This window comes from Jongsikchunia kroppenstedtii DSM 45133 (assembly GCF_000380485.1).
Taxonomy (GTDB): domain Bacteria; phylum Actinomycetota; class Actinomycetes; order Mycobacteriales; family Mycobacteriaceae; genus Jongsikchunia; species Jongsikchunia kroppenstedtii.
Genome location: NZ_AQYG01000045.1, coordinates 112,259 through 215,239 on the forward strand (window position 1 = coordinate 112,259; position 102,981 = coordinate 215,239).

Below are 102,981 nucleotides of genomic sequence, written 5' to 3' on the forward strand. Positions count from 1 at the left end.
TCGTTGCCACGGCGCCGCACATCACTCCCGAATTTGGTGGCGATGATGACATTGTCGCGATGACCGCGCAGGAAGCCGCCCAGACGTTCTTCCGACTGTCCGTAGGAGTCGGCGGTGTCGAACAACGTGATTCCGACGTCGAGCGCGGCGTGCACGACCGCTTGCCCGTCGGCTTCATCGAGCTTCATCCCGAGATTGTTCGTGCCGAGCCCGACCGCCGACACCACGAGGCCCGAGTGTCCCAACCGCCGAAATTCCATGCGCTGTCTCCTTCATTTCATCCGACTCGTTTCCACGCTACTCAGATGACACAGAGACCGGGAGACCACGTGCCACCTGGCGGCACGGCGGTTAAACCCAGCGCTGTCACGAATGTTCCGCGGTTGACGAGGACCAAAGACACTGGTCGACAACGAATCCGAGGAGCAGTCATGCGGTTGCGAATAGTCACTGGCATCGGTGCGAGCTGCGTTGCGATCGCGGTGCTCGTCGCCCCCGCGATCGCCGGGGCACAACCATTGCCCATCGACCGGCACGTCCCGCCCAATGGGGTGAGCACCCCCGAGTATCCGCGAACCCCGCTGCTGACCCCACCCGCGTCGCCGATCCAGGTTCCGGCACCGAGGATTTCCATCATCCACGGCACGGCCGGTCAGAATGCGCCGACGACGCTCCACCGCACGTACATCTACTACCCCTACATCAGCCCCGCGGTGCACAACGCGATCCCCGTGCCGCGTGGCGCGGTGCTGGATGCGAGCGGAGCCATCGCCGTCACCTTGCCGGCGCCCGCGGGCGGCACCGTCACGCTGAACCCCAACGGTCACTGCATCTTCAGCGGCGATGACGCCGACGAGGCGGATGCCGCTGCGCATCCCGAACAGTGGATATCAACACCGGCGGTGGTCGTCGATACTCCCGTGTTCCAGGTGCACATTGCGCCGCGCGTCTGGATTCCGCACCGGCTCGGCCACTAGGCAATTCGGACACCTTCACTCGCGGTGATTCCATCACTGCTGCCCGGCTCTGACGACAGCTACCGTCCATCGCATGTTCACTCGGACGTCGACAACATTCACCTCTGGTTGGTGGCAGTCATAAGCGCGCCCAGCCTGGCGACGGTCGACACCGCCGGTATCGCAGTCGATTCTGCCGATCCGACGGTCATCGATGTGCTCTTCGACGGGCAGTGGGTCTGGTCATTCCAGGCAGCGCGTGACACCACTCGCACGTTTCGGCTGGGCGGCGCAGCCAACCGGCTGGCGTCCTGGCCCAGCGCGCTACAGCCATTTCTGCACGGCACCGGGCATGTGACAGTGCGCGAACGTTCCTCGGACAACGTGCTTTTCGAAGGCGAGTGCATCTTCGACGACCAGGACGAACGGGTGTCGATCGTCGACGACGCGGGCCGACCGTTGACTGTCGACAAAGCCGGCGAACTGCAATGCGCATTCTCCGCACGCGGACAGGCGACTGTCGACGCGTTGCTGGACGCGCTCGAAGACGTGCTGGCGCGATTGACCGATGCGGGGGTCGACGCCTTTCTCGCCTACGGAGCACTGCTCGGCGCCGTGCGCGACGGGTCTTTCATCGCGCACGACTCCGATGCCGACGTCGCCTACCTGAGCCGCCACACCGCCCCTGTCGACGTCGCCCGCGAATCGTTCGCCCTGGAACGCGTGATGATCGAGGCCGGATACTGGACGTGGCGCTTCTCAGCCGCCGATTTCAAGGTGATCGTGCCCGACCCGGAGGGTGGCCGGGCGATCGATGTGTTCGCCGGATTCGTCATCGAAGACGTCTTCTACCTGCTGCCCGAAGTGGCATCCAGCGCGTTTCACGCGGATATCGTGCTGCCCCTCGGCAAGGTGGAATTGCACGGCCGCTCCATCGTCGCGCCCGCGAATCCCGAAGCCCTGCTGGAGATTCTGTACGGCCCGACATGGCGGGTGCCGGACCCGTCGTTCCGGTTCGAGCCGCCGCATGTCGTGCAACGACGCCTCGACGGATGGTTGCGATCGACGAACGGCAACCACGATCACTGGTGGTCCTTCTATTTCGGCCGGGCGCAGGAGGCCGTGTCCACCGAGCCATCGCCATTCGCCCGCTGGGTGCACGACCTGGAGGCCCCTGGTGCCGAGATCGTCGACATCGGAACCGGTACCGGCCGCGACGCCTTGTGGTTCGCCCGACAGGCGCATGCCGTGCTCGGCCTCGACTACATACCGGCGGCCACCGAGCGCGCCGGGAACATCGCCCGGGACGAGCACCTGCCGGCGTCTTTCCGGACGCTCAATCTCTACGACATCCGGCAGGTTCTCACGATGGGTGCCGAGCTTGCTCATCGGGAAGAATCACCGGTTCTGTACGGACGCTTTCTGATTCACGCCCTGGAGGATGCGGGGCGGCTCAATCTCTGGCGGATCGCGAACATGGCGCTGCGACGCGGTGGTCGGTTCTATCTCGAATTCCGGACGGGACTCGACGAAGGCGCCGAGCACGAGTTCGGCGAGCACTTCCGCCGCTATCTCGAGCCGGGCACCGTGATCGCCGAGATCGAAGCGAGCGGGGGACGGATCGAACATTGCGAATCCGGTCACGGGCTGGCCGTCTACAAACAGGAGGATCCGCACGTATGTCGGTTGATAGCAACGTGGAAACGCTGAGAAGGCGCGCCCGACGCGGTGGCCGAGCCGTCGTATTCCAATACAACCGGGCGGCATGGGCGGTTACCCGCGCCCGCCAACTACCGCAACGCTTCAAACAACTCGAAGCCGACGTGCAGCAGAATCGTCGGCTGCAGCAGCGGGTCGCCGAGCTGACGGATGTCGTCGCGGAGGTGCTGGTGCCGGCCGCCGACCGGGACGACGATCGCATTCGGTCCGTGCTGGCGAGGTACAACCAGACGTCGTTCTGACCCGACCCGCCGCCACACGCCGTCCGCGGCCAGATTTCAGGCGTATCGGCATGCATCGCCCGCCGCCTACGTTGGAGAGAGCAGTCAACGATGGAGGAGGAGCGATGAGCGAGACACCGTCGAGTGTGGTGATCGTGGGTGCCGGACTGGCTGGCGCGAAGACGGCCGAGGCATTGCGGAAAGCCGACTACACCGGCCCGATAACGCTGATCGGCAGCGAATCGGACCTTCCTTACGAGCGGCCGCCGCTGTCGAAGAGCTATCTGCAGGGGAAGTCGCCGTTCGATGATGCGCTGACCCACCCCGAGGGCTGGTACGCCGACAACAATGTTCAGCTGCGGCTGTCGTCCGAGGTCAGCGCGCTGCACCCCGATACCGCCGAGGTCGAGCTGGCCGACGGAACTCGCGAGGGCTACGGCGCACTGGTGCTGGCGACCGGCTCGGAACCCGTGCGACTACCGATCCCGGGCATCGAGCGGGCGCTCACCCTGCGCACGCATGCCGACGCGGACGCCATCCGCGCCACCTTCGGCTCGGGTCGGCGATTGGTGATCATCGGCGGCGGCTGGATCGGGCTGGAAGTCGCGGCAGCGGCCCGCGAGCTGGACACCGCCGTCACGGTTCTGGAGTCCGCGAAGCAGCCACTGCTGCACGTGGTCGGTCCTGACATCGCGCCCGTCTTCGCCGACCTGCACCGCGCGCACGGCGTCGACCTGCGGCTCGGCGCACAGGTCAGCACCATCGAGGAGGACGGCGTGCGGCTGGCCGACGGCGAGTTGATTCCGGCCGATGCAGTAGTCGTCGGCGTCGGCGCGCGGCCCCGTATAGATCTGGCCCGCGATGCCGGACTCGCGGTCGACGGCGGCGTGCTCGTCGACGCGCAGCTGCGCACGTCCGATCCGGCGATCTACGCGGTCGGCGACATCGCCGACGAGGAGCACTCGATCCTGGGTCGGCGGATCCGGGTCGAGCACTGGGCCACGGCGCTGAACCAGCCGGCCACCGCGGCCGCGGCACTACTCGGCGGTCCCGATACCTATGACCGTCTCCCCTACTTCTTCAGTGACCAGTACGACCTGGGCTTGGAGTATGTCGGCGATGTCCCGAAGGACGCGGACGCCCGGGTCGTCGTCCGCGGTGATCTTGCCGGGCGGGAGTTCGTGGCGTTCTGGCTCGATCCGGGCGACCGACTGCTCGCCGCCATGAACGTGAACGTGTGGGATGTCCCCGACGAGGTGAAGCCGCTCATCGCGGCCGGCACACCGGTGAATCCGGATCGGCTCACCGATCCCTCCGTGCCGTACTCGGCTCTCGGCGGCTGATCGTGCGCTGCACGGTACGCACACCCGGGGAATAGTTCACCTCGAAACCGACTTGCTGCAGGCAAGGCGGAAGAGGTGACGAGATGGCGGCAGACGCCCGGGTGCGAGTGATTCGGAACGGGGAGCGCAGCTTCTGGAACAACGAGTGGCTCCAGTCGCGGCAGTCGTTTCCCGCGACCGGCAACTTCGATCTCGCCGCGAATGCTCACGGCCTGCTGATGGTGCACAACGAGGACATCGTCGATCCCGGCGAGGGTTTCGACACGCATCAGCATATCGATACCGAGATCATCACCTGGGTACTCGAAGGCAGTGTGGTGCACCAGGATTCGGCGGGCAACTCGGGAATCATCCATCCCGGTCTGGCCCAGCGGATGAGTGCCGGCACCGGCATCATGCATTCGGAGAAGAACGGCGCCGGCCGCTACGAGAAGCCGGCGCTGCATGTCGTGCAGATGTGGTTGCCGCCGGACGAACCGGGGATCACGCCGTCGTATCAGGAGATGGATATCGCCGACGAGCTGGCGCGCGACACTCTCGTCACCGTCGCATCGGGCATGCGCCGCCATCGCGACGAGACGGCGATCACCCTCCACAACCGCTACGCGGCGCTACACGTCGCGCGACTCGAGACCGGTTCGGCGGTCACCAATCCGGACGCTCCGTTCGGGCACGTGTTCGTGGCGCGCGGACGCGTCGACTTCGAGTCGGCCGGAACGCTGGAGCAGGGCGACGCGGTGCGGCTGACCGATACCGGCGGCCAATCGATCACCGCGATCGAGCCGAGCGAGGTTCTGATCTGGGAGATGCACGCGAGCTTCGCCTGAGCCCCTAGGTCGTCGGTGTGGCCAGCAGCGCGACCACCTCGTCGTCGCTGACCTGGTCGAAGTGCTCGAACGACGCCCCGACCGCGATGAACGGCTCCGGCATGGACGCGCACACCAGGTCATCGACCAAGCGCGTGAACTCCCGACAGGTCGACGCCGGTGCGGCCGGCACCGCGACCACGATCCGTGCCGGCTCGGACTCGCGCAGCGCGAGCACCGCCGCACGCATGCTGGCACCCGTCGCCATGCCGTCGTCGACCAGAATCACGGTCTTGCCCGCGGCATCCAGCGGTGGCCGGTCGCCGCGGTACTCCTTCTCGCGACGGCGCAGCTCGCGGCCCTCTCGCTCAGCGATCCGGCGCAGTTCCTCGGATGTCAGCCCCAACTGCCGAACCGCGTCGTCGTTGAGCACCATCCGACCGCCGCCGGCCAGCGCACCGACAGCGTATTCCTCGTGGCCCGGCGCCCCCAGTTTGCGCACGATATAAGCGTCGAGCGGGGCATGCAGCACGGCGGCGACCTCGAAGCCGACCGGCACGCCGCCGCGAGCCAGGCCGAGCACGAGGACATCGTCGACACCGCGGTAGTCGGCCAACAGATCGGCCAGCACCCGGCCGGCCGCACACCGGTCGCGAAACGGTCTATTCGGTTGCAGCCCTGCTGTCCTGGCGTCGACCATCACGTCTCCTCGTATCCAGGGTACTCACGGCCGACGTCCCGCGACCGCGTTCGCCAACAGTCCCGCCAGTCCCTCGGCCGTGACTACCGCCGGATTCGGATACTGCTTGTTCAGAGCGATCTCCACCGCCCGCGGGATGTCGGCATCGGTGAATCCCAACGATGCCAACGATGTCGGCCCGCGATGGGCCACGACAAGATCGAAGACGCCCGCCGGCGCATCGACCACGCCCAGCGCATCGGCGATCGCCGCCATCGCGTCCGAAGCCGCAGTGGCGTTGTAGCGCATCGCCTGTGGGAGCATGACTGCGTGAGTCTGTGCATGCGGCAGACCGAAGCTTCCGCCGAGTGTGTGACACAGCTTGTGATGCAATCCCATTCCGACCGAGGCCAGACAGGTGCCGGCGAGCCAGGCCCCAGCCAACAAGTCTGCCCGGCCCTCGGCGTCGAACGAATCCTCGTGCACCGCAGCGAGTCCCTGCCCAATCCGGGCGACCGACTCGATGGCCAGCGCGCTGGTCGCCGGGTTCGCATCGGCCGCGTATAGCGCCTCCACCGCATGTGCGAGCGCATTGATCGAACTCACCAGCGTCAGCTCGGCGGGCAGCCCCAGCGTGAGATCCACGTCGTAGATGACCGTTTCTGGCAGGATCTCCGCACCCGACCGGGTCGTCTTGATGCCATTCGCCGTCTCGCCCAGCACTGGTGTGACCTCGGATCCGGCGTAGGTCGTCGGCACGATGATCTGCGCGTAATCAGCCCGCGCGGCAAGAGCTTTCGCGAGACCGGTGGTGCTGCCGCCGCCGATCGCGACGACGCAGTCGACGTCGGCGGTGCGTGCCGACCGCAGCGCCTGCTCGGTTACCTCGACCGGGGTATGCATCGCCGCGTCGGCGAATCGAGCCACGATCAGGTCGCCGAGCGCGCGGTCCCCCACTGGCAGGTGTCGACTACTTGCGATCAACAACACCCGCCGCCCACCGAGCCGCGCCACCTCGTCCTGCAGGGAAGCCACTGTGCCGCTGCCGAATACGATCCGCGACTGGTAGGTGGTGCAGATGAACGGTTCCATCAGGCGCAGCGGGTCACAGAACCTTCGATCCGTACATCTCCCCGAGCGGATCCGCGATCAGCTCGATACGTGCGCCGTCCGGATCGCGGAAATACAGCGACACCTCGCTGTGCTCGGCCAGCTCGACATTCGCCGCGATCAGTTTGTCGCGCAAACGTTCCCAGCGCGCGGGCTCGACACTGATCGCGACATGGTGCAACCCGCCGAGCACCTCTTGATAGGGGCCGACGTCAAGACCGGGGAAATCGAAGAATGCCAGCAGGTTGCCGTTGCCGATGTCGAAGAAGAAATGCGAGGACCCGGGGTAGTCACGGTTCTCGATGAGTTCGGTCAGCGGAAACTCGAGAATCCCCTGATAGAAGCGGACGGTCGCCTCGACGTCGCTGCTGACGAGCGCGGTGTGATGCAATCCGCGGGCCGACGATGCCGGCCGGGTCTCGGTGGGTTCGAGGTACTGCTCGCGCAGCGCATCGCGCTGGACGGCGAACTTCTGCGAGCGCTGCTGCTCTTCGGCGGTGGTCATCACGGTCCTCCTCGCGACGGTGTCGGGGCGGGCTCCGACGGCTGGGTTCGATCGCAACTACCTGTAGATTACGAGCAGCCGAGCGAGTAAGGAATCGAATGCGCCCGTACCTCGACAAGGCCGCCCCGGCGGTGTGGTCTGCCGCCCAGAAGTATTCGGCCTCGGTGACGGAGTTCGCCGCCGCCCAAGGCATCGACCACACCGAGGCCGAGTTGATGAAGGTCCGGGCGTCACAACTGAACGGCTGCGCGTTCTGCCTCGATCTGCATTCGCGGGATGCGCGCAAATACGGTGTGCCGCAGCAGAAACTGGACGTGCTGGGCGGCTGGCGCGAGGCCGACATCTACACCGAGCGTGAATGCGCGGTGCTGTCCATCGCCGAGGCCGCGACACGGCTGCCCCTGACCGAGGACGCGGTGGCGGATCTCGAGGCGGCGCGGAATGTGCTCGGCGAGGACGGCTTTGCCGCCGCGGAATGGATCGCCGTCACCATCAACACCTTCAACCGGATCTCGATTCTCAGCCGGCATCCGATCCGTGCGCGCGGCGCCGACGGACACATCCTGTACTGACCGCTGTCGATCCGCGGCGGCCGGGATCAGCGCTGCGGTCGAAACGAGTCCGCGGTGGCCGCCGACCAGTCCCCTAGCCAGGTCTGCGGCGCCTGCGCGAGCAGCTCTCCCGGTGAAAGCCATTCATACAGTTCGGCATACGACCGCTGCTCGGTCGACGTCACCCGGCGGCGCAGCAGATGCGGCGTCAGCTCGGCCGGGTCGTCGATCCCCATCGACGCCATGATCTGCGCGGCCTGCGCCACGGTCGCCGCCTGATATCGGTACGCCCGCGTCGTCTTGTCGTCGACATCGAGCGCCCGGGCGCGCCGATTGTCCTGCGTGGCCACGCCGACCGGGCATTTGTTGGTGTGGCAGCGCTGTGCCTGGATGCAGCCGACGGCCATCATCATGGCTCGCGCCGCATTGGTGTAGTCGGCGCCCTGGATGAGGCGTTTGACGATGTCGTTGCCGGCCGCGACCTTGCCGCTGGCACCGACCTTGATGCGATCCCGCAGGCCGGTCCCGACCAGGGCGTTGTGCACCGTCATCAGGCCATCGGTCAGCGGCAGACCCACGTGATCCTCGTATTCCAATGGGGCGGCGGCGGTTCCGCCTTCGGCGCCGTCGACGACGATGAAATCCGGCGTGATGTTCTCCGCGACCATCGCCTTGCAGATGGCCAGGACGTCGACGCGGCTGCCGACGCAGAGCTTGAACCCGATCGGCTTGCCGCCGGACAACTCGCGCAGGCGGGCCACGAACTCGACGAGTTCGCGCGGCGTCGAGAACGCCGAATGCGCAGCAGGGCTGACGCATTTCTCGCCGACCGGAACACCGCGATATTCGGCTATCTCGCGACTGACCTTCGCCGCCGGCAGCACCCCGCCGATGCCGGGCTTCGCGCCCTGGCTCAGCTTGATGTTGATCAGCTTGACGCTCTCATGAGATGCCTTGTCCGCAAATATGTCCGGATCGAAATGCCCGTCGGCGGTCCGGGTGCCGAAGTAGCCGGAACCGATCTCCCACACCAGATCGCCGCCACCCGACAGGTGGTAGGGCGTCAGCCCGCCTTCGCCGGTGTCATGCGCGAATCCGCCGCGGGCGGCTGCGCCGTTCAATGCGCGGATCGCGTTGGCGGACAATGCCCCGAAACTCATCGAGGACACATTGAGCAGCGACATGGAGTGCGGCCGGGAGCAGTCCGGCCCGCCGACCAGCACCCGCGGCGGCTCGGCGGGTTCGGGCACCGGCGCGGTCGAATGCACCAGATACTCATAGCCGACCTCTTCGATGTCGCGTTCGGTGCCGAAGGACAGCTCGCCGTGAATTCCCTTGGCGCGCTCGTAGATGACGGTGCGCACGTCGCGGTCGTAGGGGCGGCCGTCGAAGTTGCGTTCGATGAAGTACTGCTGCAGTTCGGGCCGGATCGATTCGAGCAAAAACCGCATATGGCCCAGGATCGGATAGTTCCGCAGCACCGAATGTCGGCGTTGCAGAATGTCATAGAGCCCGAGGAGCAGCAGAGCCGCCAGGATCGCGACCACCAGCCACCATGCCCACGACCCGACGATCGCGGCAAATGCCCCCAGCAGCAGCGCAACTCCGACGGCTCCGACCACGAAGAAACTCATGTCCGCGACGCTACTCCCACCGAACGGCCCCAACGCTCGAATCGGTGGCCCGCGGGCCTACGAACGCTCCCGCTGGGTGGTCCGTTTCGCTCGACCCGAAAATTCTGCGTTGTACGGTCGGCACCGGAGCAGCCGGCCACCCGGGCCGGCGCCGGATCGCTGCGAAAGCAGGAGGTACACAATGGACGACTTCGCCGGCCGCGTCGCACTGATCACCGGTGGCGCGCGGGGCCAAGGACGCACCCACGCGCTCGCGCTGGCGGAACGCGGCGCCGACATCGTGATCTGCGACCGGTGCGCCGACAGTCCGTCGGTGCCGTATCCGCTTGCCACGCCTGAAGATCTGGCCGAGACCGAGCGTCTGGTCACCGAGCGCGGGCGCCGGTGCATCGCGGTGCAGGCCAACACGGCCGATCACGCCGCGATGGTCGATCTGGTCGCCCGCGCGAATGCCGAGCTGGGCTCGGTCGACATCGCGATCGCCAATGCCGGAGTCTCGGTGGCCGACAGCGTGGTGCAGATGTCGCCGGAGGTCTGGAACGAGGTGATCGCGAGCAACCTGACGGGCGTCTTCAACACGCTCTCGGCGGTGTCGCCGGGCATGGCCGAACGCGGCCACGGGCGCATCGTCACGGTCAGCTCGATGATGGGCCGCGGTGCCAACCCCGGCCTGACCGCCTACAGCGCGTCGAAATGGGGCGTCATCGGCATGACCAAGAGCGCGGCCCTCGATCTGGCCGGCTCCGGCGTCACCGTCAATGCCGTTGCACCGGGCAATGTTTCGACGGCGATGGTGCACAACGACGCGCTCTACGCGATCATGCGGCCCGACCTCGATCACCCGACCCGCGAGGATGTCGCACCGATCTTCACCATGCTGCACGGGCAACCGGTGCCCTTCCTGGAGCCCGAGGAGATCACCCACGCGGTGCTGTTCCTGCTGGCCGACGCGAGCGCACACATCACCGGTACCGTCATCCCCGTCGATGCCGGGGCGGCGGCCCGCGTCAGCGCCTGAGCCGCCGTTCCGGTCAGTGGAAGTGATCTGACGGACCCGCGGTCGCGGACGGTTAACGTCGGCACAATTGGGCGTACTTCGTCCTGTCGGTCTGCGGAGCCGTGAGCATCGGAGGTGAGCGATGAGAGTGGGAGTCGACGTGTTCGGCGTCGAGGACCTGTTCGACGGAGACTTCCGCAAGGTGCTCGACTTCGCGGCCGACGCCGACCGGCACGGCGTCGACCTGATCACCACGTCGGATCATCTCGGCTTTTCGCAGCAGGCGCATGCCGACCGGGTCCGCGACCACGGCTTCCCGTTCGCCCTGGAACGCCCATGGCCCGAACCGATGTGCATGCTGTCGGCGATGGCCGCCGTGACGACCCGGGTCGAGCTGGGCGTGTACGTGCTGGTGGCGCCGCTGCGTCCGGCGCTGCTGCTGGCCAAGCAGATCGCCACCCTCGACGTGCTGTCCGGCGGGCGCGCCCACATCGGCATGGGCGTGGGCTGGCAGGAAGCGGAGTTCGCCGCGGCCGGCGTTCCGTTCGAGCGGCGGTTCGGCCGGCTCGAGGATCAGGTGGCGGCCTGTCGCGAGCTATGGGGGCCGCCACCCGCCGCGCATGCCGGCGCCGGGTTCGAGTTCACCGACTTCCACAGCCTGCCACGGCCCGTCCAGTCCCGGGTGCCGGTGATCTTCGGAATGGCGCCGTCGCAGCGCAATTTCGAACGGATCGCCCGCGTCGGCGACGGCTGGACGGTCAACCCGGCCGACATGCCGCAGTTCGAGGAAGGGGTCGCGCTGCTGCGCCGGTGCTTCGAGGAGCACGACCGCGATCCTGACACCGCCGAGGTGCAGGTACTGCTGCCGTTGATCGAAGATCGTTCCGGGAACGTCGATTTCGACGCCATCATGGCCACTGCCCACGAATGGTCCGAACAGGGCGCCACCACACTGCTGGTCCGACCGTCGGTGCTGCGCGTCGGTGTCGACGACCTCGATGACTTCCTGGCCTGGACGATCGAGCTAAAGCAGACCTGACACCCGCTCCCGCAGCGTGTACACCAGATCCGACTCGCCATGGGTGCCACGCGGACCGGGCGCCTCCGGCGCGATCATGCGGCCGGTATCGGACCGCGTCCATTCCCGAACGGCCCAGCGCTCCTTGATCGCCCAGCGCCCGTCGCGGCGTTCCATGAGATCGACGAAGCGTGCTCCGCTGGTGAAGGCGCCGATCTCCGGATGCCCCCAGTGCACGTTGGTCGCGTACGTCTCGCTGATCGCCAGATCGCCGTACAGCTCGACCAGATGATTGCCGAGGTGATGCATCGTGCCCTCGAGTTCTTCGAGCTTGGGCCGCACCCACGCCAGATACTCGTCGACACTGCCGTCGAATCCGGTGTGATGATCGATTCCGTCCGGGTGATAGCAGCTCCGGACCAGCTCGAAATCGCGGCGGTCGATGCCGCGGCAATAGCGCAGCACCACATCGTGGATGGCCTGCCGATCGAGTAGGTCGGCGACGGTCCGCTCGTCATTGCTCATCAACACCACTCCCTCGCCCCGAACATAGCCTCGCCCGCCTCGCCGATCGCTCCCACCGTCCACAGAGCGGAACACTGTCGGGATCCGAAATCCGAAACCCGGACTGCCGCAACCGACTTCATTGTCCGAACTGGTCTGTAGTCCAACTGAGGCGTCGTCGTCACGCGTTTGATCTGGCGAACATCAAGTGACGTTGCCCGACCGCCGAGGTGGCGTCCGCAAATTGCCCACCCGCAAGTGGGATCCCAACGATGACTAAGGCGCAATCCGCACCTAAAATTCGTCGGCACCGGGGGCACAACGAACAAAGGCAGCAGCAATATGGGCATACCCGGCGACCTGAGAACCGGCCTGCACGACATCGCGGCCGAGATGCTTCGACTGAGCATGCTTCTCACCGAAAAGGCGGACGATCTACGCCGGGCCTCCACCGAACTGCATGCCGTCGGCCGCAAACAGGATGCGGGCGACCTGATCTCGCTCGCCGCCAAGACCAACGAACACACCGGTGCGCTCCGCGCGATGCACGATCGCTTGGAACGGCTCCTGGACCATGAAGCGGGCTCAGTCTCCGATCGACCCTGGCACCACCCGATAGCGCAAATGCGTGACACCAGACGCGTCCAGCACACGCGTCAGCTCGAACTCGAGGTGGTCGGTGCCGAACAGCCGTCGTCCGGCACCGAGCGTGACCGGGACCAGGTGGATCTGCAGCTCGTCCAATAAACCTGCGCGCAGCAGGGATTGCGCAAGATCCGCACCGTGCACCATCACGTCGCGGTCGCCGGCCGCGGCCTTCGCCTCTAGTATCGCCGTCGCGGCATCGGCCACGTAGTGCACCCAATCACTCTGCGGCTCAGGTGGCGTGCCACGCGTCGGCACGAAAATCGGCACGCCGTGGTGGTCACCGTTCCAGTGGCCCGCGTAGTCGAAGGTCTTTCGGCCGACGACCACCGCGCCCGTATCCATCACCTCCGCGAACACCTGTCCGCTCAGTCCCGGCGGATCGAATTTCGGATAGTCGGAGACCGGTTCGCCAAGCCATTCATGCAGCCGCAGCCCGCCATTCCCCAGACCGTTGCTCGGGCCGTCGTCCGAACCCGCGATGAACCCGTCGAGGGACATGGACATATACAGAACCGACTTCGCCATGCTGGCTCCTTCCGCCTCATGGTGATAGACCAGCCCGGTTGTCGAAAGTCATCGGTCGGCGTTCGTCTTCCGCAACGATGAGTTTCCCGCGCCATGCCGGTCTACATGTCAGGAGACCTGACTGATGGAAGGCTGACGCCATGCGCAAACTGATCTACGGGATGAATCTGAGTCTGGACGGATACATCGCCGCACCCGGCGACGACATCGGCTGGAGCGAGCCGAGCGACGAACTGTTCGGGTGGTGGCTCGATCAGGAGCGAGCGAACGGCATGTCGCTGTACGGGCGCAAGCTGTGGGAAACGATGAGCTCCTTCTGGCCCGCCGGCGACCAGCAGCCCGGAGCCACGGAGGCGGAGATCGAGTTCGCGAAGAACTGGCGGGAGACCCCGAAGGTGGTGTTCTCCTCGACGATCGACAAGGTCGATTGGAACACCCGGCTGGTCAGCGGCGACGCGGTCGCCGAGATCAGCCGGCTCAAGGCCGACGACGGCGACCCGATGGAGATCGGTGGCGCGACGCTGGCCGCCGCGGCCATGCGGGCCGGGCTGATCGACGAGTACGTGGTGGTCACCCATCCGGTCTTGGTCGGCGGCGGCACGCCCTTCTTCACCGCGCTGGACAAGTGGGTGAACCTGAACCTCGTGGAGACACGGACGTTTCCCGGCGGCGTGGTCATGGCGAGGTACCAGACGAAGCGCTGAGCAATGCACCGCGTTGACCGCCTTCATCCGGGCGCTGTCCAACCGTGTTCATTCGTCGAAATGTCGGGCGGTCTGCGAGCTTCGGGACTGAGGGTCAGACGCGTTCATCACGACCGGCAAGGATCTGCTCGCGCAGGATATCGGCGTGACCGCAGTGGTGCGCCAGCTCGCGCAGCACCTGTAGGTACACCCAGTGCACCGTGCGCGGCCCGGCTCGATGCCCGGTCACGACGGCGTCCAGCGGAAGATCGGCCACGATTCCGCGGGCCGTGTCGCAGGCCCGCCGGTGGGCCGCCACAACGCCGGCGATCGTGTCGTCGTCATCGAGTCGAAAGGACTCCTCCGGGCTCTGGACCGGGCCCAGCTCGCGCCGCGGTTTCCCGCCGATGCATACCTCGAACCAGATCCGCTGCATCCAGGTGACGTGCTTGAGCAGCCCCAGCAGCGTCGTCGACGACGGCACGAGCCGGCGGCGCGCCTGCTGTTCGGTCAGTCCGTCGAGGGTGGCCTCGAGGGCGCGACGATAGTCCTCGACGAACGCATCCAGCTGGGTCCGCGAGTCGCTCAGAAGCACATCGAACGCATTCATCAGCACCTTCCCGTCGACTGACTCAGCAGTCGGTCCCGAATCTACCTCTCCTTACTACGTATTGACGCTGCTCATATTCGCGTGGCTTTCATGCGCCCACCTTGATCAGACGCCAGGTCGGCGTTCGTCTCTTACACTGTGACCGACGGAAAACCCTGTGACCGGCCCGAACCCGGGATCGGCGAAGGAGACGGCAAAGAAGATCGCTGCTCATCTAATTCCAATCGGTAGGTCCCGCATGAAGTTTCGCCTCACGACCGCGATGTTGATCGGCATAGGTGCCCTGCTCGCCGGATGCGGACAGGATCACGCGTCGCAATCCGACGTCTCGGTGCCGCAATCCAGCACGCCGTCAACCATCGGAACCGGCGACAGCACGAGTGCCGGGTCGGTCCCCACGCCTCGCGAATCGCAACCCGAGACCGCGGACCCGGCTCACTATCGTGACGGGATCGGCGACGACGTCGCATTCGTATCCCCGACCAAGAACATCTGGTGCCGCCTGGGTGCGGCCAAATTCACCGCGGGCTGCCAGGCGAAAGACGCACCCGTGCCCGCAGGCGCCGAGAAGTCCTGCGCCGGAAACGAAATGTATCCGCCCAACTCGCTGTCCAGGGGCTTCTGGTTCGAGGGCGACTCGGTGGTACCGAGCTGTTTCAACCAGGGCATCTTCACCTCACCGCACCCCAAGGCGTTGCCCTACGGCTACACCATCTCCGCGAACGGCTACACCTGCACGTCCCGCGAAGACGGAATGACCTGTACCAACGGCTCCGGCCATGGATTCGTCATGTCGATGCAGCAGGCCCGACAGTTCTAGATCCGACTGGGAAAGCCGAGTCCACTGACGAGACCACGGGCTGATAGGCGAGTACGCCTTGGTCGCGCTAGGTACTCGACACCTAGTCGAGGAGCCAGTCATTCGGCGAGAACAGTTCGCTGTGGATCCGGTCTGGCGCAACGCCCTTGGCTGTCAGCTGTTTGCGCACGCTGTGCACGAAGCTGCTTCCGCCGCATAGAAATACATGCGCTGATTCGTCGATCGAGATGTCGGACAGATCCATGAACCCGGCGGCCGCTGCTGTGCCGACTGGATCCATGTACCAGAGGTCGAGCCTTGCGTTGGGCAGCTTCGACACGAGCATCGACTGCCGCTCGCGCAGCGGATGCGCTGCCGCGTCGTCATCCGCGTGCAGCACCTGCACCGGGGTCTCGGGCGCCGCCTTCGCCAGGTGTTCGAGCATGCCGATCATGGGCGTGATGCCGACTCCAGCCGAGATCAGCACAACCGAGGTGGAGCCCAGATCGGCGGTGGGCAGGTCTCCGAACGGAACGGTGACATCGAGCAGATCCCCTACGGCGACATGGTCGGCGATCCAATTCGACACCTCGCCGGCCGGGCAGCCCGGCCTTGCCGCGACCGGCTTGATCGCGAACGTGATGTAGTTCTCGCCGGGCGCATTGATCAGGCTGTACTGACGTAGCTGACGGGCACCATCGGGCAGCGTGATTCCGACCGAGACATACTGTGCCGCAGTGTGTTCGATCACACTTGCGCCGTCCACTGCAACAGTCATCAGAACTGTCCCCGACGGGTCCTGCACACGCTCGACCACCCGTGCCCGCCTGTACACATCGCCCGCTCCGACACCGGCTGCGTCGTAGAGTGCGTGTTCCAGATCGATCAGGGTCTGCGCCATCATCCAGTAGACGGCGTCCCATGCGGCTGCAACGTCGGCGGTCACGGTATCCGCACCGAGCACCTCGACGATCGCGGCGAACAAGTGCTCGTGGACGATGTCGTACTGGTCGGCGGTTATACCCAGCGAGGCGTGCTTATGGCCGATCCGCGACAGCAGCTCCGTCGGGTGTGGCAGGGTCGGGTCGATCAGGTGGGTGGCGTAGGTTGCAATAGACGCCGCCAGCGCGCGTTGCTGCGTTCCCTGCGCTTGATTGCCGCGGTTGAACAGGTTGCGCAGCAGCGACGGCTGTGCGCCGAACATCCTGGTGTAGAAGGTCTTTGTGATCGAGTCAATATTCGCGCCGACCAGTGGCAGCGTGGCGCGAATCATGTCGGCATGCTCGTCGCTCAGCCTGTGCGTTGCGACGAGATCACGGGTGATGGTCATGGGTATCCTCTTTCCGAAATTGTCGATCGCTAAATGGCGGAATGCGCCTGGTGCACAATCCGTTTGAATAGAACTGGGATCAGTTCTGCGTCGGCGCGCCGACCAGGGGCAATAGCTGCGGCCCCATGAGATCGTCGACCGTGTATCGGTCGAGCTCCCCATAGAACGAAGCCTGCGCGTCGGCGAGAACATGGCGCATGCGGCAGGCCGGTATCAGCGGGCACGGTTGACCGCCATCGCAGTCGACGACGGACCGATCATTTTCCAACAACCGCATCAGTTGACCCACCGGGATCGACCGTCCTCGCTCGGTGATCTGCAGACCGCCGCCGCGCCCGCGCACCGAAGAGACGCAACCTAGAGCAGATAGGCGGGTAACCGCCTTGGCGACGTGATGCTCGGACGCCTGTGCCGCGGTGGCGATCGTCTTGGTGGTAGATCGGCCGTCCTCGGCGGCGGCCAGCAGCATCATGGCGCGGAGCCCGAGGTCGCTGAATCGACTGAGTCGCATACTACGGACGGTAGTAGCAGGGTTTGTGCCGAGCCATACTTCGACGAGGTGTTCTCAAACACGACGTTTCATGCGGATTTTCTACCTGCACGAATAGGTCGATTGCGCGAATCGGTTGTCGACGGACGCCGCACCAGCGTGAATCTGATGCACGAGCGGCCGGCCCCACCGTCCGTCGCCACCGGTAGGCGTGGCGTGGATAAAGAAAGAAGAACTACCCCCGCGCCATATCGACGAACCGGCTCAAATGCAGCTGGTGCGCAACGGTGATCGTGGCGGTCGGGCCGTTACGGTGCTTGCCGACGATGATGTCGGCCTCGCCCGCACGTGGGTCGTCACGCTCGAACGCGTCGGGCCGGTGCAGCAGGATGACCATGTCGGCGTCCTGTTCTAGTGATCCGGACTCACGAAGGTCGGAGACCTGCGGACGCTTGTCAGTGCGTTGCTCCGGCCCACGGTTCAGCTGACTGATCGCGATCACCGGAACCTCGAGCTCCTTGGCAAGCAGCTTGAGGCTTCGCGAGAATTCCGACACCTCTTGCTGACGCGATTCGACCTTCTTGCCGGATGTCATCAGCTGCATGTAGTCCACCACAACCATTTTCAGGTCATGTCGCTGCTTCATTCGTCGCGCCTTCGCGCGGATCTCCATCATCGTGAGGTTCGGCGAGTCGTCGATGAACAGCGGTGCCTCGGAGATCTCACCCATCCGCCGCGCCAACCGCGTCCAGTCATCGTCGCTCATCTTGCCGGCGCGCATGTCGCCGAGCTTGACCTTGGCCTCCGCGGACAGCAGACGCATGACGATCTCTGTCTTGCTCATTTCCAGCGAGAACATGGCGGCCGTCATGCCGTGAGTGATGGAGCATGAGCGTAAGAAATCCATTGCGAGCGTTGAGTTATGCGTCGGAATCATCGATTCGCCGGCAAGGTACAGATGAGCATCGTTGTCGACCTGAACGCAGCGAACCGGCACTGATTCGATCGGCCGCACGTCGACGATGAGGTGATCGGGTCGCTCGGCCAGCGCTACACCCGACTGTCGTGACGATCGATGCGCAGGCGCATGAGCCACCGGCCTGACCCGGTGCTGCAGGTCGACTTCGACAGCGAGCTGCTGCGTCATGCGCACGCGATCGACGGGATCCGCTGCCGAGGACGTCAACCACTGATGCTGCGCATCAGCGACGATCACCGTGCCGTCGGAGAACTCCACCTCGTAGCACGGCCGACCATTCATGACCTCGGTCGCAGCAACGATCCGCGTCGGCCGCCCCTGCGCGTCGATCAAGAAATCGCCCGGCTGCACCGCGCCCATCGTCGTCCAGCCGGTCGGCGTCGGCAGCGGAGTGTCCAGCGCCAGCGCCTTGCCCACGCCGGGCCTCGCCGCGACGATGATCATCTGGCCCGGATGCAAGCCGTTGGTCAGGTCATCGAGGTCGGCGAAACCCGTTGGGACGCCGAGTGACAACCCGCCGCGCGACGCGATGGAGTCGATCTCGTCCATCGTCGGCTGCAGCAGTTCTTCAAGCGGCACATAGTCTTCCGCAGTCCGCCGCTCGGTGACGTCGTAGACCTCGGCCTGCGCCCGGTCGACCACCTCGGCGACGTCCTGGCCGTCGGCCCCCGAGTAGCCGTACTGCACGATGCGGGTACCGGCCTCGACCAGCCGGCGCAGCAGCGCCTTTTCCGCGACGATCTCGGCGTAGTAGCCGGCGTTGGCCGCGGTCGGCACCGTCGAGATCAAGGTGTGCAGATACGGCGCCCCGCCCACGCGACGCAGCTCGCCGGCACGCTCGAGCTCCGCGGAGACGGTGACCGCGTCGGCGGGCTCACCCTTGCCGTAGAGCTCCAGGATCGCGTTGTAGACGGCCTGATGGGCCGGCTTGTAGAAGTCGCTGGGCCGCAGCGCCTCCAGCACGTCGGCGATCGCATCCTTGGACAGCAGCATGCCGCCGAGCACGGACTGCTCGGCCACCATGTCCTGTGGCGGCTGCCGGCCGAACTCTTCTTCCGGCGGTGGCCCGTCGGGGATCGGCCCGGCCTCACGATCGTCGACCTGCGACACCTGGCCCCCTCCGAACGACGCGCTGCTTACAACCGATGAACTGCACTGGGTATTTGAACTGCACTGGGTATTTGAACTGCACTGGGTATACCGTCCCGGTCTGACAACCACCGGCCTCGCGGACCGCTCGTTGTCAGGACCCACAGAGGCTAGGGGTCCGGGCTTCACCCCGGCAAACCGTCCTGTGGACAACCCTGTGGACAGCTCGCGCCGAGCGTGTGCACCACCTGTGTAAAGGCTGTTTAAACCGGGTGGACAACGGCCATAGTCAGACGCTTCACCACAGGTCATAGCGATGATCGCCGCTGTGGAGCAATCTAGTTTTCCGCCACGCGGCGTGTTTGCTCGGAACCGACATCCGGGCGTGTCATCACATCGCCGGTTTGGCTGTGCACAAAGCTGTTCACCCCATCCAATAATCCGATGTCACAGCACTACGGAGTTGTGCACAACCTGGGGACAATTACCGCAGAACTTCTTATAACCACTGGTCCAGGCCATATCCACCAATGCACGGCTTGTGGAAGAGCTGATCGCCGCTTAACGACACCGGTGTTTCACTCGTTCGTCGTACATGGTGAGATAGGCAATACTCGACCTGCTGTCGTGATGTGGATCACGACTGGCCCATCGACCTTTGGAGACGACGTGACCACTTCTCGAGTCATTGGACGGATGGCAGCCGCAATCGGTGTCGTGGCAGCTGCCACCATGACCGCGGCCGGACTGGGCGCCGGCACGGCCATCGCCGAGGCACCGCCGAACCTCGGCGGCATGGCTACGGTGAACAGCGAGCCGTTCCGATCACCGGTGTGGGACGACTACGGCGCCTTCTTCTTCCGTGTTCCGGGCCATGGCACCTGCAAGTTCGGCCCGGTACAGGGGTACGCCGGCTGCACCATCGTTCCGCGGGACGCTCCTCCCGGCACCATCGGCGTCAACATCGCCGGCGACACCGACGGTCCGTACTGGAACTGGAACGCGCCGTGGGTGTCTGTCACGAACCTGCCGAGCGGACCCTGGGTGCCCCCGGTTCTGGGCGTGGGCCAGCGCCTCGTCATTCAGAACAGCAGCTGCGCCGTGCTGAAGGTGGCCGTCGTCGCCTGCACCAGCCCGGGGCGCGGATTCGTGGTCTCGCCCGAGGGTCATCACTTCTACTACCCGGCGGGCGACAAGCGGCACGATTAGTCCGTCCCAGACATGACGAGGGGCCCGCAACCGAATCGGTTGCGGGCCCCTCGTTCTGCTTCTGCGCGGCTACTGCGCGGCGACGACGTCCAGGTTGAACGTGGCGGCGACATCGCTGTGCAGGTTCACCACGACCGGGTACTTGCCGGTGGCCTTGATGTGGCCCTTCGGCAGCTCCACGGTGCGCTTGTCGACAACCGGTCCACCGGCGGCCTTGATCGCCGCGGCGACGTCGGCCGCGGTGACGGAGCCGAACAGCTTGCCCGAGTCATGCGTCTTGACGTCCAGCGAGACCTCGAGGCCCTCGATGGCCTGCTTCAGCTCGTTGGCGTGGTCCAGGCCGCGCACGGCGCGCGCTTCCTGCGACCGACGGATGCCCTCGACCTGCTTGATGGCGCCACGGCTGGCAACGATCGCCAGGCCGCGCGGCAGCAGGAAGTTGCGGCCGTAGCCGTCCTTGACCTCGACGGTGTCGCCGGCGACACCCAGGTTCTCGACCTCAGCGGTAAGAATGAGCTTCATCTGTTGCTTCTCCCTTACCGTGCCGTCGACGTGAACGGCAGCAGAGCCACCTCACGCGAGTTCTTGACGGCGATCGCGACGTCACGCTGGTGCTGGACGCAGTTGCCCGTCACCCGGCGCGACCGGATCTTGCCCCGGTCCGACAGGAACCGACGCAGCAGCGCGGTGTCCTTGTAGTCGATCTTCAGGTTCTTCTCTTTGCAGAAGGTGCACGCCTTGGCCTTGGTGACCTTTTCGACGCGCGGCTTCCGAGTCGGCTTCTTAGCCATCGTTAGTTACTCCGCTTGCTTGATACGACTGTGTGTTCTCCGGCCCGCTCGCGCCGCCGGAGAGTTGTTCTTTTAAAGGTCAGAACGGAGGGTCGTCCGACTGACCGCCGAACGATCCGCTCGCCGGGGCGCTGCCCCACGGATCGTCGGCCGGCTGGCTGCTTGCGCCGCCACCCCGGTTGCCTCCGCCACCGCCGCCGCTGAAGCCACCGCTGTTGCCGCCACCGCGCGAAGCGCGGTTGACCTTGGCAGTCGCGTACTTCAACGACGGACCGATCTCGTCGCATTCCAGCTCGACCACGGTGCGCTTCTCACCCTCGCGGGTTTCGTACGACCGCTGTTTGAGCCGGCCCGACACGATCACCCGAGCGCCCTTCGTGAGGCTCTCGGCTACGTTCTCCGCGGCATCGCGCCAGATGCTGCAACGCATGAAAAGGGCTTCGCCGTCTTTCCATTCGTTCGTCTGGCGATCGAAGGTGCGCGGGGTCGAGGCCACCGTGAAATTGGCGACCGCGGCACCCGCCGGCGTGAACCGGAGCTCGGGATCGGCAGTCAGATTTCCGATGACGGTGATGATGGTATCGCCTGCCATGGCGTCTCCCCTACGTGTCGTGGCTGGGTAGCTGTTAGGCCGACCTTATGTGTGTCTGCTGACACTGTCAGGGCGATCTAGCAACTTGGACGATGAGACCGTCCGGTCGGTTGCAGCCGGGCTGTCGCCTACTTGGCCTGACGCAGCACCTTGGTACGCAGCACCGACTCGTTCAGCTTTAGCTGACGATCGAGCTCGTTAACCGTGTCCGGGGTCGCCGTCAGATCGACGACGGCGTAGATGCCTTCGCTCTGCTTGGCGATCTCGTATGCAAGCCGACGCTTGCCCCAGATGTCGACGCCATCCACCTTGCCGCCGTCCTGGCGAACAACATTGAGGAACGTATCGAGCGACGGCGCAATGGTGCGCTCGTCTAGGCTCGGGTCGAGAATGACCATCAATTCGTATTTACGCATAAGACCACTTCACCTCCTATGGGCTACTCGGCCACGGACGTTCCGTGGCAGGAGGGTCTTAACCTGCTGATTCCCGCGGCGAAGCCACCGGAAACAACCGGCCCAGGCTACCGCATCGCCCCTGGTGGGAGGAAATCCCCTGAGATAGGACGAAACCGATGCGGCACCTAGGGTGATCCCCATGTCTGTCACCGCTCTGGCCCGGCGCGGCTACGCCCGACTGACCACGATGCGCGGCGAGACCGCGGTGATGCTGCTGGTCCTGGTGCTGCTCAGCATGGCGGTCATGGCCGTGAGCTATCACCTGAAGTCGGACTGCACCGGAGCCCCCTTCCATCCCGACGGACGCAGCGCGTGGTGGGCCTCCGGCCACGACACCGCCGGCCACCCCTACGGCAACCAGCTGATCCCCTGCTACACCGACATCCAGTCGCTGTGGATCGGCCGCGACATCAACAACCACGTCTTCCCGTACATCCACGGCGGCATCACCGAGGGCGGCCAGCTGTACGGTGGCGTCGTCGAATACCCGGTGCTGTCGGGCGTGCTGATGTACCTCGGCGCGATCGGCGCGCACACCGACTACGAGTTCCTCGCCCAGTCGGCGCTGCTGCTGGCGCCGTTCGGCATCCTGACGACGATCCTGCTCGGCCTGCTGGTGCGCTGGTGGGCGCTGATCTGGGTGCTGGCCCCGCCGCTGCTGCTGTACTCGTTCCACAACTGGGAGCTGCCGGTCGTGTTCACCTCGGTGGCAGCGATCGCGATCGTGGTGTTCGGCGAGAGCACCAACCCGAAGACCGGCCAATCGCGAATACCGTTGCGCACCAGCGCCTGCGTGGCGGCCATCCTGCTGGCGCTCGGCTTCTGCCTGAAGCTCTATCCGGGCCTGTTCGTGCTGCCACTGGCGCTCTATGTGCTCACCGGCGGGCGCAATCCGGTGCGCCCCAAGCGATCCGAACTCGACATTCGCGGTTCCCTCGCGGTCATCGGCACCGCCGCGGTCACCGCCATCGCGGTCAATCTGCCGTTCATGATCGCCGGCTACACGGGCTGGAAGGCGTCGCTCGACTTCCAGGGCAAGCGCAAGGCCGTCATCGATACCAACTCGATCTGGTACTGGGGCCTGCGACATCTCACCGACGGCATGACACCGACCTACAACAGCCTGGTCGGCGTCCTATCGCCGTTGCTCGTCGTCCTGGGATTCGCTCTGGCGATGTGGCTGGGCATCCAGGTCTGGTTGCGCGGCAATCCATTCCCGTGGATCGGCGCCAGCGGCTCGATGCTCTGCGCCTTCATCGTGCTGCACAAGGTCGATTCGCCGCAGTACACCCTGTGGATCCTGCCGTTCTTCCTGCTGCTGCGGGTGCCGTGGAGCCTGGTGATCGTCTATCTCCTCGCCGATTTCGCGTTGGACGTCAACATCTTCCGCATGTTCGGCATCGACAACGCCCATCAGCCGATGAAGTGGTGGGTGATGTTCGGCGTGCAGTTCGGCGTCTGGGGACGCGTCGTGGTGCTGCTGGCGATGCTGGTGCTGTTCATCCGCGCCGCGCCGCGCTACCGGCAGGAGTTCGGCCCCGCGCGAATATTGACTCGCGAACCGGCGCAACCGTCCCTAGCCTGACTCGCATGACCAGCCTCCCCCGCGATTGGATCGGCGGCCCCACGCTCACCGGCGACCGCGTCGTTCTCACACCCGTCACCCCCGCGGACGCCGAGGCGCTCGCCGCCACGATCGACGATCCCGCGGCCTTCGCGTGGACGCCGGTTCCCATCGGTGTCGAGGCGACCCGGCAGTTCATCAATCTGGCGCTGGATACGCCTAATCGGCTGGCGTTCACCGTCACCGACCGGCGCTCGGACGCAATCGTCGGCACGACCAGTTACTACGAGATCTCGCCGACCTACCGGTCGCTGGCGATCGGCTTCACCTGGTACACGTCGTCCGCGCAGGGCGCCGGCGTCAACCCCGATGCCAAGTACCTCTTGCTGCGCCACGCGTTCGAGACGCTCGGCGCCGTGCGCGTCGTCTGGCATACCGACGAACGCAACGCGCAGTCTCGCGCGGCGATCCTCAAGCTGGGCACCACTTTCGAGGGACTGCTCCGCAAGCATCGGCCGGCGGTCGATGGCGGCTGGCGCACCACCGCCCAGTACTCAATGGTCGACGACGAGTGGCCCGACTGCCGCGACCGGCTCCGGGCGCGCATCACGCCGTAGCCGTATTCCGTTCAGCCGCAGCAAATCCGGTGCCCGATCGAGCACTCCGCCGATCGGATCGTCGGCGGTGTGCAACCCCCGGCCGCGTACCAGATCCTGGCTCGGCCGATAGATCTGGTAGACCACCAGCGCGCACAACGCCAGCACCGCGACGTCGCGGACCAGCACCGCGCTCACGAACCACTCCTGCGGCAGGCCCTTGTGCGAAACACCCAGATACATACCCATCCGCGGGACCCACACGAACGCGTCGATCGCCATCCAGGCCAACAGGACTCGCGTATGCGGAATGGCCAGCACCGCCAGCGGCACCAGCCACAGCGAGTACTGCGGGCTCCACACTTTGTTGGTGATAAGGAAACCGGCGACCACCAGGAACATGAGCTGGGCCACCCGCGGCCGCGTCGGCGCCGACAGGCCCACGTAGGCGATCGCGATGCAGACCGCGACGAAGAGCAGCAGCGACAGCCAGTTGACAACATTCGACTGGCCGAACTTGTCTGCGCCCCAATCGACTCCACCGAACACGCTCAGCGCGTTGTAGATCGTGTCCGGATCGGGTCCGCGTTGGGTGTTGTGCTGCACGAACTCCCACCAGCCGCGCGGCGCGATCACCATGAAGGGCAGATTGACCGCCAGCCAGGCGGCGACGGCCGTCAATACCGTGATGCCGAACTCGCGCATCTTGCCCGATCGCAGACACAACACGAGCAGCGGCAGCAGGAGAAAGGCGGGATACAGCTTGGCGGCCATCCCGAGGCCGATGAAGGTTCCGGCGAGCCACGGATTCTTCTTGGCCCAGAACAACATCGCCAGCGCGAGCAGGGCCGTCGCGATGGCGTCGAAGTTGGTGAAGGCGTGCACCATCACCAACGGCGACGCGGCGGCCAGCATCGCCGACCAGATGCGCCGACCGGCGAGAATCGCCGTCGCCCACACCGTCACCAACCAGAACAACGCCAGGCCGAACGCCACGATGGTGAAGAACGCCACCACGGCAAGCGGTTTCGGCAGCGGGCTGCCCATCCATACGTCGGTCACCCGCGCTGAGACATACATATACATACCGGTGAGCACGGGGTACTCCATGTACCGCTGCACCTGGTTGGGCTTGCCCTCGTTGTCGAACCAGCTTGCGAGATAAGGGAACTGCTTCTTGTCGTTGAGCATCTCGGCGGTATAGAGCGGGATGATGTCGGAGTAGCACATCGCCGTGAACGGCCGATTGCCGTCCCAGTCGAGCACCAGCTTGCCCTTGTCCGGCCCATCGGGCGCGGTGTGCTGCTGCAGGCAGCCAGCCTTCGTCGACCAGCCGAGCGCCAGAAAAAGCAGCGCCACCAACAGGATGAACCGGATCGGCGTCAGATATTTCTGCCGGCCGATGACCGCATGGCGGCCGATCGGACCGCCGATACTGTGGCTGAAATCGTGTGCGACCGCGTCGGTACGGCTCGGGATATCCCGCTCACCCTGCGCCGGAAGGCATTCCTCCGCGTACCGGGCCGGTGACTCGTAACCGTCGGCCCTCGAATCAGGTCGCACCCGCGGCCCTACTGACCGGGCCCGAGGCCGGGTACCGGGTTCACCCCGCCGTTGTTACGGCCGTTCCCGTTCTGATTCGGACTATTCGCGCCACCGTTCGGCCCCAGATTCTCGTTGCCGTTCTCATTGGGACTCTCGCCCCCGTTGCCGTACTGGTTCGGATTCTGGTTTCCGTTGCCATTGCCGTTGCCCGGCAACGGAATCGTCACTCCCGGGGCCAGCGTCACCGCCGACGGCAGCTGATTCTGACCCGGGAAGTCCTCGGTGGTCCGTCGCGGACGAGTCGTCTGCGGCGTGTACGCCGGGGCCTCGTACGGGACACCCGCCTGCCCGCCGATCTCGGTCGGCGACGGGAACTGCATGATCTCCTCGCCGGAGAGGGCGGCATTCATGTCCTGCTGCCAGATCTCGGACGGCGTCTGCGAGCCGTACATGATTCCGCCGGACGAATTCTTCAATGCCACACCACCATTGGTGCCCACCCAGACGGCGGTCGACAGCTGCGGCGTGAACCCGACCATCCAGGCATCCTTGTTCTGCCCGGTGTCGCCCAGCTGGGTGGTACCGGTCTTGGCCGCGGACGGACGGCTGCTGCCGGTCTGCGGGTCGGACAAGCCATGGCCGTTGGAGTAGGACGCGATCGGCTGCATCGCCGCGGTGGTGTTGTCCGCGACCGCCGCCGAGAACTTGCGCTCCCCCTTGGTCTTCGAGCCATCGTCGTAGAGGACCCGGCCGTCGGAGGTCTCGACCTTGGTGACGAAGTGCGCCGGCCGGTAGATCCCGGAGGCCGCGATCGTCGCGTAGCCGGATGCCATGTCGAGCACGCGAACGCCGTACTGACCCAGGACCACGCCGCCCTCGACGCCGCCGTCGGGCTGCTGCAGCGTGTGCGCGATGTCTCCGAAGCTCTCGGCGATACCGGCCGCATGGGCGGCGTTGGCCACCGCCTGCGCCTGGCCCTGCAAGTCCATCATCAGTCGGTAGTAGACGGTGTTCAACGACATCTTGAGGGCGGTCGCCAGGTTGCAGCTCCCGCACGATTCGCCGTCGGAGTTGGTGATCGTCGTGCCGCCCGGGGCCGTGAAGGGCGACGAGCTGTACACCTTCGACAGCGGCACGCCCTGCTCAAGTGCCGCGATCAAGGCGAACACCTTGAACGAGGATCCCGCCTGCAGCGCGGCCTGCGCGTAGTCGTAGCCGTGCCCGTCGTTACCGCCGAAATAGCCCTGGACGCGGCCGGTGCGCGGGTCGATCGAGACCACCGCGGTCCGCCATGCGGACTTCGGATCGTCCGGGTTGGGGTCGTTCTCCAACTGATCATTGGCCGACTTGACCGCAGCCGCCTGCACCTTCGGATCGATGCCAGTGGTGATCTTCAGGCCTTCGGTCTGCACGTCCTGCTCGGAGATGCCCAACGATTCGAGCTCCGACAGCACTTGCTGCTTGATCAGCCCGTTCGGCCCGTTCGACTGCGGGTCGGAGCTGTCGGTCGACGGCGGCGGCGCGACCTTCGGGTACTGCGCCAGCGTGAACTGCGCGCGCTGTTCCTTGGTCAGGTACTTGGTGACCACCATGCCGTCGAGAACATAGTTCCAACGACCTTGCGCTGCAGCAAGATTGTTGTCCGGGTCGTAGTAGGACGGCGAACGGATCGACGATGCGATCACGGCCGCCTTAGCAATCAGCGCCTGCTGCTGCGCGGGGTTCATCTGGTTGTACTTCAGCTTGGTGATGTCCTCGTTGAAGTACGCCCTCCACGCCGACGCGATGCCGTAGGCGCCGCGCCCGTAGTAGATGGTGTTGAGATAGGCGCCCAGGATGTCGTCCTTGGACCATTCGTTGGCCATCTTGGTCGAGATCGCGAGTTCCTTGAACTTGCGGATATAGGAGTGCTGATCACCGACGATCGCGTTCTTGACGTACTGCTGCGTGATGGTTGAACCACCGCCGGCAACCTCGTTGCCGGTCAGCTGCCCCCAGGCCGCACGCGTCAGGCCGGAGATCGAGAAGCCCGAGTTCGATTCGAAGTCACGATCCTCCGCCGCGATCACCGCCTGGCGAACGGGCTCCGGAATGTCCTCGAACTTCACGTCGGTGCGGTTGCCGGCCGGCGGCACGATCCGCGAGATGACGTGCCCCTGGTCATCCAGAATCGTGGCGACCTGGTTCTGCTTGACCTCATCCGGCGACGGAACGTCGGTCGTCGCATAGAGGACCAGGAAGGTGAGGACGCCGACCAGCGCCAGGAACGGCACGAAGCCACCGACGATGCCCAGACCCCAGGCGGCGATCTTCTGACGCTTCGCCTTCTCTTCCCGCGACAGCTGCCCCGAACCGCTGCGGGAATTCCCAGAACCAAAACTCACAGATACTTCTCCATGCTCGTCGCCTGTCGTACAGGCGAGTCAGACGTCGCGCCCGTCGTCGGGCCACTGTCGTTCTTCCGTCCCCCGGTCGACCCGGCCCGCGTCCGGGGACGCTTCGGCCGGGGCGGCAGGCCGGTCGCATACGACTGGACCAGGTGGTTCCAGCTGCATGTTCGGCATACCTCGACGACGTGGACCGTGAATTCCTCGGTCTCGTCGGCCAGTCGCGCGATGTCCGCAGCCGACCGGGCCGACCCGTTCGCCGAACCCAGCTTGTCACCAAATATCCACGACACCAATGTGAGCTGCTCTTTGCGGCAGATCGGGCAGAGGGTTTCCGCAGGTCGCCCGTGGTATTGCGCAGCTCGCAAGAGGTAGCGATCCGCGTCACACACCTGCTCCATCTGCACCCGCCCAGCCGTCACATCGGCAAGCCGTCGACGTCGCTGCAACGCATAGTCGACGATCTGCCGCTGCATCGAAGCGGCACCGCGCTGCGGGGCGACGGTTCGGCGGTCATCAGGCACCCGTCAAGAGTACGTGGCCGCTGCGCATCGACGTGGTCAGAAGCAGCTAAGCGCACCCCGGTTATATCGGCGCGATACATACGTGTGTAGCATCAGACAAACAGGTTATCGAGAGGTAACTGTCGAACATAGCGACGAGCTGCAGGAGGTGGACGCATCCATGCTGGAACTCGCCGTGCTCGGTCTGCTGCTCGAAGCTCCCATGCACGGCTATGAGCTGCGCAAACGGCTCACCGGCCTGCTCGGCCCGTTCCGCGCCTTCTCGTACGGTTCCCTCTACCCGACGCTGCGACGCATGCAGACCGACGGACTGATCGTCGAAGATCCCGGTCCCGCCGGCACCATGAAGCGCCGCGCCCGTCGGGTCTACCGCCTCACCGAGGCCGGCCAGGCCCGGTTCACCGAGCTGGTTGCCGACACCGGTCCGCAGAACTACACGGACGACGGTTTCGGCGTCCACCTGGCGTTCTTCAGCCGCACCCCGGCCGAAGCACGGATGCGGATCCTCGAAGGCCGTCGCCGGCAGGTCGAGGAGCGTCGCGAGGGTCTGCGGGAGGCCGTCGGCCGGTCCAACCGGGCCGTCGATCGGTACACCAAGCAGCTGCATCAACTCAGCCTCGAGTCCAGCGAGCGTGAAGTCCGCTGGCTCAACGAACTCATCGCATCCGAGGGTGCCTCGAATGCAGCCGTGGCGGGTTCCGCCACTCCAACCGCGGGGGCTCCCGCCCCGGCAACTGATGTAACACAGAAAGAAGGAGAACCCGACCATGGGTGAAGTCCGTGTAGCAATTGTGGGTGTCGGCAACTGCGCCTCATCCCTGGTTCAGGGTGTGGAGTACTACAAGGATGCCGACGAGAGCGCGACCGTTCCCGGTCTGATGCACGTCAAGTTCGGCGACTACCACGTTCGTGACGTCAAGTTCGTCGCCGCGTTCGACGTCGACGCCAAGAAGGTCGGCTTCGACCTCTCCGACGCGATCACCTCGAGCGAGAACAACACCATCAAGATCTGCGACGTCCCGCCGCTGAACATCACCGTGCAGCGCGGCCATACGCTCGACGGTCTGGGCAAGTACTACAAGGAGACCATCACCGAGGCCGACGGCACCGGTGTGGACGTCGTCCAGGCGCTCAAGGACGCCAAGGTCGACGTGCTCGTGTCGTACCTGCCGGTCGGCTCGGAAGAGGCCGACAAGTTCTACGCGCAGTGCGCCATCGATGCGAACGTCGCGTTCGTCAACGCGCTGCCGGTCTTCATCGCCTCGGACCCGGAGTGGGCCAAGAAGTTCACCGATGCCGGTGTCCCGATCGTCGGTGACGACATCAAGAGCCAGGTCGGCGCGACCATTACCCACCGCGTGATGGCCAAGCTGTTCGAGGACCGCGGCGTCACGCTGGACCGCACCTACCAGCTGAACGTCGGCGGCAACATGGACTTCAAGAACATGCTCGAGCGTGAGCGTCTGGAGTCGAAGAAGGTCTCCAAGACTCAGGCCGTCACCTCGAACCTCAGCGGTTCGCTGGCCGGCAAGGTCTACGACAAGAACGTGCACATCGGCCCGTCGGACTACGTCGCGTGGCTCGACGACCGCAAGTGGGCGTACGTCCGCCTCGAGGGTCGCGCCTTCGGCGATGTGCCCCTGAACCTGGAGTACAAGCTCGAGGTCTGGGACTCCCCGAACTCGGCCGGCATCATCATCGACGCCGTGCGTGCGGCGAAGATCGCCAAGGACCGCGGCATCGGCGGACCGGTCATCCCGGCCTCGGCGTATCTGATGAAGTCGCCGCCGGAGCAGATCGCCGACGACATCGCTCGTCAGCAGCTCGAGGCGTTCATCATCGACGCGTAAGCAGTCTGTACTGAGAAGGGCCCCGCTCGGATTGAGCGGGGCCCTTCTTTTGTCCAGATCTGCTGGGACCGTGCCGTATACGAGGTGCGGAGGACATAATGTCCCCCGCGGGTTCTATGTGTCACGTTCCCAGCAGCGCTCGATGAAAGAACGGCCGACGAACCAATGCATATCGACCCGACCACACAGTCCGTGCTGGTCTTCGCGCTGCTCGCGCTCGCCGCGCCCATCGCCACCCACCTGCTCGGCCGCTGGGTTCTGGTGCCCAGCCTGGTGTTCGAGATCGTCCTCGGCATCATCGTCGGACCCGATGCGCTCGACTGGGCCAAGCCCACCGAGGTCGTCACGCGGCTGTCCGACATCGGCATGCTGCTGCTGTTCTTCATCGCCGGCACCGAGATCAATGCGGTCGCACTACGCGGGCGCACCGGCCGCATGGCCTGGCTCGGCTGGCTGATCAGCTTCGCCGTCGGCGTCGGCATCGGTTTCGCCGTGGCGCCCGGGCTCGGCGGCGTGATCATCGGCATCTCCCTGGCGTCGACCGCACTCGGCACGCTGCTGCCCATCCTGCGCGATGCCGGCGAGCTGAAAACGCCCTTCGGGCAATGCATCAGCGCGCTGGGCACGGTCGGCGAGTTCGGACCGATCATCGCCATCTCGGTCCTTCTCGGCGAGCACACCCCGGGCATCTCGACCCTGGTGCTGGCCGTGTTCGCGATCATCGCGGCCGTCGCGATCTGGCAGGCGCACACCAGTTCTCATGCACGGCTGCATGGCTTCATCGAGCGCACGATGCACACCTCCGGACAGCTCGCGATCCGGACGGTGCTCGCGATCCTCGCCGTACTGGTCGCCATCAGCGTCACGCTGGGCGTCGACATGCTGCTCGGCGCATTCACCGCCGGCATCGTCTGGCAGCGCGTGATGCGCCAGGCCAGTCCGGAAACGCAGGAGCAGGTGGAGAGCAAGATCGAGGGGCTGGCGTTCGGCTTCCTGATACCGATCTTCTTCATCGCCACCGGGCTGAAATTCGACCTGAGGTCGTTACTCGATCATCCCGTCGCGTTCCTGCTGGTTCCAGTCGTCACGCTCACCTTGCTCCTCGTGCGGGGTGTGCCGTCGATGCTCGCGGCCCCACGCGACTCGACCCGCCGGCAACGGGCCGCGGTCGGTGTCATGGCGGCCACCGGCCTGCCGATCATCGTGGTTGCCACCGATATCGGTGTACGCGAAGGCTTTCTGACCGGAACGCAAGCGGCCGTGCTGGTCGGCGGCGGCGTGCTGTCGGTACTGGTGTGCCCACTGCTCGCGACGGCGCTGCGGCGACAACCAGCCTAGAAGATCGGATCGCGCATCGGGTCGAAGCAGTGGCCGATCTGCCGCTCCCCCAACACCCGCGTGATCTCGCCGGCGGCCGACGGGCGCGCCGACACGGTGACCGATTCGCTGGCGCGCAGCAGCGTCACCGAGATCAGGCCGACCCGGCCGAGCGGAGTGTCGAAACCGCCGGGGGCACCCCAGCCATGGGTCCACAGCAGCACGCCGACCGTGCCGCCGATCTGCCATTCCCGCGGCGCTGTCAGCTGCGACAGCTCGACATAGGTGGGCTCGGGCGAATTCGCGATCGTGGCAACGAATTCCGCACCGCCGGCCGAAACCCGAGCGCCCGCGGCCGCGAGTACTGCGAATAGCCAGTGCGCCGCCGCCGACCCGTCGGCGATCAGATCCGGATCGGTCGATTCCAGGAATACCTCTGCGCCCAGTCCGAGCGATGAGCCCAGTCCCGATGCGGACGGCGCCGAAAGCCCATCGGTGGCAATGATTCTCGTGCCGCTGCGAGCGATCACCCGGTAGCCGCGATCGACCCCCGGCCACCGAGTCGCGTCACCGGCCGGTGGCGCGATCACCTCGTCGTACAGCCGACCGACGCCCCGCCACAGATTGTTCCGGGCATCGCGCGCCTGGTCTGCCCCGGGCACGTCGATGGTCGACTCTCCGCCCTGCTGCGGCCGCCCGAGCGTCGCCACAGGCGCACTCGGCGGGGCCGCCGCTACCAGTGGCCGCGATTGGCTGCGGGACCGCTCCAGGAAGCGCTGTACGAACTGCGCCTCGTTGATCTGCGGCGACAGCTCGATCGCCGGCACCTCGACCACGCCGTCGTCGGCGACCAGCAGGATCAGGCGATTGCGTTCCACCGGGCCGGCCGTGAGCACCGGCGGCGCCTGCGTGAACACCCGCCAGCCGGTTTGAATCCGTTGCGTGGTCAGCGAATACAGATTGTGACCGGTGTGGTTCACCGCCGCGGTACGGATGTGGTTGAGCGCCAGCAGTATTGCCGCGCGTTCATCGGTCGGACGGGCGGGTATCGTCTCGGGCGCCGGAAACGGAAAGTCCATCCCGGAATGCAGCTGGTCCAATGGCTTTCCACCGATGTAGTCGGTCAGCCACTGCGGCGCCTGACGCGGGTAGCGCTGCAGATCATCGCGATAGCTCGCGGGATCGAAGATGAGATCGGCCGCGATCGGGCCGAACTCGCCGCTGTTGTACCGCACGGAGGTTTCACCGCTGGGCCCGACGACGATCTCCATCAGCAGGCAGGCGCCGTCGCCGGTCTGGTACCGGCCGACCCGCAACTCCCGGGCCAGTTCCATCGCCGGCTGTGGCAGCGGCGGCGCGGTCGGGCCGACGTTGCCGTAGTAGACCAGCGAATACCGCACATCACGACCGGCGAACGAGAAGGTCACCCGCGCACCGTTGGCGCCGCGGGGCGCCGCGCCCTGCACCTGACGACCGATGAGCGTGACGAACTCCTGCTCGGTGAGGACACGGGAACACGAACTGGACCAATAGGTCATCGCGCGCCTCCTCGGATCTTCGGCCGATTATCCACTACAGCGAGCCCTTCCCGCACATCGGCGGCCGATTGCCGCACAAGAGTGCACACTGTCCGCCATGAGCAATTTTCCGCTACGCATCGCCGTCCAACTCCAGCCCCAGCACTCCACCGACTACAGCGCGATCCGCGACGCCGTGCGCCGTGCCGAAGACCTCGGTGTCGACGTCGCCTTCAACTGGGATCACTTCTATCCGCTGTACGGCGATCCGGACGGCGCACACTTCGAATGCTGGACGATGCTCGGCGCCTGGGCCGAGCAGACCTCGCGCATCGAGATCGGCGCGCTGGTCACCTGCAACAGCTACCGCAATCCGCAGCTGCTGGCCGACATGGCACGCACCGTCGATCACATCAGCGGCGGGCGCCTGATCTTCGGCATCGGGTCCGGCTGGTTCGAGCGTGACTACGACGAGTACGGCTACGAGTTCGGCACGGCCGGTTCGCGGCTGGACGCGCTCGGAGAGGCGCTGCCGCTGATCGAGCAGCGCTGGGCGAAGCTCAACCCGCCGCCGACCCGGAAGCTGCCCGTGCTGATCGGCGGCGGTGGCGAGCGCAAGACGCTGCGCTACGTCGCCCAGCACGCCGACATCTGGCACTTCTTCGTGTCGGCGGAAAGCTACCGCCGCAAGGCGGAGATCCTGGCGCGCCACTGCGCGGACATCGGGCGTGACCCTGCGGAGATCATGCATTCCGCCGGATTCGACCACAGCCTGCGCGTCGACGCGAATAACGCGGTGGCTGAGGCGAAGAAGCTCGTCGACGAAGGCATCCGGATGATCACCGTCGGCGTCGGTGGGCCCGCCTACGACCTGTCGGCGGTCCAGGCGCTCTGTGAGTGGCGCGACGCCCAGAATCGCTGACCGGACGGCCGACGCCGTCGAGTGGACACTCATGCGCGCCGACCGGACCGTGAGGCGCGCCGAGTGGATATTCATGCGCATCGAGTGGACCGTTATCCACAGCATCTGTGGATCGGTGTCCGGTCGATGAACGTGAGCGTCCACTCGACGAACGTGAGCGTCCGGTCGGCGGTTAGTCGAGCCAGTCCAGCACGGCGGCCGCTGTCCAGCTCTGCTGCATGCTGCCCAGCGGTTCGCCGGTGAACGGCTCGTAGTACTCGGCGAACGAGCCCTCCTCCGCCTGCCGCAGTCCCTCCTCGCGCAGCCGCTTCGACCGCTCCGGCCATCCGCGGCGGCCGAACGCCCAGGAGAACAGCCAGGTCATCACCGGCCAGACGGGACCGCGCCAGTACTCGCGCGGCCGGAAGTCCGCCGACACCGGCGACGTCGACGGCGGCACCGCGTAGCGCAGGTCCGGATGTCCGCAGAAGCGCGGGCCGTCGAACAGCCGCAGCAGCGCCCGTTCGCGGTCGCGCGGCAGCCCGCCGCAGAGCAGCGGCGCGAACATGGCAATGGTCTCGGTCTCGATCCAACGATCGGCTCGCACGTCGAAATCCCTGGCGATACCGCTGGGCCCGCGGCAGCTGGCGACCACCCCCGTGCGGAATCGATGCGCCCAGGCGCGTAGGTCACGGATGTCCGACAGCGGCTTGGCGTAGTCCTCGCCGATATAGGCCAGCACGTCGCAGGCCATGGCGAAGATAGCGCTGACGAAGACGTCCTCGATCGCGAAATCCATGACCTCCGACAGCTTTTGGTCGTCGTAACCGACCGACTTCATCTGCTCGACGAGCCACAGGTAGCGGTCGTACTCGGCCGTCGACGGGCGCATCGTCGGGTCGCCGATATGCTCCAGATCCTCGCGTTGATACGACGGAAGCGAGTCCCCCACAACGATATTCGCGTACGCCGAGTCCCACCGCGGTGAGTTGTCCATCCCAGATTCCCAGCCGTGGTACAGGGTGATCCGGCCGCGCCCGCGGGGGTCGCGCGCGGTCGCCAGCCAGCGGTGCCATTGCATCAGATCGTTCCAGCGCCGGTCCAGAAACTCCTCGGCCAGCTGCCGCACGGCGCGGCTGCGGTGTCGAGAATGCTCCAGAATCCGTTGCACCGCAATGGCATGCACGGGTGGCTGAGTGATCCCCGATGTCGCCGGCGACGACGGAGCCGCGGCCGCCAGCTCGCCCGCCCGCCACCATGCCGGGCCCGGGAAATAGCCGTCCCGGCCATTCGCGAAGACGATGTGCGGGATCATCCCGTTCGACCACTGCGCCGACAACAGCGTGTCCATCTCGATGACGGCGCGCTCAATGCTCAGCGGCGCCAGCCCGACCGTGACGAACGCCGCGTCCCAACTCCACATGTGCGGATACAGCCGCGGCGCGGCGCTGGTCATCGTCCCGAGGTCATTACCGCGCAGCAGGTACGCGGCACGTGCCGCGAGCTGCGTCGACGAGATCCGGTACTGCCCCATCGGAACATTCTGAACCGACGGTCGCCGTTCGGCACATCGAGCGGCGCGAACCGACCGACGGACTAGGCTCGACCGCATGCCCGATACCCGACCGACCGGACTGATCACCGGCGCCAGCCGCGGCCTCGGGGCGGCGATCGCCCGCGCGCTCGCGCCGACCCACGACCTGCTGCTCGGCGGCCGACCGTCGATCGAATTGGACACGCTGGCAACCGAACTCGACGGCGCATCGACCTGGCCGGTGGAGCTGACCGATCTGGACGAGATGGCCGAAGCGACCGAATCGATCGGCCGACTGGATCTCCTGGTGCACAACGCTGGCGTCGCGTCGATCGGCACCATCGAGGAGACGCCGCCGGAGGAATGGCGCCGGATGCTCGAGGTTAACCTGATCTCGGTCGCCGAGCTGACCCGGTTGACCCTGCCGGCGCTGCGGGCCGCCCGCGGCCACGTCGTCCTCATCAACTCCGGACAGGGCAAGCGGGCATCACCGGGTTGGTCGGCCTATGCGGCAAGCAAGTTCGGGCTCACCGCATTCGCCGAGGTGCTGCGCGCCGAGGAGCCGACGCTGCGAGTGACCTCGATCTTCCCCGGCCGCATCGACACCGACATGCAGCAGGATCTGACCGCCATGCAGGGCCGGGAGTACGACGCGAGCCGGAATCTTTCGGCGGAGGCCGTCGCGGCCGCGGTCGCCCACGCGGTGACCGCGGCCCCCGGCACCGACATCCAGGATGTGGTGATCCGGCCCCGCGACTAGGTGCTGCTAGGAGTGACCAGCCGCCTAGACGACCTTGAGGTCGTCCTGCGACCAGACCGCGACGACGCTCTTGATCAGCCCGTTCTCGTCGAAACGCATGACGTCGATCGGCTCCAGCAGGAACTTCTGGTCACCGGCGTGGGTGATCATGCTGAACTCGAACACGGCGACGTCGCCCGCGACGCGCAGCGACTTGAGGGTGGCTTCCTTCTTGACGTCCTTGATGTTCCCGAAGAACGCGACGATCGCGTCGCGCCCGTTGTTGACATTGCCGACCGGGTCCTCCTGAACCGCATCCTCGGCGAACAGTGCGCCCAGCTTGTCCGGGTCACCGGCCCCGACGGCCTCGATGTAGGTGTGGACGGCGGTGGTGATCTGGTCGACGGTCAGCGCCATGAAGGACTCCTCAAAATAGGAACAGGTTCTAGTTCGAGAGCGTAGCCAGTCGCCCACCATCGGTCCACCAGACTCTGGTCACGGCTGTCCCGGACTATTACACTGGGATTCAGTAAGCCGATCGACACCTCGAGGAGGGCTCATGTCCACCGGACTCACCCGTCGTCAGATCGCCATGCACTGGGTTCGATGGCTGCCGATGCACGGCCTCGCGCGCGTCGCCATCCGCCAGCAGGCCAAGCGCGGCGCGCCGCTGGCGCAGTTCATTCGCGGGGATGGCGGCACCGAGAACCCGTATCCCGTGATCGAGCGTATCCGGGAGTACGGCCACATCTCGCGCACCGCCGTCGGTGCGGTCAGCGCCGACTACACCGTCGTGCGAGACGTATTGCGCGACAGTAGGTTCGTGACGGTCTCGCCGCAGAACGTGGCCGGTGGACCGGTCGTGCGCCGGATCTTCGACATGACCGACCCCGGCCTATCCAATCCGGTCGAACCGCCATCGATGCTCGCCGTCGACCCGCCGGAACACACGCGCTTTCGCAAGCTGGTGTCGCGCGCCTTCACCCCGCGCGCCATCAACGCGCTCGACGATCGCATCCAGGAGGTGACCGACGAACTGCTCGCCGGATTCACCGGGCAGGCGCACGCCGACCTGGTGCAGGACTTCGCGGCCCGGCTGCCGGTGGCGATCATCGCCCAGATGCTCTCGGTCCCACTCGAATCGACGCCGAACCTGCTGAAGTGGGGCGGCGACGCCTCCCCGCTGCTGGATATCGGCATCACATTCGGCACCTACAAGCGGGCGTCCGACTCGCTGCTCGCCTTCGACGAATTCCTCGGCGAGCACATCGCCCAGCTGCGTGCCGACGGCAACTCCGACGCCGGCATTCTGGGCACGATCGTCAATTCGGACGACCTGACGCTGCGTGAGCAGAAGGCGACCGCGGCACTGCTGCTGGGCGCCGGCTTCGAGACGACCGTCAATCTCATCGGCAACGGAATCGTTGCGCTGCAGAACAATCCGGATCAGCTGCAGCTGCTGCGCGATGACCCGGAGCTGTGGCCCAACGCCATCGAGGAGGTCCTGCGTTACGACAGCCCGGTGCAGGTGACCGGCCGGATACCGACCGAGGATGTCGAGATCGCCGGATTGCGACTTCGCAAGGGCCGCATGATCGTTCTGCTTCTCGGTGGCGCGAATCGCGACCCGAACGTCTTCGAGAACCCGAACACCTTCGACGTCACTCGGGACAATGCTCGCGAGCACGTCGCCTTCAGCAGCGGGGTCCACGCCTGCCTCGGTGCCAGCCTGGCCCGCAAGGAGGGCGTCATCGCGCTGCGGGCACTCTTCGAGAACTATCCCGAGCTGGCCCTCAGCGGCCCCCCGGTGCACCGCGGCCTGATCAATCTGCATGGCTACGAACATCTTCCGGCCGCGCTCGGACAGCGTGTGAGGGTCGTCGCCGCCTAGTAGCATCAGGGCCATGTCCACCGCCGACGCCAGCACGGCGACGCGCGGCGGGCTGCTCTACGTCCGGCTGATCATCGCGGCCGCGGTCGCCGGCGTGCTGGCCGGGCTCGCCGGCGCCGCGCTGACCGCCGTGCTGCATGCGGTGCAGCACCTCAGCTTCGGCTACACCGAAGACACCTTCCTGGTCGGCGTCGAGCACGCCAGTTCCCTGCGGCGGGTCATCGCACTGCTGGTCGGCGGAATCGTCGTCGGACTCGGGTGGTGGCTGCAGCGCCGCTGGTTCCGCCGGGAAAACGTGTCGGTCACCCACGCGCTGACCCTCGACAGGCCACGACTGCCCGTTCTCGCCACCACCACGGACGCCCTTCTGCAGATCGTCGCGGTCGGCGCCGGGGCGTCGCTCGGCCGCGAGGGCGCGCCGCGACAGGTCGGCGCGGCGCTGTCCGGGGTCCTCGGTGGCCGGCTCCGACTCAGCCCGGACGAGTGCCGAATCCTCCTGGCATGTGGTGCGGGTGCCGGCCTGGCCGCCGTCTACAACGTGCCGATGGGCGGCGCGGTCTTCACCCTCGAGGTCCTGCTGCGCGGCCATGACCGCCGCGCGGCCCTGGTCCCGGCGATCCTGTCCGCAGTCGTCGCGACGATCGTCGCGGGCGCGTTCCTGGGCTCCGACGAAACCTACGACTTCCCGCTGCCGTCGCTGACCTTCGGCCTGTGCCTGGTGGCCATCGCGCTCGGCGTCTGCGCGGTGCCGATCGGCATCGTCTTCGGCTGGGTGATGACCCGGGCCCGCACCCATGCACCGCACGGGTGGCGCGCAGCGATCCTCATTCCCGTCGCCTTCACCATCTTGGGCGTCGTGTCGATCTGGGTGCCGGACCTGCTGGGCAACGGCAAGGCGCTGGCACAGGACGCCTTCAGCGGGTCGGTGTCGAGCGCGGCCGCCGCCGGGCTCGTGCTCCTCAAACCCGCGGCCACGGCGCTGTGCCTGCGCGGCGGCGCGATCGGCGGACTGCTGACACCGGCGTTCGCGACCGGTGTCGCGCTCGGCGTCGCGGCGCACGCCGTGCCGACCGCAGGTCAGGTGTCGCAGGTGGGCGGCCTTGCCCTCCTCGGCGCGGCCGCAGTGCTCGCCGTGGCCCAGCGGGCGCCCTGGTCGGCGATCGCGCTGACCGTCGAGTTCACCGGGGCGCCGTTTTCACTGCTGCTGCCGATCGCGCTGGCCGTGGGCGCCGCGAAGTCCGTCGAGCACGGCGCGCGTTATGTAGGTTCCCACACGACCTTGTGACGTCCGGAGCACTCTAATGAGCCAGCCGCTGTGATCCCGCGAATCTAGGAGGCGTCTTCGTAGACCTCTTTGGCCATCCGAAACGCCGCCCAGGCCTTGGGCCAGCCGGCGTAAAAGGCTGCGTGGGTGAGAATCTCGGCCATCTCGCCTGCGGTGACGCCATTGCTCTTGGCACGTTCGATGTGGTGCTGCAGCGATCCGTCAAGGACACCGCTGGACATGAGAGCGGTCACGGTGACAATGCTCCGAATTCGTGAAGACAGCTGCTCCTCGCGCGACCACACCTGACCAAAAAGGACATCGTCGTTGAGCGCCGCGAACGTCGGGGCAAATGCGCCGAGGGCGTCCCGGCCTGCGGTGACCTTGTCTGCCATCGTCTTTCTCCTTACTTGCCGCTGTACACGGGGAATGCGCTGGAGTCGCCGTAGTCCCGCTCGTCCAGGTCGCGCAGCGCTTTCATGTCCGCATCGGAGATCACGAAGTCGACGCTCGCGTTGGACCGCATGTGGTCCGGGTTCGCGGTCTTGGGCAACGAGACGGTCCCCAATTGCAGGGTGTAGCGGATGCATAGCTGCGGCACACTCACGTCGTAGTTCGCGGCGAGCGCCGCGACATCCCGATTCTTCAGGATCTCCCCGTGGGCGATCGGCGAATATGACTCCACCACAATGTCTTTGGAATCGCAGTAGGCGATCAGCTCCGACGGTGTGTTGCCGGCGTGGACCAGGATCTGGTTCACGTGCGGCACTACGGTGCCGCGAGCGAGGATGTTCTCCACATCGCTCTGCAGGAAGTTGGAGACGCCGATCGATCGGATCTTGCCCGCACGGTGCGCCTCCTCGAGTGCCCGCCACGCCTCGAGGTTTCCCTCGGCGTAGTCGCCACCGCGGAAGTCGTCCCACGGTTGTGGAGAGTGGATCAGCATCAGGTCGACGTAGTCGAGGCCGAGCTTGGCCAGCGACCCGTCGATCTCAGCGACCGCTGTGTCGTGGTCCTTGATCTCGGCGGCGAGCTTGGTGGACACGAACAGATCCTCCCGCCGGACGCCGGCCGTGCGCACGCCCTCGCCGACGCCGCGTTCGTTGCCATAGGCCTGCGCGGTGTCGATGTTGCGGTACCCGATCTCGACGGCGGCGCGGACCGCTGCGGCAGCTTCGGCGTCATCGATAAACCAGGTGCCCAGACCGAGTTTCGGAATATTGACACCGTTGGAAAGCGAATAGGTCTCGGTCAAGATGCTCATGCGCGTGCTCCATTCTTCGGTAGCTGCTTGTAGTCGTCGTCGGTCACGGGTTCGAGCCATTCGTTGCTGAGATCCTGCCCCTGGGTGATGAACGCGACGTGGGAGAACCACGAATCGGCTTTGGCTCCATGCCAGTGCTTGGTGCCGCGGGGACCTGGATCACGGTGCCCGGCTCCAGACTGATGGGGGCCTGGCCGTCGGCTTGATACCAGCCGCTGCCGGCGGTGCACAGCAGGATCTGGTCGCCGCCTCCCGTGCCGTGGTGGATGTGCCAGTTGTTCCGGCAGCCGGGCTCGAACGTCACGTTGCTGACCGGGACGCCGCCCGTGGTTAGCGGGGCAAGGTAGCTCTGCCCGATGAAATATTGTGCGTAGGCATCATTCCTCTCTCCGAGCGGGAAGATCTGATCGAAGTCGTTCTCGTTCATGTCGCCTCTTTCGACTTGCCAACGGTGTACGGCTGTCAGGTACCTGATACTCCGTCGGTTTCCCGCCGCGCGGGAGTCCCGGTCGATAGGGGTACCGCGAGGGACTCCCTCGGGTCCGGGCCGCGGCCTACGGTGGGGGACGTGGACAACCGGGCAGAAGTGCGAGAATTCTTGACCTCGCGGCGCGCTCAGGTGACCCCCGAACAGGTCGGGCTGCCCGCCGGAGCCAACCGGCGCGTGGCGGGCCTGCGCCGCACCGAGGTCGCCACCCTTGCCGGGGTGAGCGTGGAGTACTACACCAAACTCGAGCGCGGCGCGATCAGCGGCGCCTCCCCCGAAATCCTCGATGCTCTTGCGAAAGCGCTGCTTCTCGACGACGCGGAACGCGCCCATCTATTCGACCTCGCACACGCGGCGAGCCCGGTCGCGCGGCCGCCGCGACGACGCAACCCGAAATGCTGGAAACCGCACACGAGTCTGCAATGGATCCTGGACGCGGTCACCGCCGGTCCTGCGTTCGTGCGCAACGGCCGCCTGGACATCCTGGCCACCAACACCCTGGCGCGAGCCTTCTACAAAGACGTCTTCGACATGCCAGGCCAGCCGCCGAACATTGCCCGGTTCACCTTCCTCGACGAGCGTGCCTACGACTTCTACCCCGACTGGGAGATGTTCGCGGACGTCACGGTCGCGATCTTGCGCACCGAGGCCGGCCGCGACCCGCACAACAAGGAGCTGCACGACCTCATCGGCGAATTATCCACTCGCAGTACCGACTTCCGCGCCCGCTGGGGCTCGCACAACGTCCGACACCACGGCACCGGATTCAAGACTTTCCACCACGATGTCGTCGGCGAGATGACGCTGGCCTACGAGGGCATGGAGATGGAATCCGAACCGGGCCTGTCGATTACGGTCTACGCCGCCGAACCCGGATCCCCATCCGCCGAGCGCATGCAGCTGCTCGCCTCGTGGGCGGCCAGCGAGTACGGCCGGCCGATCACGCAGCTACCGGAGCAGGAGACCTCCGGGTAGTGCGCGCACCCGCGCCTAACGTGAAGGCGCAGGCCGAGCCCACACCATCCTCATCGACAGAAGGACAGTCCATGCCCACGATCGCCATCATCGGTGCCGGCCCCGGGCTCGGCATCGCCACCGCCCGTCGCTTCGCACGCGAGGGGTTCTCCGTCGCTCTTGTCTCTCGCACCCAGGCCCACGTCGATGCGCTGGCCGACACGCTCGCCGCTGAGGGCACCACGGCCCGCGGCTACGCTGCCAACGCCCGAGATCCGCAGACGCTGCGCGTCGCTCTCGACGCCGCCGTGACCGACCTCGGACCGATCGAGGTCCTGCAGTACAGCCCGGTGCCCGCGGCAGAGTTCATGAAGCCCGTTCTGGAGACGACGGCAGCGGATCTGCTGGGTCCGATCGAACAGTCTGTGCACGGGCCGGTCGCCGCCGTCCAGCACGTTCTCCCCGACATGCGACAACGCGGGCGGGGCACGATTCTCTTTCCCAACGGCTCCAGCGCCGCGACTCCGAACGGGAATGTCGCCGGCACCTCGGTCGCCTTCGCCGGCGAATCCGCCTACGGGCAGATGCTTCACGATGCCCTCGAGGCGGAGGGCATCCGCGTCGCGCAACTCATCATCCCCGGAGCCATCGACGGCGGGGATCCGCTGTTCGCGTCTGACGCCCTCGCCGATCGCCTGTGGAATCTGCACGCCCATCCCCGGGCCCTTCCGCAGCACCGTCGGCGAAGACGCCTGAAACGGCGCAAGACGCACATGCCCGCGAAACGGCGCAAGACGCACATGCCCGCGGCCGTCGTTCCGCGTTCGCTCAAGATGAACGGAGGATGCCCTCCGGAATAGCTTCGTCACCCTTTGGGTTGAGCCCATCAGACTCAATTCGAGTAAGGAGACGAGATGAGCGAAGACTTGACCCGGCTACCGGTCCTTTTCCTCACTGACCAGGTGATTCTGCCGGGCATGGCGGTCCCGATCGAGCTGGACGACAAGGCCCAGGCCGCGATCGATGCCGCTCAGGCCGGCGACGGAGGAACCGACGGCCGGCTGCTGGTCGCACCCCGATTCGATGACCGTTACCCGACGCACGGCGTCATCGCGTCGATCGTGCAGACCGGCCGAACCCCGGGCGGCAGCGCGGCCGCGGTGCTCCGCGGGCAGCGCCGTGCGCACATCGGTTCCGGCACCACCGGACCCGGCGCCGCCCTGTGGGTCGAGGCCGAGGAGATCCCGGACGAGCCGGCCACCGACGCGGCCAAGGAGCTGGCCGCGCAGTACAAGCAGCTCGTGGTCGGGCTGCTGCAGAAGCGCGATGCCTGGCAGATGATCGACGCGGTCAACCGCATCACCGATCCGTCGACGCTGGCCGACACGTCCGGCTACGCCCCGTACCTGACCGACGAACAGAAGCGTCAGCTGCTGGAGACGCCGGGCGTCGTCGATCGGCTGACCCTGCTGGTCGAGTGGACCACGGAGTACCTGGCCGAGTCCGAGGTGAGCGAGAAGATCGCCACTGACGTCCGCGAGGGCATGGAGAAGACGCAGCGCGAATTCCTGCTGCGCCAACAGCTCGCGGCCATCCGCAAGGAACTGGGCGACGCCGAGCCTGACGGTTCCGACGACTACCGGACCCGTGTGGAGACGGCCGATCTGCCCGATGCAGTGCGCGAGGCCGCGCTGCGTGAGGTCGACCGTCTGGAGCGCAGCAGCGACCAGAGCCCCGAAACCGGTTGGATCCGAACCTGGTTGGACACGGTCCTGGATCTGCCTTGGAACGTCACAACCGAGGATTCGACCGACATCGCCGCGGCCCGGGCGATCCTGGACGCCGATCACCACGGCCTCGACGATGTGAAGGATCGCATCGTCGAATACCTGGCGGTCCGCGCCCGCCGCGCCTCGCGCGGCATGTCCGTGGTCGGCGGCCGCGGTTCCGGCGCCGTCATGGTGCTCGGCGGCCCTCCCGGCGTCGGCAAGACGTCGCTGGGCGAATCGGTGGCACGCGCGTTGGGCCGCAAATTCGTTCGCGTCGCCCTGGGCGGCGTGCGCGACGAGGCGGAGATCCGCGGACACCGGCGCACGTATGTCGGAGCCCTACCGGGTCGCATCGTCCGCGCGATCGGCGAGGCCGGGTCGATGAATCCCGTTGTCCTGCTGGACGAGATCGATAAGCTCGGCTCGGACTTCCGGGGCGACCCATCCGCCGCGCTGCTCGAGGTCCTCGATCCGGCGCAGAACCACACGTTCCGCGACCACTACCTGGACCTGGATCTGGACCTGTCCGACGTCGTGTTCCTGGCGACCGCCAACGTGATCGAGCAGATCCCGTCGGCGCTGCTGGACCGGATGGAGTTGGTGCAGATCGACGGCTACACCGAGGACGACAAGGTCGCGATCGCTCGTGACTACCTGCTGCCCCGGCAGCGCGAACGCGCGGCGATCGACGCCGGCGAGGTGACGGTCACGGACGAGGCGCTGCGCAAGATCGCGGCCGACTACACCCGCGAACCCGGTGTGCGGCAACTGGAACGGCTGCTGGCGAAGGCGCTGCGCAAGGCGGCGACGAAGCTGGCCGGCGATGCCGCTGGAGGCGAATCCGGGCCGCTGACAGTCGGCCTGGACGAGCTGACCGACTACCTCGGCCGGCCGCGGTTCACTCCCGACTCGGCGGAGCGCACAGCGGTGCCGGGCGTCGCGACCGGACTGGCCGTGACCGGCATGGGCGGCGACACGCTGTACGTCGAAGTCGGTGCGGCAGAAGGTGATCCCGGCTTGACGCTGACCGGCCAGCTCGGCGATGTCATGAAGGAGTCGGCACAGATCGCGCTATCGTATGTGCGTTCGCACGCCGACGAATTGGGCATCGACAAGACGCTGCTGGACCGCAGCTTCCACGTCCACTTCCCGGCCGGCGCAACCCCGAAGGACGGGCCGTCGGCGGGCATCACCATGGTCACCGCGATGGTGTCGCTGTTGACGGGACGTCGCGTCCGGTCGGACGTCGCCATGACCGGCGAGGTGACGCTGAACGGGCGGGTGCTGCCGATCGGCGGGCTGAAGCAGAAGCTGCTCGCCGCGCAGCGTGCCGATATGAAGCTGGTGTTCATTCCGCAGCGCAACGAGCCCGATCTGGACGATGTGCCGACAGAAGTGCTGTCCGCGTTGGATGTTCGTCCAATGATTGACGTCGCCGAGATCGTGCAGCTCGCCCTGGAGCCCGCCGAGCAGGCGGCCCCGGCGGCATCCGCGGCCTGACCCGCAGCCGGGATCCGCGCCACCTTCGTGCAACCCACGGAGGTGGCGCGGACTTTTTCGTGCGGACCTCTTTCGTGCGAGTGTCCGATGACCGGGAGCGGCCTCTTGTTCGCGCGCGCGATACATCGCACGATCGATATACGTCAATCGATCGGAGAGTATCCATGTCAGAAGCACCGCGATTCGCCGGAAAGGTCGCCTTCATCACGGGTGCCGCGCGCGGCCAAGGACGCAGCGAGGCAGTCCGATTCGCCTCCGATGGCGCCGACATCATCACCCTCGACATCTGCGAGGATTTCGCGACGACCCCCTACGCCGGGGCCACCGAGGCCGACCTGGCCGAGACCGTGCGACTGGTCGAGGCGACCGGGCGGAAGATCATCGCCACCAAGACCGACGTCCGCGACTTCGCGGCCCTCGACGCTGCCCTGGCAGACGGCATCGCCGCCTTGGGCCGCCTGGATTTCGTCGTCGCGAACGCCGGGATCTGCTCGTCCGGGTTGTCCTGGGAGATCTCGCCCGAAGCGTGGCAGGACATCCTCGACGTCAACTTGACGGGCGTGTGGAACACCGCCCGCGCCGCGGTCCCGCACCTGCTCAAGCAGGACGAGGGCGGCTCGATCGTCTTCACCAGCTCGCAGTCGGGGCTCAAGGGCACACCATTCGTCGGCGCGTATTCGGCGAGCAAGGCCGGCGTCACCGGACTGACCCGCGTGATGGCAAACGAGTTGGGGCAGCACAAGATCCGCGTCAACAGCGTGCATCCGGCCGGCGTCGAGACCGGCATGGACATGACCTCCATGGGCCCGCTGCTCCAGGAGTACGCGACCACCCTGTCGCCGATCTACATGAACAGCCTGCCGTACGAGATAATGGAGCCCGAAGCCATCGCCAACATCGTGACCTGGCTGTGCTCCGACGAGGCCAAGTACATGACCGGCGCTCAGATTCCCGTCGACATGGGCAACCTGAACCGCTGAGGCAGGTCAGCCGAGTTCTTGCAGCAGGTGCTGGCTCAGGTCGCCGACGTAGTCGGTGGTCATATACCGGGATGCGAAGCGCCACAACCCATCCACACGCTCGAAGGTGTCGCGATAGGTACCGGTGATGATCGGCTGCAGAGGAAGCTCCGGCGTCGACTGCAGGACGGTGTAGTAGGTGCGGCAACTGCCGGTGCCCGCGTCCTCGTCGACGTCGATGATGAGGTTGGTCATCAGATGCTTGGTGTGCGGCGTCCCGTTGTCCGGATAACGCCGCGTCCATTGCTCGTACATGCCTTGAATCTCGTCGGCGCCGGTCATCGACGTGCCCATATCGGTCGACATGGTGGCGTGCGCGAAGAGCTGGCCGACACCCACGAAGTCGCCCGAGTCGATGCGTTCGGCGTACACCCCGATGAGGTTGTTGATCGCCGCGAATCCGTTGCTCATGGTCACATCTCCTGCGGTTCGTAGATGGCAGTGATCGCGGCGATCCGATCGTCGGCGATCACAAAATGCTAGGTCGGCGTCGCGGTAGCCGGCGCACGGTTCCCTCTCAGTGAGACGTGCCCGCCCGCAGCGACACGAACGGGTCGCGACCCCGGACGGACGCGGTGATCCGGTCGGCCGCGGCCCGGAGCTCGGCGCCCAGAAACATCGGGTCGTGATGGACGGTGGCCCGATCGGCGTACATTGTGATCACCGCGCTCTGCCGCCCGTCGGCGTCGAAGGAGGGCGTCGCGATCAGGTAGATCTCGTCGTCGGACGACAGCTCCTGCGGTTCGCCTGTGAAATACAGCCGGTCGCCGAGTCCGGCGGCCATCTCGCCGAGCAAGCGGCGCACATCCATCGGCAGCCGGTGGGCGGTCGCGCCGGCCAAGATGGTGTGCAGCCGCATCTGGTCCGCGCGCATGCCCTCGATGACGAATCCACGCGCGCGGGCACCGCGAGCCAGCTCCCACAGCCGATCGCGGTCGAGATCGGTCGGCAGCACGGAATCGCCGGCGAGCCAGCGCTCCAGATCGCTGTCCGATTGCCAGAACAGATAGAGGATGCCGACCGGCGGCGCGAAGGGGAATGTCTGGCCGACCCGGGCCGGCGCCTCCTGCCCCGGCGGCGCCACCGACTCCAGCACCACGATCTTGTCGCCGACCACCGCCGACGCATTGCAGATCGTCCCGAATCGATCCGACAGTGCCACCAGCTCATCGCGGACCACCGGACCCGCCTGATGACCGCGCTGGGCGGCGAGTCCCACATCGATCACCGCCGGCCCCAGCACGTACGTCTTCGTGGCCTCGTCGCGCGCCACATATCCGGCCGCACACAGCTCCGTGACGATGCCGAGACAGGTCGGCTTGCTGATCTCACAACCCCGCGACAATTCGGCGAGCGTGAAGCGTTCGTCGGGCGTCGATGACAGGAAGTCGAGGATTCTGACGACCCGGGCGGTCGGCGGCGAAGTCCGGCCGAGAGCAGCCTGATCCGAGTCATTGACGGTCACTTCGATCCTCTCAGCCCAGCCGGCTGTTCCATATTTCGAACGATGATAGGGCGTTCCGCTGACCGGGACCACGGCATTGCCCCTGGTCGTCTCCTGGTCTTACGTTCAGATTCCATTACCCGATCATCATATTCGATATTTGGAACGCTCAATCGGCACCCTGCAGAAGCCCAGCGAACGCTGGAAATCACCACTCCGAGAGGAATCAATCGTGTTCACCGACCAATTCGCCGCGAGCATCGCCGAGGCGGAGAAGCTGATCGCCACCGCGCCGCATATCGAGACACCCCAGGACCTGGGCGAGGGCTACCAGTACCTGGCCGCATGCATCGAGGCCGTGCTGCACAGCAACTGGGCCGGTGAACTGGCGCAGCCGATGTTCATCTCCGGCACCGGGCCGTTCACCAAGCAGGGCCTCGACAATCCCGACACCTTCTACTTCGGTGCCACGATCTCCGACGACGCCGAGTACGTGGTCACCGGAAAGCGCGGCGGCACTGTCGATCTCAGCTTCCAGATCCTGGCCGGCGACTACACCGACACCAATGTTCCGGCCAGCGTGATGGCCTTCGACGATCGCGAACTGAACATCGACGCGGACGGGAGCTTCGTCCTGCGCCTGGGTCCCGAGGGCGCCGACGACGACCCCAACCATCTGAAATTGCCCACGGGCTCAACGCAACTCCTGGTCCGCGAGGTGTACAGCGACTGGAACGTCGACCGCGGCACCATCACGATCGAGCGCACCGCCACGGCCGGCCAGCCGATCCCCGAGCTCACCGCCGAGAAGGTCGAGCACCACTACAACAAGGCCGGCCGCGATCTCGTCACCCGCGTCAAGACCTGGCTGGCGTTCCCAAAATGGTTCTATCTGGATCTGCCGGTGAACACGCTGACCGAGCCGCGGCTCACCCCCGGCGGCCTCGCGACCCAGTACTCGTCGGTCGGGCACTACGACCTCGCCGACGACGAGGCGATGATCATCACCATCCCGAACTCCGAGGCGCCGTACCAGGGCTTCCAGCTCGGCAGCATGTGGTACATCTCGCTCGACTACATCAACCACCAGACGTCGCTCAATTCGGCTCAGTCGCAAGTGGATCCGGACGGCAAGATCCGGCTCGTGGTCAGCAAGGGCAACCCCGGCATCACCAACTGGATCGAGACCACCGGGCACGCGAAGGGCATTCTGCAGTTCCGGTGGCAGCGGCTGGACCGCGAGCTGACCAAAGCCGACGGGCCGACATCGGAGATCGTCAAGCTCGGCGAGGTGGCCAGCCACCTGCCGTATTTCAGCGACAACGCCATCAGCGCCGAGGATTTCGCCGCGCGCATCGCCGACCGCAAGGCCGCCGTGACCAACCGGATGCAGGGGTGACCGCGATGACGTCGAGCCTCACCCGCGGCGCTCTACTCGCCGACAAGGTCGTGATCGTCTCGGGCGTCGGCGGTGGCCTCGGCCGCTCCGTCGCCGTGCGCGCCGCGCAGGCCGGCGCCGACCTGGTGCTGGTCGCGCGCACCGAGTCGACGCTGCATGACGTCGCCAAGGAGGTGGTGGATCAGGGGCGCCGCGCGGTCGTGGTCCCCGCCGATCTCACCGACGAGGCTTCAGCGAAGAACGTTGTCGACCAAGCACTCTCGTCCTACGGGCGGATCGACACCCTGGTGAACAACGCTTACCTGACGCCGTCCATGACGGACTTCGCCGGCACCGATCACCAGCACATCCGCGACGCGTTCGAGCTGTCGGTGATCGGATCGCTGCGGATGAGTCAGCTGTGCACGCCGGCGCTGGCCGAGTCCCAGGGTTCGATCGTGATGATCAACTCGATGGTGTTGCGGCATTCCGAGCCCATATATGGGAGCTACAAGCTGGCCAAGAGCGCGCTGATGTCGATGTCCCAGTCGCTGGCCAGCGAGATCGGACCGCTCGGAGTTCGAGTGAATTCCATTGCTCCGGGCTATATCTGGGCGGACACGCTGAAGGAGTACTTCACCGGGCTGTCCGAGCAGACCGGTGCCAGCGTCGACGATATCTACGCGGCGACCGCCGCCAATACCGACCTGCGACGGCTGCCCGAACCCGATCAGATCGCCGACACCGTGACCTTCCTGGCGTCCGACATGGCCATCGCGGTCACCGGCCAGTGCCTCGACGTCAACTGCGGCGAATACCACCACTGACTTCCGGAGGAATCGATGAACACCCTGTACACCGTCGACGACCTGCATCAGCAGGCGACCGAGCGCACCGGCCTCACGGATTTCGGCGCGGACGACTACCTGGAAGGCCTGGATATCCTGCTGGACAGCTACCGGCGCGAAGCCGGGCTGACGCCGCTCGGCGTCGCTGCCACGCGCGAGATCCTGATCGGCGCGCTGATCGCGCGCGCCAAGAGCGAAGCGGCACTGGAATCCTTTCCGGCACATCGGGACATCCCCATCGAGCGGCCGATCTTCGTCACCGGACTACCGCGCACCGGCACCACCGCACTGCATCGCCTGCTGAGCGTGGATCCCGCGGCACAGGGACTGGAGATGTGGCTCGCCGAGCGCCCGCAGCCGCGGCCGGCCGATCGCGAATCCTGGCCGTCAAATCCCGACTTCCAAGAGATCAACGCGATGTACGCGGCACAACACATCGAGAACCCGGACATGATGGGCATGCACTACATGGATGCCTACACGGTCGAAGAATGCTGGCGCGTCCTGCAGCAGTCGATGCGCTCGATCGCGCACGAATGTCTGGCCTACATCCCCACGTATTCGGAGTGGCTCAGTAAGCAGGACTGGACGATCCCGTATCTGCGGCACCGGCAGAACCTGCAGCTGATCGGCTCCAATGACATCGAAAAACGTTGGGTGCTCAAGAATCCCAGCCACATGTTCGCGCTCGACGAGATCATGCAGGTCTATCCCGACGCCCTGATCATCGCCACGCACCGGGATCCGCAGACCGTGATCGCCTCGATGAGCAGCGTCAACCAGCAGGCGACCATCGGCTGGTCGGATACCTTTACGGCAGAGAAGGTCGGCGCCACGCAGCTGGAGCTGTGGGCCCGCGGACTGGAGAAGTTCACCTCGGCGCGGGGCTCCTACAACCCTGACCAGTTCCTCGACGTCGACTACCGCGAGCTGGTCGCCGACCCGCTCGCGGTCGTCGCGAATGTCTACGCGCACTTCGGCATTCCACTGGAGGACGAGGCCCGCGCGGTCATGGCCGCCGAGATCGCCGACAGCCGGTCGGGCGACCGCAAGCCGGTGCATTCCTACAACCTCGCCGAGATCGGGCTCACCGATCAGCAGGTGACCGAGCGCTTCGCCGGGATCGGCGTCGGCTGATCGGACTGGGCTGATCGGACTGGCTGATCGGACTCGGGGGCCGCGCCACCGGCGCATAATCGGGTCCATGGCGTACGACGAGGACCTGGCCGATCGCATCCGCGAGTGCCTCAGCGGTCAGCGGGGGATCACCGAGAAGAAGATGTTCGGCGGACTGGCGTTTCTCGTCAACGGCAACATGGCGATCGCGGCGAGCGGCCGGGGCGGGCTGATGGTGCGGGTCGATCCCGATGCCGGCGAAAAGCTGTTGTCGCGCAAGGGTGTCGAGCCGATGGTGATGCGCGGGCGCGAACTGGCCGGCTGGTTACGGGTGGAGGACGGGGTGATTCGCACGCGCCGCCAGCTCGCCGAATGGGTCGGCCGCGGCGCGGACTACAGCCGATCCCTGCCGCCGAAGCAGCCTGCTGCGAAGCGGAAGTAGAAATAGTGCCGTGCGACTGACCGAATTGCCCGTCACCCCGCAGGCCGCCGCCACCGAGTCGGCCCTCGCCGTGGTCCATTACTTCGACCGCCTCGACCAGTCGACGGCGTCCGAGGCCGAGCTGATCGACGCCGCCCGCGACCTCGCCGCGTGCGAGGTCGCGGTCGACTGGCACGACGGCGAACCATCGGTGCGGGTCCAGCGCGACGGGTCGCCGCATGCTCTCGACTCCGTGCTGACCGATCGGCTCACCTGGGCTCTCCAGCGCCAATCGGATCGCGCGCGGGGGGACCGGCACGGACATATCGACGATCCGGCGCTGGCCGAGATCGTGCTGTCCGACAAAGAAAGTCCGCAGGCCCGCACCCGTGCGCTGCGGCTGCTGGGCCTCGACACCGAACGGCCGCTGCAGGTCCTCGCCATCTCCACCCGCCCGGGTTCGTCGTCGGCACGCGTCGTCGTCGACGCCCTGGGCGGCGCGGCGCATCGCCGGGTCCGGATCGGGCAGCTGACGGCGCTGCTCTATCACCCGGCCGACGGGGTCCGTCAGCTCGCCGAACGCATGGAGTCGGCTATCGCGCAGGCATTCCCGGCACCCATCGCGCCGAACGCCGATCCCGGACCCTGGGTCGGTATCGGTGAGCGCGGCGATCCGCTCGATGCGCCGGCCTCCTGGCAGCAGGCGGTGCGGTGCCTGCAGTTCACCTCGTCCACCGCGCAGGGCCGACGCGTCATCGCCTACGACCGGCTGCACATGTTCGAGCTGTTGTCGGAGATCCCTGTCGAGACCATCCGCCGCAACCCGGACGTCCTGCGGATCGAGGAGCTCGCCGCGACCCCGTCCGGCGCCCAGGCCGTGGCCACCACCGAGGCCTTCTTCGTATTCGGTTCGCTCCGTCGCACCGCCACCGAGCTGCACGTGCACCACAGCACCGTGGCCGCGCGCCTCGCCGCGATCTCCGAGCACATGGACTGGGATCTGGACGATCCGATCGACCGATTCATGGCGATGCTGGCCCTCATGGTGCGGCGGATGGCGCTGAGTTCCGCGGGCACCGTGTGACTGCACCATCTGTCCGAGTGACTGCTCCGACTCCTGTCGGCTGATGTGATCCAGATAACCGACGACTGTCGGCAGACGTACGTGACCGGGCTCATCGAAAATTGGATCAGTCCCGCACAGCCCGCGGGAAATCCTGATCTGAACTCGAGGAGTACACCTATGGCCATCATCGATCCGTCCAAGACCTGGAAGCTGCTGGAAGAGCGCCTGGCGACCACCACCAACCCACGGCACAAGCAGATTCTGGAGATCGTGCTGGAGCACGCGCAGGCGGAGGCCAAGCCGGACCTGGACGGCCTGATGGCGACGCTGGCGCCGAACCCGGACTACCACTTCTGGAACGACGGCCACGATGTCGGCCCGAAGACCACCGAGGGCGTGCGTGCGTACTACACGGCATTCGTCGAGTCGAAGTCCAACATCCTCGAGTTCGATCTCGACCGCCTCCTCGTCGATGACGAAGGCCTGATGATGGAGGGCTACCTGCGGCAGATCTATCCCGGCGCCTACGCGGCCCAGCTCGGTTTCCCGATCGACGATCCGGACGCCGCCTACTTCATCGAGTTCCGCCAGCTGATCGTCTGGCCGGTCGACGCCGACGGCAAGATCATCGGCGAGGACTCGTACCACTCGGGACCGTCGCGCATCGAGAAGCTCACCCAGGAGCAGCTCCCGCAGGAATACATCGACATGATGGCGGGCGCGAGCTGACGCAACCCGAATCGGCCAAGTACGGCGTCGAGCGCGCGCATAATTTGACCATGCTGCACTTTCGGAAACGACGCCCTGCGGGCTCCGCAGACGCCGTCGACCCCGCCGGCACCTGGAGGGCGATCGAGGCCCGGCTCGCCACCACCACCGACCCCCGGCACCGCCAGATCATGGAGATCGTGATCGAGAACGTCAAACAGGCGGCGGCCCCGAGTCTGGGGGGAGTGATGGCGACGCTGGGCCCCGATCCGGCCTACCACTTCTGGAACGACGGCGACGATATCGGTCCGAAGGCACGAGACGGCGTCCGTGCGTACTACGAAGGCCTGTTCCAGTCGTACGCCTACGTCATGGAATTCGTCATCGATCGGATGTTCGTCGACAACGGCGGCATGGTGACCGAGGGATTCCTGCGCCAGATCTATCCCGGCAAGTCCGCCTTCCAGATGGGGCTCATCGCCGATGACCCCGGAAGCGACTACCTGATCGAGTTCCGCCAGATGATCGTCTGGGTCGTCGACACCGCCGGCAAGATCCAGAACGTGGACTCCTACAACTCCGGCCCGTCCCGGGTCAAGAAGCTCACCCGAGAACAACTACCGCAAGCCTATGTGGAGATGATGAATGAAACCCGGTGATACCCCGGACAATTCGCAGCGCCGCACCGACATCGCATCCCTGTTCCTCGATCGCCTCGGCGATCAGAAACTCGGCCTGCGTACTCGCGATGCGCAATGGACCTGGGACGAGGTCGTCCGTGAGGCCGCCCGCCGCGGCGCCCTCGGCAAGACGCTGCTGACCGACGGACCCAAACATATCGGCGTGCTGCTGGACAACGTCCCCGAGTTCGCGTTCTGGCTCGGTGGCGCCGCGCTGACCGGCGCCACCATCGTCGGGATCAACCCGACGCGCGACGACGTGACGATGGCGGAGGAGATCGCGCACACCGACTGCCAGATCATCGTCACCGACACCGCGGGTGCCGAGCGGGTGCGCGCGCTGGACACCCCGGCCAACGTCCTGAACGTCGATGATCCGGCCTATCTGCAGTCGCTGCCGGAGGATGTCGATCCGCGCGAATTGGATGCGGGCAGTGGCGATCTCGGAGGATCGCTGTATCTGCTGCTGTTCACCTCGGGCACCACGGGACGCTCCAAGGCCGTCATCTGCACGCAGCGTCGGCTGGCGATGGTCGCGTATGCGGCGATCGACAAGTTCGGCCATGTACCCGACGACGTCGACTACTGCTGCATGCCGATGTTCCACGGCAACGCGTTGATGGCGCTGTGGTTCCCGGCTTTGGCCAACGGCGCCACCATCTGCCAGACGCCGAAGTTCTCGGCGTCCGGATTCCTCAGTGACATCCGGTTTTTCGACGCCACCTTCTTCACCTACGTCGGCAAGGCGATCGCGCACATCCTGGCCACCCCGCAGGCGGCCGACGACGCCGACAACACACTGGCCCGCGGCTTCGGCACCGAGGCCTCGCCGGAGGACCAGGCACGCTTCGCCGAACGGTTCGGCGCGGTGCTGTCCGAGGGCTACGGCTCCAGCGAAGGCGGCGTGATGGCCGAGAAGGTGGACGACGCGCCAGAGGGCGCGCTCGGCCGGCCACTTCCGGGCGTCGCGATCGTCGATCCCGAGACGAAGGAAGACCGCGCGGTCGCCCGGCTCGACGCGAACGGTCTGGTGCTCAACGCCGAGGAAGCCATCGGCGAGATGGTCGACAAGTACGCGTCGGCCAAGTTCGAGGGCTACTACAAGAACGAGGCCGCGGACGCCGAGCGACTGCGCGGCGGCTGGTACTGGTCGGGCGACCTCGGTTACATCGACGAGGCCGGCTTCCTGTATTTCGCCGGGCGCCGCGGAGATTGGGTCCGGGTCGACAGCGAGAACACCTCGACGCTGGTCACCGAGCGGGTCTTGCGTCGGCATCCGAAGGTGCTGGCGGCCGCCGCCTACGGCGAGCCCGACCCGCGGTCGGGCGACATGCTGATGGCCGCCATCGAGGTGGCCGATCCGGCCGGTTTCGATGCGGCCGAGTTCGCCGAATTCGTCAACGCCCAGGCCGATCTCGGTCGCAAGGGGGCGCCTCGGCTGGTCCGCGTGTCGGCCGCGCTGCCGATGACCGGCTCCAACAAGGTGATCAAAACCCAACTGCGGGACGAGGGTTGGGACACCCACGAGCGGATCCTGCAGTGGGTCGGGCGCGCGCCGGTCACCTACCGCGAATTCGATGCGCAGGCACGTGCCGAGCTGGTCGGCGAGTTCGACACGCACAACCGGTCGCGGCTGCTCCGTCAGACGACCTGACGCATCACATCGGTGGGAGCCGGGCCTCGTGCCCGCAACACGTCGAATGGATCAGACGACGATGTTGACCATGCGGCCCGGCACCACGATGACCTTCTTCGGCTCGCCGCCGCCGAGCAGCGGAACGATCTTCTCGTCCGCCAGCGCCGCCGACCGGATGGTGTCCTGATCGGCGTCGGCGGCCACGGTGATACGACTGCGCACCTTGCCGTTGACCTGCACCGGGTATTCGACCGAATCCTCCACCAGCAGCGCCGGATCGGCCACCGGGAACGGCCCGGCGACCAGTGATTCGCTGTGGCCCAACCGTTCCCACAGTTCCTCGGTGATATGCGGGGCGACCGGGGCGAGCATCAGCACCAGCGGCTCGACCAGCGCCCGCGGCGCGCCATCGCCGAATTGCCCACCGCCGTACTCCTTGGTGAGGTGATTGGTGTATTCGATGAGTTTGGCGATCGCCGTGTTGTCGCGCATGTTGACGTAGTCGTCGCGCACACCGTCGATCGTCTTGTGCAGCAGTCGGTTCGACGCTTCGTCCGGAGCGGCGTCGGTGACGCGCGCCGTGCCGGTCTCCTCGTCGACGACGGCGCGCCAGACGCGCTGCAGGAAGCGCTGCGCACCGACCACGTCCTTGGTGGCCCACGGCCGCGACTGGTCCAACGGGCCCATCGACATCTCGTAGACGCGCAGCGTGTCGGCACCGTACTCACGGGCGATATCGTCCGGGGCGACAGCGTTTTTCAGCGACTTGCCCATCTTGCCGTACTCGCGATTGACCTCGGCACCCTCGTAGAAGAAGGCGCCGTCCCGCTCCTCGACCTCTTCGGCCGGCACGTAGATGCCGCGGGCATCGGTGAACGCGTAGGCCTGGATCATGCCCTGGTTGAACAGCCTTCGGTAGGGCTCGGAGCTGCTGACGTGGCCCAGGTCGAAGAGCACCTTGTGCCAGAAGCGCGCGTACAGCAGGTGCAGAACGGCATGTTCGACGCCGCCGACATACAGATCGACACCGCCGGGATCGTTCGGGCCATGACCGTCCACGCCGGGCCGGGGACCGGTCCAGTACTGCTCGTTCTCCTTGGCGCAGAACGCCTCCGAGTTCGTCGGGTCGATGTAGCGCAGCTGGTACCAGGAGCTGCCGGCCCACTGCGGCATCACGTTCGCGTCGCGGCGGTAGTGCTGCAGCCCGTCGCCCAGATCGAGTTCCAGGTTCAGCCAGTCCGTCGCCTTGGCGAGCGGGGGAGAGGGCTGACTGTCGGCGTCGTCGGGATCGAACGACACCGGCGCGTAGTCCTCGACCTCCGGCAGGGTGACCGGCAGATCGGACTCGGGCAGCGGATGCGGCTGGCCGTTGTCGTCGAAGACGATCGGGAACGGCTCACCCCAGTATCGTTGCCGCGCAAAGAGCCAGTCGCGCAGCTTGTACTGTATCTGCCCGACGCCGGCGCCCTCGGATTCCAGCCGCTCGATGATCGTGGCCTTCGCCTCGTCGACTGACAGGCCGTTCAGATAGTCGGAGTTGATGATCGGTCCGGGCCCGGAGTACGCCTCCTCGGCGATGCCCTGCTCGCTGCCCACGACCTCGATGAGCGGCAGACCGAAGGTCTTCGCGAACTCGTAGTCGCGACCGTCGTGCGCCGGCACCGCCATGATGGCGCCGGTGCCGTAGCCGATCAACACATAGTCGGCGATGAAGACAGGGATCTGCCGGCCGTCGACCGGATTGGTGGCGAAGCTGCCGGTGAAGACGCCGGTCTTCTCCTTGTTCTCCTGCCGTTCCAGGTCGGATTTGGCGGCAATCGCCTTGCGGTAGGCGGCAATTGCGGACGCCGGATCGGCCGCGCCGCCGGTCCAGCGCTCGTCGGTGCCCTCGGGCCAGGACGTCGCGGTGAGCTCGTCCACCTTCGGATGCTCCGGCGCCAGCACCATGTAGGTGGCACCGAACAGGGTGTCCGGACGGGTGGTGAAGACGTCGACCGGGCCGGCCGATGTCGCGAAACTGACTCGCGCACCGCGGGATCGGCCTATCCAGTTGCGCTGCATCGCCTTGATCTTGTCCGGCCAGTCGAGCAGATCGAGGTCGTCGGCCAGCCGGTCCGCGTAGGCGGTGATCCGCATCATCCACTGCTGCAGGTGCTTCCGGAAGACCGGGTAGTTGCCACGATCGGAGCGGCCGTCGGCGGTGACCTCCTCGTTGGCCAGCACCGTGCCCAGGCCCGGACACCAGTTGACCATCGAATCCGATTGGTACACCAGGCGATAACCATCGATGACGGTATTCTTCTCCGCCTGGCTCAGCGCGGCCCACTCCCGGCCGTCGTCGAGAGTCCGAGCGCCGGAATCGAATTCGGCGACCAGCTCATCGATTCGCCGGGCCTTGTCCAGGTCGACGTCGTACCAGGCGTTGTAGATCTGCAGGAAGATCCACTGGGTCCAGTGGTAGAACTCCACGTCGGTGGTCGCGACCCGACGGCGCTCGTCGTGGCCGAGGCCCAACTGCCGGATCTGACCCAGGTACCGCTCGATATTCATCTCGGTGGTCGTCCGCGGGTGCGTGCCGGTCTGCACGGCATACTGCTCCGCGGGCAGACCGAACGAGTCGAAGCCCATTGTGTGCAGCACGTTGACGCCGAGCATCCGGTGGTAGCGGGCGTAGACGTCGGTGGCGATGAAGCCGAGCGGGTGGCCGACGTGCAGGCCCGAGCCCGACGGGTACGGGAACATGTCGAGCACGAAGAGTTTGTCGTCGGGCAGGTCGGCCGATGCGCCGTCGACCGCGAGGGCGCCGACGGGGTTCGGCGCCTCGAACGACTTGCGCAGCTGCCACTGCTCCTGCCAGTGCTGCTCGATCTGGCCGGCGAGGTCGGCGGTGTAGCGGTGCGCGTTGGTGGGCTCGGTCACCCGACCAGCGTAAAGGCGGCCGTTTCCTTGGGAAATATGGGTCCGCAGTAAAGTCAGCGGGGTGAATGTCCTCGCCGTTGCCCTCGCCGTCGTCGCACTGATCCTGTGCGTGGCGTTCGTGGCCGTCGGTGTCGCGGGTGTCACCCGCCGGCTCACGCCCGATTCGTGGGCGGGTATCCGCACGTCAGCGACCCTGCACAGCGATGCCGCCTGGACCAGGGCGCACCAAGTCGCCGGTCCGGGGCTGATCTGCGCGGGCCTGGTCGCCCTCCTCGGCACGATCGTCGGGCTCGCCGCCTCCGGCGGGCTGGCAGTGGTCGCGGTGATCGTCGCCCTGCTCGTGGCCGTTCCCCTCGCGGGGTGGGTCAGCGGCGTCGGGATCCGCGCGGCCCAGGCGGTGGTGACGGCCGATCTGGTCGCCGCGGCCGGCGCTGCTGTGGATAACCCCGATGTCGACCATGCCGACGACGGCTGCGAGACCGGCAGCGCCTGTGCCTCCTGCTCGTTGGCCGGCGCCTGCAAACTGCCCTCCTAAATGCTGGGCGCGATCCGCCGGCTGTCGGCTCGGCTCAATATCGATGCCCTGATCTTCGGCATCATCTGCGCTGTTCTCGTCGCGATCGTGCTCCCCGCGAAGGGCGACTTCGTCCCGGTCCTCGACTGGATCGTCAAGATCGCGATCGCCCTGCTCTTTTTTCTGTACGGCGGCCGGATGCATCCCCGCGAGGCGCTCGACGGCCTCAAGCACTGGCGACTGCATCTGACGATCCTGGCGTTCACCTTCGTCGTGTTCCCGCTGATCGGTCTGGCCCTGTGGCCGATCGCGCCGCACATCATCGGCGACGACCTGTACACCGGCGTGCTCTACATGTGCCTGATTCCGTCGACCGTGCAGTCGTCGATCGCGTTCACGTCGATCGCGCATGGCAATGTCGCGGGCGCCATCGTCAGCGCGTCGGCGTCGAATCTGCTCGGAGTGTTCCTGACCCCGCTGCTGGCCATCGCCCTGATCAGCAGCGCCGGCCACGTGCAGATCACCGGCTCGGCGATGCTCGACATCGCGTTGCAGCTGCTGGTGCCGTTCGTCCTCGGTCAGCTGCTGCGCGGGGCACGGCTGCGACCCGGCGGTTCCACCTACGCGGAGTTCCTCGAACGCAACGCCAAGCCGTCGAAGCTGGTCGATCGCGGCTCGATCATTCTGGTCGTCTATTCCGCGTTCAGCGCCGGCATGCGCGAGCACATCTGGTCGCAGGTGAAATGGTGGCAGATCATCGTGCTCGCCGTCGGCGCCATCGCCTTGGTCATGTTCATGCTGTGGCTGACGATCCGCTCCGCGCGACTCCTCGGGTTCGACCGCGGCGACTCCATCGCGATCCAGTTCTGCGGCACCAAGAAGAGCCTGGCGACCGGGCTGCCGATGGCCACGGTCATGTTCGCGGGGCAGCCGGTCGGCCTGATCGTGTTGCCACTCATGATCTTCCATCAGGTGCAGCTGATGATCTGTGCGGCGCTCGCATCGAAATACGACCGCGAATACCGAGCCGAACACCCGAATGCGCATAACGAGGAATTGACATGATCCATTCATTCGATGACCCCGCAGTCCGCGAATTCCTCGCCGACGGCACTCGAACCGGACATCTGGCACGGCGGCGGACGGTCGGCCGCTGGCAGCACCGATCTGGTTCGTCCTGGACGGCGATCGGATCGCATTCAATACCGCATCGTCGAATGCCAAGGCGGCCGCAATTCGGCGTGATCCGCGGGTGGCCCTGTGCGTCGATCTGCCCGAGCCGCCCTATGCGTTCGTGCAGGTGCAAGGGATCGCGGAGTTGGGCGCTGACCTCGACGAATGCCGGCGCGTCGCGACCGCGTGCGGGTCGCGCTACATGGGTGCCGACCGTGCCGAGGAATTCGGTGCCCGAAACGGTGTGCCGGGCGAATTGGTCGTCTGGATAACGCCGACCAAAGTTGTGGCGCAATTGGGTTCAGTTACCTAGTTCCGTCACCTAACGATAATTGAATAGCGCATAACGTCCGCCGGCCATTCTTCGCGGCATACGATCTTCCCATGATGGGGGAGAAATTCAGTTGGTTCCGAGCCGCGCGGCGCACGGTCTTGTTGTCGGTCATGTTGTTGATTCCGCTGGCATTCACGGCACCCGCCGAGGCTGCGCCGCAAGGTTACGCGGCGCCCCCGGGCTGCGCCTGGCAGTTGATGTCGAACAATCACGACCTCAACGTGGCATTCCCCGATGCCAATGCCACCTACTGGATCCTGCCCTACATGCTCGGCGCCAACGACTCCATCAGTCTGACCGGCACCTATCCCACGGCGCGATATTTCTCGCTGAACACCTACGGCACGGACTTCAACACCGTTGATACGTTGCGCGACAACCAGATCAACCCGGATTCCGGCGGCAACCCCTACGCGGCGGTCGGCGCGTCGGCGGCACTAGGGACGGGCCGCTGGCATGCCACCGTCGTCAATCGGGCGGCCGATCACCAGCGCAACGAGATCCGCGGATTGCCGACTGCCGGCGCGCAGCAGATCCCCATGGGGTTCCTCATCATTCGGGTGTATGTGCCGAACGATCCGGCGTCGAACAACGGTGGCGTGGCGTTGCCGGATGTGACCATGCATCTGGCCGGCTCGTCGATTCACTTGCCGCCGTGCGCGACTCCGTTCAATCCCGCGACCTACTCCGGTCCGATCGCGACCGCGATGAAGGCGGTGTTCGACCAGGCCATCGAAAAGGCCGCGGGCGGATCCTTCCCGCCGAATTCGCCGGACGTCACGTTCGTCAATCCGGCGAGCACCGCGGGCCTGTTCCCCAACGGGGACAACAAGTACATCGGATCACGGCTCACCTATCAGCCCGGACGGGTTGCGGTGATCCGTGCGAAGGCGCCCAGCTTCCCGAACACCCGGGCCGGTGCCTCGCCGGCGCAGTCCGGTGTTCAGCTGCGCTACTGGTCGATGTGCCAGAACGACAAAGTGACGCCGTACCCGGTGGTGGCGTGTGCGGCGGACTTCCAGACCCGCCTCGACTCGCAGGGCTACTACACCTACGTGGTCGCGGCGCCGCAGGACATGGCGGAGACCAATGATCCTGCGCTGACACTGATTCCGTGGGGCTCGACCTCGGTGCCGGTCAAGGTGGTCTTCCTGCGCTACATGCTGCCGTCGTCGGCGTTCTATCCGATGACCGTCCAGGCCTCGCAGGCGCAGCACTCGGATCCCGCGACGACCATGGGCCCGTACTATCCGCGCGCGACCTACTGCGACGTGCATGTGCTGCGGACTCAGGGATATCAGGCCTGCTACAAGTGAGCTAGGAGTTGTAAAGGCGTGTCGGATTCGTCGTCTTCTGTGCGACGCTGGCTACGTGATCCCCGGCCATGAAGATCCCGACGCCACCGTCTGGCGGGTTCCGATCTCCGAGATCGAGACGCGTGCCGATGATCTGCCGGCGAATTGGGCGGCGGCCGTCAGGGCGGTCACTCACGATCTCGAATTCCTCAGGGACGGACGCCCGCTGGACATCCAAGATCTCATTTGGACGTTCGACGCCAGCGATAGCGAGTCGATGCTCATCGGAGCTCAGAGTCGCACCGGGCAAGACGGATTCCTGGTGGGGCTGGGCTTCTCCCAGGATGCGCCTGCCGCGCAGTGCACCGTGTGGACAGCGTCGGCGATCCAGGACGAGCTCGCCGGCTATCGGTGGATTCTGTGGCCGTTCAGGAATCGCGTGATGCTCGACCCTCAGGTGATTGGCGGCGTTGCGGTGTGGGTCGACAAGTCGACGTCTGCGACAGTGCCGATCGGCGAGCTGCATGGAGGCGCTTGACCGACTGCTGTCTATTGTTCAACCGACACGTCGTATCGCTGGGCGCGCAGTGGCGATACACCTGACATCAGTCCTGTGTGGGACCGGTGGATCAGGAGGCGCGTGATGAAGTTCCGTGCGTACGCCGCAGCACTGCCGATTGCGGCGGTAGCAATTACTGCGGCGTCAGCTCTCGCCGGGTGCGGCACCGACAGCACGTCAAGCAGTCCGAGTCGGGTCTCGACGGATGCTCCGCTCAGCACGGTGGTTTCGATGATCACCAGTCCGCCGAATTCCCCGGACCAATCGCAACCGATATCGGCGAGCGGGACTGCCAGCGATACGCCCACCAATTCAGGCATCGTCCCACCGACACTGCCACCCGGCCACGGCGTGGGCGCGTCAGCATTCACCGGTAACTGGCAGCGCCACGAGAGCCGGCTGACCTTGAACGCCCATCGCACCGGATCGATCCTGATCGGAGCGAACGCCGTCGACGGCGAGACCTGGTCGCTCACCTGGCAACCCGTCGGCCGAGGAATCACCATCACCATCGGTACCCAGACCGACAAGAGCGGTGCCGGGTTGGACGGGTACCTGTCGCACGGTCAGGTGGTCACCGGGGAACTGGGCACTGACTCCACGAACACGATGGTGCTACGCACACACGGAACCGGCACCAACAACTCCGAAACGTTGTCATGGTGCAGTTCGACGTATGGCAGCTCGCCGGAGTGTGGCGCCTGATCTGAACTCAGAACGGCGGCGGTCGCTCATCGACGATCCGGTCGTACAGCTCGGCATTGCGCCGCGACTGTGCCGCATCGATATCGATGTGGTTCTTGTTGCGTTCGTATCGTTTTCGGTACGAACGATCCTTGGCTCGTGCCCGCCGCCGCGACGGTGGCGGTTCTAGGTCAGGGAACAGCTCGACGGTGCTCGACGCCGGTCCCGCGTAGTCCGAGCCGTCGAGCGCAGTGAAGGTAAAGCCGGTACTGCCACGCTGGCGGTCACGCCACTCGGTGAAGGTTTTGACCAGATGATGGAAGCGGCACAACGCTTTACAATTCGTATGCGAAGTGGGGCCACCCGCCGACGGATCCTGGTGATCGAATTCGACCGTGTGGTCGATGTCGGCGAATCGAGCCGGCTGGCTGCATCCGGGCCACACGCAGTACCCGTCACGGATACGGACGTAATTGTCCAACGCCCGGCCCGGCCGGTATGTGAGCGCGTCGGACAATCCGGTGAGTGAGAATCCAGGGACGCTGATCGGCCGGATCACTGCGTCAGAATCTGCGGCCAGCTTGCGCGCGTGGTCGGCGTCGATGACGCCCACACCTTCGATGAGCGCCGGCTGATCGTCTGCACCGGCAAGAGTGGATTCGTTGATCACGACATGCACCGCCACCTGTCGACGGCTGAAGTCGATCACCTCCGACTCGAATGATTGCGCCTGCGCCAGAATGTCTTTGGACCGCGCCTTGCAATCCTCGGTGGCACAGGTACAGGCCAGCGCCGGTTTGCCGAGCAAGGCCGCGACGAACGCATCCGCGCGGCGCTGGGCCTTGGTTCGCGGGTCCTTTGCACATACCTCGCGAACGAACTGCTCGACGCGTTCCTTGATCGCGGCGGCATCCTCGGCCGTCACCCTGGCGAGGATCTCGCCCATCCCGTCTTCCAATGCCGAAAAGCGCACGCCGCGTTCACCATGCGCGCGTTCTCGCCGCCGCTTGACGGCGTCGGGATCGACCAGGCCGACCAGCCGATCGACGGCATTGCGCAACCTGCTGTCCGACCACGACCCCGGCCTGCTCAAACTGGCGGCCAGCGCGGCATTCAGTTGGACGGCGGACTCCGAGTCATCGTCAATCAGGTTGGTGCGGTCGATCACGATCTTGGCCTGCCGAACGGTCAAGGTGCCGTCATGCAGGAGATCGGCGACGGCCGGGATGCGGTCGCGCAAGGCCAGGGCGTCTGAAATCGCGTTATGAGCCAGCGCCGCAGACACTTCCAGCAGAGCGCCGACCTCCGCCTGCAACACGGCCCACGCGTCCAGCCCGAAGCGATCACTGTCTTGCACCGGAGCGACCTGGCGATAGTGCATCTCGGCGATCGCGGCATGTTTGTCCGCGAACAGCATCGCCTCGCCGTGCTGCACCGCGCGGATCAGCGCCGGAAGCTCACCATCGATACACAACTCGGGCACGGGCAGGCGCAGCGTTCGCACGCTGTGGTCTCGCCAGTCGATGCTCTCGAACATGCGGCCGACTATACCGGCAGGGTCCGACAAACCTGACGAAAGGCTTTATCGGGCACGCGCTTTCGTCGAAAGCGCGTGTCCGAGCCGGCCTATCGAACTCAGCTCTGTCCGACCTGCCGGTTGAGCGGAACGCTCACAAAGCTCGGGTTGTTCGGGTCGAGCTGAATGTGCTCGGGCCGCAGCTGCGAGTCATTCAGCAGGGGCCGCAACGGGATTCCCTTCATCAGGTTCATCGCGAAGATGGAGACCCGCAGCCGGTGGCCCTTCTTGATCATGGCATCGGTCGGCCACAGTCCCAGATCGATCGGCGTCGGCTGGCCCGGCTTCACCGGCCGGCGGTCCGCCAGATCCAGCGTGTAGTACGGGTTGGTCACGTCACCGTTGGGTGCGAACGTCGACTTGCTTCGATCGATCGCGCGCAGCGATGCGACCAGCTGGCCTGTGGTGATCGGCGTCGACGTCCCGTCGGGCGCAACGTCGGTCAGCATCGCGGTGTAGTAGCCGTCGGTCGCATCGAGCACCGTGTTCAAGTGCACGTTGACCGGACCGGAGAGCGACGTGTTCGCCGCCATCGGTGCCGACGTGAAGGTCAGCCCGTTGGTCTCGGCGATCCGATTGTCGGTGGTGCAGAAGGGGAAGACCGCCGTCTGGCCCATCGACTGCTGACCGCTGTCCCGCGAGCAGAGCGTGGTCAGACCCGGCGCGACGGTGAATCGAGCGGTGCTGTTCGGCTTCGCGCCCACCAGGCTGCCGTCACGCAATGCCGTTGGCGCAGTGCCACTCCGACGGTCCGACAGGTACAGCCGCTGGTTGTCCATCCCCGGACGCGGGAAGCTCGGCGCACTCGTCCAACCATTGCCCTGCTGGTACAGGGTGGCCGGGCCGTACTTCGTGATGCCGTTCTTGACTCCCTTGAGGAAGTGGTCGAACCAGGCCTTCTGCAGCACGGCCATCGACGGCGGAGCACCGATCTGGCCCATGCCCGAGGTAGCCGTCATGTGATACGTCGGGCCCATGATCAGCTGCTTCTGGCTGCCCGGCGTCAGCGGGATCTGCCCGTAGACGCGCGGCACGCTGTTGGTGAACAGATCCCACCAACCGTCGTAGATCATGGTCGGCACCTTGATCTGGTCCGCATGGTCCAACCATGACTGGCGCTCAACAGAACTCGTTGACAGCAGGCGTCGCAGCTCCGGTGGCACCGACTGCACGGTCGGCGCGGTCAGTGCCTGGATGAGCTGTGGGAAGAAGGTGAACGGATCGCTTACCCGACTGGCCAGCCAGTTCCAGTCGAAGGTGCCGGTGACCATGGACCGCAGGTCCGGAACCATCTTGAGGGTGTTGACCGCCATCAGCCACAGCGGCAGGAAGCCCACGCCGAGCGCGCCGCCCGGGGCCACGACGTCGCGGACGAGATCGCCGCCGGGCTCGATGGGCACAATTGCCTTGAGCGCCTTGGGATTTTTGTTCGCGGCGTAGAGCTGGTTGATGCCCGAGTAGGAAACGCCGGTCATGCCGACCTTGCCGTCCGACCAGCGCTGCTTGGACGCCCAGTCGATCATCTCGACGGTGTCCTGCTGCTCGCGCGGCTGGAACACCTGCCAGGTGCCGTCCGAGTTTCCGGTACCGCGCACGTCGGCCACCACCTGGGTGTAGCCGGCGCGAACCAGGTTGAAGTCGACCGAGAAGTTCTGGATGAGGCCGCCGGGCACGGTTCGGAGGATGTCGTTGAGGCCGCTGATCGGCGTGCCCGAGACGTTGATCGCGTTGGCCAGCCACAGCGCGAACGGGCCGAGCACCGGATTGGCCATCGCGGCAGACGCCACCGCCGACACCAGCTTGGTGTACGGCGTCATGTTCAGAATGACCGGCGTCTTCGTGTTCACCGGCACTCGGTTCGCGTCGGCCGGCCGGTAGACGTTGGCGCGGATGATCGTGCCGTCGCTCATGCGAATCGGAACGTCCCACTGCACGTTCACTTCCGGGTACTTCAGGTTGCGGTCGTGATCGGCCGTCCAGCGGGCGCCATCCGCACCACCTGTCGGATCGGCGTGTGCCACAGCGGGATTCACTGCAAAGACCAACAGCAGCGTAGAGACCAGCATCGGCAGTACAGCCGCCGCAGACCGCTTCCGGCCATGCTGACGCCACCCTGAACGCATCCGGAACATCGATGTCCTCCTCTACCGCCCCGCCGGCCGACTCCGGCCGGCCACTGGGGCCCACATTGCGTCACGATCGAGTAACGGCGGTCACAGTAGCATGCGGAACCACGGGTACCACACAGTGGTCCAGTAGTGAATGGAGTTGCCTGGGTCAAACTCCAGGCGAAAGCGGCCTAGTTGCGTTCCAGCTCGATCGGGTGCGTCGACAGCAGACTCATCGGCCACGGCTGCCGGCGCAGCACCACCGACCACAGGTCCGCCGTCGGCGGTACGAGAATGTCAGAAGCCAACGCCGACACCACGATCCAGCTGTCGGCGCGCAGTTCATCGTCGAGCTGACCGATGCCCCAGCCGGCGTACCCGGCGAAGATACGGACGCCTTCGACGGATTCCGCGACCTCGTCGGCATCGGCATCGAGGTCGACCAGCACCACGCGTCCGTTGACCGGTCGCAGCGTTCGATGGTCGCCGCTCTGCGCCCCCGGCCGCAGCACCCCGAGGCAGAGGGCCGCGTCCTGCTTCACCGGCCCGCCGACGAATATCGCCTTGGGGCTGCCCGCGAGGTCGGTCCATTGCGGCAGGAGATTGTGCACCGCGGTGTGGCTCATCCGGTTGAGCACGACGCCGAGGCTGCCGCTCTCGTTGTGCTCGATCATGTAGATGATCGTGCGGCGGAAGGTCGGCTCGGAGAGGTCCGTGGAGGAGATCAACAGGGAACCCGGGCGGACGCGCACGATATCGCCGGCACCGGAACTCGGATCCCACATCCGGTCGGAGCCCGGGAAGCCGCCTTCGGAATCGTCGATCCCCACACTTGTCATCATCGCATGCGATGGCCGCTGTGGCATCGACCACGCGGGCGTTTCGATCGACATGATCGAACCCGGTCGCGAGCCCTCGCGACGGAGGTCGGCCGCCGGAACTCAGGCTACATACATCTGGACTACGTACTCTTAATCTGCGATGACAGACGCAGCCCCACTCGTCTCCGATTCCACCGGCCGCCACGAAGCTGCCGGCGGTTCGCGCTGGCATGCGTTCGTCCGGTCGTTCCGAGTCTCGCCCGGCCTGTCGCGGCTGCTCACCGTCCGCCTGATCAGCCAGTTCACCGATGGGCTGTTCCAGGCCGCGCTCGGCACCGCCATTCTGTTCAACCCCGAGCGGCACGCCGATCCGCTGGCCGTGGCCGCCGGCATGGCCGTACTGCTGCTGCCGTACTCGGTGATCGGGCCCTTCGCCGGCGCGCTGCTGGATCACTGGGACCGCCGAACCGTCCTCATCTGGGCAAACGTGCTGCGCGCCGCGCTCATCGGGATGGTGTCGCTCACCATCGCCACCGGGGCCGCCGACGGTACGGTCCTGGTCTGCGCACTCGCGGTCACGGGCGCCAGCCGATTCGTCGCGTCCGGCCTGTCGGCCGGCCTGCCGCATGTCGCCGAGCGGGACCTCATCGTCGGTATGAACTCCTTCTTCACCACCGCCGGCGCCGCCGCACTCGGCGTCGGTGCGGGCGCTGCTGTCGGCCTGCGGCTGATCTTCGGCAGCGGCAACGCGGGTAGCGCCGCCACCACCCTCGGAGCCGTCGTCGCGGCGCTCGCCGGGGCCGCCCTCGCGGTCGGATTCGATCGCCTGCAGCTGGGCCCAGACCGGCCGGACACCTCGGGCGCACTGAATTCGCGACGACACCCCAGCGGCTCGGTGACGCGGGCGATCGCAGTCGGCCTGGTCCACGGCGGCCGAGCGGTCGAGCGGGCCCGTCCGGTGGCGGCCGCCCTCGCCGCGATGGCGGCGCACCGATGGGTGTTCGGATTCAACACCCTGATGCTGCTGATCCTGTCTAAGCACAGCTCGATCGGCGGCGGCATGTCCGGCGTCGGCATGATGGCCGCGCTCACCGCGGTCGGCATGTTCATCGCGGCCGCGATCACGCCGATCGCCGTGGGCCGAGTCGGTCGTCGGCACACGTTGATGATCGCGATGACCGTCGGCATCGTCGCCGAATCGGCGCTCGCCACGTTCAACCCGATCATCATCGGCGTCGCGGCGACCGTGCTCGGGCTGGTCGGACAGACGGCGAAACTCTGCGGCGACAGCGCGATGCAGCTCGACATCGACGACGCCTGGCGCGGACAGGCGTTCGCGTTTCAGGACGCCGTCTTCAACGTGACCTTCGTGTCGGCGATCGCGGTCGCGGCGGTATGTGTGGCACCCGACGGCCGCACGCCCGCACTGGCCTGGGCCGGCGCGGCTGTCTTCGCGGTCGGCCTTCTCGTCGTGGCCGTCGTGCACACGCAGCGCCATCAGGCGCCGGTGGACGACGCCGTGCAGACCGGTCCGCAGCGAGCTGTGGCGGGCTAGCTGTGATGTCCAGGGAGGTTGGTCAGCCGGGTGATGGGTGGCTGGCCTCCGAGGGCTGAGTGGGCGCGGTGGTGATTGTAGATGTGCAGCCAGCCCGGTAGCTCGGCTCGGCGTTCGGTTTCGGAGTTGTAGAACCGTCGATAGGCCCATCCGTTGGCCAAGGTGCGGTGGAAGCGTTCAATTTTGCCGTTGGTCTGGGGCCGGTACGGCCGTGTGCGTTTATGGGTGATCGACAGTTCGTTGCAGGTGTCGCGCCAGGCGAACGAGCGGTAGCAGGAGCCGTTATCGGAAAGCACGCGTTGCACTGTGACGCCGTGGTCGGCGTACCAGGCGACAGCTCTGCGTAGCACTGCCACTGCTGTGTCGGCCTTCTCGTCGGTGCAGATCTCGGCATAGGCGACGCGAGAGTGGTCATCGATCACGGTGTGCACGAATGCGGTGCCGCCCTTGGGATTTCCCTGTGTGGTGCGGCCGGTGGTGGGCACCATCGCGCGTTTGTTCTTATCTCCTTGCTGTTTACCGACGTACCGCCAGCCGCCGCCGTCGGGGATGTTGCCGAATTTGGTGACGTCGACGTGGATCAACGCTCCGGGCCGGTCGTGTTCGTAGCGGCGGATCGGTTCGCCGCTGACCCGGTCGATATGGGAGAGGCGGTTGATGTGGCAGCGCACCAGTACCGCGTGCACGGTCGAGGCCGGCACGCCGAGTTGGCCGCCGATCTGGACTGGTCCGAGCCGCTCGCGCCAGCGTAGTCGCACGATCGCTTGCACCAGGTGCGGGCTGGTTTTGGTGGGGCTGTGATGCGGGCGGCTGGAGCGATCTGTCATCCCGGCGACGCCTTCGTCGCGGTACCGGTGTGCCCATTTGGCGGCGGTTTTCGGGCTGACCATGAACATCGCTGCAGCCGCCGAGCACGACCAATGATCATCAACGATCAACCGTGCCAGCCGAAGCCGGGCACGTGGGGTCAACGCTGCGTTAGCGTGGGACATGAAGGCCTCCTGTGGAGTGAGTGGGTCCTAAGCAGTTCCACTCTGACCACGGAGGCCTTCATCTATCACTAAAACCGGGAACAACGTCCCTGGACATCACAGCTAGCCCGACTCCGCCGAAGTCCGCCGTATTTGTCGGACCATCGCGCAACAATCGGGGAATGCACTACGGGATCATCATCGCCGCCGGCGACAGTAAAGACTTCGTGGCCCACGCGGAAGCCGCCGAGGCCGCCGGCTGGGACGCCATCTTCACGTACGAGACGGTGTGGGGCGTCGATGCCTGGGTCACGCTGACTGCCGCGGCGATGCGAACATCTCGGATTCGGTTGGGCACCATGCTGACTCCGGTGCCGCGCTGGCACCCCTGGGATCTCGCGAAGGTGACAGCGAGCCTGGACAACATCAGCGGCGGCCGGGTGATTCTCGGGACCGGACTGGGGGCGATCACTCCGAACTGGATCGCCTTCGAGCCCGACGAGGGTCGGCGAGTGCGCGCCGAGAAATTCGACGAGGGCCTGGATGTGCTGTTCGGGCTCTGGCAGGGCCAGCCGTTCAGTTATGAGGGCAAACACTTCCGAGCGCAACCGACGGACCTGCACGTGCCGGGCCGGCCGGTGCAGCGGCCGCGCATCCCCACCTGGTGCGTCGGCCTGAGCGGATCACGGAAGTCCATGGCGCGCGCCGCGCGTTGCGATGGCCTGCTGCCCAATTTCCCAGGGATCGGGCCCGAGGGCGGGGAGACCTTTCAGCAGTGGGTCGATGTGGTCGGCGAGATCACGGCGCTCCGTCACGAGCTGGGCTACACCGGTGACTACGACATCGTCTACGAGACCACCACCGATCTGGCGGACCGGGCCGCAGCCGTCGCGCATGCGCAACGGGTCGCCGATGCGGGCATCACCTGGTACCTGGATTCGGACTGGATGGCGCAGCCGGACGACCCGTTCGCCTACCAGGCCGAACGCATCCAGGCCGGTCCGCCGCGCTGACCTGCAGATAACAACGCACCCTTGGCAAAAACGGCTACGTTGGAATAATCTTGCGTTTATGTCTCAAACTGTGAGCGACGGGGACCTGGTCGAGGTCGAGACCCGAATTGGCAACAACACCTTCCATCCCGGTACCCGCATCCCGGAACGGCCGACGGACGACAGCCTGCGGCCGAAAGATCGCGAGCAGCACACCGTGCCGCCGAATTCGCTGCTGTGGAAGTACATGGGCGACCCGTTCGTGCTCGGCGCGGTAGGGCAGCGCGCCGCGATCATCGAGAACATGTGGCCGCAGCTGGGCCAGGGCGTCTCGGATCATTCGGTGCTGGTGTCCCGCGGCGACTTCAAGTCACTGCGGGAGCGCGCGGCGAACACCCTCAAGACCATCGGCGGGGTCGTCTATGCCACTCCCGAACAGGCGACGAAGTTCGGTATCCAGGTGCGCAACTTCCACAAGTCGATCAAGGGCGAGATGCCGAACGGCCGCCGCTACCACGCGCTGGACGCCGAGACCTTCTACTGGGCCCATGTCACCTTCTTCGAATTGATCTATCGCGCAAGCGAACTCGGTGTCATCGACCTGAGTCGCGACGAGAAGGAGCAGATCTTCGAGGAGAGCAAGCACTGGTGGTCGATGTACGGCGTCGACGACCGCGCCCAGCCCGAGACGTACGCCGACTACGAGAAGTACATCGCGCACGTCAAGGAGCACGACCTCATCGACATGGGGATCGCGCAGTACACCGCCGGCTCGGCGAAGACCGCCGACTACTTCGTGCGGGCCATGCCCAAGAAGTATCAGCGAGTGGCGAAGGTCGCGTCGCCGGCCGTCGCCGCGATGCTGCGCATCACCACCATGGGCCATTTCGAACCCGAACTGCTGGAACGGCTTCGGCTCACCGAGTACTGGACGAAGAAGGACCAGCGCCGATACCGCCGGCTGATCAAGGCCCTGCGCATCGGCCGGATCGTGAGCACCCGGCTGCATCTGCCCGTCGAGGCGCGGTACATGCCGTTCGCCGCCAAGGCATTCCGTCGTGAGGGCATCAACCCCGACGACATCACCTTGGAGTCGGCTCGTCAGGCGTTGGCCGAGGCGCGTGCCTCGTATGTCTCGGACGCCGCAGCCGCGGTGGAAGTCATCGAGGTCGTCGACGCGGCGCCCGACGATGCCGCCTGCGCCAAATGCGAACGCAACCTGGAGGATTGCTCCGACTGTGCGGGCACGGGCGTGGTCGACGGCGAGCCGTGCGACGTCTGCCACGGCGCCCGGCGCGGCTGCCCGGTGCACCACGCGGACTGGCGCACGCCGGCGGTCGTCGGCTAGCCCGACACCCCGCCGATCGCCGGGGATTGACAGGAACGCAGGAACCGTGCGATCGCCTGCGCCAAACCGTCTTCCGGTGATTCGGTATCGCGACGTTGACCGAAGAGCAGCCCGAAAAGCAGCCCGGTCAGAAAGTCGTTGAAGTCCAGCGCATCCCGGACCGGATCGGCCGCGCCGAGCGCCGTCAGCAGATCCGCCGCCAGGTCCCGCGAGAACAGACATCGAGCGAGTTCGCCACGCAGTTCGCCATCGTCTTCCACCTCAGGCAATAGCGCGAACACCGACAAGGCTTGGTCGCGACGCTCGGTCGCGAGCCGCCGCAGCTGATCGTCGATCAGCGCCGCCGCCCCATCGATCGTGACCGCGTCGGGCGGATTCGCGTCGTCAGAAGCAGCACGCGAGTGCACTCGTACACGTTGGATCACGGCGACCACCAGATCGCGGCGAGTGCGGAAGTAGTAGGACGTCGAGCCCAGTGCGATGCCGGCCGCACGGTCCACCGACTGGTGCGTCAGTGTCCGGGCACCGCCCTGTGCCAGCACCGAAATCGCGGCGTCGGCGATACGTGGTCGACGGTCGCCCGGACGAGGCATTTCTCACAACCTTCCAGTTACTCTATAGACATAGAGTAACCCTTATGAGGATCTCTCGTCTACACCGATCCGGTGGCGCCGCACATCCGCTCGCAGCGGCGGCCGGCCAGCGTTTTCTCGCTGAGATGGCCGGCTCCGGAATCGAATTCGACCCCGGCCAGCAGGCCGCCATCGCCGAGTTCGGCGTTCCCACGCGACATGGCTACTACCTCTGGGGAAGCGTGGGGAGGGGCAAGTCGATGATCGCCGACGGCTACTTCCGAGCGATCCCCACGCGGCACAAGCGACGGCTCCACTTCCACGACTTCTTCCACGAGCTGCACACCGAAATCACCAGTAGTCGAACGTCTTTCGACATCACCCTCGACAGATTCCTGGGCAAGACCCGCGCGATCCTGTTCGATGAGTTCCACGTTCACGACGTCGCCGACGGCGTGTACTTGGCCGCCACCCTGCGCGCTCTCGTCGCCCACGACACGCTGATCCTCGCGACGTCCAACTATGCGCCGGCTGCCCTCATGCCGAACCCGTACTTCCATCAAGGTTTCGAGCCGACGATCACGTTGATCGAATCCACCTTGAACGTCGTCAACCTGGCTGACGGCGAGGACTATCGGCGTGGCGGAGCCGGTGAACACGGTAGCGGATTCGCCTCCGGCACTTGGTGTATCGGTCCACGCGGCGCCGAACCACGGTCCCATTCGACCATCAACGCCGCCGGCCAATACCTACAGGCGCACAGCATCCCCGACGACACAGTGGCCTTCGATTTTCGCGAGCTCTGCGTAAGGCCTCTGGGCATCGACCAGTATCGGTGGATCGCGGAGCGGTTCGCCGGCGTCACCGTCACGGACGTTCCCGACCTCGCAACCGTCGCCCCGGATCCGCTACTGAGGCTCGGAAATCTTGTAGACGTGTTGTATGACAACGATATTCGGCTGGACGTCGTGGCGATCGGTACGCCGGAGGGAATTCTGACAGTCAGCACGCGGCCACGCGATGCGGCACGCACCGTCAGTCGGCTGTCAATGCTGGTGCGGAGCTAAACCTGAACCTCGGCCACCTCGCGGTTCGAACTGATGCGCCACCCGACCAGCGCCACCGCCCACGTGACCGCGAAAAGCCCGACGACGATGTACCCCACGTGATCCAGGCCGATGCCGCCGATCCACGCCAGCGGACCGCTGGTGATGCCGAGCTTGTCGGCCAGCAGTCCGATCAGCTCGATCCCACCGATCAGCAGCGCGACGATCACCGACAGTGTCGTCACGACGATGTTGTAGAACACCCGGCGCTGCGGCTGCTCGTGGGCCCAGCCGTAGGCGTAATGCATTGCGACGCCGTCGATGCTGTCAAACAGCGACATGCCCGCGGTGAACAGGATCGGCAGGCTGAGCACGGCGTACCACGGCAGATGCACCGCCGCGGCTCCCGCGAGCACCAGCAGCGAGATCTCCGTCGCGGTGTCGAACCCGAGGCCGAACAGCAGGCCGACCGGATAGAGCTGCCATGGCGCGCGCACGCTCCGCAGCACCGGAGCGACGAGGCGGCTGATCGGTCCGATCGGTCCCGCCTCGGCGGCATCAGTGGTCGCCGCCGAGCGCCGGGACCGGATGATCCGCACCAGCACAACGAGATTCAGCACGCCCAGTATCAACAGGAACAGACCCGAGACCGAGGTGCCGATCGTCCCCGTGGTCTTCTGCAGGGTCGACGCGTCGTCGCTGACCTGTGAGGCCAACGTCTTCACTCCGACGGTGAGCAGCACGCACAGCACCAGGACCACCGTCGAATGGCCCAGGGAGAACCAGAATCCGGTGGTGGTCGGCCGGCGCCCGGCCGCGACCATGTTGCGGGTCGCGTTGTCGATCGCGGCGATGTGATCGGCGTCGAAGGCATGCCGCATGCCCAGGGTGTAGGCGGTGATGCCGAGGCCGATGCCGAACATCTCGCCGTCGGCCATCTGGAAATGCCCGGTCGCCGCCAGCGCCAGCATTCCGAAACCCACGATGTGCAGCAGCACGATGACGATCGCGATGACCCCGATCGAGCGCTTCTCCGCCGATCGCGTCACTCCCGTATCCACCGCCTGCACCCGTCTTGTCTAGCAGCCCCGGCGACTAATCGCGCGTCCGGAACTCGGGATCGGCAGCGGCAAACACTCGATCGAGCCGACCATCCCCATTCATATCGGCGAGCACCTGATCGAACCGGCCGTCGCGATCGACATCGAGGTACAGCCGGTCGTTCGCCAGCACCCCGCCGCCGCGGCCGCCGGTCAACAGCCCGACATCGGCCCGGCCGTCCCGGTCGGTGTCGTAGACCTCGTCATCGGCCGATCCATCGCCATCCAGATCGGCGCCTCCGTGCGGGCCGACGGCATCGGTGACCGGATTCGGCTGTCGATGCTCTGTTCCATCCAGTCCGGACCAGACGAGACCGCCCTGCGCCGGACTCGGCGTCGGAGGCGTGGGTGGCCACTCGCGAATCGGCGGCGACGGCGGGGCCGGCTGCGGCGTCGGCGCCGGCTGGGGGAGCGATGCCACCGGTGACCGCGGCGCCGCCGGCAGATGCGGGTCACCGGTCACCGGCGTTCCCCACACGCCAGAACCGTCGCGATCGACATACCAGTGTTCGGGGACCCCGTTGTCGTCACGATCCAGCCCGGCCCGGTCGGCCACTCCGTCACCATCGACATCCCACAACACATCATCACGACGACCATCCCCGTCGAAATCCAGCCGCACCGCGTCGGGCCGGCCGTCGCCGGACACGTCCCAGTCGGCGGAACTGCGCCAGCGGCTGGGCGCGCCGTCGCCCGTCCCGAACACGTACTCGATGAGGTCACTCACGCCGGTATGACGCGGGGGATGCCCGGGCGGTTCCACTGTCTGGACGGTCGACCGACTACGGAAATCGGTGCAGTGCGATGATCGGACACGACCGAAGAACGAGCGCGGACGCTATCGGGAGTGGACGAATGTACATCAGCGAACTCGGCGATCTCTGGCACCGGGCCCGCCGCGAACCCGCCACCGTGCACCTGGACTCGGCCGCCGCGTCCCGGTCATCCATCGAGACCATCGACGCCGTGACCGCGCATCTGTGGCGCGAGGCCGAGCGCGGTTCGTATGTCGCTGAGGATCAGGTCAGCGAACTGCTGCTGCGTTGCCGTCGCGACATCACGTCGCTGATCGGTCGCGGCGACGACGAGCTGTACTTCCGGGAGTCCGCGCGGTCGGCGCTACGGGCCCTGCTGACCGGGTGGCAGCTGCCGCTGTCGGCATCGGTGTGGGTGGGGACCAACGAGTTCGGCCCGAACCTCGACGAGTTCGAGCGGCGCGGCTACGTCGTGCGCACGATGCCGACCGTTGACACCGGCGGCCACATCGACACCGATGCCCTGCAGAACATGCTGCAGTTCGAGCAGCCCGACTTCATTCATGTGTGCCACATCGGTGCGCACAGCGCCACCGTGCAGCCGGTCGCCCGGGTCGTCGAATTGGCCAGGGAGGCCGGGGTTCCCGTCGTGGTCGACATGGCGCAGACGCTGGGACACCTGGACTGCGTGATCGACGCCGACGTCGTGTACGGCACCAGCCGCAAATGGCTCGCCGGGCCGCGCGGTGTGGGATTCGTTGCCGTGCGCGATGATTCGAAGCTGTCGGTGAATCTGCAGAGTTCCGACGCCTACATCGCCGGACGGCTCGGGCTCGGCGTCTCCTTGCAGGAGTACCACACGCTCGGGGCGGGGCGCGTGCAGAAGGAGCTGGCGCGGATCGGCCGCGTGACCCGCGAACGACTCACCGGGGTCGGCAGTTGGGAGGTCGTGGAATCGGTCGACGAACCCTGTGCGACAACCACACTCGCGCCGCCACCGGGTTGGGACGCCACCGACGTCGAGGCCGCGGCCGCCCGGCTGCTGTCCAACGGCATCCTGCTGACCTGTGCCCACCCGTGGCGGGCACCGCTGGCCACCGAGCAGTCGGTGCTCCGGGTGAGTCCGCACCTCGACGTCAGTTACGGCCAGCTCGACAATCTCGCGGCAGCGCTGCGCGAACTCAGCTACTGACCAGGGCCTCGGCGATCTACGTCGGCGGTTGAAAGCCGCCGAGTTCCTGTTCGAGCAGTTCGGCCAGCCGGAGCGGAGTGCGGTCCTCCAGCGCCGGGCCGATGAGTTGCACCCCGACCGGCAGGCCCTCCGGGGATCGACCCGTGGGTATCGCGGTCGCGGGCAGCCCGGGCATGGTGGCCAGGCCGGCCCAGAGGAGCTGGTCGAAAAACGGGTAGTCGACTCCGTCGATGTCGAGCCGACGTTTCGTCAGATCCGGCTCGTCCTGGTTGTGCGGAAACGCCGGAGTCGGCGTGATCGGACACAGCACGACGTCGAACTCCTCGAACAACTGCCGCCAGCCATGGCGGTGGATCTCGCGACGGATGTTCACCTCGAGCCAATCGCGATGGCTCATCACAATTCCACGCAGCCGCACCGCCTCGAGGCTCTGATCGTCCGGACTCAGTTCGGCCGCCCGCGCCTGCAACTGCTCATAGGTATCCATCGGAAATCGCGCTGCGTTGCCAGACACCAGCAGCTGCGCATACAGGCGCCCGGCCTCCGCCAGATCAGGCAACAGCGGACTGTGCCGCTCGACGCGGGCGCCGGCCGCGGCAAGCGCGTCGGCCACCCGATTCACACCCGCCTGCACCGCGGCCCCGGTCGCGATGAAGGGATGCTGGTCGACGACCAGAACCCGGAAGTCGCCCAGGTTGTCGTGGCGCGGCGGCGGCAGCGTGATCTCATGCGCCACACCGAGAGTCAACGGGTCCGGGCCGGCCATCACGTCGAGCAGGAGACTCAGGTCACGGGCGGTGCGTGCCATCGGACCGACCACGGCGAGGTCTGACTCGACCGGCAAAGGCGGGATCGCCGGCGGCGTCATCCCCCGCGGGGCCGCCAGCCCGAGGGTCGGCTTATGGGCGTAGACACCACAGAAATGCGCGGGTGTGCGCAGCGAGCCGGCGAGGTCGGAGCCGATGGACAACGCGCCGAAGCCGCAGGCGAGGGCCGCGGCCGAGCCACCGGAGGATCCGCCTGACGTGCGGTCTCGATTCCACGGGTTGTTGGTGGTGCCGTAGATCTCGTTGTAACTCTGAATGTCCTGCAGCCCCAATGGCACATTCGTCTTGCCGAGCACCACGACGCCCGCGGCCTTCAGCCGCGACACCTGCACGGCATCCTCGGCCGGAACGAAGTCGCGGTACTCCGGCATGCCCCAGGTCGTCGGCAGCCCGACCATGTTGTAGGACTCCTTGACCGTCACCGGCACACCCAGCAGCGGCCGATCCTCACCGCGGGCGCGTGCCTCGTCGGCATCCCGAGCCGAGGCCCGGGCCCGATCGAAGTCCGGCACGCAGATCGCGTTGATCGCCGCATCGTCTCGCTCGATCGCGGCGATCGCCGCGTCCGTCAGTTCCACCGCGGAGACGTCACCGGCCCGCAGCGCGGACAACATTTCACTTGCCGATCGAAGATTCCATTCCATGACTTCGACGCTAACTCCACGCCGGGCAAGCCATAAAACTTCTTTTCCCGCAAGGGAAACGCCTCAGCTTTCCCCGCCGGTAACCGTTACCGCGTGATGCCCACCGCATCGGCGATCTTCTCGACGGCCGGGCGCGCCTTGTCGGCGTCCGCGGGCGCCAGACCGATGCGGGTGCGGCGATGTAGCACGTCATCGACGGTGATCGCGCCTTCGTGGGTGAAGGCGTATTCGATCTCGGCACGGGTCACGTCGATCCCATCGGCGATCTGCGCGAGCGGATCACCGATATTCGCCTTGTCGACGACCCGCGCCGACTCGCCACCGAAACGCGCGATCAACGATTTCGGCGTCCCCGCCGGGGCCGGGGCCGGCGCGGCACCGATCAGCGGCATGGTCGCGGTGCGGCAAGGCCCTGCGGTCAACCCGGCCGTCTGCACCGCTTTGTCGACGGCATCCTCGGCCATCTTGCGGTAGGTCGTCAACTTGCCCCCGACCACGCTGATCATTCCCGAATAACCCTGCAGCACTGCATGATTGCGGCTCAGGTCGGCCGTGCTGCCCTCGCTCTGCAGCAGCGGCCGCAGTCCGGCGTACATGCCGATCACGTCGGCGCGGGACACCGGCTGCGCCAGCGCCAGGTTGATGGTGTCGATGAGGAAGTCGATCTCGGAGTCGGCCGGCACCGGCTCATCCGGCACCGGACCCGGCGCGTCCTCGTCGGTGAGGCCGAGGTAGACCCGGCCCAGCTGCTCGGGCATCGCGAAGACGAACCGGTTGGTGTGCCCCGGAATCTGGACCGTGAGCGCGGCGGTCGGGTTGCCGAAGGCCTTGGCGTCGAACACCAGGTGCGTGCCCCGGCTGGGTCGCAGCTTGATGGTGGGGTCGACCTGATCGGCCCACACGCCGGCGGCATTGATCACGGATCGGGTTGCGACCGTGAAGGTCTGGCCCGTGCGCACATCCTCGAGCTGCACCTGGCCGGGCTCGACCGACACCGCCTTGGTGTAGGTCAGAATCGTCGCACCGTGACTCGCGGCGGTCCGCGCCACCCCGACCACCAGCCGCGCATCGTCGATCAGCTGGCCGTCATGCGCGACGAGTCCGCCGCGCAGGCCATCCGGCCGGACGGTGGGGCAGTACTCGAGCACCCGCGCCGCACGGACGTGGCGCGACCGGGGGAGCGTCGACCCCTTGGTTCCGGCACTGAGCCGCAGCGCGTCGCCCGCGACGAAGCCGGCCCGCACCAGGCCGCGGGTGAGCGGCTTGGTGTCCGAGTGGATCGGCACCAGCTGCGTCATCGGCGAAACCAGATGCGGCGCAATGGTCGTCATGATGCGATGCCGCTCCATGGCACTCTCACGGGCGATGCCGACGTCGCCGGTCGCGAGGTAGCGCAGCCCGCCGTGCACCAGCTTGCTGCTCCATCGGCTGGTGCCGAAGGCGAGGTCCTGCGCCTCGACGAGGACCACCGCCAACCCACGCGTCGCGGCATCGAGCGCGGCGCCGACCCCGGTGATACCGCCGCCGATCACGACGACATCGACCGGCTCGTCGCTCTCCGCCAGGCGTTGCAGCGCGGCATAGCGGTAGACGGCGTCGAGCTGGGTGGTCTGGGTATCCGGCATGACGATGCTCCTAGTGGGTGGGGGCGTGGTGGGGGGAGGCGAGGTATCCGTGCAGGACCGCGTACAGCTCGGTGGACCAGCCGTCACCGAGCACCGGCGCCAGCTGCGCGTAGGACTGCACCGCCGCCTGCGTGACGGTGAGAACCATGGCAGCCAGGGCGGAGGGGTCGCCGGCACGGATCTCGCCGGCCCGCTGACCGGCGGCGATCCCGGCCTCGATGACCTGCAGCGCCCCGAGCTGGCTCGAACCGAATCGGGCGAAGATGTACGGGGCCAGCACGTCGGGCTGGTTCTTGATCAGCTCCGACAGCAGCTCGTCATCGCGGATCGCCTCGGCGACCGCGACGATCCGCGCAACCTGCGATTCGAGGTCGTTCCCGGCCGGCGCGACGTCGGCGATCAGCCGCAGCAGATCGCGCGTCAGCACATCGCCGATCACCGATTCCAGTTGCGGCCAGCGGCGATACACGGTCGGGCGACTCACGCCGGCCTCGCGCGCGACCTCGGCCAGCGTCAGCCGCCGGCCGCCGGCACGCAGCAGGCAGCGCCGCGCGGCATCGAGGACCCGCTCATCGATGGACGGCGGACTCAGCAGTTCTTCGTTACGGCTTGACATGATGTGTAACACTGTAACGCATGACCAACTCGATTGACCACCGACTTCCGGCTCCGCCGATGAAATGGAACGCGTGGGGCGACCCGGCGCTGGCCTCCGACCTCTCCGATTCGATCAAGGGACTGCTGGTGTCGGCCCTCGGTCTGGACACCGACGCACCGGCCGAACTGGCCGCCGCCGACGTCGAGCTGACCCCGTCGCGCCTGACCGCCGACGACGTCGCCGCGCTGGACGGCCTCCTCGGCACCGATCACGTGTCGATCGCCGACGGCGACCGTCTCTACCGGGCCGGCGGCAAGAGCACGCCGGATCTGTTGCGCCGCAAGCAGGCTCACCAGGAGGCTCCGGATGGTGTCGTCGCGCCCGGCACCGACGAGGAGGTGCTCGCGGTACTGCAGTGGTGCGCCGACGCGGGTGTCGCGGTGGTGCCGTTCGGCGGCGGCACCAGCGTGGTCGGCGGTTTGGATCCCGAGGACGGCGGCCTGCGTGCCGTGATCTCGCTGGACCTGCGGCGTTTCGATGCGTTGATCGATCTGGATGCCGAGTCCGGCCAGGCTCGCCTCGGTGCCGGCGTCACCGGCCCCGCCGCGGAGGAGATGCTCGGCACCCAGGGCTTTTCGATCGGGCACTTCCCGCAGAGCTTCAAGTTCGCCACTATCGGCGGATTCGCCGCCGCCCGCTCGTCCGGTCAGGCGTCCGCCGGGTACGGCCGCTTCGACGACATGGTCACGGCGTTGACCGTGGTCACCCCGCAGAGCATCGCCCGCTTCGGTGTCGCCCCCAAGTCGGCGGCCGGCCCGGACCTGCGCCAGCTGTTCGTCGGCTCGGAAGGCACGCTCGGCGTCATCACCGATGTCACCGTCCGCGTCCACAAGGTGCCGGAGACGACCCTGCACGAGGCTTGGCACTTCCCCGATTTCGCGACCGGCGCCGCGGCCCTGCGGGCCGTCGCCCAGCGCGGGATCGGCCCGACCGTGATGCGCCTGTCCGACGAGGTGGAGACCGGGATCAACCTCGCGAACCCGTCGGGCATCGGCGACGAGAAGGCCGCACCGGTTCCGCCCGGCGGCGTCCTGGCCGTCACCACCTACGAGGGCGACGAGGCCGCCGCACAGGCCCGCAAGCTGCTGACGGCCGACCTGTTCACCTCGCTCGGCGGCCAATCGGTGGGCGCCGGACCCGCGGAGGCCTGGGAGCATGGGCGATTCAATGCGCCGTACCTGCGCGACTCGCTGCTCGCGGTCGGGGCCGGCTGCGAGACCCTGGAGACGGTCACCACCTGGTCGAATCTGAGCACGTTGAAGACCGCCGTCACCGACGCGCTGACCGCGGCGCTCGGTGAATCCGGTTCGCTCGCCCTGGTGATGTGCCACATCTCGCACGTCTACCCGACGGGTGCGTCGCTGTACTTCACGGTGATCTACAAGCAGATCGGGGAACCGGTCGCGCAGTGGCAGGCCGCCAAGGCCGCCGCCAATCAGGCGATCACGTCGGTGGGCGCATCGATCACCCATCACCACGCGGTCGGCGCCGACCACCGCCCGTGGCTGGCCGCGGAGATCGGCGACACCGGCGTGACGGTGCTGCGCGCGGTCAAGGAAGCCCTCGATCCGAAGGGCATCCTCAATCCTGGAAAGCTGATTCCGTGACCGACGACTCGGGGACGCAACCCACCGGGACCGAGACGATCCCCGTGCGTCGGGTCGCCGCCCTGCTCAATCCGGCGTCCCGGCACGGGCTCGGCGCCGCGACCGCCACGCAGGCGGTCACCGCGCTGCGGAACGCCGGCCTCGAGGTGTATGAGCTCATCGGTGACACCGCCGAACATGCTCGTCAGTTGGCCACGAAGGCAATGGATTCCGGGCTCGATGCAGTCGTCGTGGTCGGCGGCGACGGCAGCGTCGCGCTCGCGCTCGGTGCCGCACGCGGCCGACAGACGCCGATCGGCATCATGCCGGCCGGCAGCGGCAACGACCTGGCCCGCGAATTCGCGATTCCGGCAAAGGAACTCGACGCCGCGGCCCGCGTCATCGCGGCCGGACGGGTGCAGGCGATGGATATCGGCGTGGCCACCACCGCCGACGGCACCGAGTCGGTCTTCGCCACCGTGGCCGCGACCGGGCTCGACGCACTCGTCACCGAGCAGGCCAACCTGATGTCCTGGCCCAAGGGCCAGGCCCGCTACGTGCTGGCCGCGCTCAAGGGTCTGTCGAAATTCGATCCGTTCGACTACCGAGTCACCATCGACGGCGAGCTCATCACCGAGAAGCTGGCGATGGCCAGCGTCGGCAACACCCGGTACTACGGCGGCGGCATGGCGATCGCACCGGCCGCCGATCCCAATGACGGGCTGCTGGAGGTCACGCTCATCCGGGCGTCGAGCAAGTGGCGGGGCATCGCCTTCTTCCCGCGGATCTTCAAGGGCACCCACGTCGAGCTGCCGGATGTGATCACCAAGCGCGGCAAGGAGATCCGGCTGGAATCGACGCCGAGCGCGCTCGCCTACGCCGACGGCGAGAAAATCGGCGACCTGCCGATCACCGTCACCGTCGATCCCAGCGCGGTGCGGCTGCTCGTCCCCTGACCGCTACCCCGTGACGTGGCGCTCGAGTGCCTCCAGTGACTCGTCGAGGAACTCCGGCGGGACCGCGGGAAAGCCGCCGAAGTTCTCCCGAACCGGCGCCGACACGTCGGTCCAGTCGTAGGTCAGCGTCACCTCCGTGCAGCCGTCGCCCGGCGCGAGGTCATAGCGCCACCACCAGCCGCCGCTGCCCCAGACGCCGTCCTGGATCTGGCCCGGTTGCCAGGCGACCGTGCGGCACGGGTCGAAGGCGATCACCTTGTTGTCGATCCGGTAGTGCCCTTCGGGGTGGTTCTGGTGGAACATGTGCATGCCGAATATCTGGCCCACCTCGGTGATCGGCTCGACGTCGCAGGCGTCGCGCACCCAATTGGTGGGCTCGGTGTACTGATGCTGCGCCGGATCGACGAGCACGGCAAAAATCTGGTCCGGCGCGGCCGCAATCGTGCGGGTGCGGGCGAGTTGTTCAGACACAGCTACTCCGTTCTCTCAGGCCACGGTTTCCATCGAACTCCTCCTCCGGTTCGACCACAACCGTTCGGGCGATCCGGTTAGCCTGGCAACGGAACGAGGGGAGATGGGGTGCCCGAATCGACGACCGACGCATCTTCGCGAACACCGCTCGGCGCCGTCGCCGCCTTGTTGATCACGCTGGGTGTGCTCTGTGCGTCAACACTTCTCGGGCACACACCTGCCGTCGCTGCACCGCCGCGCGCGGCCGGCACCGTGGTCTCCGTCGAGCCGCTGCCGCCGGAACAGATGATCGCCGGCGCGTCACGGTCGCTGCGCATCGAGTACTGGACCGCCGACGCGAACGGCGCACCCCGACTCAGCAGCGCGGCGCTGTATCTGCCGCACCGCCCGGCCCGGACGGTCGTCTCCTGGGCGCACGGCGCCAACGGCCTCGGCGATCAGTGCGCACCGACCGTCATCGGCCGACCGGCCCGCGAAAGCGCCTACTTCCAGACGTTGCTGACATCCGGATTCGCGGTCGTGGCAACCGATTACATCGGCCTCGGTACACCCGGTCCCGCGGCGTTCCTGGATTCCGTGGGCGAGGCCAACGCCGTCTCGGACGCCGTTCGGGCGGCACGACGGATCCAATCCTCGATCGGGTCGTGGATCGCGGACGGCCACTCGCAGGGTGCGCACGCCACGTTCAACACCGCCGCGCGCGGCCCGGCCCGGGTGCCGGAGATCCGGTATCTCGGCGCTGCCGCAACGAGTTTCCCGCCACAGGTCGATGCGCTGGTGCCAGCACTCACGCCGACCACACCTCCACTGCCGATCGAGCTCACCGGCCTGTACGTGATGGCGCTCCGCGGCTTCGCGATCACCGATCCCGCGCTGCATATCGAGGGCCATCTGACCCCGCTCGGTACCCGGCTGTTCGACGAGATCGATTCGCAGTGCGTCACCGAGATCAACAGCCGCACCAAGGGCATACCGACCGCGGCCCTGCTGCGCTCGGCGCTCACCGACAGGGAGACTCGGGCGTTCCAGTCGTACCTACGACTGCCGGTGAACGGTATCGCCCGACCGATGTTCCTCGGCAGCGGCTTCCACGACGAAATCCTGCCGTTCCCAACGGTTCTGCCGGTCGTGGCGCAGCTCCGCGCCAACGGCGTCGATGCGCGCTTCCACGGGTACGACGCCGGGCACGACGACATCATCGACATCTCCCGCGCCGATCGGGTGGCGTTCATGCGCGACCTGGCCGCGCATGCCGGCTGACCGGCCCAGCGACCCAACGGAAGGCCACCCGTGACCACTGACTTCGTTCCGATCCTCCATCCCGGCTTCAGCAGTCCGGGCGCCGCCGCGACACCGTGGTCGGAGGTGGTCGACGTACTCGAGCATGCGGACATGTTCTGGATCAGCACCGTGCGCGCCGACGGCCGTCCGCATGTCACCCCATTGCCCGCGATGTGGTTCGACGACGCCCTGTTCTTCACGACGGGCCTCGAAGAACAGAAGGGCCGCAACCTGTCCCGTAATCCGGCATGCGTCCTCACGACCGGCACCAACGTGTATCGCGGCGGGCTCGACGTGGTGGTCGAAGGTCGGGCGGAACGCTGCACGCACCGTCCGACGCTCGAGCGGCTGGCCCAGATGTGGCTGCACCGGCTCGATTGGCCCTACGACGTGGACGACGACGGATTCCGTCACCGAACCGACGGCCGGGCACCGAACGTCGATACCGGAGCCGTCCCGGTATTCGGGCTGCGGCCCACCAAGATCCTGTCGTTCCGGCGAGACGACGAGTTCGCGCAGACGCGGTACCGACCCGCATGAGATCGCTCAGCTCCCCGGGGGCAACTACTGCTGGGCCCACCAGGCCAATAACTCGGCCTCGGCGTCTTCTCGCGACAGCGGCCCGCGATCCAGGCGCAGCTCCTTGAGGAACTTCCAGGCCTTGCCGACGTCCGGGCCGGGCTGCAGATTCAGCAGCTCCATGATCGCGTTGCCGTCCAGGTCGGGCCGCACCCGCTGCAGATCCTCGGCCTCGGCGATCGCCGCGATCCGCCGTTCCAGATCGTCGTAGCTCTCCTGCAGCCGCCGGGCCCGCCGCTTGTTGCGCGTCGTGCAATCGGCGCGCACCAACTTGTGCAAGCGCGGCAACAGATCTCCGGCGTCGGTGACGTAGCGACGGACCGCCGAATCGGTCCAGTTGCCGTCGCCGTAGCCGTGGAATCGCAGGTGCAGGAACACCAACTGCGCCACGTCCTCCACGACGTGCTTGGGATACTTCAACGCGCGCAGCCGCTTTCGCACCATCTTCGCGCCGACCACCTCGTGGTGGTGGAAGCTGACGCCGCCGTCGGGTTCGTGCCGACGCGTGGCCGGCTTGCCGATGTCATGCAGGATCGCGGCCCACCGCAGGATCAGATCCGGATCCGAATCCTCCAGGTCGACAGCCTGTTTCAGCACCGTGAGACTGTGCCAGTACACATCCTTGTGCTGATGATGCTCATCGATCGCCAGCTTCATGCCGGGGATCTCCGGGATGACGCGCTCGGCGAGCCCGGTGTCGCACAGCATGTTGATGCCGTCGGCCGGGTATTCGCCCAGCAGCATCTTGTCCAGCTCGGCGGCCACCCGTTCGACGGTGATCCGGTCGATCTGCTCGACCATCGCCACGATCGCCTCCTGCACGCGCGGCGCCAGGGTGAACCCCAGCTGCGACACGAACCGCACCGCGCGCAGCATCCGCAGCGGATCGTCGTTGAAGGAGATCTCGGGCGCGTCCGGGGTGTCGATGACGCCGGCCAGCAGCGCGTCGAGGCCGCCCAGGGGATCGAGGAACTCGCCGACGCCGTCGGCCGTGATCTGCACCGCCATCGCGTTGATCGAGAAGTCGCGGCGAACCAGGTCGGCCTCGAGGGTGTCGCCGAACCGCACCTGCGGGTTGCGCGACTGCCCGTCGTAGCTGTCCGACCGGAAGGTGGTGATCTCGATCTGCTGGTCGCCCTTGGCGGCGCTGATCGTGCCGAAATCGATGCCGGTGTCCCAGACGTTGTCGGCCCAGCCGCGCAGCAGCCGCTGGATCTGCTCGGGGCGAGCATCGGTGGTGAAGTCCAGGTCGCCGGAGAATCGGCCGAGAATCGCGTCCCGGACGGAACCGCCGACGAGATACAGCTGATGGCCGGCCTCCGCGAACCGGGCACCCAGCGGTTCGACTACGTCCGACACCGTCCGCAGCGTCGCCGCGGCACCGGCGAGCAGCCGGGTTCGGCGCTCGGCGAGCGCGGCGAGATCAGGGTCGGTCACGTCTGACGAGGGTACTGGCGCCGCTGCCCAGCACCAATCCGGGCGACTGCTCCTCGAAACAAATGGGTCACCATCCGGCAGCGGTGTCAGGACGTGCGGTTATCGCCGTCTAGCATCGGTGTGGTGTCCACCGAACCCTCCGAGCCGAGTAGTGACGTCGTTCGACGTCCCCGTCGGCGTGGTCGGCGACGTCCCGGCCCACCCCGCATCGTGGGAGATTCGGGCAGTTCAGACACCTCGACCACCGGTTCGGTAGCCGGCGGCTCGCCCGCGGGCGCCGCCGCGACCGGCGCTTCCGACTCACCCGGCCCCGCGCCGCGCACGAACGGCTCGGACAGCGGCGGCCCCAAGCCCGCTGGCGGCCGCCGCAACCGGCGGGGTCGGCGCGGCCGCCGGGGCCGAGGCGGTGCGGCAAAGCCGGTCGATGCGAACGGCACCTCGCCGACCGCCGATTCCGATGCTCCGAGCCGCCAGGTCAAGCCGTCGGACCTCGGTCGATCGGCGGCTGTCGCGAAGGCCGGCATAGAAAAGGTCACGGAGAAGGCCGGCACCATCGGATCCGGGTCCGGGCGGAAGAACGGCGGGCGGCCGGCCGACAACGGCAATCGTCCCCGGCTGCGCACGGTGCGGGAGACATCTGCCGGTGGCCTGGTGGTATCCGGATTGGACGCCCCGGACGGCGAACGTCTCGCCGCGCTCATCGGCCGTATCGATCGCCGGGGCCGCATGATGTGGTCGCTGCCCAAGGGACATATCGACACGGGCGAGACCGCGGAACAGACAGCGGTTCGGGAGGTGGCCGAAGAAACGGGGATCGAGGGCAGCGTCGTGGCGCCGCTGGGCAAGATCGACTACTGGTTCGTATCCGAGGGGAAACGCATCCACAAGACCGTGCATCACTATCTGATGCGGTCCACCGGCGGCGAGCTCTCGGACGCCGACCACGAGGTGACGGAGGTCGCCTGGGTGCCGATCACGGATCTGCCCCGGCGGCTCACCTACTCCGACGAGCGCCGCCTGGCCCGCGTCGCCGAATCGGTGATCGCCGACCTTTCGGCCGACCCGCAGCGACTGGCCGCCAGCGAGGCCGACGCGATGCGCACCGAGCCCAACGAGTACGAGAAGGCGGCCGCCGCACGCAACCAGCGCCGTCATGACCCGGCCCCACCGCCGCGCCGGCGGGGCCGCGGACGTGGTCGGGGCCGGCGCAACACGTCGGACGACTCCCGGCGCGGCGGCGACGCCGCATCGAGTTCAGGCAATCCCTCGGCATCGGTATGAATCGGTATGCATCCGGTCCGACCGCAGCGGTCGGTGCTCGAGCGCGCCCCGTGCGCGTCGTCCTCGCGGCGCTGCTGGTCGGTTGTTGCGCGATGCTCGGGCTCGCGGTACCGGCCAATGCCGACCGGCCCGCAGCCGAATTCCTGCATGTCGTCATCGACACCCTGAGCCCGACCACGGTCACCACCACCAGCTCGCCGACCGTCACCGTGACCGGCACCATCACGAACTTCGGCGACCGCACGGTGCACGACGTCGCCGTCCGGCTGCAGCGCGCTCCCGCGCTGGACGCCACCGGTGACTCTCGCGCCGTCCTGGTGCGCGACCCCAACACGTTCGACACCACCGGCGCGTTCCATCCGGTCTCGCAGTCGGTCGCGGCCGGGGCCAAAATCCCGTTCTCCGTGAGTATTCCGCTGTCGGCGGGCGGCCCGGAACCCTCGCTGCAGATCAGCCGACCGGGCGTCTACCCGTTGCTGGTCAATGTCAACGGCACTCCCGACTACGGCTCCGCCGCCCGGCTCGACGACGCGCGCACGCTGCTGCCGGTCCTCGGCCTGCCGGCGGATTCGGCTCGCGCGCAACAGAACACCTCCACCCAGCCCGACAACCTGGCGCCGACCGCCGACGGATCGGTGGCCCCGGACATCTCCAGTCCGACGCACCTGACCCTGCTGTGGCCGTTCGCCGCGTCGCCGCAGGTGGCGCCCGGCGGAGTCGGAGACGACAAGCCCACCCGGCTGATCTCGGACAACCTGGCGACCTCGTTCGCCCCGGGCGGCCGTCTCGACCGGCTGCTGTCGGCCGCCGAGGGCGCGCTGCCCGATGACGACAACAACACGGTCAAGCAGAGTCTTTGTCTCGCAATCGATCCGGACCTGCTGGTGACCGCCCAGGCGATGGTTCACGGGTACACCGTGCCGTCCGATCCGGACGACTCCGCCTCCCGCGGCCGGACCGGACACGGTGGTCCCGCCGCCGAGGCCTGGCTCAACCGGATGGCCACCGTCGCCGGCCGGGCGGACTGTGTCGTCGCGCTGCCGTATGCCCAGGCCGATCTCAATTCCGTGACCCGGGTGCATGATTCGGCATTCACGCAGGCGGCGACGGGCGATGCCGCGACGACCGTCGACACCATCCTGAACGTGAAGTCTGTGCAAGATATCGCGATTCCCACGTCCGGCGCCCTGGACTGGAACACCCTGGGAGCGCTTGCCGCCCAGGGGACCTCCGGGGCGATGCTGGCCGCCCCGGGGCTGTCGGGCAGCAACCCCGATGGCAGCGGGCAGTTGGAGATCCCGGTCCCGCCGTATGCCGCCGCCGATACGGCCCCGACACCCAGCCGGATCGGCGTCCAGTCCTATGACCCGGCGATCACCACCGCGCTGGCCGCGATGGGTGACGCCCCGACGACGCCGGCCAACACCCCGGCCGACCAGCGCTACAACCTCGCCCACGACTCGGCGGCGGCCCGGCGGGCCGACGCAATCGGCGCCATCGCGTATGCGGCGCTGCGCCCGTCGACGGGCAGCACCACCCCGAACGATCCGACGGCGAACGTCCTCGGACGCAGTCAGGTCGTGCTGCCGCCGGCCGTCTGGAACCCCAGCACCGACGACGCCAATGCCATCCTGCAGATGACGGCGATGCTGCTCGACTCCGGCCTGGCCAGCAGTACGCCGTTGCCGCACATAGCGACTCGGCTCGCCGGGCCGTTGCCGTCGGGTGCGCTGCGCAATCCGAATACGGTCGACCCGCTGCCGCAGTCGACGGTGGACGCGATCGGCCGCAATCTGAATGACCTGCGTCAGTTCCAGGGCTCGCTGGTCAACAGGCCCGAGCAGCCGATCTCGCCGCAGGCGTTCATGAGCCCGCTGTTCGGCGATCTGCTGCGCGCGACCACCCGCAACAGCAACGACACCGCGGCCCACAACAACGCGGTCGACGCCGAGCGCGTCGCGGCCGTCCAAGAGTCTCTCGTCTCGATGCGGGAGCAGGTCAGCATCCTCAACCCCGGCGGCCGGTACACGCTGGCCTCGGAGCGCAGCCCTCTGCTGCTGGTGATCCGCAATGATCTGCCGGTGCCGATGCGGGTGCAGCTGGATATTCAGGCCCCGCGCGGCATGACGGTCGGCGATGTCGGAGTTGTGGAGATTCCGCCGCGCGGCACCCGCCAGATCCAGTTGCCCACCAAGGCGAATTCGTCCCGCACGGTGTCGGTGAAGATCGGGCTGGCGTCCGACACCGGCGTGAAATTGGGACAGCCTATTGAACTGTCAGTACATTCCAACGCATATGGACAGGTCCTCTTCATCATCACGATCTGCGCGGCGGTGCTCCTGGTGCTGCTCGCGGGTCGACGGCTGTGGCACCGTTTCCGCGGCGAGCCTGATCCGGCAGACGCCGATCGGCCCGAGCCCGATGCCCGGGAGCGGAAGATGGCCGACGACGTGACCCTGCACCAGAACCCGGCATATGCCGAGGCCGACCAGACCGAGCTCGGCCATACCGACCACGAGCCGACACAGACCGACGACCATCCGGACGGTTCGCGGTGACCGAGTCGCAGACCAAACCGAACGACTCCGACGAGTCACTACTCGCGACCAGCGGCTCGATCGCGATCGCGACGCTGACGAGCCGGATCACCGGGTTCATCCGCACAGTGCTGGTGACCTCGATGCTCGGCGCCGCGATCTCCTCGGCATTCATCACCGCCTACACGTTGCCGTCGATGGTCGCCGAGGCGCTGCTCGGCGCCGTCCTCACCGCCATCGTCATCCCGGTGCTGGTGCGCGCCGAGCGCGAGGACGACGACGGCGGCGCCGGATTCATCAACCGCGTCTTCACCCTCGCCCTGTCGGTGCTCACGGTCGGCACGGTGATCGCGCTGATCGCCGCGCCGCTGCTGACGATGCTGTCGCTCGGCGACGGCAAGGTGAACCGGTCGCTGGCGACCCACCTAAGCTTCCTGCTGCTCCCGGAGATCCTCTTCTACGGTCTCTCCGCGCTGTTCATCGCGACGCTGAACATGCGCGGGAACTTCAAGCCCGGTGCGTGGGCGCCCGTGGTCAACAACCTGGTGCAGATCACCACGCTGGTCGTCTACGCGATCGTGCCCGGTGAGATCTCGCTCAATCCCGTCCGGATGGGCGACACCAAGCTGCTGGTGCTCGGCATCGGCACCACCCTCGGCGTCGTCGTGCAGGCCCTGATCCTGGTGCCCGCGCTGCGCCGGTCCGGAGTGCATCTCAAGCTCAAATGGGGACTCGACGCGCGCCTGCGCAAGTTCGGAAACATGGCCTCGGCCGTCATCCTTTACGTCGTCGTCCTGCAGGTCGGCTGGGTGATCACCACCCGGATCGCCGCCCACGCCGACGCCGCCGGCCCTGCCAACTACAGCCAGCACTGGATGCTGCTGCAGGTCCCGTACGGCGTCCTCGGTGTCACCATCCTGACGGCGATCATGCCGCGGCTCTCGCGCAACGCCGCCGCCAACGACACCGCCTCGGTGGTGGACGACCTGTCGGTGGCGACCCGTCTGACGATGGTCGCGCTGGTCCCGATCATCACGTTCATGACGTTCTTCGGCCCGGCGATCGGCGTCGCGCTGTTCAACTTCGGCAAGTTCGACGAACACACCGCCACCCAGCTCGGCACGGTGCTCACCTGCGGCGCGTTCACGATCATCCCGTATTCGATGACGCTGGTTCAGCTGCGCGTCTTCTATGCGCGCGAGGACGCCTGGACGCCGACGGTGATGACCGTCGGCATCACAGTGGTCAAGGTCGCCTTCTCGTACCTGGGCCTGGCGCTGTTCGACAACGGCCAGGACGTGGTGCGCTGGCTCGCGTTCTCCAACGGTCTCGGTTATCTGGTCGGGGCGATCGTCGGGCACTATCTGCTGCGGCGGCGCATGGGTCCGATCCGGATGACCAACGTCACCCGTACCACCATGCAGACGCTCGCCGCATCGATCGCGTGCTCCGGCGTGGTCTGGGGTCTCGCGGAGATCTCCGGGATGCACAAGCTCGGCACCGACGCCGGCAAGTTCGGGTCCCTGGCCTACCTGGCCCTCGTCGCTCTGGTCTCCCTCGGCCTCACCTACGCCGTCCTCACGCTGTTGCGCGTGCCGGATGTCATCGCGGTCGGCGTCACCGCCCGCCGCGCGCTCGGCCGGTTCATCCCGGCCCTGGCGCCACCGGCCGATGCGCATCCGGAGACCCGCGCCGAGATGACGCTGCGGCTGCCGCGGATCAGCACCGACGAGTCCGTTCCTTACGGCGGCGAGGTGCAGATCGGGCAGAGGTTCGACCCGGCCACCTCGAGCTGGCGCACCTACTCCGAGCTCAGTGGCGGTGCGGTCGATCGGGACCAGACCGACAGCGGCCAGCACGATCTCCGGTACCGGCGACAGTCCGAGAGTGCCGTCGGACCGGCCGAGACCATCGCCCCGGTGCCCGGCGCCCTGTCGCAGGATCCGCGGCCGGCCCGGCCTTCGCGGCCGCGCGGCCCGATGCTGGTGCCCGGTGCCGCCGTCGCCGGCGGCCGGTACCGCCTGCTGCAGCCGCACGGGGGCGCCGACGGTCTGCAGTTCTGGCGCGCCCGCGACATCAGCCTCGATCGGGATGTGGCACTGACCTTCGTCGACGCCAATCAGCTCGCACCGGCTGCAGATTCGGACGGCGCTGAAAATGTGCGCGGCGCCGGACCTCAGGCGGTGCTGTCGCGCACCCTGCGGCTCGGTCGCCTCAACACCCCCGGCGTGGCCCGGGTGCTCGATGTCATCCGGGGCTCTTCCGGCGGCATCGTGGTTGCCGAGTGGGTGCCCGGCTCCTCGCTCGCCGAGGTCGCACTCAGGCGACCGTCCGCGCTCGGTGCCGCGCATGCGGTACGTACGCTGGCCGCCGGAGCCGAGGCGGCGCACCGCAGCGGGGCCGCGCTGTCCATCGACCACCCCGACCGTATCCGCATCTCCTCCGCCGGCGAGGCCGTGCTGGCCTTCCCGGGAACCATGGCCGACGGCAGCCGCGACAACGACGTCCGCGGTCTCGGTGCCGTTCTGTATGCGCTGCTACTGGCCAGCTGGCCGATGGACCCCGCGCGCGGCAACGCGTTGGCGACCACCGCCGACACCACCGAGCTGGTGGGCGGGCTGCCCGCCGCCGCGCCGAACAACCGCGGCCTGCCGATCGAGCCGCGCGCCGCGCGCGCCGGGGTGCCCTTCGAGATCTCCACCGTGGCGGTCCGCGCGCTGGAGGGCAATAGCGGAATCCGCACGGCTGCAACGGTTCAGCACCTGCTCGACCAGGCGACGGTGCTCGACCAGAAGACCGAGCTGATCCTGCCGATCGACGGCAAGCCGGCGGTCCTCGCGGGCTCGACCGCGGCCGAGTCGCCGCGTCGGCGCAGCCGCACCCGTGCGATGCTCGTCGCCGGTGGGCTGCTCGCGCTGTTCCTGGTGATCGCGCTGGTGGTCTGGCTGGCCGGAGCCTTCGACACGAACCACTCCACCAGCACGGGCGCCTCGTCCACCACCACCGCCAGTTCCGTGGCGCCGAGCAGCACTCCGACCGCGGCCCCGGTGCTGAAAACCGTTGAGGTCAAGGACTACTCGTCCCAGGACCCCGATTCGTCGGACTATGTGAGGAACACCATCACCGGTCAGGCGCCGCCGTGGTCGACCGACTCGTACCTGCGCTACCCGCGCTTCGGCAACCTGAAACCCGGTGTGGGACTGCTCTATACGCTGGCCGCGCCGGCCTCCTTCTCGTCGGTGACGATCCGCACCACCACGCCCGGCGTGGTCGTTCAGATCCGCACGCTGGACTCGCCGGACGACACGTTCGCAAGCAGCACCGTGGTCGGGCGCGCGACGCTGGCGCAGCGGACGACGTCCATCCCCGTCACGGTCGCCGGGCCCACGCGATACGTGCTGGTCTGGCTCACCGAGCTGCCGCAGAACTCGCACGGCCGCTATCAGGGCGCGATCGCCCAGGTCTCGCTCGAGCCGTGAGGCGATGTCCGATTTTATGTCGGAGGCCGGGGCTAGTGTCTCGCCATGGCTGACAAGCTCATCACCGACAACGGTTTGATCGCGGGGGAGGACGGGCGGCTGCGGCCCGCCTGGGCGAGTGTCGATCCCCTGCTACGCGACTACTACGACACCGAATGGGGGATGCCGGTCGACGGCGAGAACGCCCATTTCGAGCGGCTCGCCCTGGAAGGGTTTCAGGCCGGGCTGTCCTGGGCGACGATCCTGCGCAAGCGGCCGGCGTTCCGCGAAGTATTCGCGGACTTCGACGTGGACACGGTCGCCGCCTTCACCGAAGCGGATGTCGAGCGGCTGCTGCAGGATGCCCGGATCGTCCGCAACCGCGCCAAGATCGAGGCCACTGTCGGGAATGCCCGAGCGGCGATCGCCCTGCGCGAGGAGGGCGGGCTCGTCGAGTTCCTGTGGTCCTTCCGTCCCGAACAGACTCCGCGACCGCGTTCCACCGCCGAAGTGCCCACCACGTCACCGGAGTCGGTCGCGATGTCGAAGGCGCTGCGCAAGAAGGGCTTCCGATTCGTCGGCCCGACCACGATGTTCGCCCTGATGGAGGCCGTCGGCATCGTCGACACCCACCTGATGGGCTCCCATCGGCGGGGCACGTCCGGCATCTGGCCGGAATAGCCTGCAATGCCGCCGAGCGGAAGTCCGCGGCGGATCCACTCAGTCGGCTGCGGCCAGCCGGCGAAGACTCGACCCGTGAAACACCAGCGGTTCGGCCTCGGCGCTGCCGGCGATGCGGTCGACCCGCAGAAGTACGACCCGGTGGTCGCCGGCCGGAATCTCGGCGTGGATGGTCGTCTCGATCCAGGCGGCGGCACCCCCGACGAAGATCGCGCCGTCCCGGCCGTCGTGGACGTCGACCTCCGCGAACCGGTCGCCCTTGCCGCCAAGCGCGTAGGCGGTCCGGTGCTGATCGTGACCCAGGAGACTGATCCCGATGCTCCTGGCCTGCTGCAACCGGGGCCACGTAGTCGACGAGTGCTGCACACACACCGACACCAGCGGCGGATCGATGGACACCGGCACGAACGAGGCGACCACGAGTCCGTGTGGCCGGCCGTCGACGCGTGCCGCGATCGCGACGAGACCATTGGGGAAGTGGGCGAACGCCTTCCGCAATCCGGCGGAGTCGGACGGCGCCGCAAGCAGATCGTCGATGGCTGATGCGGTGGAGGTAGTCACCCGATCAGCTCAGCAGCAATCGGACCGGCGCAACAGGTTTCGCACCGGCCCGATCGCAATGTGGCTCCACGACGGGTCAGCCGGCCGCGACCAGCTGGCGATAGTCGGAGCGGCTGAATCGGCCGGCTGGAGCGAAGCGGCCCAGCAACTCGGCCGGGTCGGCGCCGGTCACCTCCGCCACATACCTCGCGGCATCCTCGGCGGTGTCGACCGAACGGAAGGACTGCGGCCGATGCAGCAAACCCACCAGCGCCGACGCGAACGCCGGGTCGACGGCTGCCGTGGCGAAGAACTGGCCGCCGACATCGGCGAATTCGGGATCCGACAGGAACAGCCGGGTGACCTTCGCCGCGTCCTCGCCGCGCGCGGCCAGGAACTCCGCGTACTGCCGCGTCAGCCACTCCTCGTCGAAGGGGCCGCGATGCGTCGCGGCCGCGGCGACCAGCCGCTGCGCCTGGATCAGGCCGCCCTGCGCGCCCTGCCCGGCCACTGGATCGTGCGTGATGGCCGTATCGCCCAGCGCCGCAACCACATGGCCGCCCGACGTGTGGCCGACCCCGGCCCGGATGACCGGACGCACCGCGCCCTTGAGCCAGGAATGCGGATCCTCTGAGATGGTCTCAGTGGCAAGCACCTCGGGCAGGTCCCAGTCGAGATAGTCCCGATAGAGATCCTTCACCACGGCGAGGGCCGACTCGGCGGAATCGGCTGTGTTGAAACGCTTCTCCCAGTCGCTGCCCGGTCGCGCCCAGCCGAGGAACGCCCATGTCGGGCCGGCGTCCTTGTGCAGGTACGGACCCCACCACACCTCGCCCTGATCGGCGACGATCGAGAACAGGCTGTGTGCGCCGCCGGCCGGACCGCGATGGGCGAAGACCTCCGGTCCATAGCCGAGCCCGCGGGTGGTGACGGTGAGCAGGGTGCGCTGCGGCCGGTCGTACACCGTCCGCGACTCATCGATGGGGAAGAGGTCCACCAGCCCGCCCTTGCCGGTGGCCACCAGTGTCAGATCGTGCGCTTCGGCGATCGTGTCCAGCGCCTGCGGCGTCACCTCCTCGACGATGAAGACACCGCCGCGCTTCTGGAAGGTGGCCAGTCGTTCGTCGGCCTTGAGACGGGTGTCGACGGCGACACCGACATACCCCGCGAAATCACCGTCGAAGGCAATGAGTTCCGGGCGCTCGCCGTCCTCCGCCGGACCGGCGATCCGCACGCTGAGGCCGGTGTGCCGCGGCGCCCGACCGGTGTAGGTGTCGAGGCCGAGCGCGGCCTCCGCCTGCTGGGTCTCACCGAATTCCAGTGCGGTTCCCGTCGCCGGGACGTCGTCCCGCAGCCCCCGCTGGTCCCGATCACTGTAGAGAGTGACGGCGAAACCGTTGTCCAGCAGTCCGAGTGCGGCGGTGACGCCGGTCTGTCCGGCGCCCACCACGGCCGCGCTGCGTTGTTGTTTCGGAGATTGATGTGTCGAGGTGTTCTGTTGGGTAGTCATACCAATTATGTTGCGCCCCACTATCTACCCTCGACACCGTTGCGCTCAGTGCGAGTCAATCAACGATCCGGCACGCACCTGTTCCTCGCTGAGCGCCGTCGACCCGGGACCGCCGATCCGATATCGGGCGCCCCGGTGCTCGTCGGGCAGCCGGTCGCCCCGGCCGACCAACTTGTGGCGCAGCGTGCCCGGCACATACTCCTCGGGGTACTGCCCGCGCTCGGTCAGCACCGGGACCACATGCGTCACAACATCTTCGAATGTTCCCGGGGTGATCGCATAGGCGAGGTTGAACCCGTCGACGTCAGTGTCCGCCTGCCAGTCGGCCAGCAGGTCGGCGATGGTCTCGCCGGATCCGACGAAGACCGGCCCCATGCCGCCGATCCCCGCCCAGCGTCCGATGTCGCGCACGGTCCACTCGCGTCCGTCGTCGTCGAACTCCTGGAAGGCCGCGACGGCCGACTGGATCGCGTTCGACTGCACGTCCCCGATCGGATCGTCGAGGTCATATTGCGACAGGTCGATCCCCATCCACCCGGACATGAACACCAGCCCGCCCTCGACACTCGCGTAGGAGAGGTATTCCTCGTGCTTACGGTGGGCCGCCTCGTCCGATGAGTCGGTGACGATCGTGGCCAACGCGTAGATCCGGGCGGCGTATCGGTCGCGGCCCGCGGCCTCCAGCTCGTCGCGGATGCGCGAGACCGTCTGGGCCAGAACCCGTTTGGACGGTCCGGCGATGAAGATCGCCTCGGCATTCTCGGCGGCGAAGCGGGTGCCCCGCGGCGACGCGCCGGCCTGGTAGATCACGGGCGTGCGCTGCGGCGACGGCTCGCCCACGTGGATCCCCGGCACGGTGAAATGCTTGCCCGCGTGCCCGATGTGGTGCACCTTCGCCGGATCGGTGTAGATGCCGCGGTCGACGTCGCGGACCACCGCGTCGTCCTCCCACGAGCCCTCCCACAGTTTGTAGAGCACTTCGAGGTATTCGTCGGCATGGTCGTATCGCTCGTCGTGATCGAGCTGGTCGGCCGCACCGAAATTCCTTGCCGCCGAGGGCAGATAGCCGGTGACCACATTCCAGCCCAGTCGCCCCTTGGTGAGGTGATCGAGGGTGGTGAGCCGCCGGGCGAACGGGAACGGGTGCTCGAATCCGGTGCCGGTGGTGATGCCGAAGCCCAGGTGTTCGGTCACCACGGCCATCGCCGACACCAGCAGCAGTGGATCGGCCACCGGCGTCTGCGCGCCCTCGCGAATCGCGGCCACGTCGTCGCCGCCGTAGACGTCGTACACGCCGAGCACGTCGGCGATGAACAACCCGTCGAATCGCCCGCGTTCCAACAGCTTCGCCAGCTCGGTCCAGTAGTCGATGTCGGTGTACCGATGCGACTGGTCGTCCGGATGGCGCCACAGCCCGGGGGACTGGTGCGCGACACAGTTCATGTCGAACGCATTGAACCGGATGGGTCGACGGCCGCCGTCCACTGCGGTCATCGCTTCGTTCCCGACCGCTGTCCCGCACTCCAGCCGAACGGCAGCTCGCCGCCGTTCACCAGATGATCGCCGATGGCGCGCGCCTTGAAGATCGCCGGATTGTGCACGGACACCGTGCGGGCGTTGCGCCAGTGGCGATCCAGCCGCAGCTTCTCCGACACGATCGACGCCCCGCCCAGCTCGAACAGCTCAGTGGTCGCGGCGAGGACGGTCGGGATGATGCTGAGCTGTGCCTGTCCGGCGGCCAATTCGACTGCGTTCAAAGCAGATTCGTCGGCCGCGCCGGAGTCGAGTACCTCGTCCAGCTGATCAGCGACGGCCAGAACCGCGGCACGAGAGCTGAACGCGGCGGCCGACAGTCGGCCAACGACCTGCTGTACCAGCGGATCCTCCCGCGGCAGGTCGGCCGATCCATGGGTGAAGGTGCGGTCGCGCCGGCGCACCCAGTCGATCGCGTCCTGCTGCGCACGCTCGGCGATGCCGGCGAGCACCGCCAACTGCACCAGCTGCAGATACGACGTGGCATACGTCGGTCCCGGCACGCCGTAGCCTGGACCGAGAATCCGCTCGTCGTCGACCACGACATCGTCGAATATCGTTGTGCCGCTGGCGGTCAGCCGCTGACCGAAGCCGTCCCAGTCGTCATGCTGGGTGACGCCGGCCGCGTCCGTGTCGACCAGGACACCTACCCGGTCGCCGTCGCGATCGGCCGCCACCAGCGTGTGGTCGGCGAAGAGCGATCCGGTGCTGTAGTACTTGACCCCGTCGAGGCGCCAGCGGTCGCCGTCCGGCGTCAGCGTCGTGCGATACCGGTCGACCGCGCCCACCCCGGGTTCGGTGATCGCATTGCCGACGAGCGTGCCGTCGGCGACCTTCCGGAACCAGCCGTCTCGTCGTTCACTCGGCTCCGCGAGGAGCTGATCCTCGACGAAGGACCAGTGCACCCGCAGCGCCTGCGGCAGATTCGATTCGGCCGCAGCGAGTTTGATCAGCTGACGGAACAGCTGTCGCACCGACGCGCCGTAGCCGCCGAATTCGACCGGTACCCGCAGCGCTCCGAAACGCGCCTCCTTGAGCCAGCCGACCTCCTCGTAGGGCAGCCGTCGCTCGATCTCACGCTCCACCGCACCGTCGGCGATGCGCTGATAGATCAGGTCGAAGACGGAATCGAGTTCGGCGTCGGTCGCGGGTCGCGCGGTCGTGATCGTCATGTCGCCACGATCGCGCCGCGGCGGCATCAGGTCACGGGTTGTGCCCGGCTCGATTCGAATGCGCCCGGCAGCCGCGGTCCGGGAATGCGGCTACGGCACCCACACCGTGGCGACGCCGGGGGTGATGATTCCGCTGAGCGCGTCGATCTTCACCACGACCTGCCCGGCGCCGGTGCGCAGCGTCGCCTCCGCCGGTATTCCGTTCAGCCCGTTCGACATTTGGGCGGCGCCGGTCGCCATCGTGGTCAGATTCACCCAGGAGACCTGTGCCTGCGGCATGCATCCCCATCGATCCTTCAGGCCGCCGGTGATCGTGAGTTGTCCGGCGGCCGGTCCGGTTTCGAACGAGCAGTGGATCGCCGGAACATCGAAACTGCCATTCGGATTGCCGAATGACGCCGGCTGGATCTGAAACGGAACCGGTGCGGCGCTCGCGGCGGCCGGTGGGATCACCGCAACCGCCGCCCCCAGGACGGCTGCCGTCAGCATCACGCGTCGCCGCATCGCGGACGTCTTCGGACTTCTGGTCATTGCTTACCTCCACAAAGTGCCCGTTTCCGACTTTATGCCTTGGCTGCGGACCATATGCGGCTTTCGTCCGTATCGCTGGCGCCAGGCACCAGCGTCCGAAACTGTCGCCGACCGTGAGCCGGTCGGAGTCGGACTTAGTACGCCCTGGCGTGCTCCCTGATGTATTGGTTGATCACGGCGTCCGGGATGCGTCCGCGAGCGGCGATGTCGATGCCTTGACTCTGTGCCCACGCCCGGATCTGACGGCCGTGCTCTGCGTTTGCCCTGTCGCTCCGCAACCCGAAGCCTCGGCTTTTTCGGCGGCCAGTGAGATAGCTGGCATGCTCGATCCACTTCTGGAAGTCGAAACGAAGCTGCATGGCGTGGGCGCTGGACAGGTCGATCGTGTAGTTGACGCCGTCGATCGTGAACTCGACCGTTTCGTCGGCAAGCTCCGCCGGATCCACGTCATCAACGAACTCGACGATGATCTTCTTCGCCATCGATGACGCTCCTGACAGTCGTGTACCGGACCCGTTGTCCTCGCCTGCAACCGTGTCGGAGCACGCGGCTCAACTATACTTTACTATAGTGTTTATGCGTTTAAGGATAGTAGCTGCGTCGTTATAGCAACAGAACTTCATGTCATCCGGATCGGAGATGCTCGCGGCGCAGTAGATCGAACAGCGCAACCCCGGGGGTCCCAGATCCGTACGACCAGCCCAGCGAGGTGATACACGATGAAGTTTCTTGTGCTGTACCGGACTGAGCAACGTGCGCGCCGACAGCTCGCGCAGGAAACGCCCCAGCAGCGGGACGCAGGCACTCGAGCTTGGGCGTTGTGGTTTGGGCTGGCTGACGAATTCGTGGTCGATCGCGGGTCACCGATTATCGACTCGAGGGGGTCGATAGGCGGGTTCTCGATCCTGCAAGGCGAGTCGATTCAGGAAGTCAAAAAGCTCCTGACGACGCACCCGCACAACCAGATCGGCACCATCGAGGTGCTTCCGTTCTTGTCGGAGTGCCTAGGTGACGAGCCGTAATCGCTGTCGGATAACAGACACCCGGTGGCAGATTGTGGCGACTTCTTGAGCGCCTGCGGTGGAACCGATGTGCTCGTTCGCCACCGCAGATGCGTTGCGCCCGAAAGCAATCGCGGCCTTCGATAGCGGCATACGTATCGGGCGCGACCGAGACGCATCCTTCGGGCCACCGCTGTTGATGCGAGGTCGCTGTCTGCGCGGTCTCCTGCTGGCGTCGTGCGATCCGACGGTCGGTGCGCCCTGGTCTTATGAGCTACGCTGCTGATGAATATGCTGAATAACATTTCTAGTAGCACATGGGTTGGTTGAGGTTCGCGGTCGGAATCGGCGCGAGCCAGCGCCCGAGGGTGGTAGCCGTGAAGGAGGTAGCCAGTGGCGAAGCGGGTCTTGGTGTTTGGTGCGGCTGATCGCCGCTATGACTGCCGGCACTGCGGCCAGCCCGTGATACGGGTCAGCGGAGTCTGGATCCACGAATACGAGGATCCAGGCGCCGATGACCACCAGCCCACCCCGGACCGTCATCTACGACCCGTTACGTAGTCCACGGGCACGGAAGGGCCGTTGTGAATTTGTGGCGTGGCCAGGCCGATCGCCGACTGTTGATGGCATGCATGAGCGAAGCCGAGAGTGAGTGGCAGCGTGCTGGTCACTCCGGCGCCGGGTTGGACTACTACCTGTGGGTTCGTCGGCGCGGCTACCAGCTGTATCGGGAGCATGGAGAGCCCGATGCCTACGGCCCCGAGCCCGAAGGCCGCGACGGTACCGGCGGCGCCGGCATCGGTGATGGCGACACCGGCCCAACCCCCATGGACGATCTCATCCCGTAGTCACCGGCGAATGCACATTCTGTTGTGTATTGGCGACCCTCGAATATCCGCTTTGTCCGATTTGATCTAGCCTCTCTGGAATGACGGCGGACCCACGTACCGACGAGCAGCTGCTCGCGGCGCATGTCGCGGGCGAAGTCGGGGCG

97 protein-coding genes and 3 pseudogenes (1 of these 100 running past the window's edge) are annotated in these 102,981 nt (G+C 66.7%); 53 read left to right on the forward strand and 47 right to left on the reverse strand.

The window, feature by feature from the left end:
• On the reverse strand, positions 1-260 hold the 5' portion of the coding sequence (locus G341_RS0109255) for an aldo/keto reductase (RefSeq protein ID WP_018178846.1). The gene continues 685 nt to the left of window position 1, outside the view; 260 of the gene's 945 nt are visible here — the first part of the coding sequence; its start codon is at positions 258-260; its stop codon lies off the left edge, out of view.
• A 171-nt stretch (positions 261-431) separates the two neighbouring features.
• Between G341_RS0109255 and G341_RS23040 the strand changes: the two genes are divergently transcribed.
• The 5 genes from G341_RS23040 to G341_RS0109280 all read left to right on the forward strand — a co-directional run bounded on the left by G341_RS23040 (position 432) and on the right by G341_RS0109280 (position 5,066).
• Positions 432-977: a hypothetical protein gene (locus G341_RS23040; RefSeq protein WP_018178847.1), complete on the forward strand. Its 546-nt coding sequence runs from the start codon at positions 432-434 to the stop codon at positions 975-977.
• A gap of 111 nt (positions 978-1,088) precedes the next feature.
• A complete protein-coding gene (locus G341_RS0109265) occupies positions 1,089-2,666 on the forward strand; it encodes a class I SAM-dependent methyltransferase (RefSeq protein ID WP_245556950.1) in 1,578 nt (525 codons plus the stop codon).
• Positions 2,636-2,917, forward strand: coding sequence for a DUF6752 domain-containing protein (locus G341_RS24365; RefSeq protein ID WP_342664832.1), 282 nt, complete (start codon positions 2,636-2,638; stop codon positions 2,915-2,917). Before G341_RS0109265 ends, G341_RS24365 begins: the two co-directional genes overlap by 31 nt.
• A gap of 104 nt (positions 2,918-3,021) precedes the next feature.
• The gene (locus G341_RS0109275; protein ID WP_018178850.1) at positions 3,022-4,239 is read left to right on the forward strand and encodes an NAD(P)/FAD-dependent oxidoreductase; all 1,218 of its coding nucleotides are present in this window, start codon (positions 3,022-3,024) and stop codon (positions 4,237-4,239) included.
• Positions 4,240-4,322: 83 nt separating this feature from the next.
• Positions 4,323-5,066 carry a pirin family protein gene (locus G341_RS0109280; protein ID WP_018178851.1) on the forward strand — a complete coding sequence of 248 codons (744 nt, stop codon included), beginning with the start codon at positions 4,323-4,325 and terminating at the stop codon, positions 5,064-5,066.
• A 10-nt stretch (positions 5,067-5,076) separates the two neighbouring features.
• On the opposite strand, the pseudogene G341_RS0109285 reads toward G341_RS0109280, so the two are convergent.
• From G341_RS0109285 to G341_RS0109295, 3 genes and pseudogenes are all read right to left on the reverse strand, one after another.
• Positions 5,077-5,745, reverse strand: a pseudogene (locus tag G341_RS0109285) (phosphoribosyltransferase); the annotation flags it as partial.
• 24 nt (positions 5,746-5,769) lie between these two features.
• Positions 5,770-6,816, reverse strand: coding sequence for a maleylacetate reductase (locus G341_RS0109290; protein ID WP_018178853.1), 1,047 nt, complete (start codon positions 6,814-6,816; stop codon positions 5,770-5,772).
• A 13-nt stretch (positions 6,817-6,829) separates the two neighbouring features.
• Entirely contained in the window at positions 6,830-7,339 is a 510-nt protein-coding gene (locus tag G341_RS0109295) for a VOC family protein (RefSeq protein WP_018178854.1), read from the reverse strand.
• A gap of 98 nt (positions 7,340-7,437) precedes the next feature.
• Here G341_RS0109295 and G341_RS0109300 point away from each other — a divergent pair, with 98 nt between their 5' ends.
• Complete coding sequence (locus G341_RS0109300; protein WP_018178855.1) at positions 7,438-7,911, forward strand: carboxymuconolactone decarboxylase family protein; 474 nt, start codon at positions 7,438-7,440, stop codon at positions 7,909-7,911.
• Positions 7,912-7,937: 26 nt separating this feature from the next.
• Here G341_RS0109300 and G341_RS0109305 read toward each other — a convergent pair whose 3' ends face one another.
• Positions 7,938-9,524 carry an FMN-binding glutamate synthase family protein gene (locus G341_RS0109305; protein WP_018178856.1) on the reverse strand — a complete coding sequence of 529 codons (1,587 nt, stop codon included), beginning with the start codon at positions 9,522-9,524 and terminating at the stop codon, positions 7,938-7,940.
• 181 nt (positions 9,525-9,705) lie between these two features.
• Between G341_RS0109305 and G341_RS0109310 the strand changes: the two genes are divergently transcribed.
• Both G341_RS0109310 and G341_RS0109315 read left to right on the forward strand, forming a co-directional pair.
• Positions 9,706-10,542 (forward strand): mycofactocin-coupled SDR family oxidoreductase, encoded by an 837-nt coding sequence (locus tag G341_RS0109310; protein ID WP_018178857.1) that lies wholly within the window; start codon positions 9,706-9,708, stop codon positions 10,540-10,542.
• Positions 10,543-10,663: 121 nt separating this feature from the next.
• Complete coding sequence (locus G341_RS0109315; protein ID WP_026303454.1) at positions 10,664-11,560, forward strand: TIGR03619 family F420-dependent LLM class oxidoreductase; 897 nt, start codon at positions 10,664-10,666, stop codon at positions 11,558-11,560.
• Here the strand turns inward: G341_RS0109315 and G341_RS0109320 are convergent.
• The 3 genes from G341_RS0109320 to G341_RS0109330 all read right to left on the reverse strand — a co-directional run bounded on the left by G341_RS0109320 (position 11,546) and on the right by G341_RS0109330 (position 13,216).
• Positions 11,546-12,064, reverse strand: a complete 519-nt coding sequence (locus G341_RS0109320; RefSeq protein WP_043451116.1) for a nuclear transport factor 2 family protein — start codon at positions 12,062-12,064, stop codon at positions 11,546-11,548. The two genes, G341_RS0109315 and G341_RS0109320, sit on opposite strands and share 15 nt — an antisense overlap.
• Before the next feature lie 414 nt (positions 12,065-12,478).
• Positions 12,479-12,619 carry a hypothetical protein gene (locus G341_RS23770; protein WP_018178860.1) on the reverse strand — a complete coding sequence of 47 codons (141 nt, stop codon included), beginning with the start codon at positions 12,617-12,619 and terminating at the stop codon, positions 12,479-12,481.
• Positions 12,620-12,628: 9 nt separating this feature from the next.
• The gene (locus G341_RS0109330) at positions 12,629-13,216 is read right to left on the reverse strand and encodes a dihydrofolate reductase family protein (protein WP_018178861.1); all 588 of its coding nucleotides are present in this window, start codon (positions 13,214-13,216) and stop codon (positions 12,629-12,631) included.
• Positions 13,217-13,356: 140 nt separating this feature from the next.
• On the opposite strand from G341_RS0109330, the gene G341_RS0109335 reads away from it, so the two are divergent.
• Entirely contained in the window at positions 13,357-13,920 is a 564-nt protein-coding gene (locus G341_RS0109335) for a dihydrofolate reductase family protein (protein WP_018178862.1), read from the forward strand.
• Between the two features lie 94 nt (positions 13,921-14,014).
• On the opposite strand, the gene G341_RS0109340 is transcribed toward G341_RS0109335, so the two are convergent.
• The gene (locus tag G341_RS0109340; RefSeq protein WP_026303455.1) at positions 14,015-14,509 is read right to left on the reverse strand and encodes a DinB family protein; all 495 of its coding nucleotides are present in this window, start codon (positions 14,507-14,509) and stop codon (positions 14,015-14,017) included.
• A 238-nt stretch (positions 14,510-14,747) separates the two neighbouring features.
• Here G341_RS0109340 and G341_RS21585 point away from each other — a divergent pair, with 238 nt between their 5' ends.
• Positions 14,748-15,329, forward strand: a complete 582-nt coding sequence (locus G341_RS21585; protein ID WP_018178864.1) for a DUF6636 domain-containing protein — start codon at positions 14,748-14,750, stop codon at positions 15,327-15,329.
• Positions 15,330-15,411: 82 nt separating this feature from the next.
• Here the strand turns inward: G341_RS21585 and G341_RS0109350 are convergent, their stop codons facing one another.
• The 3 genes from G341_RS0109350 to dnaB all read right to left on the reverse strand — a co-directional run bounded on the left by G341_RS0109350 (position 15,412) and on the right by dnaB (position 19,217).
• On the reverse strand, positions 15,412-16,638 hold the full coding sequence (locus tag G341_RS0109350) for a globin domain-containing protein (protein ID WP_018178865.1): 1,227 nt from the start codon (positions 16,636-16,638) through the stop codon (positions 15,412-15,414).
• 79 nt (positions 16,639-16,717) lie between these two features.
• A complete protein-coding gene (locus tag G341_RS0109355; RefSeq protein ID WP_026303456.1) occupies positions 16,718-17,149 on the reverse strand; it encodes an RrF2 family transcriptional regulator in 432 nt (143 codons plus the stop codon).
• 214 nt (positions 17,150-17,363) lie between these two features.
• Positions 17,364-19,217, reverse strand: a complete 1,854-nt coding sequence (gene dnaB / locus G341_RS0109360; protein ID WP_018178867.1) for a replicative DNA helicase — start codon at positions 19,215-19,217, stop codon at positions 17,364-17,366.
• Positions 19,218-19,892: 675 nt separating this feature from the next.
• On the opposite strand from dnaB, the gene G341_RS23045 reads away from it, so the two are divergent.
• Positions 19,893-20,405: a hypothetical protein gene (locus tag G341_RS23045; RefSeq protein ID WP_018178868.1), complete on the forward strand. Its 513-nt coding sequence runs from the start codon at positions 19,893-19,895 to the stop codon at positions 20,403-20,405.
• 69 nt (positions 20,406-20,474) lie between these two features.
• Here the strand turns inward: G341_RS23045 and rplI are convergent, their stop codons facing one another.
• From rplI to rpsF, 4 genes are all read right to left on the reverse strand, one after another.
• The gene (gene rplI / locus G341_RS0109370; protein ID WP_018178869.1) at positions 20,475-20,927 is read right to left on the reverse strand and encodes a 50S ribosomal protein L9; all 453 of its coding nucleotides are present in this window, start codon (positions 20,925-20,927) and stop codon (positions 20,475-20,477) included.
• 14 nt (positions 20,928-20,941) lie between these two features.
• Positions 20,942-21,196, reverse strand: a complete 255-nt coding sequence (gene rpsR / locus G341_RS0109375; protein WP_018178870.1) for a 30S ribosomal protein S18 — start codon at positions 21,194-21,196, stop codon at positions 20,942-20,944.
• Positions 21,197-21,275: 79 nt separating this feature from the next.
• Positions 21,276-21,788: a single-stranded DNA-binding protein gene (locus tag G341_RS0109380; protein WP_018178871.1), complete on the reverse strand. Its 513-nt coding sequence runs from the start codon at positions 21,786-21,788 to the stop codon at positions 21,276-21,278.
• A gap of 128 nt (positions 21,789-21,916) precedes the next feature.
• Entirely contained in the window at positions 21,917-22,204 is a 288-nt protein-coding gene (gene rpsF / locus G341_RS0109385; protein ID WP_026303457.1) for a 30S ribosomal protein S6, read from the reverse strand.
• Positions 22,205-22,385: 181 nt separating this feature from the next.
• On the opposite strand from rpsF, the gene G341_RS0109390 reads away from it, so the two are divergent.
• Positions 22,386-23,831 carry a hypothetical protein gene (locus tag G341_RS0109390; RefSeq protein WP_018178873.1) on the forward strand — a complete coding sequence of 482 codons (1,446 nt, stop codon included), beginning with the start codon at positions 22,386-22,388 and terminating at the stop codon, positions 23,829-23,831.
• 5 nt (positions 23,832-23,836) lie between these two features.
• On the forward strand, positions 23,837-24,427 hold the full coding sequence (locus G341_RS0109395) for a GNAT family N-acetyltransferase (protein WP_018178874.1): 591 nt from the start codon (positions 23,837-23,839) through the stop codon (positions 24,425-24,427).
• Here the strand turns inward: G341_RS0109395 and G341_RS0109400 are convergent.
• The 3 genes and pseudogenes from G341_RS0109400 to G341_RS21595 all read right to left on the reverse strand — a co-directional run.
• A complete protein-coding gene (locus tag G341_RS0109400; RefSeq protein ID WP_018178875.1) occupies positions 24,365-25,969 on the reverse strand; it encodes a glycosyltransferase family 87 protein in 1,605 nt (534 codons plus the stop codon). The genes G341_RS0109395 and G341_RS0109400 overlap by 63 nt on opposite strands.
• Before the next feature lie 8 nt (positions 25,970-25,977).
• On the reverse strand, positions 25,978-28,335 hold the full coding sequence (locus G341_RS0109405; protein ID WP_018178876.1) for a transglycosylase domain-containing protein: 2,358 nt from the start codon (positions 28,333-28,335) through the stop codon (positions 25,978-25,980).
• Between the two features lie 98 nt (positions 28,336-28,433).
• Positions 28,434-28,814, reverse strand: a pseudogene (locus tag G341_RS21595) (DUF5318 family protein); the annotation flags it as partial.
• A 208-nt stretch (positions 28,815-29,022) separates the two neighbouring features.
• Between G341_RS21595 and G341_RS21600 the strand changes: the two are divergent.
• The 3 genes from G341_RS21600 (at position 29,023) to G341_RS0109425 (ending at position 32,050) form a co-directional block, all read left to right on the forward strand.
• A complete protein-coding gene (locus tag G341_RS21600) occupies positions 29,023-29,637 on the forward strand; it encodes a PadR family transcriptional regulator (RefSeq protein ID WP_043451127.1) in 615 nt (204 codons plus the stop codon).
• A complete protein-coding gene (locus G341_RS0109420) occupies positions 29,630-30,712 on the forward strand; it encodes an inositol-3-phosphate synthase (protein ID WP_026303458.1) in 1,083 nt (360 codons plus the stop codon). The genes G341_RS21600 and G341_RS0109420 overlap by 8 nt, the downstream gene beginning before the upstream one ends.
• Positions 30,713-30,877: 165 nt before the next feature.
• Positions 30,878-32,050, forward strand: a complete 1,173-nt coding sequence (locus tag G341_RS0109425; RefSeq protein ID WP_018178880.1) for a cation:proton antiporter — start codon at positions 30,878-30,880, stop codon at positions 32,048-32,050.
• Here the strand turns inward: G341_RS0109425 and G341_RS0109430 are convergent.
• The gene (locus G341_RS0109430) at positions 32,047-33,567 is read right to left on the reverse strand and encodes a hypothetical protein (RefSeq protein WP_018178881.1); all 1,521 of its coding nucleotides are present in this window, start codon (positions 33,565-33,567) and stop codon (positions 32,047-32,049) included. The two genes, G341_RS0109425 and G341_RS0109430, sit on opposite strands and share 4 nt — an antisense overlap.
• A gap of 97 nt (positions 33,568-33,664) precedes the next feature.
• Here G341_RS0109430 and G341_RS0109435 point away from each other — a divergent pair, with 97 nt between their 5' ends.
• A complete protein-coding gene (locus tag G341_RS0109435; RefSeq protein WP_018178882.1) occupies positions 33,665-34,468 on the forward strand; it encodes an LLM class F420-dependent oxidoreductase in 804 nt (267 codons plus the stop codon).
• 172 nt (positions 34,469-34,640) lie between these two features.
• Here the strand turns inward: G341_RS0109435 and ggh are convergent, their stop codons facing one another.
• Entirely contained in the window at positions 34,641-35,981 is a 1,341-nt protein-coding gene (gene ggh, locus G341_RS0109440) for a glucosylglycerate hydrolase (RefSeq protein WP_018178883.1), read from the reverse strand.
• A 76-nt stretch (positions 35,982-36,057) separates the two neighbouring features.
• On the opposite strand from ggh, the gene G341_RS0109445 reads away from it, so the two are divergent.
• The gene (locus G341_RS0109445) at positions 36,058-36,741 is read left to right on the forward strand and encodes an SDR family oxidoreductase (protein WP_018178884.1); all 684 of its coding nucleotides are present in this window, start codon (positions 36,058-36,060) and stop codon (positions 36,739-36,741) included.
• Between the two features lie 24 nt (positions 36,742-36,765).
• On the opposite strand, the gene G341_RS0109450 is transcribed toward G341_RS0109445, so the two are convergent.
• Positions 36,766-37,137, reverse strand: coding sequence for a nuclear transport factor 2 family protein (locus G341_RS0109450; protein WP_018178885.1), 372 nt, complete (start codon positions 37,135-37,137; stop codon positions 36,766-36,768).
• Positions 37,138-37,279: 142 nt separating this feature from the next.
• On the opposite strand from G341_RS0109450, the gene G341_RS0109455 reads away from it, so the two are divergent.
• Entirely contained in the window at positions 37,280-38,611 is a 1,332-nt protein-coding gene (locus tag G341_RS0109455) for a cytochrome P450 (protein ID WP_018178886.1), read from the forward strand.
• 13 nt (positions 38,612-38,624) lie between these two features.
• Positions 38,625-39,896 (forward strand): chloride channel protein, encoded by a 1,272-nt coding sequence (locus tag G341_RS21605; RefSeq protein ID WP_018178887.1) that lies wholly within the window; start codon positions 38,625-38,627, stop codon positions 39,894-39,896.
• Positions 39,897-39,940: 44 nt separating this feature from the next.
• Here the strand turns inward: G341_RS21605 and G341_RS0109465 are convergent, their stop codons facing one another.
• The 3 genes from G341_RS0109465 to G341_RS21610 are packed head-to-tail and all read right to left on the reverse strand — an operon-like array spanning position 39,941 to position 41,566.
• A complete protein-coding gene (locus G341_RS0109465; RefSeq protein ID WP_018178888.1) occupies positions 39,941-40,270 on the reverse strand; it encodes a carboxymuconolactone decarboxylase family protein in 330 nt (109 codons plus the stop codon).
• A gap of 11 nt (positions 40,271-40,281) precedes the next feature.
• Entirely contained in the window at positions 40,282-41,139 is an 858-nt protein-coding gene (locus G341_RS0109470) for an aldo/keto reductase (protein WP_018178889.1), read from the reverse strand.
• 43 nt (positions 41,140-41,182) lie between these two features.
• The gene (locus G341_RS21610; RefSeq protein WP_245556951.1) at positions 41,183-41,566 is read right to left on the reverse strand and encodes a cupin domain-containing protein; all 384 of its coding nucleotides are present in this window, start codon (positions 41,564-41,566) and stop codon (positions 41,183-41,185) included.
• 141 nt (positions 41,567-41,707) lie between these two features.
• On the opposite strand from G341_RS21610, the gene G341_RS0109480 reads away from it, so the two are divergent.
• The 4 genes from G341_RS0109480 to G341_RS0109495 all read left to right on the forward strand — a co-directional run bounded on the left by G341_RS0109480 (position 41,708) and on the right by G341_RS0109495 (position 46,829).
• On the forward strand, positions 41,708-42,601 hold the full coding sequence (locus G341_RS0109480) for a helix-turn-helix domain-containing protein (RefSeq protein ID WP_018178890.1): 894 nt from the start codon (positions 41,708-41,710) through the stop codon (positions 42,599-42,601).
• A gap of 71 nt (positions 42,602-42,672) precedes the next feature.
• Complete coding sequence (locus G341_RS21615; RefSeq protein ID WP_018178891.1) at positions 42,673-43,440, forward strand: SDR family NAD(P)-dependent oxidoreductase; 768 nt, start codon at positions 42,673-42,675, stop codon at positions 43,438-43,440.
• Between the two features lie 54 nt (positions 43,441-43,494).
• Positions 43,495-45,849, forward strand: a complete 2,355-nt coding sequence (lon, locus tag G341_RS0109490) for an endopeptidase La (protein ID WP_018178892.1) — start codon at positions 43,495-43,497, stop codon at positions 45,847-45,849.
• A gap of 164 nt (positions 45,850-46,013) precedes the next feature.
• The gene (locus G341_RS0109495; protein ID WP_018178893.1) at positions 46,014-46,829 is read left to right on the forward strand and encodes a mycofactocin-coupled SDR family oxidoreductase; all 816 of its coding nucleotides are present in this window, start codon (positions 46,014-46,016) and stop codon (positions 46,827-46,829) included.
• 6 nt (positions 46,830-46,835) lie between these two features.
• On the opposite strand, the gene G341_RS0109500 is transcribed toward G341_RS0109495, so the two are convergent.
• Both G341_RS0109500 and G341_RS0109505 read right to left on the reverse strand, forming a co-directional pair.
• Positions 46,836-47,279 carry a nuclear transport factor 2 family protein gene (locus G341_RS0109500; protein ID WP_018178894.1) on the reverse strand — a complete coding sequence of 148 codons (444 nt, stop codon included), beginning with the start codon at positions 47,277-47,279 and terminating at the stop codon, positions 46,836-46,838.
• A gap of 106 nt (positions 47,280-47,385) precedes the next feature.
• Positions 47,386-48,333, reverse strand: a complete 948-nt coding sequence (locus G341_RS0109505; protein WP_018178895.1) for an IclR family transcriptional regulator — start codon at positions 48,331-48,333, stop codon at positions 47,386-47,388.
• A gap of 211 nt (positions 48,334-48,544) precedes the next feature.
• Here G341_RS0109505 and G341_RS0109510 point away from each other — a divergent pair, with 211 nt between their 5' ends.
• From G341_RS0109510 to G341_RS0109545, 8 genes are all read left to right on the forward strand, one after another.
• The gene (locus G341_RS0109510; RefSeq protein WP_026303461.1) at positions 48,545-49,711 is read left to right on the forward strand and encodes a hypothetical protein; all 1,167 of its coding nucleotides are present in this window, start codon (positions 48,545-48,547) and stop codon (positions 49,709-49,711) included.
• Between the two features lie 5 nt (positions 49,712-49,716).
• Positions 49,717-50,517 (forward strand): SDR family oxidoreductase, encoded by an 801-nt coding sequence (locus tag G341_RS0109515; protein ID WP_043451137.1) that lies wholly within the window; start codon positions 49,717-49,719, stop codon positions 50,515-50,517.
• 15 nt (positions 50,518-50,532) lie between these two features.
• The gene (locus tag G341_RS0109520; RefSeq protein ID WP_018178898.1) at positions 50,533-51,675 is read left to right on the forward strand and encodes a sulfotransferase family protein; all 1,143 of its coding nucleotides are present in this window, start codon (positions 50,533-50,535) and stop codon (positions 51,673-51,675) included.
• Between the two features lie 67 nt (positions 51,676-51,742).
• Positions 51,743-52,096: a TfoX/Sxy family protein gene (locus tag G341_RS0109525; protein ID WP_018178899.1), complete on the forward strand. Its 354-nt coding sequence runs from the start codon at positions 51,743-51,745 to the stop codon at positions 52,094-52,096.
• Positions 52,097-52,106: 10 nt separating this feature from the next.
• The gene (locus G341_RS0109530; protein ID WP_018178900.1) at positions 52,107-53,159 is read left to right on the forward strand and encodes a PucR family transcriptional regulator; all 1,053 of its coding nucleotides are present in this window, start codon (positions 52,107-52,109) and stop codon (positions 53,157-53,159) included.
• Between the two features lie 159 nt (positions 53,160-53,318).
• Entirely contained in the window at positions 53,319-53,870 is a 552-nt protein-coding gene (locus G341_RS0109535) for a nuclear transport factor 2 family protein (protein ID WP_018178901.1), read from the forward strand.
• A gap of 50 nt (positions 53,871-53,920) precedes the next feature.
• Entirely contained in the window at positions 53,921-54,508 is a 588-nt protein-coding gene (locus G341_RS0109540; protein ID WP_018178902.1) for a hypothetical protein, read from the forward strand.
• Positions 54,495-56,183, forward strand: a complete 1,689-nt coding sequence (locus tag G341_RS0109545) for an AMP-binding protein (RefSeq protein ID WP_018178903.1) — start codon at positions 54,495-54,497, stop codon at positions 56,181-56,183. Before G341_RS0109540 ends, G341_RS0109545 begins: the two co-directional genes overlap by 14 nt.
• A 51-nt stretch (positions 56,184-56,234) precedes the next feature.
• Here G341_RS0109545 and leuS read toward each other — a convergent pair whose 3' ends face one another.
• Positions 56,235-59,084: a leucine--tRNA ligase gene (gene leuS / locus G341_RS0109550; RefSeq protein ID WP_018178904.1), complete on the reverse strand. Its 2,850-nt coding sequence runs from the start codon at positions 59,082-59,084 to the stop codon at positions 56,235-56,237.
• A gap of 61 nt (positions 59,085-59,145) precedes the next feature.
• Here leuS and G341_RS0109555 point away from each other — a divergent pair, with 61 nt between their 5' ends.
• From G341_RS0109555 to G341_RS21625, 5 genes and pseudogenes are all read left to right on the forward strand, one after another.
• The gene (locus G341_RS0109555) at positions 59,146-59,619 is read left to right on the forward strand and encodes an SdpI family protein (RefSeq protein WP_018178905.1); all 474 of its coding nucleotides are present in this window, start codon (positions 59,146-59,148) and stop codon (positions 59,617-59,619) included.
• Positions 59,620-60,663, forward strand: coding sequence for a bile acid:sodium symporter family protein (locus G341_RS0109560; RefSeq protein WP_018178906.1), 1,044 nt, complete (start codon positions 59,620-59,622; stop codon positions 60,661-60,663).
• Positions 60,660-61,084 (forward strand): annotated as a pseudogene (locus G341_RS21620) (PPOX class F420-dependent oxidoreductase). Before G341_RS0109560 ends, G341_RS21620 begins: the two are co-directional and overlap by 4 nt.
• Positions 61,085-61,155: 71 nt before the next feature.
• On the forward strand, positions 61,156-62,421 hold the full coding sequence (locus G341_RS0109570; RefSeq protein WP_018178909.1) for a hypothetical protein: 1,266 nt from the start codon (positions 61,156-61,158) through the stop codon (positions 62,419-62,421).
• 55 nt (positions 62,422-62,476) lie between these two features.
• Positions 62,477-62,938, forward strand: a complete 462-nt coding sequence (locus G341_RS21625; RefSeq protein ID WP_018178910.1) for a hypothetical protein — start codon at positions 62,477-62,479, stop codon at positions 62,936-62,938.
• 11 nt (positions 62,939-62,949) lie between these two features.
• Here the strand turns inward: G341_RS21625 and G341_RS23050 are convergent, their stop codons facing one another.
• Positions 62,950-63,279 carry a hypothetical protein gene (locus G341_RS23050; RefSeq protein WP_155826890.1) on the reverse strand — a complete coding sequence of 110 codons (330 nt, stop codon included), beginning with the start codon at positions 63,277-63,279 and terminating at the stop codon, positions 62,950-62,952.
• Positions 63,280-63,310: 31 nt separating this feature from the next.
• Here G341_RS23050 and G341_RS21630 point away from each other — a divergent pair, with 31 nt between their 5' ends.
• Positions 63,311-63,664 carry a hypothetical protein gene (locus G341_RS21630; RefSeq protein ID WP_018178912.1) on the forward strand — a complete coding sequence of 118 codons (354 nt, stop codon included), beginning with the start codon at positions 63,311-63,313 and terminating at the stop codon, positions 63,662-63,664.
• Positions 63,665-63,671: 7 nt separating this feature from the next.
• On the opposite strand, the gene G341_RS0109585 is transcribed toward G341_RS21630, so the two are convergent.
• The 3 genes from G341_RS0109585 to G341_RS0109595 form a co-directional block, all read right to left on the reverse strand.
• A complete protein-coding gene (locus tag G341_RS0109585) occupies positions 63,672-65,180 on the reverse strand; it encodes an HNH endonuclease signature motif containing protein (protein ID WP_018178913.1) in 1,509 nt (502 codons plus the stop codon).
• A gap of 98 nt (positions 65,181-65,278) precedes the next feature.
• A complete protein-coding gene (locus G341_RS0109590; protein WP_043451072.1) occupies positions 65,279-67,285 on the reverse strand; it encodes a CocE/NonD family hydrolase in 2,007 nt (668 codons plus the stop codon).
• A gap of 233 nt (positions 67,286-67,518) precedes the next feature.
• On the reverse strand, positions 67,519-68,169 hold the full coding sequence (locus tag G341_RS0109595) for a YqgE/AlgH family protein (RefSeq protein ID WP_155826905.1): 651 nt from the start codon (positions 68,167-68,169) through the stop codon (positions 67,519-67,521).
• 139 nt (positions 68,170-68,308) lie between these two features.
• On the opposite strand from G341_RS0109595, the gene G341_RS0109600 reads away from it, so the two are divergent.
• On the forward strand, positions 68,309-69,703 hold the full coding sequence (locus tag G341_RS0109600) for an MFS transporter (protein ID WP_018178916.1): 1,395 nt from the start codon (positions 68,309-68,311) through the stop codon (positions 69,701-69,703).
• Here the strand turns inward: G341_RS0109600 and G341_RS0109605 are convergent.
• Positions 69,700-70,695, reverse strand: coding sequence for an IS481 family transposase (locus G341_RS0109605; RefSeq protein WP_081622486.1), 996 nt, complete (start codon positions 70,693-70,695; stop codon positions 69,700-69,702). The genes G341_RS0109600 and G341_RS0109605 overlap by 4 nt on opposite strands.
• A gap of 161 nt (positions 70,696-70,856) precedes the next feature.
• Between G341_RS0109605 and G341_RS0109610 the strand changes: the two genes are divergently transcribed.
• Positions 70,857-71,687: an LLM class flavin-dependent oxidoreductase gene (locus G341_RS0109610; RefSeq protein WP_018178918.1), complete on the forward strand. Its 831-nt coding sequence runs from the start codon at positions 70,857-70,859 to the stop codon at positions 71,685-71,687.
• 58 nt (positions 71,688-71,745) lie between these two features.
• Entirely contained in the window at positions 71,746-73,014 is a 1,269-nt protein-coding gene (locus G341_RS0109615; protein ID WP_026303466.1) for an oxygenase MpaB family protein, read from the forward strand.
• Here G341_RS0109615 and G341_RS0109620 read toward each other — a convergent pair.
• Complete coding sequence (locus G341_RS0109620) at positions 73,011-73,607, reverse strand: TetR/AcrR family transcriptional regulator (RefSeq protein WP_026303467.1); 597 nt, start codon at positions 73,605-73,607, stop codon at positions 73,011-73,013. The two genes, G341_RS0109615 and G341_RS0109620, sit on opposite strands and share 4 nt — an antisense overlap.
• 44 nt (positions 73,608-73,651) lie before the next feature.
• Here G341_RS0109620 and zapE point away from each other — a divergent pair, with 44 nt between their 5' ends.
• Positions 73,652-74,653, forward strand: a complete 1,002-nt coding sequence (gene zapE / locus G341_RS21635; protein WP_081622487.1) for a cell division protein ZapE — start codon at positions 73,652-73,654, stop codon at positions 74,651-74,653.
• On the opposite strand, the gene G341_RS0109630 is transcribed toward zapE, so the two are convergent.
• Together G341_RS0109630 and G341_RS0109635 are read right to left on the reverse strand one after the other, a co-directional pair.
• A complete protein-coding gene (locus G341_RS0109630) occupies positions 74,650-75,702 on the reverse strand; it encodes a HoxN/HupN/NixA family nickel/cobalt transporter (protein WP_018178922.1) in 1,053 nt (350 codons plus the stop codon). The two genes, zapE and G341_RS0109630, sit on opposite strands and share 4 nt — an antisense overlap.
• 25 nt (positions 75,703-75,727) lie before the next feature.
• Positions 75,728-76,459, reverse strand: a complete 732-nt coding sequence (locus tag G341_RS0109635) for a hypothetical protein (RefSeq protein ID WP_026303469.1) — start codon at positions 76,457-76,459, stop codon at positions 75,728-75,730.
• A 128-nt stretch (positions 76,460-76,587) separates the two neighbouring features.
• Here G341_RS0109635 and G341_RS0109640 point away from each other — a divergent pair, with 128 nt between their 5' ends.
• Positions 76,588-77,679 (forward strand): aminotransferase class V-fold PLP-dependent enzyme, encoded by a 1,092-nt coding sequence (locus G341_RS0109640; protein ID WP_018178924.1) that lies wholly within the window; start codon positions 76,588-76,590, stop codon positions 77,677-77,679.
• Between the two features lie 16 nt (positions 77,680-77,695).
• Here G341_RS0109640 and G341_RS0109645 read toward each other — a convergent pair whose 3' ends face one another.
• The 3 genes from G341_RS0109645 to G341_RS0109655 form a co-directional block, all read right to left on the reverse strand.
• Positions 77,696-79,150, reverse strand: a complete 1,455-nt coding sequence (locus tag G341_RS0109645; protein WP_026303470.1) for an amidase — start codon at positions 79,148-79,150, stop codon at positions 77,696-77,698.
• A gap of 86 nt (positions 79,151-79,236) precedes the next feature.
• Positions 79,237-80,775, reverse strand: coding sequence for a glycerol-3-phosphate dehydrogenase/oxidase (locus tag G341_RS0109650; RefSeq protein WP_018178926.1), 1,539 nt, complete (start codon positions 80,773-80,775; stop codon positions 79,237-79,239).
• Positions 80,776-80,785: 10 nt separating this feature from the next.
• Positions 80,786-81,391, reverse strand: coding sequence for a TetR/AcrR family transcriptional regulator (locus G341_RS0109655; protein ID WP_018178927.1), 606 nt, complete (start codon positions 81,389-81,391; stop codon positions 80,786-80,788).
• 20 nt (positions 81,392-81,411) lie between these two features.
• On the opposite strand from G341_RS0109655, the gene G341_RS0109660 reads away from it, so the two are divergent.
• Positions 81,412-83,040, forward strand: a complete 1,629-nt coding sequence (locus G341_RS0109660) for an FAD-binding oxidoreductase (RefSeq protein ID WP_018178928.1) — start codon at positions 81,412-81,414, stop codon at positions 83,038-83,040.
• On the forward strand, positions 83,037-83,975 hold the full coding sequence (locus tag G341_RS0109665) for a diacylglycerol kinase (RefSeq protein ID WP_018178929.1): 939 nt from the start codon (positions 83,037-83,039) through the stop codon (positions 83,973-83,975). The genes G341_RS0109660 and G341_RS0109665 overlap by 4 nt, the downstream gene beginning before the upstream one ends.
• Before the next feature lie 3 nt (positions 83,976-83,978).
• On the opposite strand, the gene G341_RS0109670 is transcribed toward G341_RS0109665, so the two are convergent.
• Entirely contained in the window at positions 83,979-84,446 is a 468-nt protein-coding gene (locus G341_RS0109670) for an SRPBCC family protein (protein WP_018178930.1), read from the reverse strand.
• A gap of 108 nt (positions 84,447-84,554) precedes the next feature.
• On the opposite strand from G341_RS0109670, the gene G341_RS21640 reads away from it, so the two are divergent.
• Both G341_RS21640 and G341_RS0109680 read left to right on the forward strand, forming a co-directional pair.
• Positions 84,555-85,706: a lipase family protein gene (locus G341_RS21640; protein WP_018178931.1), complete on the forward strand. Its 1,152-nt coding sequence runs from the start codon at positions 84,555-84,557 to the stop codon at positions 85,704-85,706.
• 30 nt (positions 85,707-85,736) lie between these two features.
• A complete protein-coding gene (locus G341_RS0109680; RefSeq protein WP_018178932.1) occupies positions 85,737-86,267 on the forward strand; it encodes a pyridoxamine 5'-phosphate oxidase family protein in 531 nt (176 codons plus the stop codon).
• Positions 86,268-86,291: 24 nt separating this feature from the next.
• On the opposite strand, the gene G341_RS0109685 is transcribed toward G341_RS0109680, so the two are convergent.
• Complete coding sequence (locus tag G341_RS0109685) at positions 86,292-87,743, reverse strand: CCA tRNA nucleotidyltransferase (protein ID WP_018178933.1); 1,452 nt, start codon at positions 87,741-87,743, stop codon at positions 86,292-86,294.
• Positions 87,744-87,953: 210 nt separating this feature from the next.
• On the opposite strand from G341_RS0109685, the gene G341_RS21645 reads away from it, so the two are divergent.
• Genes G341_RS21645 through G341_RS0109705 form a run of 4 tightly spaced genes read left to right on the forward strand, consistent with a single transcriptional unit; the run spans position 87,954 to position 95,700 of the window.
• The gene (locus G341_RS21645; RefSeq protein ID WP_018178934.1) at positions 87,954-89,024 is read left to right on the forward strand and encodes an NUDIX hydrolase; all 1,071 of its coding nucleotides are present in this window, start codon (positions 87,954-87,956) and stop codon (positions 89,022-89,024) included.
• Entirely contained in the window at positions 89,021-91,582 is a 2,562-nt protein-coding gene (locus G341_RS21650) for a DUF6049 family protein (RefSeq protein ID WP_018178935.1), read from the forward strand. The genes G341_RS21645 and G341_RS21650 overlap by 4 nt, the downstream gene beginning before the upstream one ends.
• Positions 91,579-95,040 (forward strand): murein biosynthesis integral membrane protein MurJ, encoded by a 3,462-nt coding sequence (gene murJ / locus G341_RS0109700; protein ID WP_018178936.1) that lies wholly within the window; start codon positions 91,579-91,581, stop codon positions 95,038-95,040. Before G341_RS21650 ends, murJ begins: the two co-directional genes overlap by 4 nt.
• Positions 95,041-95,085: 45 nt before the next feature.
• Positions 95,086-95,700, forward strand: a complete 615-nt coding sequence (locus tag G341_RS0109705) for a DNA-3-methyladenine glycosylase I (RefSeq protein ID WP_018178937.1) — start codon at positions 95,086-95,088, stop codon at positions 95,698-95,700.
• 39 nt (positions 95,701-95,739) lie between these two features.
• Here G341_RS0109705 and G341_RS0109710 read toward each other — a convergent pair whose 3' ends face one another.
• From G341_RS0109710 to G341_RS0109735, 6 genes are all read right to left on the reverse strand, one after another.
• Positions 95,740-96,261 (reverse strand): flavin reductase family protein, encoded by a 522-nt coding sequence (locus G341_RS0109710; protein WP_018178938.1) that lies wholly within the window; start codon positions 96,259-96,261, stop codon positions 95,740-95,742.
• A gap of 76 nt (positions 96,262-96,337) precedes the next feature.
• Complete coding sequence (locus G341_RS0109715; RefSeq protein ID WP_043451076.1) at positions 96,338-97,750, reverse strand: styrene monooxygenase/indole monooxygenase family protein; 1,413 nt, start codon at positions 97,748-97,750, stop codon at positions 96,338-96,340.
• 45 nt (positions 97,751-97,795) lie between these two features.
• Complete coding sequence (locus G341_RS0109720; RefSeq protein WP_018178940.1) at positions 97,796-99,244, reverse strand: LLM class flavin-dependent oxidoreductase; 1,449 nt, start codon at positions 99,242-99,244, stop codon at positions 97,796-97,798.
• Positions 99,241-100,455 carry an acyl-CoA dehydrogenase family protein gene (locus tag G341_RS0109725; protein ID WP_026303473.1) on the reverse strand — a complete coding sequence of 405 codons (1,215 nt, stop codon included), beginning with the start codon at positions 100,453-100,455 and terminating at the stop codon, positions 99,241-99,243. The genes G341_RS0109720 and G341_RS0109725 overlap by 4 nt, the downstream gene beginning before the upstream one ends.
• A 90-nt stretch (positions 100,456-100,545) precedes the next feature.
• Complete coding sequence (locus tag G341_RS0109730; RefSeq protein ID WP_245556954.1) at positions 100,546-100,986, reverse strand: hypothetical protein; 441 nt, start codon at positions 100,984-100,986, stop codon at positions 100,546-100,548.
• Positions 100,987-101,120: 134 nt separating this feature from the next.
• On the reverse strand, positions 101,121-101,468 hold the full coding sequence (locus G341_RS0109735; RefSeq protein WP_018178943.1) for a histone-like nucleoid-structuring protein Lsr2: 348 nt from the start codon (positions 101,466-101,468) through the stop codon (positions 101,121-101,123).
• 237 nt (positions 101,469-101,705) lie between these two features.
• On the opposite strand from G341_RS0109735, the gene G341_RS0109740 reads away from it, so the two are divergent.
• Together G341_RS0109740 and G341_RS0109745 are read left to right on the forward strand one after the other, a co-directional pair.
• Positions 101,706-102,008: a YciI family protein gene (locus G341_RS0109740; protein WP_018178944.1), complete on the forward strand. Its 303-nt coding sequence runs from the start codon at positions 101,706-101,708 to the stop codon at positions 102,006-102,008.
• A gap of 563 nt (positions 102,009-102,571) precedes the next feature.
• Complete coding sequence (locus G341_RS0109745) at positions 102,572-102,835, forward strand: hypothetical protein (protein WP_155826893.1); 264 nt, start codon at positions 102,572-102,574, stop codon at positions 102,833-102,835.
• Positions 102,836-102,981: the final 146 nt, after the last annotated feature.

Excerpts from the sequence above, each read along its gene's own strand:
- G341_RS0109295 (WP_018178854.1), bottom strand. The coding sequence starts at position 7,339 with ATGACCACCGCCGAAGAGCAGCAGCGCTCGCAGAAGTTCGCCGTCCAG.
- G341_RS21650 (WP_018178935.1), top strand. The coding sequence starts at position 89,021 with ATGAATCGGTATGCATCCGGTCCGACCGCAGCGGTCGGTGCTCGAGCG.
- G341_RS21605 (WP_018178887.1), top strand. The coding sequence starts at position 38,625 with ATGTCCACCGCCGACGCCAGCACGGCGACGCGCGGCGGGCTGCTCTAC.
- rpsF (WP_026303457.1), bottom strand. The coding sequence starts at position 22,204 with ATGCGTAAATACGAATTGATGGTCATTCTCGACCCGAGCCTAGACGAG.
- G341_RS0109585 (WP_018178913.1), bottom strand. The coding sequence starts at position 65,180 with ATGTTCGAGAGCATCGACTGGCGAGACCACAGCGTGCGAACGCTGCGC.
- G341_RS0109735 (WP_018178943.1), bottom strand. The coding sequence starts at position 101,468 with ATGGCGAAGAAGATCATCGTCGAGTTCGTTGATGACGTGGATCCGGCG.
- G341_RS0109380 (WP_018178871.1), bottom strand. The coding sequence starts at position 21,788 with ATGGCAGGCGATACCATCATCACCGTCATCGGAAATCTGACTGCCGAT.
- G341_RS0109280 (WP_018178851.1), top strand. The coding sequence starts at position 4,323 with ATGGCGGCAGACGCCCGGGTGCGAGTGATTCGGAACGGGGAGCGCAGC.
- G341_RS0109605 (WP_081622486.1), bottom strand. The coding sequence starts at position 70,695 with ATGTCCCACGCTAACGCAGCGTTGACCCCACGTGCCCGGCTTCGGCTG.
- rpsR (WP_018178870.1), bottom strand. The coding sequence starts at position 21,196 with ATGGCTAAGAAGCCGACTCGGAAGCCGCGCGTCGAAAAGGTCACCAAG.
- G341_RS21615 (WP_018178891.1), top strand. The coding sequence starts at position 42,673 with ATGCCCACGATCGCCATCATCGGTGCCGGCCCCGGGCTCGGCATCGCC.
- G341_RS0109445 (WP_018178884.1), top strand. The coding sequence starts at position 36,058 with ATGCCCGATACCCGACCGACCGGACTGATCACCGGCGCCAGCCGCGGC.
- G341_RS21610 (WP_245556951.1), bottom strand. The coding sequence starts at position 41,566 with ATGAACGAGAACGACTTCGATCAGATCTTCCCGCTCGGAGAGAGGAAT.
- rplI (WP_018178869.1), bottom strand. The coding sequence starts at position 20,927 with ATGAAGCTCATTCTTACCGCTGAGGTCGAGAACCTGGGTGTCGCCGGC.
- lon (WP_018178892.1), top strand. The coding sequence starts at position 43,495 with ATGAGCGAAGACTTGACCCGGCTACCGGTCCTTTTCCTCACTGACCAG.
- G341_RS21600 (WP_043451127.1), top strand. The coding sequence starts at position 29,023 with ATGCTGGAACTCGCCGTGCTCGGTCTGCTGCTCGAAGCTCCCATGCAC.
- G341_RS0109515 (WP_043451137.1), top strand. The coding sequence starts at position 49,717 with ATGACGTCGAGCCTCACCCGCGGCGCTCTACTCGCCGACAAGGTCGTG.
- G341_RS0109730 (WP_245556954.1), bottom strand. The coding sequence starts at position 100,986 with ATGACCAGAAGTCCGAAGACGTCCGCGATGCGGCGACGCGTGATGCTG.
- G341_RS0109275 (WP_018178850.1), top strand. The coding sequence starts at position 3,022 with ATGAGCGAGACACCGTCGAGTGTGGTGATCGTGGGTGCCGGACTGGCT.
- G341_RS0109705 (WP_018178937.1), top strand. The coding sequence starts at position 95,086 with ATGGCTGACAAGCTCATCACCGACAACGGTTTGATCGCGGGGGAGGAC.
- G341_RS0109300 (WP_018178855.1), top strand. The coding sequence starts at position 7,438 with ATGCGCCCGTACCTCGACAAGGCCGCCCCGGCGGTGTGGTCTGCCGCC.
- G341_RS0109500 (WP_018178894.1), bottom strand. The coding sequence starts at position 47,279 with ATGAGCAACGGATTCGCGGCGATCAACAACCTCATCGGGGTGTACGCC.
- G341_RS0109535 (WP_018178901.1), top strand. The coding sequence starts at position 53,319 with ATGGCCATCATCGATCCGTCCAAGACCTGGAAGCTGCTGGAAGAGCGC.
- G341_RS0109290 (WP_018178853.1), bottom strand. The coding sequence starts at position 6,816 with ATGGAACCGTTCATCTGCACCACCTACCAGTCGCGGATCGTATTCGGC.
- G341_RS0109465 (WP_018178888.1), bottom strand. The coding sequence starts at position 40,270 with ATGGCAGACAAGGTCACCGCAGGCCGGGACGCCCTCGGCGCATTTGCC.
- G341_RS0109435 (WP_018178882.1), top strand. The coding sequence starts at position 33,665 with ATGAGCAATTTTCCGCTACGCATCGCCGTCCAACTCCAGCCCCAGCAC.
- G341_RS21585 (WP_018178864.1), top strand. The coding sequence starts at position 14,748 with ATGAAGTTTCGCCTCACGACCGCGATGTTGATCGGCATAGGTGCCCTG.
- G341_RS0109310 (WP_018178857.1), top strand. The coding sequence starts at position 9,706 with ATGGACGACTTCGCCGGCCGCGTCGCACTGATCACCGGTGGCGCGCGG.
- G341_RS0109335 (WP_018178862.1), top strand. The coding sequence starts at position 13,357 with ATGCGCAAACTGATCTACGGGATGAATCTGAGTCTGGACGGATACATC.
- G341_RS0109650 (WP_018178926.1), bottom strand. The coding sequence starts at position 80,775 with ATGCCGGATACCCAGACCACCCAGCTCGACGCCGTCTACCGCTATGCC.
- G341_RS0109740 (WP_018178944.1), top strand. The coding sequence starts at position 101,706 with ATGAAGTTTCTTGTGCTGTACCGGACTGAGCAACGTGCGCGCCGACAG.
- G341_RS0109600 (WP_018178916.1), top strand. The coding sequence starts at position 68,309 with ATGACAGACGCAGCCCCACTCGTCTCCGATTCCACCGGCCGCCACGAA.
- ggh (WP_018178883.1), bottom strand. The coding sequence starts at position 35,981 with ATGGGGCAGTACCGGATCTCGTCGACGCAGCTCGCGGCACGTGCCGCG.
- G341_RS0109340 (WP_026303455.1), bottom strand. The coding sequence starts at position 14,509 with ATGAATGCGTTCGATGTGCTTCTGAGCGACTCGCGGACCCAGCTGGAT.
- G341_RS0109395 (WP_018178874.1), top strand. The coding sequence starts at position 23,837 with ATGACCAGCCTCCCCCGCGATTGGATCGGCGGCCCCACGCTCACCGGC.
- G341_RS0109525 (WP_018178899.1), top strand. The coding sequence starts at position 51,743 with ATGGCGTACGACGAGGACCTGGCCGATCGCATCCGCGAGTGCCTCAGC.
- G341_RS0109455 (WP_018178886.1), top strand. The coding sequence starts at position 37,280 with ATGTCCACCGGACTCACCCGTCGTCAGATCGCCATGCACTGGGTTCGA.
- G341_RS23050 (WP_155826890.1), bottom strand. The coding sequence starts at position 63,279 with ATGCCTGAATTGGTGGGCGTATCGCTGGCAGTCCCGCTCGCCGATATC.
- G341_RS0109520 (WP_018178898.1), top strand. The coding sequence starts at position 50,533 with ATGAACACCCTGTACACCGTCGACGACCTGCATCAGCAGGCGACCGAG.
- G341_RS0109315 (WP_026303454.1), top strand. The coding sequence starts at position 10,664 with ATGAGAGTGGGAGTCGACGTGTTCGGCGTCGAGGACCTGTTCGACGGA.
- zapE (WP_081622487.1), top strand. The coding sequence starts at position 73,652 with ATGAGGATCTCTCGTCTACACCGATCCGGTGGCGCCGCACATCCGCTC.
- G341_RS0109430 (WP_018178881.1), bottom strand. The coding sequence starts at position 33,567 with ATGACCTATTGGTCCAGTTCGTGTTCCCGTGTCCTCACCGAGCAGGAG.
- G341_RS0109720 (WP_018178940.1), bottom strand. The coding sequence starts at position 99,244 with ATGACCGCAGTGGACGGCGGCCGTCGACCCATCCGGTTCAATGCGTTC.
- G341_RS0109330 (WP_018178861.1), bottom strand. The coding sequence starts at position 13,216 with ATGGCGAAGTCGGTTCTGTATATGTCCATGTCCCTCGACGGGTTCATC.
- G341_RS0109660 (WP_018178928.1), top strand. The coding sequence starts at position 81,412 with ATGACCAACTCGATTGACCACCGACTTCCGGCTCCGCCGATGAAATGG.
- G341_RS0109715 (WP_043451076.1), bottom strand. The coding sequence starts at position 97,750 with ATGACTACCCAACAGAACACCTCGACACATCAATCTCCGAAACAACAA.
- G341_RS0109540 (WP_018178902.1), top strand. The coding sequence starts at position 53,921 with ATGCTGCACTTTCGGAAACGACGCCCTGCGGGCTCCGCAGACGCCGTC.
- G341_RS0109590 (WP_043451072.1), bottom strand. The coding sequence starts at position 67,285 with ATGCTGGTCTCTACGCTGCTGTTGGTCTTTGCAGTGAATCCCGCTGTG.
- G341_RS0109725 (WP_026303473.1), bottom strand. The coding sequence starts at position 100,455 with ATGACGATCACGACCGCGCGACCCGCGACCGACGCCGAACTCGATTCC.
- G341_RS0109615 (WP_026303466.1), top strand. The coding sequence starts at position 71,746 with ATGTCTCAAACTGTGAGCGACGGGGACCTGGTCGAGGTCGAGACCCGA.
- G341_RS23040 (WP_018178847.1), top strand. The coding sequence starts at position 432 with ATGCGGTTGCGAATAGTCACTGGCATCGGTGCGAGCTGCGTTGCGATC.
- G341_RS0109425 (WP_018178880.1), top strand. The coding sequence starts at position 30,878 with ATGCATATCGACCCGACCACACAGTCCGTGCTGGTCTTCGCGCTGCTC.
- G341_RS0109645 (WP_026303470.1), bottom strand. The coding sequence starts at position 79,150 with ATGGAATGGAATCTTCGATCGGCAAGTGAAATGTTGTCCGCGCTGCGG.
- G341_RS0109305 (WP_018178856.1), bottom strand. The coding sequence starts at position 9,524 with ATGAGTTTCTTCGTGGTCGGAGCCGTCGGAGTTGCGCTGCTGCTGGGG.
- G341_RS0109470 (WP_018178889.1), bottom strand. The coding sequence starts at position 41,139 with ATGAGCATCTTGACCGAGACCTATTCGCTTTCCAACGGTGTCAATATT.
- G341_RS0109620 (WP_026303467.1), bottom strand. The coding sequence starts at position 73,607 with ATGCCTCGTCCGGGCGACCGTCGACCACGTATCGCCGACGCCGCGATT.
- G341_RS0109420 (WP_026303458.1), top strand. The coding sequence starts at position 29,630 with ATGGGTGAAGTCCGTGTAGCAATTGTGGGTGTCGGCAACTGCGCCTCA.
- G341_RS0109495 (WP_018178893.1), top strand. The coding sequence starts at position 46,014 with ATGTCAGAAGCACCGCGATTCGCCGGAAAGGTCGCCTTCATCACGGGT.
- G341_RS0109655 (WP_018178927.1), bottom strand. The coding sequence starts at position 81,391 with ATGTCAAGCCGTAACGAAGAACTGCTGAGTCCGCCGTCCATCGATGAG.
- G341_RS0109610 (WP_018178918.1), top strand. The coding sequence starts at position 70,857 with ATGCACTACGGGATCATCATCGCCGCCGGCGACAGTAAAGACTTCGTG.
- G341_RS23045 (WP_018178868.1), top strand. The coding sequence starts at position 19,893 with ATGGCAGCCGCAATCGGTGTCGTGGCAGCTGCCACCATGACCGCGGCC.
- G341_RS0109570 (WP_018178909.1), top strand. The coding sequence starts at position 61,156 with ATGATGGGGGAGAAATTCAGTTGGTTCCGAGCCGCGCGGCGCACGGTC.
- G341_RS24365 (WP_342664832.1), top strand. The coding sequence starts at position 2,636 with ATGTCGGTTGATAGCAACGTGGAAACGCTGAGAAGGCGCGCCCGACGC.
- G341_RS0109640 (WP_018178924.1), top strand. The coding sequence starts at position 76,588 with ATGTACATCAGCGAACTCGGCGATCTCTGGCACCGGGCCCGCCGCGAA.
- G341_RS0109320 (WP_043451116.1), bottom strand. The coding sequence starts at position 12,064 with ATGAGCAATGACGAGCGGACCGTCGCCGACCTACTCGATCGGCAGGCC.
- G341_RS0109545 (WP_018178903.1), top strand. The coding sequence starts at position 54,495 with ATGAAACCCGGTGATACCCCGGACAATTCGCAGCGCCGCACCGACATC.
- G341_RS0109390 (WP_018178873.1), top strand. The coding sequence starts at position 22,386 with ATGTCTGTCACCGCTCTGGCCCGGCGCGGCTACGCCCGACTGACCACG.
- G341_RS0109450 (WP_018178885.1), bottom strand. The coding sequence starts at position 37,137 with ATGGCGCTGACCGTCGACCAGATCACCACCGCCGTCCACACCTACATC.
- G341_RS0109560 (WP_018178906.1), top strand. The coding sequence starts at position 59,620 with ATGCTGGGCGCGATCCGCCGGCTGTCGGCTCGGCTCAATATCGATGCC.
- G341_RS0109595 (WP_155826905.1), bottom strand. The coding sequence starts at position 68,169 with ATGATGACAAGTGTGGGGATCGACGATTCCGAAGGCGGCTTCCCGGGC.
- G341_RS0109355 (WP_026303456.1), bottom strand. The coding sequence starts at position 17,149 with ATGCGACTCAGTCGATTCAGCGACCTCGGGCTCCGCGCCATGATGCTG.
- G341_RS0109350 (WP_018178865.1), bottom strand. The coding sequence starts at position 16,638 with ATGACCATCACCCGTGATCTCGTCGCAACGCACAGGCTGAGCGACGAG.
- G341_RS23770 (WP_018178860.1), bottom strand. The coding sequence starts at position 12,619 with ATGGTCCAGGAGCCGTTCCAAGCGATCGTGCATCGCGCGGAGCGCACC.